Source organism: Actinoplanes sp. NPDC051346, assembly GCF_040682215.1.
Lineage (GTDB): Bacteria > Actinomycetota > Actinomycetes > Mycobacteriales > Micromonosporaceae > Actinoplanes.
Map to the genome: position 1 here is coordinate 117,271 of NZ_JBFBAJ010000004.1, position 115,343 is coordinate 232,613.

Genomic DNA, 115,343 nt, shown 5'->3' on the forward strand with positions numbered 1-115,343 from the left:
CTGGAGCCGCCGCTGACCGCGATGCGCATGGTGCGGGCGATCTTCTCGACGTCCACGCCCTCGGAGAGGGCGTTCAGCAGGCCCCAGTACATCGTCGGGACGCCCGCGAAGAACGTCACGTCCTCGCTCTGCAGCAGCTTCACCGCCCCGGCGGCCTCGAAGCGCGGCATGAGCACCAGGGTCGCCGCCGAGGAGAAGCCGGCGTTCATGTTCACCGTCGAGCCGAACGAGTGGAACAGCGGCAGCACCAGCAGGTGGGTGTCGGTGCCGGGCCGGGTCTGGAACAGCCGGTTGCAGGTGAGCGCGTTGAGGATGAGGTTGGAGTGGCTCAGCTCGGCGCCCTTGGCCTGCCCGGTGGTGCCACTGGTGTAGAGGATGACGGCCGGGTCGGTCTCGGCCGCGAGGACCGTCTCGAAGACCGGCGACCGGCCGGCGAGGGCCCGCCCCAGCGTCTCGGCGCCCTCGATCGGCGTCGGCGCGGCCGGGTCGGCGGTGATGAGGAAGAAGTGCTCGCAGCCCTCGGTGGCGGTGTAGCCCGTGTGGCCCTCGGCGCCCATCGGGAGCTCGGCCGAGCCCTCGAAGCAGAAGTACGCGCGGGCCTGCGAGTCGGCGAGGTGGTAGGCGACCTCCCGGCCCTTGAGCAGGACGTTCAGCGGCACCACGACCGCGCCGGCCTTGAGGATGCCGTAGTACACGATCGGGAAGTAGGGCAGGTTCGGGCAGGACAGCGCGACCTTGTCGCCCGGCCGGATGCCGCGCGAGACGAGCAGGTCGGCCACCTGGTTGGCGGCCGCGTTCACCTGCGCGTACGACAGTCGCTGGTCGCCCAGGACGACCGCCGCGCGCTCCGGATAGTGCCGGGCGCTGTCCTCCAGGAACACGGAGAGATTGAGCATGCGTGGTCTCCTCGACATATTCGCGTGACGTCGATGTCGATCCCAGCATGCCGGCATGCGGTAGGTAAACCTCGGGTTGCTCTCCGCTTCCTTACCTCGGGCCCCGGGCTGCCGATGGGAGGGGATGCCGCCGTCCGACCGCCGTGCCGAAGGGATCGCATCCATGCCGAGCCCGCTGCCGCACGCCCGCGTCCGGGCGGTACGGAACAGCGCGCTGCGCGCCGCCGTGGTGCCCCTGTTGTGCGTGCCGTATCTGGCGAGCACCTGGTCGGGCGAGCACCGCCCGGCCATGGCTGTCGTGGTGGCCGTGCTGCTGAGCCTCTCCCTGCTCACGGCGGCCACGGCGAGGTTGATCGCCCGGTCCCGGCTGCGCCGGATGGTGCAGTTGACCACCCTGGTCGCGACCGTGGAGGCGTACGCGGCCCTGGCGTGGCTCGACGGCGGCGTGTACAGCACGATGGGCGCGCTGCTGCCGTTCGCCGTCATGCTCTTCGCCGTCACCATGCCGCCGCGCCCGTTCGTGGTCACCGGCGCGTTCAGCGCCGTCGCCTACTGGGTGGTGGTCCTGACCGGGGGACCGGCGCCACCGGGATACGCGGCCATCTACACCGTCGGCATCATCTGCGTAGCCGCCACCTGCCTGCGGTACGCCGGCGCGATGGCGTCGCTGCGGCGCCGGCTCGCCGAGCAGTCCCGGATCGACCCGCTCACCCACTGCCTCAACCGCCGCGGCTTCGACGAGCGCCTCGCCGGGGAGCTCGCCGAGGCGGCGCGTACGGGTGATCCGGCCGTGCTGCTCCTGATCGACCTGGACTCCTTCAAGGCGATCAACGACACGTACGGCCACCGCGCCGGCGACGAACTCCTGGCCTTCACCGGCCGGACCCTGATCGAGCAGCTGCGCGCGCACGACGCGGTCGGCCGGGTGGGCGGCGACGAGTTCGCCGCGGTGCTCAGCGGCATCGACGCCGAGGGCGCCGCCATCGTGGTGGAGCGGCTGTACGCCGCCCTCGACGGCACCGCGTCCGCCAGCATCGGTTTCGCCTGCTACCCGGCCGAGGCGGGCACCGCCGAGGAGCTCAAGCAGCTCGCCGACGAGCGCGTCTACGCGGACAAGGCCAGCCGGAACCGGCAGATGCCGGGCGCCGAGGCGGTCTCCCGGGTACTCAGCGAGCCGTCCGCGCCCGAGCGGCCGACCGTCTCGCCGCTGGAGCGCCGCCGCCGTGCCATCGCCGCCGGTGGCTTGCTGGGCGCCGCCGACCCGGCCGTCGGCATGCTGTTCGTCCTGGGATTCGCCGCCGGCCATCCGCACCGCCTGCTGCTGGGTGTGCTGATGACGGCGGCGATCATCGTCGGTGTGACGGTGCGGCTGCTGGCCACGCCTCTGAGCCGGCATGCCGCCGCCGGTGGTCTCGTCATGGCGGTCACGGTGGTGCAGTTCGCCATCGCCCTCACGGTCGTGGCCCTGGACGGCGGGGCCGGCAGCCCCCTCGCCTTCGGCCTGTTTGCCCCGATGCCGTTCATCGTCATGACGACGCCACGCCTGGGCCGCCCGCTGGTCGCGGCGATCGCTCTCGGTTATCTGGGCATCGCGTTCTTCGTCGGCACGCCCAGCATCTGGTTCGCCCTGTGCCACCTCAACGGTGCCCTGGCGGTCACCCTGGTGTGCGCGCGCAAGGCCGAGGAAGCCGCGCGGCAGCGGCGCCGGCTGAGCGAGCTGTCGCGCACCGACCCGCTCACCTCGGCCCTCAACCGGCGGGGGTTCACCGAGCGGTTCGCCGCCGAACTGTCGCACGCCCAGCGCCACCACCGGGCCCTGGCGCTGCTGCTGATCGACCTGGACGGCTTCAAGCAGGTCAACGACGTGCACGGGCACGCCGCGGGCGACGACCTGCTGGTGTGGGTGGCCACCACCCTGAAGGAGGGTCTGCACTCCCACGACGTCGTCGGCCGGCTCGGCGGCGACGAGTTCGTCGTCCTGCTCACCTCGCACGACGCGCCGGACGTCGAACGGGCCGCCGACGATCTGCGGTCGGCGATCGAGGCCCGGATCGGCGCGAGCATCGGCATCGCCGTCCTGGGCGAGCACGGCGGGGAGTTCGACGAGTTGTACGCGCACGCCGACGCCGACCTCTACGACCACAAGAGCGCCTCGGGCCGCGGCCGCAGCCGGCGCACCGAGCCGCCGACCGCCGAGCCGACGGCGGTTTGCGAGCTTAGCGAGTATCGACAAGCGTCGAAACAATAGCGCGTTCTCCTCCGCCTGTTCCGCGAGCAGGATGGCGTTAAAAGCGCCAGGAAGGGAGCGAAAGCCGATGGCAGGCAACAAAGCGGTCGTCTACCAGGGCCCTGGCAAGGTGGAGATCCGCGACACCGACTACCCGACGTACGAGATGAAGGACGGCCCCGGCGTCAACAAGGCCAACGTCGGGCGCAGGACGCCGCACGGCGCCATCCTCAAGACCGTCGCGACCAACATCTGCGGCAGCGACCAGCACATGGTCCGCGGCCGCACGACGGCGCCCGAGGGGCTCGTGCTCGGCCACGAGATCACCGGCGAGGTCGTCGACATCGGCCGCGACGTCGAGTTCATCAAGGTGGGCGACATCTGCTCGGTGCCGTTCAACATCTCCTGCGGCCGGTGCCGCAACTGCAAGGAACGCCGCACCGGCGTGTGCCTCAACGTCAACCCGGACCGGCCCGGCTCGGCGTACGGCTACGTCGACATGGGCGGCTGGGTCGGCGGTCAGGCCGAGTACGTGATGGTCCCGTACGCGGACTGGAACCTGCTGCCGTTCCCGGACCGCGACCAGGCCCTGGAGAAGATCCTCGACCTGGCCATGCTGACCGACATCTTCCCGACCGGCTACCACGGCTGCGTCAGCGCCGGCGTCACCACCGGCTCCACCGTCTACATCGCGGGCGCGGGCCCGGTCGGCCTGGCCGCCGCCACCTCCGCCTACCTGCTCGGCGCCGCGGTCGTCATCGTCGGCGACCTCAACGAGCAGCGACTGGCCCAGGCCCGCAGCTTCGGCTGTGAGACCGTCGACGTCAGCCGCGGCGACCCGGTCGACCAGGTCCAGCAGATCCTCGGCAAGGACGCCCCGTCGATCGGCCAACCGCTCGTCGACGCGGCGGTCGACGCGGTGGGCTTCGAAGCGCGCGGCCACGGCGTCGACGCGGCGACAGAGATGCCGGCCACGGTCCTGAACTCCCTGATGGACCTCACCCGCGCCGGCGGCGCGATCGGCGTCCCCGGCCTCTACGTCACCGGCGACCCCGGCGGCGTGGACGAGGCGGCGAAGATCGGCTCGCTGTCCATCCGGCTCGGGCTGGGCTGGGCCAAGTCCCACTCCTTCGTCACCGGCCAATGCCCGGTGATGAAGTACAACCGCGAACTGATGATGGCCATCCTGCACGACCGGGTGCGGATCGCCAAGAACGTCAACGCCACCCCGATCCCGCTCGACCAGGCACCGCGCGGCTACCAGGAATTCGACGAGGGCGCGGCCCGCAAATACGTCCTCGACCCGCACGGCATGATCCGCTCCTGATTTTCAGGCACGGCCACAGCCCTTTCAGGAACGGCCACAGCCCTTTCGGGTACGGCCACAGCGAGGTCCCGCCGCACACCGCGGCGGGACTGCGCCGTCCGAGCCGTTGCGCGACCGCCGGGCGGACGCGGGTCCGCGCTCAGGTCGTCTTTCAACCTGCTTGGCGCGGTTGGTGCCTTCCCTGTGGTGGGTGATTTGTAGGTACTCCTACACCACACGCGCCGAACCGGTTAGAAAAGGAGGGTGCTGGCGAGGAACGACGGATTGTCTTCCTCGACCACGTCGCTGGGCGGCGGTGCCGCGATGTCGGCCTGCACCCCGTAGTCCGAGAACGTGAATACCGTGTTCTGATCGGGGGACTTCGCAAGGAAGTCGCGGCTGACCCTGGCGAAGCGTCCCTGTTCGTCGAGTTCTGCGCCGATCCTCATGTCGATGCTCGGGCGCTGTCGCGAACTGGGCCTTGTGTCCTTGACGGTGAGTTTGCCGGAGAACGAGCGAGTACCGGTCCTGGAAATGCCGGTGGCACGGGTCGCTGGATTGGCCTGGTTCCAGGGGAAGGCGTCGTGGAAGACCACGGACAGTTCGCGGCCGTTCGGCAGTCGGCTGTGGACCCAGCCGCCCGCTTTCAGGTGGGCAGTGGTGGCCGGTAGGAGGATCATGGATTCCAGTGTCTTGCCGCTCGCCTGCACGTAGAGCTCTGTTCCGACTCGGCGGACGACGTACTCCTTACCGGTGATCTCCCAGTTCTTCGTCTGGGCATTCACTACGCCGGTGTAGCCATGAGGGGGCGTCACTGTAGCCGAGGTCGGGCTGCTAGCTCATGCCCCTGAGGTTGGACGGCAATCCGAGGGATCCATTCGTCGAAGGACTTCGATAGGTTCAGGGTGACTGATCCACGTCGGACCGTGATCCGGTCCGCCGACGGAAGGACCCCGACCGTGCGACGACTACTGGTGGCGACGCTCGCCACAGTGTTGACCCTCGCCGGCACCGCCATTCCCGCCGCCGCCGTGCCCGCTCCCGGCGGTCCCGGACTCGGAGACGAGTACTTCCCCGACTACGGCAACGGCGGCTACGACGTCTCCCACTACGACGTCCGGCTGCGCTACTACCCGGACACCGACCAGCTCACCGGCACCACCACCATCCTCGCGACGGCCGAGGGGGAGCTCAGCTCCTTCAATCTCGACTTCGTCCTGGACGTCGCCTCGGTGAAGGTGAACAACCGTCCCGCCACGTTCGTCCGGCAGGGCGACCACGAGCTCGTCGTCACGCCGGCGCGGACGGTCGCCGACGGGCAGGCCATGACCGTCGTCGTGCAGTATTCGGGGGTGCCGTCGAACAAGGTCGCCGCGGGCTTCACCGCCTGGATCCGTACCCCTGACGGTGCCCTTGCCGTCGGTGAGCCGGAAGAGGCCTGGTGGTGGTTCCCCAGCAATGACCACCCCTCGGACAAGGCCACCTTCGACGTCTCCGTCGCGGTGCCGGACGGCGTCGAGGTCATCAGCAACGGCGTGCAGCCGCGCAATCCCGTTCGGGAAACGCTGGGCTGGACCCGGTGGTACTGGCGGTCGGCCAAGCCGCAGGCGACCTATCTCGCCTTCATCGCGATCGGGCAGTACGACATCACCCGCGATGTCATGCCCGACGGCGAGCCGGTGATCAACGCGTACTCCGAGCTGCTGCCGGACGACATCGACGCCGCCGCGCGGTCCAGTGTGGAACGCACCGCCGAGATCACCGAGTGGCTCAGCGGCAAGTTCGGGCCCTGGCCGTTCACCGCGCGCGGCGGCCTGGTGGCGCCGCCCGACACGCTGACCTTCGCGCTGGAGAACCAGACCCGGCCCACCTACTCCTCCAGATTCTTCCGGGGTGGGTCCAACACCTCGGTGGTGGTGCACGAGAACGCGCACCAGTACTTCGGTGACTCGGTGTCGGTGGCACAGTGGAAGGAGATCTGGCTCAACGAGGGCTTCGCCACCTACTCCCAGTGGCTGTGGTCCGAGGAGCAGGGCGAGGGCACCGCCGACGAGATCTTCGACTTCGGGTACGCGACCCGGCCCGCCGAGTTCTGGACGGTGAAGCCCGGCGACCCCGGCGCGGAGCGGGTCTTCGACAGCGCCGTCTACGACCGTGGCGCGATGACCCTGCACCAGCTGCGCCGCACGGTCGGTGACGACGACTTCTTCGAGATCCTGCGGACCTGGGTGGCCGACCACCGCTACGGCGACGCCACCACGGCCGAGTTCATCGCGCTCGCGGAGAAGATCTCCGGGGCGCAGCTCGACGAGCTGTTCCAGACCTGGCTCTACACCCCGTCGAAGCCGGTCCTCACCAGCGCGTTCGCCCGCTCGGCGGGCGTGCCCACGGCGCCGAGGTCGTGGGCGAAGATCCAGCGGACCCACGAGCTGGCGCACCACCGGCACTGAGCACCGCCGGCCCTGCGGGGAATCACCTGCCCCGCAGGGCCTGCGTCAGGCGGTCGGCGAGGTCCCTCGGCAGCTGCTGCTGTCGTCCGTTCAGGACCTCCGACACGAGCTGCCACAACCGCTGGCTGAACGCGACGTAGTTCGGCGACACCGGGCGCAGTCGCGCGGTCTCGACCGCCTCGCGCAGCAGCGGCGCGTACGGGTACTTCTGCTTGATCGTCTCGTTGTCGTAGACGGCGGCCCGGGTCGCGGCGAAACCGCCCGGGTCGAAGAGGATCTGCTGGCTGCGTTGGCTGGTCAGGAACTCGATCAGCGCCTGAGCGGCCCGCGGCTTGCGGGTCCGCTCCGAGATCGCCAGGTTCTGCCCGCCCAGCACGCTGTGGCCGGGCAGCCTCGCGACGTCGAACGGCACCCGCGCGCCGGACTTCGGCTGGTCGCCCGCGGTCATCGCCCGGTACGCGACCGGCCAGTTGCGCATGAACACCACCCGGCCGTCCTGGAAGGCGCCCCGGCTGCCGGTCTCGTCGAACGTCGTCGACTCCGGCAGCACTACGGCCGGCCCCTGCCGGCGCGGGGTGAGCCGGCGCATCGCCTCGTCCCACGCGGCGAGGTCCAGGCTGACCCGGCCGTCGGCGGCGACGTCCAGGCGACCGCCGGCGGCCCAGACCGCCTCGAGCACGTTGACCGTCAGCCCCTCGTACCCGGCGAGTTGTCCGGTGTAAGCGGCGGCGAAGCCGTCGCGCCCGGCCGCCTTCTCGATCGCCGCCCAGCTGAACGGCGGCGTGAGTCCCTGGTCGGTGCGGTAGTAGAGCAGGCCCGCGTCGGTGTTGAAGGGCAGGGCCCACAGTTCGCCGTCGTAGCGGCAGGTCTGCAACGGCTTGGCCATGAAGGCCGTGTCCGGCTTCTCGGCCAGCAGCGACTCGTCGATCGGACGGATCAGCCGGCGCCCCTGTGGCGGCTTGGCGAAGTACGCCGTCCAGGCCACGTCGAGGTTGAAGATGTCCGTCCCGGTGTCCTCGGCCCGGTTGGCCATCTCGAACCACTGCCCGTCGGCGGCCTGGGGCACGGTGACGATCCGGGCCGGGTTGCGGGGGTGGCTGTCGTTCCACAGGTTGATGAGCTGCTGCCGCTGACCGCCGGTGCTGTCGTCCTGACCACTGAGGATGACCAGCTCGCCGGTCTCGAGTTCGGCCGGGGCGGCCAGCGGCCCGATCAGGAACAGCGAGGCCGCCACGGCGGCACCGGTCAGGTTGCCGGCGGCGAACAGCCACCACGGTTTGCCGCGGAAGCGCACTGTGGACCCCCTCATTGCCAGATCACGCTCATTGCCAGATCGCGCGGAACATGCTGGTCAGCACCGGCGCGGGGGAGCCGAGGCCGGCGTCGTAGCAGCGGCCCGCGGTGTCGCCGGTGAGTCGCCGCGGACCCTCGTCGGCGCACGTCACGTCGCCGACCGCGATGACGACGATGCGCACCCCGGCGATCTGCGCGGGCGTCGGACGCGGCTGCCCGCCGGTGTCCTCGCCGTCGGTGAGGACGACCAGCGTGCGGCGGGGATCACTGCCGCCGGGAGCCTCGCGCAGGGTGGCCGCGCCGCGCCGGACGGCCTCATAGAGCGGTGTGCCCCCGCCGGGTCGCATGGCGGCGGTCGCACGCCGGACCGCGCCGACCGGATCGTCGCCGGGCGCGGCGAGCGGGAGCAGGTCGCGGGTGCCGCCGTTGCCTCCGGAGAAGGTGAGCAACCCGAACCGGTCCCGCCCGCCCAGGCGGGTCACGGCCTGCTCGACCGCGGCGACGGCGACCTCCCACCGGGTACGCGTCGGATCGGCGGTGACCGCGTTCATCGAGCCCGAGGAGTCCAGCGCCACCAGGAAGTGCCCCGGTCGGCGGGCCCGGGCGTAGCGCTCGGCGACGTCGCGGCGGACGAACGCGTCCGGCTCGGGCTGCACGACCCGCGCGAACGGCCAGTCGGTCAACGCGCCGTTGCCGGTGTTGAGCGGCTCGCCGGCGTCGTAGGCATACGGTCGCAACCCGATCCGCAGCAGCGCCGCCCGGCCGGAATCGGTGCGCAGCCAGCGGTGGAACCATCGCGCGTACGCCCGCGTCGTGGTCGCCTGCACCTGCCGTGTCCAGGTCAGGGTGACGACGACCTGCCGGACGGCCGGAGTGTCCGAGGGGTAGAAGGCGCGCAGCCGCTCGGCGGCCACCGTGGCCCCCGGGCACGCGTCACCGGCCGGATCGCCGCGGTTGTAGCCCACCAACTGCTGCTCGGTGAGGATCACCGCGGCGCCCTCGCGCAGTCGCGCCCGCCGGCAGAGCAGCCCGGCCTCGTCGCCGACGGGATATCCGCCGGTGTCCAGCGCCTGCTCGAGACGCTGCTCGTAGCGGCCGCGCGCGGTCGCGGGATCGATCGAGCCGTCGGCGTAGAGCTTGGCGGTGGCCATCCGGGCGACCGACGACGCGGCGAACTCCCCGCGGACGACGTCGGTCTCGCGGCTGACGAGGTCGAACAGCTCCGGCCAGGTCCGGGTGGCACGCCGCGCGTCGTCGGGGATCGCCGCCCGCTGCGGCACGCCGAGCACGACCGGGGTCCGCGCCACCTCCGCGACGCCGGCCACGACGTCGGCGGCGGGCGGGCTGAACGCCGGCACGTCGGTGGCGGCGCCGGGCAGCCATACGTCCGGGTGCGGGCCGACGTCGCGCAGGTAGGCCCGCCCGTCCGGGTCCTGCCCCCAGCCGTGCTCCAGCCCATCGACCATCTCGCTCGCGGTGACCGGATAGACGTACAGGTCGACGGACCGGCAGCCGTGTCGTTGCGCGGCCACCCAGTCCTCGAACGCCGTGGCCAGCTCCCGATAGGCGCCCAGCCCGGCCGGCGCAGCGGCGACCCGCAGGTGCGTCGGCAGCGGGCAGCCGTCGCGGGCGAGCGGACTGTCGGACCGCACCCCACATCCGGACAGCAGCAGGGCCGCGATGAGCAGCACGATCCGCCTCCACGGCCGGGTCTTTCCGGACCCGCCCTCGGAGGGTTTCTCCGAAGGGGGCTCCGGTCGCGCCTCGGTGACGGGTTTCGGCAGCAGGGGGACCGGCTTCGCGGTGGTCGCCCGGTGCGCGATCCGCAGCATGCCCTGCAACCGGTGCACCGAGTACGTCGGATGCTGCTCCACCTCGGCGCCGAGCATCCGCATCCGCGCGTCGACGTACAGGTGCAGTTCGTGGGCGTCGACCGCGCCGTCGTTGTTGAGGTCCGCCTCGCCGGTTTGCAGCCCGTGCACCACGCAGCGGGTGAACAGGCCGCCGGTCTTGCCCTCGATCGCCTGCTGGATGCTGGTGGCGGCGGCGATGACGACCTGACCGCGCACGTGCGCGTCGTCGGCGGGCGGCACGGCGAACGGACTGCCGCCGGTGGTCTCGCCGGAGCCGACCGGCGGCGCGGCCGGGGTGGGACGGGGGCCGGCGTGGTCGAGATCCTTGCGGTCGTCGAAGGCGCCCGCGTAGCAGCAGTCGAGCAGGACCACGATCCGGCGGGCCGGGCTGGTCTCCATCTCGTGGGTGAGGTCCTTGGCGGCGAGCGCCGTCACCCACAACAGATCGGGCACGGTGTCGTTGACCGCGAAGTACAGGTTGCCCTCGTCGTTGCGGACGCCGTGCCCGGCGACGTAGAGCAGCAGGATGTCGTCCGGTGCGGCGCGCGAGAAGAACCGCTTGATCTGGTGGCCCGCGGTGAGGACGTCGGGATCCTTGAGGACGGTGACCTCGAAGTCACCGACGCGCGGATCGCCGAGGACCTCCCGCAAGCCCTCGGCGTCGGCGGTGGTGCCGGGAAGCTCGGAGTAGGCGGGGTCGCTGTAGTGCTCCGAGGCGAGGATGAGCGCGCGTCGGTGGGTCAGCGTCGCCTCAACTCCCTGACGAACGCGTCGATGAACCGCTTGCGCTCCGCCGGGGTCGCGTTGGTGATCTCGAGCTCCTTGTCGCCCATCCGGAACTTGATCATGCCGCGGTCGTTGCCCTGCCGATGCAGCCACTCGAGCAGGTAGGTGAGCACACTGCCGAGCACCTCGGGGGTGGCGGCCAGGGTGAGCAGCAGCGCGCCGATCGCGAGGGCGTCGACGGACCGCCCGCCGTCGGCGCCGGGGATCGCCGCCGGTTCGACAGCGAAGACCTCGGGCAGGCCGTGCAGCTCCTTCATCAGCCGCTGAGCGGCCTCATCGGAGGCGGCCGGGTCGTCGGCCACCACTGTGATACGCGCCACGGTTGTCGTCTCCACCCGTGCACCATACACAGTGGAGTCAAGATCCGACTGTCCGTGATCTTCAGCGTAGGGTCGCCCGGTTCGCGGCGGTGCGGCCGGACTCCCACCCCTCCTCGCTGCCCACCCGGAAACCCCGTCCGCGCACCGTACGCGGAAATGCCCGCTCCCGTGCCTCACGCACCTGCGTCTCCCGCGACGCCAGCACCGGCAACAGCCGGGCGGTGTCCACCGAGTCCGCCAGGGCCGCCCGGTCGGCCTCGGCGAGGCGTTCGCCGATGCGGACGGCGTACCCGATCAAAAAGGACTGCCGGAACGATCTGAGCCGGGCCCGACCGGCCTTGCCCCCGGGCGGCTCGTCGCGCGCCATGGCCCGGTGCGCCTGCACCAGCAGCGAGGCGTGCAGCAGATCGACCGCGTCGACGTCGGCGTCGAACCCGAACACGGTGGCGAACCCGAACTCCGGCGACCACACCACCTGGCACCGGTTGGCCCGCGCCACCGCGTCCAGCAGCGACGCCTTCTCGCTCTCGTAGGGATGGTCGATCCCGATCCGCCGGGCGAACGGCGTGACCTTGGCATCCCCGGCCCCGAGCAGCGCCTCGTCCAGGCTGTGGCGCGAGATCAGCTCCTGCGCCTTGGCGCTGAACGCCTCCGCCTCGGCCGGAAACGTGGTCGCCTCGGCCTTGGCGAGCAGGGACCGCACCCGGTGCAGCATTGCCTCGTTCCCCGGCGCGTGTGCCTCCCGCGCGACCCGCCCCGGCGGCGGAATCAGCAGCTCGAGCGGCGGCAACCCGGCCAGCACCCGCAGGGCGCCGAGGAAGGCGTCGATCAGCGCGATCCGGTCGGTGCGCCGGTGCCGGACCACCTGGGCGGGGAAGTCGTCGTCGGCCCCCCACCAGACCGCGGCTCCGAGTTCCTCGGCCTGAGCTCGCCACCGAGGATCCACCGCCCGCGCCGCAAATCCCCGCAAATGAGCGGCAATCGCATCGACGACCAGCTGCGCCTGCACCGCGTCACCCCGGCGCGCCACCACCCGCTGCAACTCGGCCGGCTGCCACCCGTTGCCGACCAGCCGTGCCACCGCGTCGAACAACGCCGCGGTCAGCACGGGGTCGACGTCACCAGCGGGCGCGACGGTCAGCAGGTCGAGGCCGTCCTCGTAACCGACCCCGCCGCCCAGCACCCCAGCGACCAACTCCCGCACCGACGTCACCCGACCAGGCTAGTAGGGTCGATCCGCGACGACCGCGGCGCAGGTGCCGGGCTCCGTGCCCCGAAACCTCTGGCCCGTGCCCGGCTTCCCGAGCGAGACGCGGTCCTGACCGGCGAGAAAGGGACAACGTGGGCACCGACGACTTCCGGGACATCCCGCCGACGACGCTGGCCGACGTGCTCGGTCGCGAGCAGGTCATGGACATCGGCATCCGGCCGCTGTGGGCGCCGATGCCCCGCGTCGCCGGCCCGGCGTTCACCGTGCGCTGTCCCCGCGGCGACAACCTCATGCTGCACGCGGCGATCTACCGGGCCGCACCGGGCTCCGTCGTCGTCGTGGAGTCGGGCGACCTCGACTACGCGCTTGCCGGCGGCAACGTGTGCGCGGTGGCGCAGCGTCAGGGGATCGCCGCGTTCGTGCTCGACGGCCTGATCCGTGACCTCGGCGAGGTGCGGGAGGCGGGCTTCCCCGTCCTCGCCCGCGGCGTCATCCCCATCCCGGGCACCAAGACGGAGCTCGGCGACCACGGAGGCACCGTGCGCTGCGGCGGTGTCGCCGTCGCCGCCGGGGACATCGTCGTCGCCGACGAGGAGGGCATCGTGGTCGTGCCGCACGCCCGCCAGGAGGAGGTTCTCGCGGCGGCCCGGACGAGGCTCGCCAAGGAGGAACGCGAGTCGCTCGACGACTGGGAGGCGGCGCACCGCACCCGCGTCGAGAAGGCGCTCAGCGACAAGGGCTGGCAAGGATAGTGGTGGACCCGGATCCGGGTCACGGCTGTGCCGACCCGTCGCGCTGCACGCGAGACTTCTGTGCCGCGCCGGTCGACATCTGCCTCGTCGCGCCCGAGGACACCCGGGTGGTCGTGGGTGAGCTGGCCGACTGGCCCATGTCCGCGTCGGCGTTGTTCGACCGGCTCAACGACCGGATCACCCGCCAACAGCTGCTGCGGATCGCGGGCACTGACCCGTTCGGGGCGCATCAGCATTTCCCGATCCTGGTCGGCATTCGGTTGTCCGGGCAGGTGCCGGCGAAGCTGGCGTTCGACCCGGGCGAAGCACTGCGACTGACCTGCTGGGGCTCCGGACCCGACGTCGACCACCTCGCCCGAGCGTGGTGCTGCGCATTGGTGATCATCATTCCCGGGAATGACGGCGACGATCTTTACGAGGTCGCCACGCGGCTGACCGAAAGCTGCCTGGCGCTCGGCGGCGACCTGCCACGGCTGGCCGAGCAGCTGCTGGCCTGGCGGGCGGCCACCGAGGACCACGGCTACGCCGATCCGGTCGCTCTGCTGGCGCTTTTGCTGCTGCGCGCCACCACCGACCCCGCTGACGCCCGCCTCATCGACCTGGCCCGCACGGTGACCGACACCTTCGCCGCGCCGCGGCAGTTGCCCTGGCCGGGGCGCCTCCGGCGCGAGCTCCGACGACGGCTCACACCGCTTCGCCCGATCCATCCCGACCTGAACCGGCTGGCCGACGCGCTCAGCCAGGACCACGGCGTGCGGTGACACCGCATCGGTCTTTCGCCAAAAGTGCGGGAGGTGGCACGCCATGGCCCCGCAAGTAGCCGTCTGCGGGCCTCGGGCCTGCACGGATGCCGAGGCTCAGCAGGCCCGGCGGGTGGGTGAGCTGCTCGCGGAACGCGGCGCGGTGGTCCTGTGCGGCGGTGGCACCGGCGTCATGGCGGCCGTGGCGGCCGGTGCCCGCTCGAGGGGCGGACTGGTCGTCGGCATCCGGCCGAACGACAGCAGACAGGACGCGTCGCCGGATCTGTCGGCCACCGTCGTGACCAACATGGGCGAGGCCCGGAACGCGATCATCGTGTGGAGCGCGGACGCGGTGATCAGCGTCGGCGGCTCATGGGGCACCCTCAGCGAGGTCGCCCTTGCCATGCGCCGTGGGGGGATTCCGGTGGTTGCGCTCGGTGGATGGCGGATCGCGCGGGCGGACGGTGAGGCCGTGCCCGGCATTCGGTACGTCGACACGCCGCAGCTGGCGGTCGCGGAAGCCCTCGGAGGCTGACGTGGGGCGTGCGCCGGTCAGCCTGGCCACCGTGGTCAAGGAGTGGGGCCGCATCGGCTGCGTCGGCTTCGGCGGTCCCCCCGCGCACGTGGCCCTGCTCCGTAAGCTCTGCGTCGACGACCGCCGATGGCTCAGCCCGCAGGAGTTCGAAGACGCCATCGCCGCCTGCAACCTGCTGCCGGGCCCGGCCTCCACCCAGCTGGCGATCTTCTGTGCCTGGCGGGTCCGTGGACGCGTCGGGGCCCTGCTCGGCGGCGCAGCGTTCATCGTTCCCGGTCTGGTGCTCATCCTCGCCCTCGCGGCGCTGTTCCTCGAGGGCGATCCGCCCGTCTGGGTCAAGGCGGCCGGGGCGGGCGCGGGCGCGGCGGTCGCCGCCATCGCCGTATCCGCCGGAATCAGCCTGCTGCCCGCCGGCTGGCAGCGCGCGCCGCGGCACAGCAGTCGCCGCCGCTGGGCTCTCTACCTGGTGCTCGGTGCCGTGGCGGCCGCGCTGATCGGTCCCTGGCTCGTGCTGCTGCTCGTCGTCTGCGGCTTCGTCGAGATTCTCGCCCAGCGCCTGCCCAGCGTGCCGCGCCGGCGCCGGCCGGTGCCCGGCCCGCGCCGGCGCCGGCCGGTGCCCGGCCTGCCGGTCCTGGCTGTCGCCGGGCTCGGCGGCGGGGTCCTGTTCTCGATCGCGTGGGTCGCGCTCAAGGTGGGCGCCCTGTCCTACGGCGGCGGGTTCGTCATCATCCCGCTCATGCAAGCGGACGCGGTCGAGCACTACCACTGGATGACCGGCGCCCAGTTCCTCAACGCCGTCGCCCTGGGCCAGGTCACCCCGGGTCCCGTCGTGCACACCGTCGCCGTCGTCGGATACGCCGCCGCGGGCCTCGGCGGTGGCCTCCTCGCCGCCGCCGTGGCATTCGGTCCGTCGTTCGCGTTCATCCTGCTGGGCGCCCACCGATTCGACCGGCTCCGCGCCAACCGGCACGTCCGCGCCTTCCTCGACGGCGCCGGGCCCGCCGCGATCGGCGCCATCCTCGGCACGGCCGTTCCGCTGGCCCGCGCCCTGACCCAACCCTGGCAGTACGCGATCCTCGCCGGCGCCGCCGTCCTCGCGCTCGCCCTGCGCCGTGGCCCGGTCCTGACCCTGCTCACCGCCGCCACCGCCGGTGTCCTCATCGTCCTCGCGGGCGGCCCGCTTCCGTAGGACCCGTCCCGGCCCGCTCCCGTAGGACCCGTCCCGGCCCGCTCCCGTAGGACCCGTCCCGGCCCGCTTCCGTGGGACCCGTCCCGGCCCGCTTCCGTGGGACCCGTCCCGGCCCGCTTCCGTGGGACCCGTCCCGGCCCGCTTCCGTGGGACCCGTCCCGGGCCGCTCCCGTGGGACCCGTCCCGGGCCGCCACCGCGGCGACCCGGGAGATCAGCGGTCGCGGAAGCGAGCGACCCGGCAGGTCGGCGCCCGGGAATCGGCTGCCCGGGCGATCGGCCGCGCGGGAGATCGGACGCGGGAGGGGCCCGGGAGATCGGGGCCCGGGAGATCGGGGCCTGGGAGACCGGCGGCGCGGGAGATCGGCGTCGCGGGAGTCGGAGCCCGGCTCGTGGGGGGGCCGGATCAGCCGCTCACGCCGACGAGTTCCGGGTCCTGGCGCGGGACGTCCTCGTCGGTGCGCAGCCGGTCGCCCTCGACGTCGACGTCCGGCAGGATCCGGTCGAGCCAGCGCGGCAACGCCCACGCCCGCCGTCCCAGCAGCGCCATCGCCGCCGGCACGATGGTCATCCGCACGAGGAAGGCGTCGAGCAGGATGGCCACCGCGAGGGCGAAGCCGATCGACTTGATCATCGAGTCGGGGGAGAGGACGAACCCGGAGAAGACGCTGATCATGATGATCGCGGCGGCCGTCACGACCCGGGCGCTATGGCTGAATCCGTTCACCACCGCCTCGGTCGGCGCGGCGCCGTGCACGTGCTCCTCGCGCATGCGGCTGACGAGGAAGACCTCGTAGTCCATCGCCAGCCCGAACACGATGCCGATGAGGATCACCGGCATCAGGCTCACCACCGGCCCGGTCTGCTCCACGCCGAGCGGGCCCGCCAGCCACCCCCACTGGAAGACCGCGACGACCGCCCCGAAGGTCGCGGCGACGCTGAGCAGGAATCCGGCGATCGCCTTCAGCGGCACCAGCAGCGCGCGGAAGAGCAAGGTCAACAGCAGAAAAGCCAAGATCACAATCACCGCCAGGTACGGCCCCAGCGCCGCACCCAACTTCGCGGACATGTCGATGTTCACCGCGGTCGTACCCGTCACGAGCACGGTGTCGTCGTAGCCGCGGATCGCGTGGACGAGGTCGGTGGTCTCCTGGCTGTCCGGCGCGCTCGTCGGAACGACCTGCAGGATCGCCGTGTCGCCGGCGGGATTCACGGTGGCCGGCCCGACCTTGGCGACCCCCGGCAGGCTCTTGACGGCGGCGGTCACCTCGGCCGCCGTGGCCTTCGCGTCGGCGCCCCGGCCCGCGTCCACCACGACCAGCAGCGGCCCGTTGACGCCCGGCCCGAATCCCTCGGTGAGCATGTCGTACGCCTTGTGCTGGGTGGTCTGCGGACCATCCATGTTGTCCCCGGGCAGACCCAACCGCAGGCCGAGCCCGGGTATCGCGATGACCAACAGCACCGCCGTCGCGCCCACCAGGGTCAACACCGGCCGCCGGGTCACCAACTCCGCCCAGCGCCGCCCCGCGGTAGCCCGCCCGCCGTTCTCGGGGTCGCGTCGCGTGAGGCCGCCGTTCTCGGGGTTGCGCGGAGTGAGGCCGCCGTTCTCGGGGTTGCGCGGAGTGAGGCCGCCGTTCTCGGGGTTGCGCGGAGTGAGGCCGTCGCTCTCTCGGTCGCGCGGAGTGGGGCCGTCGCTTTGAGGGCCGTGCGGACGGTGGCCGCCGCTCTCGGCGGCGCGCCGACGGCGGCCGGTGATTCGGTGGCCGGCGAAGCCCAGCAGTGCCGGCAGCAGGGTGAGCGCGATCAGGACCGCGACGGCGACGGCCGCCGCGGCGGCGAGTCCCATCTGGGTCAGCACCGGCACGTTCACCACGGCCAGCGCGGCCAGGGCGATGATCACGGTGAGGCCGGCGAACGTGACCGCCGACCCGGCGGTGCCGACCGCCCGCGCGGCCGCTTCGATGCCCGGGCGTCCCACCGCCACCTCGTGGCGGTACCGGGAGACGATGAACAGCGCGTAGTCGATGGCGACCGCGGTGCCGAGCATGAGCGCCAGCGTCGGCGTGTTGCTGCTGAGGTCGACGAAGCCGGAGACGATCTGGATGCCGGCCATCGCGGCGGCCACGCCGATGATCGCCGTGACCAGTGGCAGGCCCGCGGCCACCAGCGAGCCGAAGGTGATCAGCAGCACGACGGCGGCGACGAGGAAGCCGATCACCTCGCCGATGCCCTGCTCGGCCGGTGCGCGCAGGGCGTCGCCGCCGACCTCGACGGTGAGGCCCGCGGACCGCCCGGTCTCGGCGGCGCCGGTCAGGGCCTCGCGGTCCGCGTCGGTGAGGGCGTCCGCCCGCACCTTGTAGGTGATCTGCGCGTACGCGACCGTGCCGGCCGCGTTGACGGTGCCCCGCAGCGGGTCGGTGATGGCCGCGACCTGCGCACCGCCGCGCAGGCGGGCGACCGTCGCCTCGATCGCGGCGCGGTTCTCCGGGTCGGTGACCTTCTCGCCGGGCGGGGCCGCGAAGACCATCCGGGCCTCGGCGCCGCCGGCACCGGCCTGGGGGAAGCGTTCGGCCAGCAGATCCTGCGCCCGTTGTGCCTCCGTACCCGGAATGGAGAAGCTCTCGGCGGTGGGCCCGGACAGCGTGGCGGCGCCCACCCCCAGGACCGCGAGCAGGGCGAGCCACATCGTGAGGACCAGCGCCCGGCGGCGGAACGCGAACCGTCCGAGGCGGTAGAGGTAGGTAGCCATCGCTTCACGGTGCCGCCAAAGGGATCCGAAAGCGTCGTCCGGGCGTGGGCTTCGCCGTACCATGGTCGCGGTATCTCCGCGGGGTTCCGGCTACCACGAGGAGAGGACGTGCGGGTCACGCCGCCCGCGTAGGGTCCTCAGGTGATGCAGACCAGACACATCGCGCGGCTCAGGGCGTGGAAGGAAGCGGCGGACAAACCGCTGCTGCTCGACGTCCTGCTCGCCCTGGTGCTCGCCGCCGCGGTCTTCAAGGCGACGGTCGACGACCTGGTGTCGCCCAATGACGTGGTCGTGGCCGGGGTGGCCTTCGTCGCGGTGCTGATGCGCCGGATGCGGCCGTTTCTCGCGATGGGGGTGTGCACCGCCGCCTCGATCGGCGCGGTGCTGCGCGAGGTGCGCAACCCCGGTCTGATCGCCGCGCTGGGCGTCATCACCTATTCGATCGCCGCGCACACCGGTCGCCGTCAGGGCTGGATCTGCGCGTTCGTCGCGTCTTCGCTGATCTACACGACCGGGCTGATCGTCTCCGCCGGCGACTGGTGGCGGGTGGAGACGCTCGGCCTCTTCGCCTGGGTCTTCCTGGCCGCGGCGGCCGGGGACGCGGCCCGGACGCACCGGGCGTACGTCCACGAGGTGGAGGAGCGGGCCCGCCGCGCCGAGCAGACCCGCGAGGAGGAGGCCCGCCGGCGGGTCATGGACGAGCGGGTGCGCATCGCCCGGGAGCTGCACGACGTGGTGGCCCACCACATCGCGGTGATCAGCGTGCAGGCCGGCGCCGCGGCGCACGTGCTGGAGCGCCGTCCGGAGCAGGTCGGCGCGGTGCTGGCGCACATCCGCGAGGCCTCCGACACCGTGCTGCAGGAGATCCAGTCCGTGGTGGGGGTGCTGCGCGGCAGCGACGAGGGGGACAGCACCGAGCCCGCCCCGGGCCTCGCCCGGCTGCCGGAACTGCTCGCGGGCCTGGAGACGGCCGGATTTCCGGTACGCCTGCGGCAGCGCGGCGAGCCCCGGGACCTGCCCGCGATGGTCGACCTGGCCGCGTACCGGATCGTGCAGGAGGGGTTGACCAACGCCCACCGCTACGGCGACGGCTCGGCCGAACTCGTCGTCGAGTACGCGCCCAGCGGCGTCATCCTCGAGATCGGTAACGGGCTGCGGTCGGCTCCGACCCCGGCGGGCACCGGCTACGGCCTGCTCGGCATGCGCGAGCGGGCCGCGTCGGCGGGCGGGCAGGTCATCGCGGGACCGACGGACGACGGCCGGTTCCGGGTCCACGCCGTCCTGCCCACCGAAACCGCCGAGCCGACCACGGAAGCAGCAGCTACGGAAGCAGCAGCTACGGAAGCGGCGGCCACGGAAGCGGCGGCCATGGGAGCGGCGGCCATGGGAGCGGCGGCTACGGAAGCGGCGGCCATGGGAGCGGCGGCCATGGGAGCGGCGGCTACGGAAGCGGCGGCCATGGGAGCGGCGCACGTCTCGGAAGCCGCGCCGGTCGTGGACGGCGCCGCGGCGTCGAACGCCGGCGCGTGGTCCACATCCCGGCCGGGTTCGCCGCCCGGGGCCGGGACGGGTGCCCGGTTCGCGTCCCGCTCCGGGCTGCGGGCCCGCCTGCCCGGCGAGGAACCCGCGTGACGATAAGGGTGCTGCTCGCCGACGACCAGGCGCTGATCCGGGCGGGATTCCGGATGATCATCGACTCGGAGCCGGGCCTCGAGGTCGTCGCCGAGGCGGGCGACGGCCGGGAGGCGGTCGATCTGGCCCGCACGGCGCGGGCCGACGTGGTGCTCATGGACATCCGCATGCCCCGGATGGACGGGCTGGAGGCGACCCGCCGCATCGCGGCCGACGACAACCTCGCCGGCGTGCGGATCCTGGTGCTGACCACCTTCGAGAACGACGACAACGTCGTGCTGGCCCTCCAGGCCGGAGCCGGCGGCTTCCTCGGCAAGGGCGTGCCGCCGGAGGAACTGCTGCACGCGATCCGGGTCGTGGCCGGCGGCGAGGCGCTGCTGTCGCCGAAGGCCACGCGCGGACTGGTCAGCCGCTTCCTGACCAGCCTGCGGCCGGAGATCGCGCCCCGCCCGGCGGCCCTGAACCTGCTCACCGACCGCGAGCGGGAGATCCTCGTGCTGGTCGCACACGGACTGTCCAACGATGACATCGCCGAGCGGCTGCACCTGTCGCCGCTGACCGCGAAGACCCACGTGAACCGGGCGATGACCAAGCTCGACGCGCGGGACAGGGCCCAGCTGGTCGTGCTGGCGTACCAGAGCGGTCTGGTCCGCCAGGGTGACGCACTGCCGTAGGTCCCGCCCTGTGTCACTCTGGGATGCGGGAGAGGGGGCCGCCATGACCGCGACCTTTCAACACGCCGGCGCCACCGTCGAGATCGTCGAGGCCGGCACCATCCTGGCCGCCGCCCGGGTCAACCCCGTCGAGCTGCTGCGCCGGGCCACGTTCCCGCCGCCGGTACGCCGGGTCGAGCTGACCGTGTCCAGCGCGGACACGCCGGCCGGGCCGGTGCACGTGTTCGCCGCCGAGATCGGCACGACGACCGGCGATCTCCCGCACAAGGAGCGCATCCGGGCCGTGGTGCTCGGCAACGATCCGGTCGGCACGCTGCTCGCCAAGCGCATCGCCGCCGGGGATCCCCTCGCCACCCGCCTCGTGGACGGTGTCGGCACGGCGGCCGTCGCGGCGTACCGGAAACTGGGTCTTGACCGTCCCAGCGACCCGGCCGGGAGCGAGTCGACGGCGGTCCTGGTCGACGCGGCCGCCGGGATGCAGGCGACGGTCACCCACGAGGCCGGCGGCAGCGTGGTGCGCCTGCGTGCCGAGGTGCCCCGCGACGAGGTCGGCCCCGAGCATCTCACCGCCATGGTCCGGCTGGTCCTGCAGGCCGTCGCCGAGCTGCTGCCGCCGTCGACGGAACCGCTGGCCGGGCGGCGCTACCGGGTGAGCCGGGAGAACATCCCGACGGTCGTGACCACCACCCAGGAGGTCACCCTCGACCAGGTCGGCGGGCTCGCGGACGTGGTCGCGCAGCTGCGGCAGATCGCGGTGTCGTTCCGCCACCCCGAGGCGATGGCCCGGTGGGGTGCGCGGCGGCCGCAGGGCATCCTCATGTACGGGCCGCCCGGCACCGGCAAGACCATGCTGTCGCGCGCCCTCGCGAACGAGATCGGCGCCGACTTCCGCGAGATCCGTACCCCCGAGATCCTCGACAAGTGGCTGGGCGGCTCGGAACGCAACATCAAGCAGATCTTCCGCGACGCCCGCCGCTACCGGGTGCCGACCCTGATCCTCTTCGACGAGTTCGACTCGATCATCAGCTACGCGGGCGCCGGCGGCGACGCGGCGAGCCAGGCGATCAACGCGGTGGCCGGCATCTTCAAGCAGGAGATGAACGACCTCATCGAGGCCAACCCCGCCGTCATCGTGGTCGCGACGACCAACTTCCCGCACCGCGTCGACGACTCGCTGATCCGCTCGGGCCGCTTCGACGTGAAGATCTCCGTACCGAAGCCCGACGAGACCGGCCGCGCGGAGATCTTCCGCAAGATGATCGCCCAGCTGGCGGCGGCCCACGAGGAGCCGGGTTTCACGATGTTCGCCGACGGCCTCGACCTGGGCGAACTCGGCCGGCTCAGCCACGGAATGACGGGCGCGGACATCAAGGAGGTGCTGCGCCGGGTGCAGCTCGCCAAGGCGATGCAGGACGCCCGGACCGGCGGCATGGTCGAGCCGATCAGCCAGCAGGACCTGATCGCGAGCGTCCGGGGCCTCCTCGGCCAACACTGAGCGCCGCGGGTGACAGACTGGCGACCATGGGGCTGTTCACGCCGGCGGAGGCACGTCAGGAGTTGGCCCGGCTGCGGCCGGCGCTCGAGGAGATCGTCGTCGTGCGGGCGGACCTGGTCGAGCTGACCGCCGCCCTGACCGTGGGCGAGCCGACCCCGCTCGGCGGCCTGCCGGAGCGCAAGGCCGCGGAGGCGAGGCTCAACGAACTGATGACGGAGGTTCAGCAGACGGGTGCCGACCTCAAGGGGGTGGCGCCGCTGCTCGTCGACTTCCCCGCCGAGATCGACGGGGTGCCGGTGCTGCTGTGCTGGCTGGAGGGCGAGGAGGAACTCTGCTGGTACCACCGGACCGACCTCGGATTCGCCGGCCGCCGCCGGCTGCGGGTCTCAGCGTGACTCCAGGACCCGCAGGTCGCGCTCGGCGTAGAGGCGGTGCTCCCACTCCTCGGTGAGGATGCAGAGCAGGCACTCGCGCACCGGGAAGCTGAAGGACGCCGGCCACCCCGGCGACTCGACCGGTTCGGTGTGGCCGTTCAGCGACTCGTCGCTGAGGCCGTCGATGACCTCGCGGACGGTGTCCATCCGGTCGCGGCGCAGCGCGAGCACGACGTCCAGATCGGGACGGGCGGCACGGTCGCGGGGGATGCCCGCGGTGTCGGGCATCTCGTCCCACGGCAGGTCCAGCGGATGCCAGGGCGACGGATGGCCGAGGATGACGCGTCTGATCCAGGAGTCGGTGGCGAACACCAGGTGCCGCAGCGTCTCGATGAAGGACCACTCGCCGCCGACCGACTCGTGCAGCAACGCGGGGTCCAGGGCACGGGCGCGCTCGACGGTGCCCGCCCACAGGCGCTCGACGACGTCCCAGGCCCGCCGGAAGCCGGCCGCGTCGGTCGGGCGCATCGCGGCACGCTCGGGGTAGCGGCGGTCGAGTTCGGCGTTCACATAGCCGCTGACCTCGACACCGTTGATGGTGAGGGTGCCGAGCTCGCCGTAGATGTCGACGCCTTCCAGGCGGGCTCCGCGCAGCACGGCACCGCTGAGGTCGACGCCGCGGAAGGTGGCGTCGATCAGATCGGTGGCGCGGAACTCCGCGCCGTTCAGCCTGATGCGCACAAAGCGCGAGCCGGCCAGGTCGACGCCCTCGAAACGAGAACCTCGGAGATCGTCACCGACGAATTCGGCCATGGGCACGACCCTAACGTCAACCGCGGGACATGTGGCGCCCGAGGACGATACTGAGCGGATGTCGCGTTACACCGCCCTCGTGCGGCGCCTCGGTAGCCAGCGCTGGTTCGCCTCCCTCGGCCGGCGGCTGGCCCCGCTGGACGGCCGGCTCTACAAGCTCACCGGCGGCCGCTGGTCCGTGATCGGCCGCCACGAGCTGCCCTCCCTGCTCATCACCACGACCGGGCGCAAGTCGGGCCTGCCGCGCACCCATCCACTGCTGTACGCCACCGACGGCGACGGCTACGTGGTGGTCGGCTCGAACTGGGGCCAGACGCACCACCCGGCCTGGTCGGCGAACCTGCTCGCGAACCCCGCCGCCCGGGTGACCGTCGGCGAGCGGGAGTTCGCCGTCCGGGCGGCCCTGACCTCGGGCACCGAGCGGGAGCGGCTCTGGCGGATGGTGCAGGGGATCTGGCCGGGCTACGCGGCCTACGCCGAGCGCGCCGAGGGCCGCGAGATCCGGATCTTCCGCCTGGTCCCCGACGCCTGACGGGATCGTGGCCGCGTGAGGCGCGAAGTGCGTGGGTTCGCTGGCGTTGCGCCGAAGCGGGGAGGCTGACATGACCAGACGTTCGCGCCGCGCCGAGGCCCGCCGCAGGGCAGAGGCCTCGGCCAGAAACCAGGAGTACCGGTATTACGTTCATGTGGTCGATGAATGGGGGCTGGATGCTCCGTTGAGCGTCTTCCGCGTCGGCGGCGCGGTCGGCGAGGAGCAGGTCGGGCCTGGCGCGGTATGGAAGCCGACGACATACGCGTTGGAGCGAGCCACCCGCACCGCGGGATACAGCGCCGTCCCGGTGGACGCGGCCACCGCGCACCGATTGGCCGCTCGGTGGGCCTACACCTACCAGCGCATCGTTGAGCGTTCCTCCGGGCGTACGGTGGCGTACGCCCGGTCCTGGATTCTGCCGAGCCGTCGAATGATCCGGTTCGAGAATTCCACCTGCCATAGCGGAGTGTGGGAGTCGACGCGGCGGTTGTGGCGTATCGACACGGGCATCGATGACTACGATGTCGAGACGGTCGATGCCGCGACGGTCGAGGAGTACCTGCGCGACCTGCCGCGCGTGGAGTACCGCTACTTCGCGGTGGTCAATCGGCACGGAACCGACTTCAGTCTCCACGATCCGGCGGACGTGCTGAGGGTCCCCGCAGGGCAGGAGAGCGGCGTACGCGAGAGGCTGGGTGTCGGCTGGGAGCCCTACGACGTGATCGACGGCGTCCGGGGTCTGCGCGATGAAACCCTGCTGGAGATCGACGACGCGGTGGTCGCCGTCTTCCGCCGTCGGCGTTCTGAGGCCACCGAACCGTCGAAGCCGGATTACACCTACTATGCCCTGCTGCACGGGGGCGCGGAGTCGGTGAACGAGACGCAGACGGTCGTGCGGCAGTGGCGGGCTGGCACCCATCTGCATGAGGACGAACTCCGAGGTGGCCCCCAATGGGCCCGGGCGAATATGTCGGGCCGGGACACGCGGGCCACCGATCCCCAAGCCGTCGAAGTCTCGCCGGAGACCGTGGAGCGACTCAAGGCGCCCTGGCGCTACACGTACCACGAGATTCTGCGGCCCGATAGCGACCAGCCGATGGCTGTGGTGCGTCATTACGGCGCTTACGGCGGGCGCGAGGAAGCGGCGGTCGACTGGCCGGTCTGGTACCCGTCGCTCTGGCTCAAACAGATCGCGGAAGGCAAAGTCTCCTACCGCACCCGCGAGGTCGACGCCGAGGCAGTCGAACGATACCTTCGCCGGGCCGCGGCCGAACGGCCGGAATACCGCTACTTCGCCTTCCTGGACACGGACGACAGCATTGACTCCGCTGGGCACATGGCACGCATGCACTGCCGGGAGAACGGCGATCCCTGGAAGGAGGAGACGCCGCGGGACGACGGCAGTTGGGCACAAACACACCGACTGCTGGAGATCGACCATGGCAAGGGCAGATGGTGGATCGAACCGGTCGAGGTGCCACACTCGCTGTTCGAGCGCTACCGCGCAAAGCGTCAAGGAAACGCCTCAACCGGCACGGGCCGCTAGACAGAGCCGGTCACGATGCCGGGGCGGGAGAAGGACGGCTCCGCGACCGGACGGCCGAAGTGGTAGCCCTGCGCCAGCTCGTAGCCGAGTCGGTGCAGCTCGGCGGCCTGCTCCGCGGTCTCCACGCCCTCGGCGACGGCGGTCAGGCCGAGGCCGGCGCTGACCTGGATGAGCGCCGTGGCGATGACCGCGTGCCGCCCGGCCATCGTGATGGTGTCGACGAAGGACTTGTCCACCTTGATCACGTCGACGGGTACGGTCTGCAGCAGCCCGAGCGACGAGTGGCCGGTGCCGAAGTCGTCGAGGGCGATGGCGACACCCAGGTCGTGCAGGTCCTGCAGGGACTGCACGGCCTGGCCCCCGCCGAACACCGCGGTCTCGGTGACCTCGACGGCGAGCGCCTGCGCCGGCAGTCCCGTCTCGCGCAGCACGGCCTTGACCATCGTGGCGAATCCCGGTTCGGCGAGCTGCCGGGCCGAGACGTTGACGCTCATCCGCACCAGGGCCGCGGCGCCGTGCCGCGCGCGCCACTCCATCGCCTGGACGCAGGCCGTACGCATGATCCATTCGCCCAGCTCGACGATCAGGCCGTTGCGCTCGGCGGCGGGGATGAACCGGTCCGGCGGGATCACGCCGCGCTCCGGATGCTCCCAGCGCACCAGCGCCTCGACACCGACCGTGTGGCCGGCCGGGAGCGACACGATCGGCTGGTAGACCACGCGGAACTGCCCGGCGTCGAGGGCGGTGCGCAGCTCGGCCCCGGTCCGGGCCTGCTCGTCGGACATCTCGTCGAGGTGGGGGGTGTAGCGGCGGGGCCGGTCGCCGGTGGCCTTGGCGGCGTACATGGCGACGTCGGCGCGGCGCATCACCTCGTAGGGATCGCCCGTGCCGTCCCCGTCGGTGACGCCGATGCTGGCGCCGATGAGCAGTTCGTGTTCCCCGGCGGCGACCGGGACGTCGAGCGCCTCCGCGAGCCGGGCCACGATCTGGTCGGCCGCGTCGGAGGTCGCCCGGGGCATGAGGACGGCGAACTCGTCGCCGCCCATCCGTGCGACCAGGACGCCGTCCGGCAGCGCGGCGTTCAGCCGGTGCGCGACCACCGTGAGCAGGCGGTCGCCGACGCCGTGGCCGAGCCGGTCGTTGACGCCCTTGAAGTCGTCCAGGTCGAGCAGGGCCACCTGGATGCGCCCGGCCGCGAGGGCGGCGCCGAGCGCCTGCTCGAAGCGGCGCCGGTTCGCCAGCCCGGTGAGGTCATCGGCCATGGCCAGGGTCTCGAGCTGGTTCGCCTGGCGCTGGACCTGGCCGACGAAGCCCGACATGCGCACCACGACGAGCAGGAAGAGCAGCACCGCGCCGCCGGCGATGGTGAGCCGGTCGACCCCGTCGGCGCCGATGCCCGGGATGAACAGCAGGCCGGGCGCGAGCAGCGAGCACACGGCGAGCAGCGCCAGCCGGGCCCGGCCCACCCGGGCGTTGCCACCGTGCTCGGCGGCCGTGCCGGCGGCGCGCATCGAGGGGTGCAGCGCCGCGGCGCCCCACGAGACGTAGGACATCAGCCAGAACGCGTCCAGCGTCGCGCTGTCGACGTCGGAGTAGAGCGCCACCAGCGAGTAGGTCACGTCGCCGATGAGCAGCAACAGTGCGGCTATGCCGAGCAGCCGGATGCTCACCGAGAGGCGGCCGCTGCCGGTGTAGAAGCGGGCGAGCATGGCCAGCAGCAGCGCGTCGGAGGCGGGGTAGGCGACGCCGACCATCCGCTCGACGGTCGACGCGGTCGAGTCGGCGGCGATCGGGTGCATCACGAACACCCAGAACACCAGACCGAGACCGATCGCCACGATGGCGGCGTCGATCAGGGCCGCGAGGTCGCGGCCACCGCGCTCCCTGCCGCGGATCAGCATCAGCATCCCGGCCACGAGCATCGGGTACGCGCTGAGATAGACGACGTCCGCCGGTGACGGGTACGGCTCCTCGCCCAGGACGTACCGGTAGTACTCCCACACCAGGTCGCCGGCGGCCCAGGTGAGCTGGCCGGCGGCGAACCAGTACCACATCGCCGGGCGCAGGGACCGGTGCCTGCGCACGCCGACGATGATCATCGTGGCGGAGACCAGCCCGATGACGTTGTACGTGAGGTTCGAGGGAAGCCCGTCGTAGGGCATCAGGTAGTAGCCGGCCGTGGCGAGGACACCCGCCACGAGCCAGAGCCACCACCAGTGTTCACGCCGCACACCGTGCCATCGGCGGGGCCGCGGGTCAGATGAGGTGTCCATGGGTCAGGAGACCGCCGCCACGTCGGTGCCGCTGAACCGCGGCTCCGCGGACGGCTCGCCGAAGAGGTTGCCCTGCGCGAAGCGGTAGCCGAGCCGGTGCAGCTCCTCGGCCTGCTCGGCGGTTTCCACGCCCTCGGCAACGGCGGCCATGCCGAGACCGTCACTGACCTGCAGCAGCGCGGCGGCGATGACGGCGTGCCGGCCGGCCTGGGTGACCGAGGCGATGAAGGACCTGTCGACCTTGAGGACGTCGACGGGCAAGGTCTGCAGCAGGCCCAGCGAGGAGTGGCCGGTGCCGAAGTCGTCGAGGGCGACGGGTACGCCCAGGGCGCGCAGGTCCTCGATGGCCCGCACCGCCTGCCCGCCGTTCATGAGGGCGGTTTCGGTCACCTCGAGGGTCAGGTGTTCCGCGGAGAGGCGGGTCTCGGCCAGGATCGCCGCGACGAGCGCCGGGAAGCCGGGGTCCGCGAGCTGGCGGTCGGAGATGTTGACGTGCAGGCGGCCGGGTGCGGCCGGGCCGAGCGTCCGCAGCCACTCGGCGGCCTGCGCGCAGGCGTTGCGCAGGATCCGTTCGCCGAGCTCCACGATGAGGCCGCTGCGCTCGGCGCCCACCAGGAACTCGGCCGGCGAGACGGTGCCGCGGACGGGATGTTCCCAGCGCACGAGCGCCTCGACGGCGACCATCCGGTGGTCGGGCAGGGAGACGACGGGCTGGTAGACGAGGCGGAACTGGGCCTCGTCGAGGGCGGCGCGCAGCTCGGCGACGAGGTGGGCCTCCTCGGCCGCCTGCTCGTCCAGGTCGGGGCTGTAGCGGCGGTGGCGTTCGCCGGCCTGCTTCGCGGCGTACATCGCGACGTCCGCCCGGCGCAGCACCTCGTAGCCGTCGGTGGTGTCGGCGCCGTCCGCGGTGCCGATGCTGGCGCCGACCAGCAGGTCCTGGTCGTCGAGGGCGATGGGCTCGCGCAGGGCGGACGAGATCCGGCCGACGATCTGCTCCATGACGGCGGCCGACCCGGCGGGCACGAGCACCGCGAACTCGTCGCCGCCCATCCGCGCGACCAGGTCCCCGTCGCGCAGCGCGTCGAGCAGGCGGCCCGCGACCACGGTGAGCAGGCGGTCGCCGACGGCGTGTCCGAGCCGGTCGTTGACGTCCTTGAAGCCGTTCAGGTCGAGCACCGCCACCTGGGGCGAGCCGGCGGCGACCGCCTCGGCGAGGCGCTTCTCGAAGACCCGCCGGTTGGGCAGGCCGGTCAGCGCGTCGTGCAGGGCGAGGTCCTCGAGCTGGCCGGCCTGGTGCTGGATCTGCCGCACGAAGCCGGACATCCGGGCGAGGACCAGCAGGAACAGCAGCACCGCGCCGACGCCGATGGCCGGCCAGCTCACCTCGCCGGACCCGGTAGCGCCCTCGATGAACAGCAGTGCCGGAACCAGCAGCGTGCAGGCCGCCAGCAGGATCAGCCGGCCGTGTCCCAGGCGCTGGTCGACCGAGCGCGGCGGCGGGGCGGCCGCGCCGGTCGAGCGGTGCAGGGCGGCGGCGCCGTAGAGCACGTTCCCGACCATCCAGCCCGCCGAGATCGAGTCGTCCAGCCCGGGGGCGTACACGGTGACCAGCTGGAACGCCACGTCGGAGATGAGCATGGCGCCGGTGCCGGCGGTGATGAGCATGAGGCTGACGGAGGCCCGGCCGGTCCGGGTCAGCAGCCGCGCCACGAGCGCGAGCAGCAGCAGGTCGAAGGCCGGGTAGGCGGCACCGATCAGGCGTTCCAGCGGCGGGATGGACGCGTCCGCCGCGACCGGGCCGATGACGAACACCCACCACACCAGTCCCAGCCCGGTCGCGATGATCGCGGCGTCGAGCCGTCCCGCCAGGTCGCGGAGCATCTGCTGCCGGCGCGCGAGCATGATCGTGCTGACGATCAGCAACGGACACGAGGCGAGATAGAAGACATCGGCCAGGGAGGGGAACGGGTCCCGGTGCAGGACGTGCAGGTCGATGTCGTAGCTGATGTCGCCGGCCATCCGGAAGAACACCGAGCCGGCGAAGGCGTACCACGCCAGGCGCAGTTCCGGCCGGTTGCGCCGGACGCCGGCGAGGACCGCCACCAGGGTGGCGGCCGCCAGGACATCCCACACCCAGGCGGCCGCGACGGTGTCGGGGCCCAGCATCGGGTACGCGACGCAGGTCAGCAGTCCCGCTGCCGTCCACGCCGCGACCGTCCGGTCGACCCGTACTCTCCGCACGTCAGGTCATCGGCGGCGGCCTGGGACACCTGAGGGTTCGCCTCAGGCGGGCATGGCGCGCTCCAGCAGGACGTCGGTGCCGACGGCGGACGGCAGGGTGCCGAAGGTACGGCCCCAGTCGCCGGCGAGCCGGCTCGCGCAGAAGGCGTCGGCAACTTCGGCGGGGGCGTAGCGCACCAGCAGGGAGCCTTGCAACACGACCGCCATCCGCTCGACCGCGCGCCGCGCCTGGAACTCCAGGTCGTCGCCGCCGAGCAGAGCGCTCAGGCCCGCCGCGGCCTCGTCGAGGCGCCTGTCCGCGCCCGAGGCCGCCGCGACCTCGGCCCGGAACGCGTCCAGGCTGGCCGGGTCGCGGCGCAGCGCCCGCAGCACGTCCAGGGCCTGCACGTTGCCGGAGCCCTCCCAGATGGAGTTCAGCGGGGCGTCACGATACAGCCGGGGCAGGCCGGACTCCTCGACGTAACCGTTGCCACCGAGGCATTCGAGCGCCTCACCCACCACGGCGGGCTGACGTTTGCACACCCAGAACTTGCCGACCGCCACCGCCAGGCGGCCGAACGCGCGCTCGGCGTCGTCGCCGCGTACCCCTCGGTCGACGGCCCCGGCCAGCCGCAGAGCCAGCGCGGTCGCCGCCTCGGTCTCCACCGCCAGGTCCGCGCAGACGTTGCGCATCAGCGGCTTGTCGATCAGCCGGCCGCCGAAGGCGGACCGGTGCCGCACGTGGTGCAGCGCCTGGACCAGCGCGGCGCGCATCCCGGACGCCGAGCCCGTCACGCAGTCGAGCCGGGTCATCGCGACCATCTCGATGATCGTGCGGACGCCCTGGCCCTCGTCGCCGACCCGCCACGCCACGGTCTCGTCGAACTCGGGCTCGCTGCTGGCGTTGCTGCGGTTGCCGAGCTTGTCCTTGAGCCGCTGGATCCGGAACGTGTTGCGGGTGCCGTCGGGCAGCACCCGCGGCACGAGGAAGCACGTCAGCCCGGCCGGCGCCTGCGCGAGCACCAGGAACAGGTCGCACATCGGCGCGCTGGTGAACCACTTGTGGCCGCGCAGCCGGTAGGTGCCGTCGGCGGTCGGGGTGGCCGTCGTCGAGTTCGCCCGCACGTCCGAGCCCCCCTGCTTCTCGGTCATCCCCATGCCGGCGAGCAGGCCGCGCTTGGCCCCCGGGGTCCGCAGCCCCGGATCGTAGGCGCGGCTGGTGAGCAGCGGCTCGTAGGCGGCGGCCAGCTCCGGGGCGTGGCGCAGAGCGGGCACCACCGCGTACGTCATCGAGACGGGGCAGGAGTGGCCGGCCTCGACCTGACTCCAGGTGAACAACCCGGCGGCCCGGGCCACGTGCGCACCCGGCCGCGAATCGGCCCACGGCGTGCCGGCCAGCCCCTCGCTCACGGCGACGTCCATCAGCCGGTGCCAGGACGGGTGGAACTCCACCTCGTCGAGGCGGTGGCCGTAGCGGTCGTGGGTCAGCAGCCGAGGCTCGTGCCGGTTGGCCTCGTCGGCCCAGCGCCGCGGCTCGGCCTCCCCGCTGAGCTTGCCGAGCCGGTGCAGATCGTCGACGGCCCATCCGGCGCCTTCCCGCTCGACGGCCTCGAGCAACGCCGCGTCCGCGGCGACGTCGTAGCCGGTGAGCGGCGGGGGCTGGTTGACGACCTCGTGGGTGGAAACAGTCACGTGCCGAATCTAGACCGGATCCCGGCGCCCCGCGACGGCCGGTGCCGTGGTCGAATGCCCGTTGCTGAGCTCTCAGGGCCGGGGTCTGAGCAGGGTGATGCGCGAGGCGCCCAGCTCCGTGACGTAGAGGTTGCCCCGCCCGGTGTCCTGGACGAGGTCGAGCGGCTGGCTGAAGCCGGTGAACCCGGTGATGCCGGTCGTTCGGTCGCTCAGCGTCCCGTCCGCCGCCACGTCGAAGGTCTCGATGTCCTGGCCGGCGGAGTAGCGGACCACCAGAAGCTTGCCGTCGAGGGCCCCGCCGCGATACTCGATCGCTCCGTTCGCGGAGGCGTGCAGCCCGGCGTCGTAGGTGCCGGCGAGGTCGAAGGTCGGGTCGGGCCGGGTTCCGGCCGGGTAGGCGGGCACCTCGAACGGGTCCGCCGCCGCGGTCGGGTTGCCACCGGCCAGGACCCACTCGCAGCGCAGCGGGTTCGGGTGGCCGTAGTAGCGGCCCGGCTTCACGTCGAAGACGTAGTCGGTCTCGGCCGTCGGCACGCCGGTCAGCGCCGGCACCGCCGGTCCGGTGTAGCCGCGGCGGGCGCAGGCCGGCGGCAGCGGGGACGGCGTCGCCGGGGTGTTGCCGCCGGCCGCCGAGCCGTTCGTGGGGACGTACAGGTGGCCGTTGCGGTGCCAGACCAGGTCGTAGGCGTTGCGGACCCCGGTGGCGTGGATGGTCAGCGGGGCGCCGGCCGCGTACGGGTCGTAGGTCCCGCCGTCCGCCGTCCGCACGTCCAGCGCGGCGGCGCCGAGCCGGGCGGTGTCGAGCCGCAACACCGCCGCGCTCAGCAGTTGCTCCGGACGGTTGCCCCAGGTGGAGTCCGGCGCGCCCATGGCGTTGTTCGCGCCCTGGGTGACGTACAGGGCGCCGTCCGGACCGAAGGCCAGCGAATTGGTCTCGTGGTCCTTCACCGAGCGGGGCAGGTTCACCACCCTCGGCGTGTACGTTCCCAGGTCGGTGCCGGACAGCCGGCCGATCCGCCCGGACCACTCCGGCACGTTCAACGGCCCCGTGTACTGGTAGTTGTCGGTCACCCAGAGGCCGCCCGCCGGGTCGAACGCCATGCCGATGATCGTGCGGGCGGGAGCGCCCGGCAGCCCGAGCGCGGCCGCGTTGTCGCGCACCGCCGTGATGGTCGTGGCGGCGCCCAGGGTGCCGTCGGCGTTGATCGGGAACCGGAAGACGCGCCCGTCGAGCGTGCCCGCGTACAAGCGGCCGTCGGGTCCCTTCACCACCGTCGTGTACGGCGCGCCGGTCGCCACCCCGACGACCTTGTCGAAGGCCGCCGGGCCGCCGGGCCCGCCGCCGCTGCCGGTGGTGAAGACGATCGAGTACGGCTGGAACGCCCGCCCGCTCACGTCGCGGACCCCGGAGGTCAGCGAGAACCGGTAGGCGGTGTTCGCCGCCAGCGCGGCCGTGGGGGACAGGTTGACCACGTCCCCACCGCCACTGGTGATCACGGTGGCGGGCACCGCCACGCCGTCGCGTACCCGGGTCAGCCGGACCGTCGAGCCGGTCAGGGTGGCCGGGTCGACGCCGCCGTTCGGCAGAATCAGATCCTCGACGACGCTGGTGGTGGGCGCTACCCCGGTCGCCCCGTTCGCCGGCGTGCTGGTCCGCACCGCCGGCATCAACCCCGAGCCCGGCACCTCGGCGATGTCCACATAGTTCAGTTTCGTGTTGCTGCCCCCGGCGGCACTGAGCGTGAGGCGTCCATCGGTCACCCGGACCGTCCGGGTGGCCGACGCGTGCCGCGTCGAGGACGTCGGCACGAAGGCCGCGACGGCGTTCTGGTCCTCGATGCTGAGCCAGTGCGCGCTGTCCACCGCCGTGCCGGAGTCACCCACCACGACCGTCACCGCGTAGGCGCCGGCGGGCACCGCGACCTCCCACGAGCCCGGCGTGGTGACACCGGGCGAACCCGCGGGAAGCTGCAGGTGCATGAGCGTCGCCAGGCGTACGTCCGGCTGGCCGGCACCCGGATTGCGATTGCGCCCGTTCCCGACCAGGCTCAGCGGCGTCGACGTCCCCACCCGCACCCAGCCGAACCCTCGGGACGCCGCGTAGGCCTCCCCGAAGTCACGCACATACCCGGCGGGCGGGGCGGTGGCCGCATCGGAGAAGTTCACCTTCAACGCGAAGCCCGCGGACGCCGCGGGAGCCGGCGCGGCGACGGCCAGGGGCGCGACGAGCGCGGCCACGGCTACACTCCACAGACGACGGTTGTCCATCCACCTATCTGAGCACGGCGCCGACTCGGGTCGCCTGTCGGAAATCTGCGGCGGCCGGCGGCGCGCCGGGTCATGATGGCGAGATGATCACACGCACGGCTCTTCCTGCCCTGGCCGCCCTGGTCGTCCTGGGGCCGCTCAGCTGCGGAAAACCGGACAGCGGCCGCTCATCCGCCCCGGCAACCGTGCCACCCGGCTGCGACCTCTCCGGCGCCCGCGTGGAGTGGTCCGGCCACACCACCCAGCCGACGCTCACCCGGGTCTACCTCGACTCAGGGAAGGGCGTCTCCGAGACCAGCACGGTCGTCCTCGACGAGCCCTTCACCCCCGCCGTCACGGGCGTGGCCGCACCGGCGGACTGGCTGCCGCGGCTCGCCAGGTCGCTCAGCGCCGAAACCGGCGACGAGATCCACGTCGAGTCGCCGGTCCAGAAGGACGGCCGCATCGGCTTCGGAGGCCAGGTGGACGACCCCACCATCCGGGAAACCCTTTCTTACCAGGGGGTGCAGGCCGTCTCGGCCGACTTCTCCGTCTCGTGCGAGCAGCCGGTGCGGGGAACCCTCACCGCCTGGACCTCCATGTCCGTGGGCGGCGTGACCTGCAGCCAGATCGAGCCCCCCGCCGAGGAGCTCGGCCGGCTCGCGCGCCGCTACTGCCCGAGAACGCCGACCCCCGGGCCGCCGAGCGAAGCCGTCCCGTTCGACTGACGGCTTCACCCGTCGCGCGCCGCCAGGAGGGCGAACTCGCCGAGTTCGCGGTCGGGAACCGCGCCACCCAGCGCGAACCGCATCGTGCGGCGCAGGCCGGCGTCCCCGAAGGGCAGCAACGCGACCGCGACCAGCAACACCCGCAACCGGCGGCGTCCGACCCCGCTCGGCGCGAGCAACGCCAGCCGATTCACCCGACGCGGGCGGCGCACGGCGTAATCCAGCGCGAGCCAGCCGCCCAGCGAAACCCCCAGGAACGCGGCCGCGTCGAGGCCGAGCGCGTCGAGCACATCGTCGAGCCACTCGGCGTACGCGGGCGACCCGAGCGGCGGGCGCGCCGGTGCGCTCAAACCGGCCTCCCCGATCACGTCGACGGCATGCACCCGCAGCCGCTGAGAGAGCCCCTCGATCTGCCGCACCACATCGCCGTGGTGGCGCCCGACCCCTGCAACGCCACGACCGGCGGCGCGTCCACCGGCCCGCTCGACACGACGAACGTGTCACCCGCCGAGTTAGCGACGGTGCGCGCCTCATGCGGCACGGGCCAGGTCCCCAGCAACTCCCGGTAACGCTGCGCGACGGCGGCCGCCCCGGCGGGGGTGCGAAAGTTCGCGACTCGCTCGTTCGGTGGGCCGGTAACAGGCGGATTCATCGACGGAACGTATAACCCGTACTCGCGCGGGGACAGGGAATTTCGACGACCGGCGGGCGTGAGGGCTAGCGGAGACGACGAGAAATCAAGTCACGGGTCTTCTCGGAGAGCTGCGTCGCCACGAAGTTGTTGAGACGCTCCGGGTCGGGCTCGATCCGACGGGCCTCTTCGCGATCCTCCCAAGTGTTGTAGTCGTCCGGGTCGGCGGCCGTGATGACGCCGATCCCATGTGTGCGGGCAGCCTCCGCAACGTCAGCGACATCTTCTTCGAGCTGCTCCGCTTGGTCGGCGGGAACGTGGAGCAGCACGTAGGAATGGGTGGCTGAACGGCGGTGTGCAAGGGCCTCGTATACCGCCTGGACATTGATGGCGTTGGCGGCCTTTATTTCAAAGGACGCGACTTCTAGATACTTCCCAGGTACGAAAGCAAAGGTACGTACCTCGACGCTCACGATGTCCGGTCGCGACCAGGTACCGCCGGTCGAACGGCGACCCTGCAGGGCGGTTATCTCCACAGCTAAGGGATCGCGCCGGTGGTCCTTTGCCCAGTCGTTCGCGATGACGTGACGCATCGGATCGTAGAGGGCGAGCTCGTTCTTGATGACCGCTTCGACGGTGGCAGCAGTGGTCGCCACGTCGGAGGTCGTCTCGACAACAACGGCGACGGTCCTCTCCTCAGCCGGCGAATCCGTCGCGACGCGCCGTACTACGCCGCCCCTGCCTCTGCCTCGTACGATCAGAGTCGCATCGACCAGTGCGTCGCGAGCGTGGAAGTAGCGGTCGCTATCCCATCCGAGCTTCTTCTGGAGTGTGGGATTGCTGGCAGCCGTTCCATCTGGCGGAAGCGCCAGGAAGAGCGCCTGCTGGTCGCCGTGGAGCGTCGCGGGATCCACCGTCATGGCGAAAATCTTATGGGCGTCCTGGAGGGACCGCGGCCTAAAGGCACAGCTTCACTCGCTGGAGCCGAACGTCCAAATTCTGCGTGAGCGCAGCTTGAATCGCCCCACGTGTGGGCCCGGGTCGGACCGCCCACGCCTTTGGTCATGGCCGCTACCTCACGGCTCGGACACGAACGTAACCGTGGCGCCAGCGGCCGCCGATTCCGTTCTTCGAGCGAGCACGGTATGCGGCTGCCACCCGCCGCTCGCCCTTCAGCCCTCGCCGGGTGAGCCGACCCAGTCTGTCGCCGACCCGCGAGCCAGCGACCTCGGCGACGAACCCACCCAGCAGGCTGAACACGGCACTCAGCGTAGCCAGTTTCACCGTCGGTAGGCCGGAACAGTCGATCGGACAGCTGCCTTACGACTCCGGCGTCGCGTCAGGGGCCAGGGCGGCGAGGCGGGCGCGGGTGGTGTCGTCGCAGAGTGCGCCGGCGAGGCCCGCTCGGTAGGCGGCTTCGGCCGTGACGCCGAGGTCGGCGGCGATCGCGTACTCGGTGGACAGGTCGGTGTCGAAGAGCGCCGGGTCGTCGGTGGAGATGGAGCAGGGGATGCCGGCCGCCACGAGGTGGGGGAGGGGGTGGTCGGCGCCGGTGACGCCGAGGCGGCGGTTCGAGGTGGGGCAGATGTCCAGGACGATGCGGCGGTCGGCGAGTTCGGCGAGCAGGTGCGGGTCTTCGACGGCGCGGATGCCGTGTCGCAGCCGGCTCGCTCCCATCAGCAGCGCGGAGCGGATCGAGGCGGGGCCGGCGAGTTCGCCGGCGTGGGGCACGAGGCCCAGGCCGCCGTCGGCGGCGATGCGCATCGCCTCGGCGTGCGGGGCGTCCGGGTGACGGCCCTCGAAGCCGGCGAGGCCGAAACCGACCACCCCGCGGTCGGCGAACCGCACCGCCGCGCGCGCCACCGCGACGCCGAACTCGGGGTCGCAGCCCCGGTACTGTTCCGGTGTCAGCCGGACGGTCACACCGTGGAGTTGCTCGGCCTCGGCGGCGCCGGCGCAGTATCCCTCGAACATGGCGTCGAGCCCGATCTCGGCGACCTGTTCCGGCTGGGGCGTGAAGATGCCCTCCACATAGACGGCGCCGTGCCGCCGTGCCTCCCCGGCGTAGTCCACGACGATCTGTCGGAGGTCGTCCGGCGTCCGCAGGCATCCGGCGATCAGGTTCCACACCTCGAGGAAGTGGGCGAAGTCGCGGAAGCTGAACAGGCGGGCCAGCGACAGTGGATCGTCCGTCGGCAGCGTCACCCGGTTCCGGCGGGCGAGCCGCAGCAGGGTGGCGGGCCGGACGGAGCCCTCCAGATGCAGATGCAGTTCGATCTTCGGAGTCACGCGGCATTGTGGCACGCGTGAGTACGGGTACCCATCCGGCGCGGTCGATCAATAGGCACAATGGGCGCCATGTCACTCTTGCGACGGCGGATCGCCGTCACCGTCCTGCTCGCGGCCGCGGCGATCCCGATCACCGCCGCTACCGGGTACGCCATGGCCGATCGCCGCGGCGGTGCGGTGTCCGACCGGGCCCGGTGACGTGCTGCACCGGATCCAGCAGACGAACCTGTGGGGGCCGCACAGCACATTGCTCTCGCGGGACTGGGACAACACCGACCGGATGGACACCTATGTCATCGGTGTCGCCGGGGACTACCTCGTGGTCGTGATGGACACCGGCGACGGTCGCGGCGCCACCGGCGATCTGACCGTCACCTCCGGCCTCGGCACCGCCGCCGTTCGGCGGGCCGGCGGCGATCCCTCGCCCGTCCCCTCGCCGAGCGCCACCACGCCCGCTCCCGGCACGCGCTGGATCACCACGGAGGCGGAGGTGACGATTCCTCGTGGGACCTCAAGGGCTGCGACGGCGAGTGGGCGGTGCTGGACATCGACACCGCCGCCGGCGCGTGCGGGCCGGTCGACGGGGGTACGCGTCCGGGCTGCACGGCCGAGCCCCGGGTCAGCCGCTACTTCCTGCGCTTCGATCGTGGTTGGAAGACCGTCGACAGGTCGAAGGGCGCGGGATGCGCGGGCGTGCACGCCGTCGCACCCGAGTTCCCCACGGCGCTCTGCAAGGGGCTCAGCAGGGCGTGATTCACTCGTGGGCGCGGCGCTCCAGGAACTCGTAGACGTCCTGGGCGTCGACGCCCGGGAACGTGCCCGGGGGCAGTGCCGCCAGCAGGTGGGAGTGCACCCGGGCGCTCGGCCAGGCGCTTCCGGCCCACTGCTTCACCAGGTTGGCCGGCGGGCGGCGGCAGCAGTCCGGGTCGGGGCAGCGGGACGTCGTCCGGCGGGTGGTGTCGCCGCCGCGGAACCACCGGGCGTGCTCGTACGGCGTCCCGACCGTCACCGAGAACTCCCCGGACCGCGTCGACTCGACGTGCACCGTGCACCAGTACGTGCCGCCGACGGTGTCGGTGAACTGGTAGAAGGACGAGTACGGGTCGTCCGCCTGGAAGACCGTGCGGGAGGCCCAGTTGCGGCAGACCGGCTGTCCCTCGATCGCGCCGGTCACGTCCGCGGGGAAGCGCACGCCGTCGTTCTCGTACGCCTTGTAGACCAGGCCGCTCTCGTGCACCCGGCAGAAGTGGACCGGGATGCCGAAGTGGTGGGTCGCCAGGTTGGTGAACCGGTGCGCCGCCGTCTCGTAGGAGACGCCGAAGGCGTCGCGGAAGTCGTCGATGGCCAGGGCGCGGTCGGCCTTCGCGTCGCGCAGGAAGTCGACGGCGAACTTCTCCGGCATCAGCAGGGCGGCCGCGAAGTAGTTGGCCTCCACCCGCTGGCGCAGGAAGTCGCCGTAGTCGGACGGGTCCTCGTGGCCGAGCACGAAGTGGCCTAGCGTCTGCAGGACCACCGCGCGCGGGTCGTGGCCCTTGTTGCTCGCCACCTGGGGGAGGTAGATGCGGTGGTTGCGCAGGTCGGTGACCGACCGGGTCGAGTCCGGCAGGTCGGGCACGTAGTGCAGGGTGAAGCCGAGTTGTGCGGCGATGTCCAGAATGCCGCGTTGGGACAGCGGGCCGGTGGTGTGCCGCACCGACTGCAGGATCTTGGCCGCCGCCTCTTCGATGTGCGGGAAGTAGTTGTCGCGTTCGCGCATCCGTTCGCGCAGTTGATGGTTGGCCCGGCGGGCGACCTCCGGGGTCGCGCTCTGCTCGGTCAGCACCCGGGTCAGCTCGCGGTGCAGGCCGATGAGCGATTCCAGGGCGTCGGCGGGCAGGCGCCGCCCGGCGCGCACGAGGGGCAGGCCGAGCGCCTGGTAGGCCGGTTCGCGTTGGAAGTGGGCCAGCTCGATCTCCAGCCCGGCGCGCCGGCTCGGCGCCTCGGGTCGCAACAGATCCTGCATCGGTACGCCCAGAGCACCCGCGATCGCCTGCAGCACGCTGAGCTTCGGCTCGCGTTTGCCGTTCTCGATGAGGGAGAGCTGCGAGGGCGCCCGCCCGACCGCCGCGCTGAGCTGGTCGAGGGTCATGTTCTTCGACCGCCGCAGGTGTCGCAGCCGTTGGCCGAGCGTCACGAGGTCGACCGAGCCGTCGGAAGATGAAGCCGTCACGGGTTTTTACGTTAGCAGAAGATTCTCAATTCTTCTCCTCACAAACGCCTTCTTGGGGGGTTGCGGAGTGCGCGAGAGTCAAGTTCTTCCCGCACGGAGCAGGGGCTGGAAAGGAAACTTGAGATGACTGATCAGCTGACCGACGTCAGGGGCGGTACCGCCGCGGACCTCACTCGGGCATGGGCCGGCGATCCCCGATGGCTCGGCATCAAGCGCGATTACACCGCGCAGGACGTCGTTCGCCTTCGTGGCAGCCTGCAGGAACGGCACACCCTCGCCGAGCGCGGCGCCCAGCGGCTCTGGGACCTGCTGCACTCCGAGGACTACATCAACGCCCTCGGCGCCCTCACCGGCGGCCAGGCGGTGCAGATGGTCCGCGCCGGACTGAAGGCGATCTACCTCTCCGGCTGGCAGGTCGCGGCCGACGCGAACCTGTCCGGCCACACCTACCCGGACCAGAGCCTCTACCCGGCCAACTCGGTGCCGGCCGTGGTGCGCCGGATCAACAACGCGCTGCTGCGCACCGACCAGATCGAGGTGGCCGCCGGCCGCACCGACAAGGACTGGTTCGCGCCGATCGTCGCCGACGCCGAGGCCGGCTTCGGTGGCCCGCTCAACGCGTTCGAGCTGATGAAGGCGATGATCGCCGCCGGTGCCGCGGGTGTGCACTGGGAGGACCAGCTGGCCTCCGAGAAGAAGTGCGGTCACCTGGGTGGCAAGGTGCTCATCCCGACCCAGCAGCACATCCGCACGCTGAACGCCGCCCGCCTCGCCGCGGACGTCTCCGGCGTGGCGAGCCTCGTCATCGCCCGCACCGACGCGCTCGCCGCGGACCTGCTCACCACCGACGTGGACGAGCGTGACAAGCCGTTCCTGACCGGCGAGCGCACCGCGGAGGGCTTCTTCCGGGTCCGCCCGGGCGAGGACGCCGCGATCGCCCGTGGTGTCGCGTACGCCGACTACGCCGACCTGCTCTGGGTCGAGACCGGCAAGCCGGACCTGGAGTTCGCCAAGCGCTTCGCCGAGGCCGTGCACGCCAAGCACCCGAACAAGATGCTGGCGTACAACTGCTCGCCGTCGTTCAACTGGAAGCGCAACCTGGACGACTCGACCATCGCCCGGTTCCAGAAGGAGCTCGGCGCGATGGGCTACAAGTTCCAGTTCGTCACGCTGGCCGGCTTCCACGCCCTCAACCACTCGATGTTCGAGCTGGCCAAGGGCTACTCGACCACCGGCATGAGCGCGTACGTGAAGCTGCAGGAGGCCGAGTTCGCGGCCGAGACCGACGGCTACACCGCGACCAAGCACCAGGCCGAGGTCGGCACCGGCTACTTCGACGCGGTCTCGACCGCGCTGAACCCGGAGAGCTCCACCACCGCGCTGTCGGGCTCGACCGAGGAAGAGCAGTTCTGACATGGGCACCGAAGAGGTCACCATCTGTGGCGAAAGCGGGGGCCGGTACGCCGAGATCCTGACGCCCGAGGCGATCGACTTCGTCGTGGCGCTGGACCGCGAGTTCGGCGCCCGCCGGGTGCAGCTGCTGGAGCGCCGGCGTCGCCGGCGCGCCACCCGCACCACCGAGCTGGACTTCCTGCCGTCGACCGAGGCGATCCGCAAGGACGACTCCTGGACGGTGGCGCCTCCGGCCGAGGACCTGACCGACCGCCGGGTGGAGATCACCGGGCCGCCGGAGCGCAAGATGACCATCAACGCGCTCAACTCCGGCGCGAAGGTGTGGATGGCGGACTTCGAGGACGCCACCGCGCCGACCTGGGAGAACGTCGTTCTCGGCCAGCTCAACCTGCGGGACGCGCTGGACGGCAAGCTCGACTTCACCGCGCCGGACGGCAAGGAATACCGGATCGGCGACACCATGCCGACCATCATGGTGCGGCCTCGCGGCTGGCACCTGCCCGAGTGCCACCTGCGGATCGGCGGGCGTGCGGTGTCGGCGTCGCTGTTCGACTTCGGCATGTACCTGTTCCACTGTGGCCGTCGTCAGCTCGACCGGGACAGCGGACCGTACTTCTACCTGCCGAAGCTCGAGAGCCACCTCGAGGCCCGGCTGTGGAACGACGTGTTCGTCTACGCCCAGCAGCTGCTCGGCATCCCGCGCGGCACCATCCGCGCGACGGTGCTGATCGAGACGATCACCGCGGCCTTCGAGATGGAAGAGATCCTGTACGAGCTGCGCGAGCACTCGGCCGGCCTGAACGCGGGCCGGTGGGACTACCTCTTCAGCATGATCAAGAACCGGCCGGACGTGGTGCTTCCGGAGCGCTCGCAGGTCACGATGACCGCGCCGTTCATGCGGGCGTACACGGAACTGCTGGTCCAGACGTGCCACAAGCGCGGCGCCCACGCGATCGGCGGCATGGCCGCCGTCGTGCCCAGCCGTGACCCGGTCGCGGCCAAGCGGGCGCTCAACCAGGTGCGGCAGGACAAGCGGCGCGAGGTCGGCGACGGCTTCGACGGCTCGTGGGTGGCGCACCCCGGCCTGGTCGAGACCTGCAAGGAGGTCTTCGACCAGTGGCTCGGCTTCGAGCCGAACCAGCTCGTGCGTCGCCGCGACGACGTGCGGGTCACCGCCCGGGAGCTGCTCGACGTGCGGTCCACGACGGTCACGGTCACCGAGGTGGCGCTGCGCAACAACTGCAGCGTCGCCCTGCGATACACGGCCGCCTGGCTCGGCGGGCGTGGCGCGGTGGCCCTCGGCGGCCTGATGGAGGACGCGGCGACCGCGGAGATCTGCCGGGCACAGCTCTGGCAGTGGATCTCCCACGGCACCCCGACCGACTACGGCGTGCCGGTCACGGCCGGACTGGTGACCCGGATGCTGCGCGAGGAGCTGGACGTCCTCGCCGAGACCGGCGCTCTCGATGAGGACGCCGCGCGGCGCTTCGGACAGGCCCGCACTCTGCTCACCGTGTTGCTCACGGAGCGGACCTGTCCGGAGTTCCTCACCCTGCCCGCCTACCTGCGACACATGACCGGGGACAAGCCCACGCCTGCCCCCGCGATGAGCGCCTGACCTGCGGGAAGAGGACGGCCCGGCGGCGATCTGCCGCCGGGCCGTGCCCGTGTTGGCGCACGATGAGAAAGGCGCCGGGCCCGGGGCCCGGCGTGACGCTTTCCCGGATGCGATGCTGAGGTCGCCACGAGCTTCTCGCCGCGCTGGGGAGGACACACCGATGCTGCCGCTCACTGCCCGGAACCTGTCGTCGCTGCCGCCCGACCTGCCCGTACCGTCCTATGACCGCGGCGCGCTGCGGACCGGGATCGTGCACTTCGGTGTCGGCGGTTTCCACCGGGCCCACGAAGCGATGTATCTCGATCGCCTGATGGCGGGCGGCGCGGCGCTGGACTGGGCGATCTGCGGCGTCGGGGTCATGCCCTTCGACGAGCGGATGCGCGACGCCCTGGTCGCGCAGGACGGCCTCTACACCCTCGTCGTCAAGGCGCCGGACGGCTCCCTCGAGCCGCGCGTCATCGGCGCCATCAAGGAATATCTGTACGCCCCCGACGACCCCGAGGCCGTCCTCGAGAAGATGGCCGACCCGGGCGTGCGCATCGTCTCCCTGACCATCACCGAGGGCGGCTACAACATCGACGCGGTCACCGGCGAGTTCCTCACCGACACCCCCGCCGTCCAGTACGACCTGACCCCCGGCGTCGAACCCCGGACCACCTTCGGTCTGGTCACCGAGGCCCTGGCCCGCCGCCGCGCCCGAGGCATCGCCCCGTTCACCATCATGAGCTGCGACAACATCCAGGGCAACGGCGACGTCGCCCGCCGCAGCTTCGTCGCCTACGCCACGCTGCGCGACCCCGAGCTGGGGGAGTGGGTACGCCGGCACGTCGCCTTCCCCAACAGCATGGTGGACCGCATCACCCCGGTCACCACCGCCGACGACCGCGACGAGGTCCGCAAGCGGTTCGACGTGGACGACGCCTGGCCGGTGGTCTGCGAGCCGTTCACCCAGTGGGTGCTCGAAGACGCCTTCCCCACGGGACGCCCGCCGTTCGAGGAGGCGGGGGTGCAACTGGTGAGCGATGTGGAGCCGTACGAGCTGATGAAACTGCGCCTGCTCAACGCGAGCCACCAGGCGTTGTGCTACTTCGGCTACCTCAGCGGCTACCGCCTCGTGCACGACGTGGCGCAGGATCCGCTGTTCGCCGAGTTCCTGCTCGCCTACATGGACCGCGAGGCCACCCCGACCCTGGCCCCGGTCCCCGGCATCGACCTGGACGCCTACCGGCATCAGCTCATCGAGCGGTTCTCCAACGCCCAGGTGAGGGACACCGTGGCCCGGCTCTGCGCGGAAAGCTCCGACCGCATCCCCAAATGGCTGCTCCCGGTGATCCGCCACAACCTGGCAACCGGCGGCGACATCCGCCGGGCGACCGCGGTGGTCGCCTCCTGGGCCCGCTACGCCGAGGGCGTCGACGAGCAGGGCCGGCCCATCGAGGTGGTCGACCGCCTCCGCGACACCCTGGTGCCCCTGGCCCGCCGGCAGCGCGAGGAACCACTCGCCTTCGTCGCCAATCGTGAACTCTTCGGCGACCTCGTCGACGACGAGCGGTTCGTCGCGACATACCGCTCGGCCCTGTCCTCCCTGCACGCCAGGGGCGCCCGGGCCACGTTGCAGGGGCTGGTCGCCACGCCTTGACGACGGCTCAGACGGCGCGGCGGGCGCGGCGACGGGCCCGGACGAAGTCCGCATCGCCGCCGAGTTCGCCCCACCAGCCCCACGGAATCCCGTCTATGAACTTGCCGATCGACGCGAAAACCGGTGCGGCGTCGGCGTCGCGGCCGGTACGCGCCAGACCATAGGCCAGGAAGTTCGCCTCGTCCAACCAGTCGGCGTGTCGGGGCGCCGGTCGATGGAACCACCCGGTCAACGCGGTGTCGAGTTCGGAGCGCAGGACCGGGTCCCGCCGCCACCGCTCGCCCATCTCGGCGGCGGTGGGGGGCTGGGACTCGCGCTTCTGCTCCCACAACGCGCCACGCCTGGTCGACGTACTCCCGCGGTGCGCTCAGTGCGACCGCGAGCCGCAGCCGGGTGGCCCACGGTGTGGGGTCCTCGGGCGCGAGCCGCATCGCCTGGTCGTTCACCTGCCCCGCCAGGTGCGCCAGGTGGCCGAATTCGGTCGTAGTCGCCCCGGGTGTCGGCCACTGCCCGTCGGGCCAGCTCGTCGTCGGTGCTGTCCCGCGCCTGGCGGTACGCCTCGCGTAGTACGGCGTCGTCCTGCGCCGGATGGGTGTCGATCTGCCGGGTTAGTAGCCGCCACACGGTCGCGATCATGTCCGGCGATGCTAGCCGTCGAGGCGTGACCCGGGTATCCGGGCATCGAAAATCTTCATTAGATGTCTTTACTGTTAACAAGCTTTAAATTATGTTGGGCCCACGGCCGGAAAGCGCCCCCACGCTTGCCGTCCTGTCCCCACGGTGGGCCGGGTCCCCCTTCGTCCCCGGCCCGCCGTCCACCATGAAGTGGAGCCCTTCATGAGACGCAGAGTCGCCCTCCCCATCCTCAGTACCGCGGCCATCGGCGCGTCGTTGTTCGTCGCCGTGGCCCCCGCCTCGGCGCACGGCTACATCTCCTCGCCGCCCAGCAGGCAGGCGAACTGTGCCAGTGGTGCCGTCGCGAACTGCGGCGACATCATCTACGAGCCGCAGAGCGTCGAGGCGCCCAAAGGTTCGATGCAGTGCAACGGCGGCGGCAGCCGGTTCGCCGTCCTCAACGACAACAGCAAGGGCTGGCCGGCCGCCTCGGTCGGGAAGTCGGTGACCTTCACCTGGACCTTCACCGCCCGGCACGCCACACACTCGTGGGAGTACTTCATCGGGGGCACCCGGCTGGCCGTCTTCTATGACGGTGGCGCGCAGCCCGGTGCCACCAAGTCCCACACGGTCGGCATGGGATCGTTCAGTGGCCGCCAGACGGTGCTCGCCCGGTGGAACGTCAACGACACCGCCATGGCCTTCTACGCCTGCGTCGACGTGAACATCGGCGGCGGTGGCGGCCAGCCGCCGCCCACCACGCCGCCGACGACGCCGCCCACCACGCCGCCCACCACCCCGCCGACGACCCCGCCGGCCGGTGGCACCTGGCGGGCCGGGACGGCGTACGCGCCGGGGAACACGGTCACCTACGGCGCGGCGACGTACCGGTGCCGGCAGGCGCACACCGCGCAGGTCGGCTGGGAACCCCCGAACGTCCCCGCGCTGTGGGAGCGGGGCTGAGTTGGTGCCGGGGCACGGCGGCGGCGGTGCTGCTGACGGTGATCCTCGCCGGCTGCGGATCCTCACCCGCGCCGCCGCCTGCTCCGGCGTACTCCGGCACCGACGTGATGTTCCTGCAGATGAGCCTGGCGTACGCCGACCAGGGTGAGCGGGTCGCCGAGCCCGCCGCGCGGCGGGCGGCCGATCCGCGGTTGCGGGCACTCGCCGCCGAGGCGCGCGAGCAGTGGCGGGCCGAGGCCCGGACGATGCGGGACTGGCTGACGCTCTGGCGGCAACCGGCGTCGGCGGATCCCGCGGCGGACGCCCACGCGGGGCACGGCGATCTCCACTCCCTGCGGGACGCCGACATCGCCGAGCTGGCCGCGGCGCGGGGCCATGACTTCGACCGTACGGCGGTGGGCCTGCTCCTCGGTCACCTGCACAACTGCGTCGGGGTGAGCCGCATGGAGTCGGTCGGTGGACGGTTTCCGCCCGCGCGGGAACTCGCCGAGCGGATGACGGCGAACCGGCAGGCTCATATCCGGCGCCTGCTCGCCCTGGCGTAGCCCGATCGAACGCTCGTTGAAGCTTCAAACGGCCCGTAGGATGGTCGGGTGAGTGCCGAACCTGGGGCCCGCTGGCTGAGCGCCGAGGAGCTGGAGTCCTGGCTGCCGATCGGGGGGCTGCTCCTGCGGCTCCCGGCCGCCCTGGACACCCAGATGCAGCGCGATTCGGGCCTGAGCCACTTCGAATACCTGGTGTTGGCCAACCTCTCCGAGGCGCCGGGCCGAACCCGCCGGATGAGCGCCCTCGCCGCGCTGGCAAACGGCTCGCTGTCCCGACTGTCCCATGTGGTCAAGAGGCTCGAGGGTCGGGGCTGGGTCGAGCGCACCACCTGCCCGCGCGACGGGCGATATACCAACGCGGTGCTCACCGACGCGGGCTGGGACAAGGTGCGCCACAGCGCCCCCGGCCACGTCGAGGCGGTCCGGGACCTGGTTCTGGACACGCTGACCGGCCCGGAACTGGCCCAGCTCGGCGATATCGCCCGCCGGGTTCTGGCGCGCCTCGAAGCCGCGGAGCCGAACCAGGTAGCCGCCCGGTCCGAGCGGCGCTAGCCTGCCTCCCATGGCAGAGTTGATCACCCCGACCACCCGGCTGCACGAGCGGTGGCTCGCCGCGCGTGACGACTGGGGACGCGGGGTGCACCAGGACGGTTCGGGCCTGCGTCCCGACGACGAGGTGGACTCGGCCGAGGGCTTCGCCGCCTTCGTCGGCAAGCTGCGCCGCGAGTCGGATCCGGCGATCCCGGCCGCCGCGGGCTGGGTGCACTGCTCCTACTGGTGGATCGTCGAGGACGACGAGGTGCTGGGCTCGATCGCGCTGCGCCACGAGCTCAACGAGTTCCTGCTGGAGGCGGGCGGTCACATCGGCTACGGCGTACGCCCCGCCGCGCGCCGCCGCGGCCTGGCCTCCCGCGCGCTGGCGGAGGTGTTGCCGCACGCGCGCGAGCTGGGTCTCGACCGGGTGCTGCTGACCTGCGAGGTCACCAACGAGGGCTCCCGCCGCACGATCGAGCGCAACGGCGGCGTGCTGGAGGACGTGCGCGACACCGCGCTCGGCCGGCTCCGGCGATACTGGATCACCCTCGCCGGCCGGGCACCCGACCGTCAGGGCGTGTAGGCCTTCACGGTGCGTCCGTTCGTCACGAAGAGCCGGCCGCCGGCGGCCACCACGTGGTCGGTCGCCGTGCCGAAGGCGCGCACGGTCTTGCCGCTGGTCGGCGCCAGCACCACCAGCGACGTGCCACTCGTGGCGTAGAGCAGGCCGCCGGCCCGGACCGGGTTGCCCGGCGTCTTCAGCGCCCGGGTCCAGAGCAGCTTGCCGCTCTTCGTGTCGTACGCGTTGAACCGCCCGGCCGACGCCACATAGACGCGCCGCCCGTCGGTGGCGAGCTCGCCCGCCTCGTTCTTGACCGTCCACAACGTCTTGCCGGTGGCGGCGGCGATGGCGCGCAGTCCGGGGGATCCGGAGAGGTAGAACTGGTCGCGGGCCGGGTCGGCGGCGCTGGCCGCGTAGCGCAGACCGGTACCCCAGTGGTTGAGGCCGGTCTTGATGGAGACCGCCTCGGTGAGGTTCGACGTGGTGCGCGCGAGCAGGACGCGGCCGGCGTCTGCGACCGGGCCGGCGAGGACGGCGTTCGGGCGGCTCCACAGCGACTCGCCGTCGGAGATCCGGAACGCCTCGACGCCGTGGTCGGCGTCGTCGCACGTGCCGCAGTAACCGGAGACCGCGACCGTGCCCTGGTCGACGACCACGGTGTCGGTGGTCCAGGCGGTCAGGCTGCTCCACCGCTCGGCGCCGGTGGCCGCGTCGAGCCCGACCACGTTGCTGTCGTAGTTGCTGTTCGAGTAGCAGGCGACGTCGGTGACGACGACGGTGTCGCCCGAGACGGCGAGGCCGGTGGCCTCCACGTAGCCGGCGAAGTACGACCACAGCTTCTTGCCGGTCGTGGTGTCGTACGCGCCGACGCCGTTGCCGTCGGGCTCCAGGATGAACATCCGGCCACCGGAGACGATCGGCGCGACCGGGTTCAGCGGGCAGCTGTCGACGGCCGCCTTCGGGGTCACCGTCCAGCGGGTCTTGAGCTTCTTCACGGTGCCGGAGTTGATCACCGACTCGCCCGGGTTGTAGAAGGTGTGGCCGGCGCCGTACCCGTCCTGGGTCCAGTTCTCCGCCGGCGCCGCCGCGGCCGGGGAGGTGAGGGTGCCGAGGGTCAGGAGAACCGTCGCCGCGGCCAGGCCGCGCGCACATCGCTTGAGCTGCATGAGCAAGATCGTGGAGGTACGGCCGGCCGGCGCGCGGCGACTTGCGGGTAGCCGGGGCGGAATCCCCCGTTCAGGGTCACCCCACCAGCCGACGCTCCCAGGCCCAGGCGGCGATCTCCACCCGGTTGCGGGCGTTGAGCTTGGTCTGCACGCTGCCGAGGTGCGTCTTGACCGTGCCGACCGAGATGAACAACTCGGTCGCGATCTCGGCGTTGGTCAGGCCGCGTGCGGCGAGCTTCACCACGTCGAGCTCGCGCGGTGACAGGCCGCCGTCGTCGTCGCTGGGCGCGGGCGGGGACAGGTGCTCCAGCAGCCGTACGGTGATCGACGGGCTGATCAGCGCGTCACCGGAAACCGCCGCGCGCACCGACTCCACCAGCAGCGCCGGGCCCGAGTCCTTGAGCAGGAAGCCCGCCGCGCCGTTGCGCAGCGCCTGGTGCACGTACTCGTCGAGGTCGAAGGTCGTCACGACGACGACCTTCATCGGATCCGCGACGCCCGGGCCGGCGAGCAGCCGCAGCGCCTCCAACCCGTCCATCCGCGGCATGCGGATGTCGAAGAGCGCCACGTCCGGCTTGAGCTTGCGCGCCATCGCGACCGCCTCGACACCGTCGGCGGCCTCGCCGACCAACTCCATGTCGGGCTGCGCGCCGATGATCATGCCGAAGCCGGTTCGTACCATCGCCTGGTCGTCGGCGATCATCACGCGGATCACCGCGTCACCTCCTGGTCGAGGGGCAGGGCCGCGTCGACCACCCAGCCGCCGTCGATGCCCGGCCCGGCGGTGATGCGCCCGCCGACCGCGCGGACCCGCTCCTGCAGGCCCACGAGACCGTACCCCGGCGCGTCGCGCGGCACGCCGGCCTTCGGCGGCAATCCGTCGTTCGCCACGCGGACCAGCAGCCAGTCGGGGGTGCGGCGCACCCACACGTCGGCGACCCGGGCGCCCTGCGCGTGCCGGCGGATGTTGGTCAGCGCCTCCATCACCACCCGGTATGCCGAGGTGGACACCTCGACCGGGACGCCCTCGGTGCTGCCATCCAGATGCAGGCGGGCGAGCGGCCCGCCGGAGGTGGTGAACTGTTCGAGCAGCGGGCTGAGCTCGTCGACGCCGGCCAGCGGCGTCAGCGGGGCGTCCGGCCGCGCGTTCGGGTCGCGCAGCACGCCGACCATGCGGCGCATGGACGCCATCGTCTCGGCGCCCGCGGCCTCGATCTGCTCCAGGGCGAGCAGCACGCGCTGCGGGTCCTGCTCGGCGATGAAGCGGGCGCCCTGGGCCTGCACCACGATGCCGGTCACGTGGTGGGCGATGAAGTCGTGCAGGTCGCGGGCGAATTCGGCGCGCTGCTCCGCGCGTACGGAATCCATCGCCCGCAGCCGGGTCGACTCGAGGGTCCGCAGATAGATGCCGAGTCCGATGACCGCCGTGCCGGCCAGGCCCTGTGCGAGGCCGACGATGACCATTTCGGTGCCGAAGCCGCTGCGCAGCGGCAGGAACCCGAGGGCCATCCCGGTGGCGAGCACCGCGCCGATGGCCCATTGCGGGTCGCCGCGCCGGCTGAGCACGAACAGGACGCCCAGCAGTCCGACGGCCTCGGCGAGGCCGTAGCTGCCGCCGTAGATCGTGCCCTGGCCCGCGATGGCGACCGTGAGCAGCAGTGAGAAGACGGAGAGCAGCAGTGCGACTTTCGGCAGACGCTTCGAACCCTGCCGGTGCCGGGGCAACCAGACCGCGGCGGTGGCGATCGCCGTCAGGATCTGCAGGACCACGATGTCCCCGGTGGAGGACATGCCGTTGGCCAGGTCGAACAGGCCCAGGACCGCCATCATGAAGAGGGCGCCGAGCTGGGCCAGCCGGAAGAACAGGGCACGTTGCGTCAACATCGTGACCCAGCGTAACCGCTGCGTCGGCGGCCTCCATCGGCCGAAAGGTAGATCCACACCCCGAGCCGTTCCCCACCCCGGGCCGATGCGCCGGTCACGGCCCCTCCCGCAGGATTTCTCCAGTCTGATCCACTATTCCGGAGGCATCCCCATGTATTCGCAGTCCCCGGCCGTCGCGCCGCTGACCTCCGCCGGCGGCGGACCCGACGGGCACCTGACCGCTGTCGCGGCCGAGGACCTGGTCAAGGTGTACGGCAGCGGCGACACCGCGGTGCGGGCGCTCGACGGCGTCACCGTCGGCTTCGCCCGCGCCCAGTTCACCGCGATCATGGGCCCCTCCGGGTCGGGCAAGTCGACCCTGATGCACTGCCTCGCCGGGCTCGACACGGCCACCTCCGGGCGGGCCCTGCTCGGCGGCACCGACCTGACCGTGCTGTCCGACAAGGTGCTGACCAAGGTGCGCCGGGAGCGGATCGGGTTCGTGTTCCAGTCGTTCAACCTGCTGCCGCAGCTGACCGCGGAGCAGAACATCACCCTGCCGCTCGACCTGGCCGGGCGCACCGCCGAGCGGGGGCTGCTGGCCCGCCTGACCGAGGTCCTCGGCATCGCCGACCGGTTGCGGCACCGCCCCAGCGAGCTGTCCGGTGGCCAGCAGCAGCGGGTGGCGCTGGCCCGTGCGTTGGTGTCGCGGCCCGAGGTGGTGTTCGCCGACGAGCCGACCGGCAACCTCGACTCGCGGTCCGGCGCCGAGGTGCTGTCGTTCCTGCGCAACTCGGTGCGGGAGCTCGGCCAGACCGTGGTCATGGTGACCCACGACCCGGGCGCCGCCGCGTACGCGGACCGGGTCGTGCTGCTCGCCGACGGTCGCATCGCCGGTGAGATCGACCGCCCCGACCGCGCGTCGGTCGCCGAGGCCCTGCAGAACCTGGGGAACCAGCGATGAAGGTCCTCGGCACCCAACTCGCCGGCGTCGCCCGCCGCCCGGCCCGCCTCCTGCTGACCGGCCTCGCCGTCCTGGTGGCCGCGTTCGTCGTCTACGCCACCGTGCTCGCCCAGGAGATCACCGAGAAGACCACGATCGAGAGCTTCAGCGGCACCCCGGTCGCCGCGGACCTCGTGGTCGGCCCCTCGAGCGGCGACCAGTTCTCCGACGTGGAGTTCCGCGCCGACGACATCGCCAAGTTCCGGGCCATTCCCGGCGTGGCCGAGGTCGCCGGGCGAGCCCGGGCTGGCGCGGAGGTGAACGGCGACTACCTCGATTTGCTCGCCGACCCGGGCAGCGGCGCGCTCGCCACCGTCCACGCCACCAAGGGCACCTATCCGACGAAGCCCGGTGAGATCGCGGTCAGCCCGCGGACCGCCGACCGGATGGGCCTGTCCATCGGGAGCACGGTGACCATCCACACCGGGCGCGACGACACCAACAAACCGATCAAGCCGATGAAGTTCACGGTCACCGGGATCGTGGACGCCGAGAGCGACTTCGGCGGCACGGCCTACGCGCCGCAGAGCACCGTCTCGGCGATCCAGAACTCGAACTTCATGCGGCACGTGGAGCTGCGGCTCGAGCCCGGCGCCGACACCGCGGCGGTGACCGCCGCCGCGGACCGGATCGTCGCCGCCGGCCCCAAGCCGCAGGAGGGAATGTCGCGCGCCGTGGTCCGCTCCGGCGCCGAGGTGCGCCGCGCGGAGGCGGAGGAGGCCGCCGCGGGCATCAAGGATCTCTTCCTCGCGATGGGGATGTTCGTGGCCATCGCCGTGGGCGCCGCCGGCCTGGTCGCCACCTCCACCTTCCGGATCGTGTTCGCCCAGCGGATGCGCCAGCTCGCCCTCCTGCGGGCGGTCGGTGCCGGACGCGGCTCGCTGTGGCGCGCTCTCGCCGTCGAAGGCGCGCTGACCGGCTTCGTCGCCGGCACCGTCGGCGTGCTCGGCGCCCTCGCCTTCGGCCAGGCGGTGCCGCCGCTCCTGCGCGCCTTCGACATCACGGTCTCCTCGCCCGGTGTGCCGGTGCTGCCGGCGGTCGCCGTGGTCCTGCTCTCGACGGTGATCACCGTGCTGGCGGTGCTGGCCCCGGCGCTCTCGGCCTCGAAGGTGTCTCCGCTGGAGGCGCTGCGCTCGGCGAGCACCACCGCCGGACGCGCCGGCATCGGCAAGGTCCGCGCCGTGTTCGGTCTGCTGTTCGCCGCCGGGGCGGGTCTGCTCGCCGCCTACGTCGTCACCAACCTGCCGGGTCGCGACACCAAGGACTACAACGCCGAGCCGATGATGTTCGCCGTCCTGGGCTCCGCGGGGCTGGCCTTCCTCGCGCTCATCGCGCTGGGTCCGCTGCTGGTGCGCCCGGTGCTCGCCACCGTCGGCTGGCCGCTGCGCCGGCTCGGGCCGGTCGGCAAGCTCGCCGTCGGCGGCGTGGGCGGGGCGCCCCGGCGTGCCGCCGCGGTCTCGGTGGTCGTCGCGCTCGGTGTCGCCCTCATCGCCGGCGTGGTGGTGACGGGTGCCTCGGCGCGGGTTCTCGCCGACCGGGAACTGGCCTCGTCGGCCCCCGCCGACTTCGAGTTGGCCGCCAGCGGTGACCCGGCCGATCTGCCGGCCACCGTCCTCGCCCAGGCGAAGGCCAGCCCGGACCTGACGCACGTGACGCCGTACCGCCGGCTCAGCAACGTCGTCCTCTCCGGCGGTGACGCCAACTGGAAGCTGCGGGCCAGCGACCTGTCCATGACGGCGCTGCCCGAGCTGAAGAAGATCGACGTCACCGGCGGCTCGCTGGCCGCGATCGGGCCCGGCAAGGCGGCGATGAGCAAGTGGATCGCCGAGGACTACGGGCTGAAGGTCGGCGACACCGCCACCCTGACGGCGGACCAGCGCAAGGTCCAGGTGGAGGTGGTCGCCACGCTGTCGGACACCGGGCCGCTGCAGTCGGACATCATCGCCGACCCCGCCGATCTCACCAAGCTCGGCGCGGCGGCCACCCCGACCGGGCTGCTGGCGGACGCCGCCAAGCCCGGCGAGGAGGGGCGCACGGCCGGGCAGAAGGCGATGCGGCAGCTCGTGGCGGGCAAGACCGGCATCAGCGTCGCGGTCCTCGCCGACCAGCGCGACGAGTTCGACACGATGCTCACCACCATGCTCGCGGTGGTCATCGGGCTGGTCGGCCTGACCGTGCTGATCGCCGTCGTCGGCGTCGGCACCACGACGGCCCTGTCGGTGGTGGAACGCGCCCGCGAGTCCGGCCTGCTGCGCGCCGTCGGCCTCACCCGGGGCGGCCTGCGCACCATGCTCACCACCGAGTCCAGCCTGTACGGGGTCATCGGCGCGACGGTCGGGCTCCTGCTCGGCGTGCCGTACGCGTGGCTGATGATGAAGGCGCTCGGCGCCAACCTTCCGTTGAAGCTGCCGGTCGGGCAGCTTGCCCTGGTGTTCCTCGCGCTGGTCGCCTTCACCGCTCTGGCGGGTGTGCTGCCGGCCCGGCGGGGTGCGAAGGTCAGCCCGGTGGCGGCGCTGGCCACCGACTGAGAGGTGTTCCGAGCGCCCCGGCCGGTGACCCGGGCGGGGCGCTCAGGTGCGGCGCGCGGGCGGCAGCGTGAACCAGAACGTCGCCCCGCGCCCGTCCTCGCCCTCCGCGTGGATCTCACCGCCGTGGCGTTCCACCGCCCGGTGCACGGTCGTCAGTCCGATGCCCGTGCCGGGGAAGTCGTCGGCGCTGTGCAGCCGCGCGAACGGGCGGAACAGCGCTCCCGCCTTGCCGGAGGGGAACCCGGCCCCGTTGTCGCGGACGTGGTAGCGGGGCTCGTCGCCGGGGCCGCTCCAGCCGACCTCGATGACCGGTTTCTCGACCTTGCGGGTGAACTTGGCCGCGTTGTTGATGAGGTTCTCCAGGATCACCCGGACCAGGCCCTCGTCGCCGTCGGCTGTCATCGTCTCGTCCACCTGGAACTTGATCTCGCGACCCGGCTCGCGGGCCTCCACCTCGCGGATGACCTGCCACACGGTCTCGGTCAGGTCGAAGCGCCGGCGGCGCAGCTCCCCGCGGCTGGCCCGGGACAGGATCAGCAGGGACTCGACCAGGTCGGCCATCCGAGCGGCGGCCGCCTGGATCCGCTCGATCCGGTGCCGCACCTCCGCGCTCAGCGGCTCGTCCTCCTCGTCGTCGAGCATCGTCTCGGCGTAGCTGCTGATCACCTGGAGCGGGCCGCGCAGGTCGTGCGAGACCGAGCCGCTGAACGCCTCGAGCTCGCGGTTGCGCCACTCGAGTTCCTCCACCAGCGCCGCCCGGGTCTCGGCGAGCTGCCGCGCGGCGCGTTCGCCGGCCGCGTCGAGCTCCCGGCGCATGAGCTCCTCGCGGATGCGTCGGCTCTCGTCGAGGGACTGCTTGCGGCGGATCTGGGCCCGGACGTGTGCCCGCAGGGTGTCCGCGCCGTCCGCCGAGCGGACGTAGTCGTCGGCGCCCGCGGCCAGGCTCTCCAGCAGCGCGTCGTCCTGGTCGCCGGTCATCACCAGCGGGGTGTTGCCGATCTGCGGCACCTCCTTGATCCGGGCACAGGTCGCGCGGGCGTCGCGGTCGAGGTGCAGCACGATGCAGTCGGCGGGCTGCGTGGCGAGCAGGTCGAGCGCCTCGGCGCCGTCGGCCGCCGCCACCACGTCGTAGCCGTCGGCGCGCAGGGTGTCGCACCAGACGTCGAGTCGCCGTTGGTCCGCGGTGACGACCAGCACCTTCCCGGGACCGTGCAGGCTGCCGATCACCTCGATCGGCAGTTGCTCGGCGCTGGTCCGCAACACGGCCGCCAGCTTCGCGAGCACCACGGCTAGGTCCTGCTGCTTGCGGACGAACGCGTCGGCGCCCGCCTCCAGCATCTGCACCTCGGTCGCGTAGTCGTCCGCGGCCGTCATCAGCAGACAGGGCGTGTCGCGCAGCGTCGGGTCCAGCCGCATCCGCCGGATCACCGTCGCGCCGTCGATGCCGGGCATGACACCGTCCACGATGACGGCCTGCGGGCGCCGGTCCGCCGCGGTGCGCAGACCCTCCTCGCCGGACGCGGCCGTGATCACCGCGTACCCCTCGGGTTCGAGCAGTTGCCGCAGCCGTTCACGGAAGGTCAGGCTGTCGTCGATGACCAGCACGGTGGGCCGCGGCTCGGCGGGGGTGTCGTCCTCGTCGAGCAACTGACGGGAGCGGGCGACGACATATCCGGAGTCGTACGGCTTGCCGACGTATTCGTCGGCGCCGGTCCGCAGTCCGTCGAGGCGGTCGGCGACCTCGGCCTCGCTGGACAGCAGCACCGTGACGGTCTCCTCGCGGCCCGGCAGCGCGCGCAGCTCCCGCAGCAACTCCACGCCGTCGGCGTCGGGCAGCAGCACGTCCAGCACCGCCACCTCGAAGCCTCCGGTCTGGAACGCCGCGCGGGCCTCCGCGCCGGTGGCGCACAGCATCGTGGAGAAGCCGTCGGCCTCGAAGGCCTCGTGCAGGTCCATGCGGACGGTGAGGCTGTCGTCGACGATCAGCACGGTCGGGGTCATCGCCGCACCCCCACGGCCGGGGAGAGCTCGGCCAGCCGGGCGGCGATGCGCGCCGGCGGCAGGATGTACGCGGCCGCACCGACCAGGGCGGCCTCCCGTGGCATGCCGTAGACGACGCAGCTCGCCTCGTCCTGCGCGTACGTCACCGCGCCCCGGGTCCGCATCCGCAGCAGTCCCTGCGCACCGTCGCGCCCCATGCCGGTGAGCAGGCACCCGGCGGCCGCCGGCCCGTACTCGGCGGCCACCGACTCGAACAGCACGTCCACGGAGGGCCGGCAGGAGTGCCGCGGCGGCGCCTCGCTGAGCCGGATGAGACCGTCGGCTACCAGCATGTGCCGGTCCGGCGGGGCGAGCAGGACCCGCCCGCCGAGGCCGAGCAGCGGCACGCCGTCGCGCGCGTAGGCGACGTTGCGGCCGGTCTGCCCGGCGAGCCAGTCGGAGAACGCCACCGCGAACGGTTCGCTCGCGGCGATGTGCTGCACGCACAGCACGGGTGTCGGGAACCCGTGCGGCAGGGCCCGCAACAGGTCGGTGAGAGCGCCGGGGCCGCCGGTCGACGCGCCCACCGCCACCACCTGCAGCGCCGTTTCACGCACCGGGGCCGCGGGAGTCTGGGCGGCAGGCACCGGCGGTGGCCCCGACGCCGGCGGTGGCCCCGATCCCGGCGGTGGCCCCGATCCCGGCGGTGGCCCCGACCCCGGCGGTGGGCTCGTGCCACGGTTGCGGCCGTCGAGCCGGGCCCGCGGGTGGGTGATCACCCGGATCCGCGACACCAGCCGTACGGCCGAGCGCAGCCGCTGACCCCACCCGGCGTCGGAGGCGTCCCCGCGCGGCTTCTCCAGCACGTCGACCGCGCCCGCGGCCAGGGCGTTGTAGGTGCTGAACAGCTCCTGCCGGTCGGCCGACGAGACGACCAGGATCGGGGTGGGGAACTCGGCCATGATGTGCTCGGTCGCGGCGAGCCCGCTCATCGTCGGCAGCATCATGTCCATCGTCACCACGTCGGGGCGCAACCGGCCGACCAGCTCGACGGCCTGAGGGCCGTCCAGCGCCTCGCCCACTACCTGTAGTTCCGGATCGGCGGCCAACGATTCGCGCAGGTGGGCGCGCATGGTCGCCGAGTCTTCCACGAGCAGCACCCGGATCATGGCGACACCAGCCTTCGTATGTGGGCGAGCAGTTCCTCCTGGTTGAACTCGCCCTTGATCACGTACGCGGCCGCGCCGACCGCCACACCACGGGCCCGGTCCTCGGCGTTCGCGCGGGAGCTGACCAGGATCGCCGGCACCTCGGCGAGCTCCGGATCGGCGCGGGTCTTGGCGACGAACGTGAACCCGTCGATGCCGGGCATGTCGATGTCGGTCAGATAGAGGCCGTACCGGCGGGCGCGGGCCTTGTCGAGGCCCTCCTCGCCGGAGGCCGCCAGATCCACCTCGTAGCCGGCCGACTCGAGGATGCTGCGCTCGAGCATCCGGGTCGTCAGCGAGTCGTCGACCACCAGGATCGGCAGGCGTGGCGCGGGTTCGGCCGGTGCCGAGCCGCCGCCGACGCGTGCCGCCTCCGCGATGACGCCCTGCGCGTCGAGCACCAGGCGCGGATTGCCGTCGAGGTCCATCGACACCCCGCCGATCACCGAGGCGGCCGGGGTTAGCTCCGGCAACGGCCGCACCACCAGGGTGGACGTGCCCGCGAGCCGGTCCACCCCGACGGCCACGGAACGGCCGCCGGCCATGACGACGACGGCGACGCCCGGGCCGCCCTCCGCGCTGTCGACAGTGGTGCCGGCGTACAGCGCGCGGGCCAGGGGCAGGAACGGCAGGGCCTCGCCGTCGTACGCCAGCTTGCCGGTCACCACCGCCGTGGTCGCCTGCTCCGGATGCAGGCGGATGCAGGTGCGCACCGAGTCCAGCGGCACGGTGGCGATGGAGCCGGCCGCCTCCACGATGAGCCCGTGCAAAGACAGCAGGGCCAGCGGCAGGACCAGTTCGACGGTGGTTCCCCGTCCGGTCTCGGTGCGGACCGCGACGTCGCCGCCGAGCTGGTCGGCGACGTCGCGGGCCACGTCCATGCCGATGCCGCGCCCGGCCACCTCGGTGACCGTGGGGGAGGTGCTGATCCCGCCGCGCAGCACGAGGTTCAGCAGCGCCTGCTCGCCGGGTGCCGGCGTGCCGGGCGGCAGCAGGCCGCGTGCCTCGGCGGTGCGCCGGACTGCCGCCAGGTCGAAGCCGCGGCCGTCGTCCGTACACAGGAATGCCGCGTAGCTGCCCCGGCGCTCGACCACGACGGTCACGGCGCCCTCGGCGGGTTTGCCTGCCGCCAGCCGGTCGGCCTCGGGCTCGATGCCGTGCACGACCGCGTTGCGCACGATGTGCAGCAGCGCGCTGCTGGCCAGGGCGAGCACGTGCGGGTCCATCCGGAGGTCACCGCCGCGGCCCTCGAAGCGCACCCGCCGGTCCTGCGCCTCGGCGGCGTCGCGGACGGCCCGGCGCAGCGCGGTGAAGATGCTGGACGCGGCGACCAGCCGCAGCCGCTCCGCCCGCCCCCGCACCTCGTCGAGCTCGCGTTCGACCTGCTCCACCGTGTCGGTGAGCTGGCGGCCGAAGGCGCCGAGGTCGGCGGCGAGGCGCACCGCCGCCGCGCGGGCGGTCGCGGTCTGTCCGGCGGTCCGGCCGGCGCGCAGCTGGTCGGCGAGGGTCTCGGCGGCCCGGTGCAGCCGGTCGAAGGTCGCGTGGCCGGTGCGCAGCGGGGCGAACCGCGCGTGCGCCTCGCCGACCGCGTCGAGCAGATCGTCGACGTCGGCGGTCGCCGCCCGGGCGGCCGGCACCGGTTCGACCGGGGCGGCGGCCGGCGCCGGCGCCGACATGGCGGGTACGGCCGAGACCGGCTCCGGCGCGCGGGGATTGTCCGTGGCCGGCGGCGCGGCATTCGGGACGCTCTCGGCGGGCGGGGCGGCACCGTCCGCCGTGGGTTCCAGCGCGGCGACGAATCGCTCGATCTCGTCGTTGATCCGCAGCAGCTCCCGCATCTCGGTGGCCGGCAGCGGCCCGTCGTCGGCGCGGTGCGGAACGAGCACCTCCTCGAACGCGTGCGCCAGATCGGCGATCTCCTGCTGCCGCACCACCCGCGCCGCGCCCTTGAGGGTGTGCGCGAACCGCAGCAGCCGCGCCACCAGTTCGGTGCCCGGCCGCTGGTCCAGGTCGAGCACGCCGGCGCTGATCTGGTCGACCAGCTCCCGCGCCTCCACCCGGAAGTAGCGCAGCGGATCCTGGCTCATCGGCGGCCGGTGCCCACCAGGTTGAGCAGGTCGCCCGAGAGGTTCGACAGGTGTGCCGCCGTCTGCCGCGTCTGCACCGCGCTCGACTCGCTCTCCCGGGTGACCCGGGCGGTGTCCGAGGCGGCGACGTTGACCTGCTCGACCGCCGTGCTCTGCTGCTTGGTGGAAAGCTCGATCTCCCGGGTCGCGTCGTTGGTGGTGGCGACGAGCTGGGCGATGCGCCGGAACGAATGGGTGGCGTCGTCGAACTGCCGCGCGCCGGCGTCCACCGACTTCGCCCCGATCTCGGTGGCCATCACGGTGGTGTTGACCGCGCCACGGACGTCCTCGATGAGGGCCCGGATCTCCTTCGCCGACCCGGCGGTCCGGTCCGCGAGCTTGCGGATCTCCTCGGCGACCACCGCGAACCGCCGTCCCCACTCGCCCGCGCCGCTCGCCTCGATGGTGGCGTTGATCGCCAGGATGTTCGTCTGCTCGGCCAGCTCGGACACGAGCTCGACGACCCCGCCGATCTGCTGCGACTTCTCGCCGAGCGCGAGCATGTGCTGCACGATCTGGTCCACCTGCGTGCGGATCGCCGAGATCGACGCGCGCGTCTGGTCGATGGTCGCGTCGCCGTTGCGGGCCGCCTCCGCCGTCTCCTCCGCGATCGTGGAGACGCGTTGCGCGCTGTCGGCGATCTGCCGGGACGTGATGAGCAGCTCGCTGATGGTGGTGGTGATCTCGTTCATCGCGCTTGCCTGGTGCTGCCCGCCGCTGGCCTGCTGGGCGGCCGCCGCCTCGAGCTGTGCCGACGAGCTCTGGATGTGCCCGACCGCCGCGCCGACCTCGCGCCGTAGGTCGCGGCTCAGCTTCGCGGCCACCAGGCTGCCGAAGGCCATCGCCAGCACGCCGAGCACGACGATCACGACGATCGACCGGGTCGCCGCGTTGGACGCCTCCTTCCGGCTGACCTCGACCTCGGCGCGTACCCGCGTCGTCAGGTCGGCGATGGACTTGCGTAACGAGTCCCGGGCCGGGCCCGTCGCGGAAACGTTGAGCTGGCTGATTTCGCGCAGGTCGTCCATGGTCTTGCGGCGCTCGATGACCGGTTGCAGCACCGCCGCATAGGTGACCTCGGCGGCGGAGACGGCGTCGAGAAGGTTCCGCGCCGTGGTGTCGGTCAGTGTCCCGCGCAGCTTGGTCATCAGTCCCAGAAATTCCTCGCGGTCGGCGTTGGTCGCGTCGAGGCTGGTCTGGCTGGCACTGAGCAGGAAGGCACGGTAGTTGGAGATCCGGCTCTCCGACTTGGTCGTCAGCCGCTCCGCGTTGACCAGGTCCTCCGCCGCCACCCGGATGGCGTCGTCCTTGGCGTCGACCACGACGGACAGCGCGGCGACGGCCGCCGCGCCCATGATCAGGGTGAGAAAGAGGGTGATGCCGACGCCGCCCGCCAGCTTCGTGCCGAAAGTGCGTCGAGCCATCATCGCTCCTGTTCCGTTCGTTCGGTGTGGCCGGTCAGCCGGTGCACCAGGGCGCGGGCCGCCGGCAGGTCGACGATCGGGCGGGTCCCGCCGGCGAGCGGGACCATGCCGCGCAGGATGTCCCCGACGTCCCCGGCGGCCTCCTCGACGATCTCCGCCGCCGCCACGCGCACATGGCCGTCCAACTGATGGAAGGCGAGCGCCAGCGCGGGCGACCCGGCGGCCAGCACCAGCCAGCGCGGCCGGTCCGGGACGGCGTGACCCAGCAGGGCGGCGAGGTCGTAGACGGGCACGATCGCGCCGCCGAAGCCCGCCACGCCGAGCAGCGCCGGCTGGGGCCCCGGCAGCGGCGTCACCGGACGGTTCTGATGCAGGCCCGAGGCCTGGGACAGGCGCAGCGCGTACGGCCGGCCGCCGGCGTGCACGGCCAGCAGTTCGGCGTACTCCTCGTCGTGGCGGCGCGCCGGCTCGGCGAACGAGCGGTCGAATTCCTCCCGCAGTCCGACCAGCCGCTCGGCGACCTCGTTCGGGCTCACCGGCGCACCCCGCTGGCGTCCAGCTCGGCACGGCACAGGTTGGTCAGGGCGAGCCGTCCGAAGCCGCCGCCGAAGAGCGTCAGGCGATCCTCGCGCTCGCGGCGCAGCAGGCTCATCGCCCGCTCCAGCTCGGCGCCGGCCGTCTCGTTCTCACCCCGCCGCCGCGCCAGCAGCCCGAGCCGCAGCCGAGGCATGGCGAACTCCGGATCGAGGTGGGCGGCCAGCCGGTAGTGGCCGATCGCCACGTCCACGGCGGCGCCGCCCTCCAGGCAGACGGCCAACTGGTGGTGGGCGTCGGCGTTGAGCCCGTCGACGTCGAGCAGCCGGCGGCAGACCATCTCGGCCTCCTCGAACCGGCCCGCCTGCGCCAGCAGGATCCCGTGCAGCAACATCTCCCGGGACTCGGGACGCTCGCCCAGGCCGCGCTCCACGACTGCCAGCGCCTCGGCGAACCGTTCGTCGCGCAGCAGCCGCATAGCCCGCTCGTGGACCGTCCCGGACCGCCCCGCACCGTGCGCCGGTCGCCGATCGCGCGCCGGCGGCCTCGCCGCCGGGCGCGCCGGAAGGCTCGGAGACATCGGCGGCGGCTCGGGCCGGGGTGCGGGCGTCGTTATTGCGGGTACGGAGGAACGCCGGTAATAGAACGTGTGGTGGGTGTGCTGGGGCTCCAGCCCCTCCGGTTGGCTGCCCAGCGAATCGGTGTGGCCCAGGAACAGGTAGCCGCCGCCGGCCAGGGAGTTGGTCATCCGCCGTACCAGCGTCTCCCGCAGCTCCGGGGTGAGGTACATGAGCAGGTTCCGGCAGAAGATCACGTCGTACTGATCGGCTCGCCACAGCTCGGCGTCCTCGGTCGCCACGTTGTAGCGGCGGAAGCGCACGTCCGCGCGGATCAGTGCGTCGAGCTCGTAATCGCCCTCGCGCGGGTGGAACCAGCGCTCCCGGATCGCGTCCGGCGTCTCCCGCAGCGCCCAACCCGAGTATCGGGCCAGCTCGGCCTGGCGCAGCACGGAGGCGCTGGCGTCCAGGCCCAGCACGGACACGATCCAGTCCGGGCCGGGCAGCGACTCGCGGGCGACGACGGCCATCGAGTAGGCCTCCTCGCCCGACGAGCAGCCGACCGACAGCATGCGCAGCACCCGCTGGGCGCGGCGGTCGTGGATCCGCTCCGGCAGGACCACCTCGGCGAGGGCCCGGAACTGCTCCCCGTGCCGGAAGAAGTACGTCTCGTTGATGCTCAGTTCCTCGGCGAGCGCGGTCACCTCGGACTCCCAGTCGCCGGCCGCCAACCGCCGCAGGTACGCGCCGGGGAGCAGACCCGATTCCTCGACCCGGCGCCGCAGGACGTCGACCAGCTGGGAGATGTCGTTGTCGTCGAAGTTCCACCCCAGCTGCTCGGCAAGCTGCACCCGAAACCGCGTGACGTCGCCGGCCGTCGTCAGATCGGCCGTCACGTCGCCACCGCCAGGTCCGCGGCGGCCGCCCAGACCTCGTCCGGCACCAGGCGCATGCCCCGCAGCACCAGGACGGGTTCGGAGTCCAGCGTCCCGACGGCGGAGACCAGCCGCGCCGACGCCTCCCCGAGCAACGCGTCGTGACCGGCCGTGGCCGTGGCGCCGACGGGTCGTACGTCGAGGATGGTGCTGATCGCGAACGCCACCGGTCCACGCTCGGTGCGCACCGCGACGAAGCGACCCACCGGGGCGCTGGCCCCGCCGAGCAGCCGGGCGACGTCGACCACCAGGGTCGGTATGCCGCGCATGATGCAGATGCCGCTGACAAACGGGGGCGTCCCGGCGAGCGGATGGGTGGCGAGGGGACGCATCGTCTCGATGACGTCCTCGATCCGCAGCGCGCAGAGCAGGGGACCGGCCCGGAAGACGAGCGACGCCGCACCGACGGGCGTCCCCGCCGGTGGTGCTATTTGTCCGGGCTGCCCCATTCGCTCAGGCTAGCGGGCATCTCAGCCGCATTGGCGAGAACGTTTCAGTTCATCCCTTCCTGCGGCCGCCCGCCGGGATCACTCCCGTTCCTGCCCGCCGAACCACGAGACGGCCGGCTCTTCGGGCGCCGTCGCCCGGCGTGCCTGCGCGGGCGGGCCGTGATGCTGCGGGTCGTGGTTCGGCGGGTCGTGGTGCTGGGCGCCGGGGATGTATGGCGCGTTCGGATATGGCGGGTGGGGATATGGCTCCGTGTTCGTCACGTCGTCTGCCCGCGCGGCCGGAGTGCCCGCCCATGCCACCGTGTCTTCTCCATGCGCGGGTCCCGTCCTTGCGTGCGCGGGCCTTGCTTCTGCGTGCGTCGCCGGGTGTTCCCCGGCCGCGTTTTCCCGCCGCGTGGCCGGTGGCTCAGAGGCGGAGGCCGGCCAGAGCCGGGGCCGGCGGCGCGCCGCGAGATCCTCGGCCCAGCCGAAGGCCAGCACCGCCACCGCCGTGAGCGCCGCCGTCGCACCCAGCGACACCGGGCCCTCGAGCGAACCCAGATCGTCGAGGGCCACGACGGTCAGCACCGGCCAGATCGCCGCGATGGCGATGTTGTGCCACAGATAGACGGTGACCGCCCGGGCGTTGAGCAGGTTGATCGCGCGGTCCAGCGGGCGCATGTGGGTCAGCCAGGTCATGTCCGGCCGCCAGCGCAGCACCAGCAGAACGAACGCCAGCGACCACAGGGCCTGGGCCTCCGGCACGTCGTTGACGTCGTATCCGCCCTCGCCCGGATGGTCGTGCAGCCAGTACAGGGCCGCGAGTCCCAGCACGGCGGTCGCCGCCGCGACCAGGCCGGGACGGAGCCGGTGCAGCCGGCCGTCGTGGTGGGCGAAGCCGACGATCCAGCAGGCCCCGTACGTGGCGAAGTCCCACATCGCCGCGTCCGCGCGGCCGAACGGCAGCTCGAACCCGGTCTTGTCCAGCACCGCGATGAGCGCGATCGGTGCCGCGACCGCTCCCCAGGCGATCTTCTTGTACGCGAGATACATGACCGGCGACAGCAGCACGAACCACAGGTACGCCCGCACGTACCAGAGGGGTTCCCACACGTCCGTGCCCGCGATGCTGCCCGGTGGGTCGCCGAGCGGCAGGATCCACAGGACCAGTTTCCAGCTCGAGGGTCGGATCCCGCCCTCCTGGTCGGCCCAGCCCGCGTAGATCATCGCCGGCACGGCGAGCAGGCCCAGCAGCCACAGTGGTGGCAGGAGCCGGCGCATGCGCGAGACGATGACCTTCCCGGCGGCGCGCCGGTCCAGCGACGCCGCGGTCAGCGAGCCGGCCAGGCCGAACATGATGCCCATCGCCGGCAGCAGGATCGACAGCCATGGCCATCCGAACAGGTGGTAGAGGACGACGCGGGTGATGGCGGCGGCCCGGAGGAGATCCAGGTAGCGGTTGCGCACCGCGAAACGGTAGCCACGACGCGGGCCGTGGGGGACCGGCCGCCCGGGCGGCAAGTACGCCCGGCCGGGTTACCCCGAAGGGGTGAAGTGTCGCATTTGTGCGTGCGACTGTGCGGCGCCCGCATCCCCTTGTGGACGGTCGAAATCCCAGCTCAGAGCGGCTCTTACGGGCTGCCGGCGGGGAGGACGCGGACACGGCCGCGAGTCACCGGGCTCCTCGCCGCCGCGTTGGTCACCCTCGAGGGCGGTGTGCACGGGGCGCGGCGCCACGAGTACGGAAGTAGGGAACAACGGTGCGCAAGCCTGCTGTCGTGGTGGCCGTCGCGGTATCGGCGGTTCTGGTGGGTGGAGTCATGGTGGCGACCACCGCGGGCGCGGAGACCACTTCGGACACGCCGGCGCTGCCGTCGGCGGTGGTCCCCGACGTGCCGGCGATCCCCCAGCTGCCCGCCGACGCCGGCCTGCCCTCCTCCCCTGGCCTGCCCGCCGACGCCCTGCCCGCCGACACCCCGCACGCCGACGCCCCGCCGGCCGTGTCCCTGGCGCCGGTTGTTCCCGGTGTACCCGGCGTGGCGTCCGCTTCCGCCGTACCCGATGATGACCGGACCGCGCCCACCGGTGAGCCGGCGCCTTCCGCTGCCGGCGCGAAGCCGGCGCGGCCCGGGGGCGACCGCGACCCAGAACCCGCCGGCGGGGGAGCGGACAAGGACAAGCCGCAGCGGCCCACCTTCTCGGCGGCGCACCGCGACGTCACGTCGAGTCAGGCGCTCTCCATGGACCCGGGCGGCGACGTCCAGCAGCAGGCGTTGCGGTTGGTCAACGAGCACCGACGCCGCGCCGGCTGCGACGGCGTCGGCGTCGACCGGCGCCTGATCATGGCCGCCAACCGGCACGCGGCCGACATGGCGCGGCGGGGCTACTTCGCCCACGAGGCCCCGAACGGCGAGCGGGCCGGCGAGCGGGTCCGCGACGCGGGATACGACTGGTCGCGCTACGGGGAGAACATCGCCCGCGGTCAGGACAGCGTCTTCGAGGTCGTGGACGGCTGGATGCACAGCCCCGAGCACCGCGAGAACATCCTGGACTGCCGGCTGCGCGAGGTCGGCCTGGGGCTCGCCTTCTCCGCGGACCGCACGCCCTACTGGGTGCAGAACTTCGCGACGCCCCAGTAGCGGGTCGCCGCTGGCCTCGGGTCGCCGCTGGCCTCGGGTCGCCGCTGGCCTCGGGTCGCCGCTGGCCTCGGGTCGCCGCTGGCCTCGGGTCGCCGCTGGCCTCGGGCCGCCGCTGGCCTCGGGTCGCCGCTGGCCTCAGGCAGCCAGCGGTGGATGGGCGAACCGGGCGTGGGTGGTCAGGATGTCGTGGCTGGGCAGCGCCTTCTCGTCCCCGGCCGCGGTCAACACCCGCAGGCCATCGCGGCTGAGCGTGTAGGTGACATCGGTGAACGTGCTCACCGTGTCGTCATGGTGCACGACGGTCAGTTCGTCGGCGCGCATCATCGCGGAAGTGGGAAGACCGTGGAGCGACATGTCACGTTTCCTTCGCGTACGCAGTGGGCACCGTGCTGGGGATTACGGACGCGGAGGGGCGCGCGGTTCATGAGGACGGCCGATTGTCATCGGCGCCGGTCCGTTCGGCGGGACCACCTCACAGGCTGGCACGCCGTGGTGAGGGGCGCTGTCGGCCTCCCGCCAGCCACCGTGCGGATACGCGACACCGGCCCGGTATTTACGGCCGCGTCCGATATCGGTCAGTCCTCCGGGTGACCTTCGCACGGGCGACCGGGCCCGCTATCGGGTGAGGATCCCGCTGGCGATCGGGTCCGTGTCGGGCCCGGGCGCTTTGTTCGGTCGGTGGTGCTCCGGGCTCGGGCGTTTCGCTTGGTCGGTGGTGCTCCGGGCTCGGGCGTTTCGCTTGGTCGGTGGTGCCCCGGGCTCGGGCGCTTCGCTTGGTCGGTGGTGCCCCGGGCTCGGGCATAGAGTGGCGTGCGTGTCTCGATCCCCCCGTCGCGCCACCGTCCTGCTGCTCGCCTGCGTCCTGCTGCCACCGCTGGCCGCGGCCTCCTGCGGCGACGAGCCCTCCGGCGTCACCGTCGGCACCGCCGCGCGCGGCACCGTCGACGAGATCGTCGAGGCGTCCGGCGCGGTGACCGCGCGGGCGGCCGGCACGGTCACCTCGCCCGCCGACGGCACCCTCGCCGAGCTGCGGGTCGACGCCGGCGACCGGGTCCGCAAGGGCCAGGTCGTCGCCATCGTCGACTCGCCCGCCGCCGAGAAACGCCTCGACGACGCGGCCGAGGCCCTGGACGCCGCCTCCGGCGGGAACGTCTCCACCGGTGGCGGCGCGGCGGGCTTCACCGCGGCCCGCCGGCGCACCGACGCGAACGCGGCGAAGGCCTTCGCCGCCGCCCGGGAGGCCGCCGAAGAGATCACCGACCCGGCGCTCCGCAAGGCGTTGCTCGCCCAGGTCGCCGCGGCCCAGAGACAGTACGCCGCCGTCTCCGCGGCCGCCGGCGCCGCCGTACGGTCGGTGCAGAGCGGCGTGGCAAGCGTGGCCGCCGCCGTCGACGCCCTCACCGCCGCCCAGCGGGTGCAGGCCCGACAGGCGTACGAGCTGGCCGAGGCGTCGGTCGACGCGCTGACCCTGCGCGCGCCCGTCTCCGGCGTGGTGCAGCTCGGCGGCACGGCCTCCACGGCGGCGCCGTCACTGACCGACCTGATTTCCAACGCCGACCCGACCGCCGTGGGAACCCCCGCCCAGGCACCGCTGCCCGGCGTGGACGTCGCCGTACCCGTCGGAGCCGCCGTCGGCGCGGGCACCCCGATCCTCACCGTCGTCGACGTCGCGGGCCTCGGCGTGGCCGCCGAGGTCGACGAGACCGATGTGCTGCTGGTCAAGGCCGGCGGCACCGGCACGGTCGAGCTCGACGCCGCCGCTGGCGCCCGCTACGTGGCCACGGTCCGCGCCATCGACCTGCTGCCCACCACCTCGGCCCGGGGCGGCGTCTCCTACCGGGTACGGCTGACGCTGGGCCGGGGCACGTACCCCGACGGCACGGCCGCCCCCGCGCCCCGGCCCGGCATGAGCGCCATCGTCCGGCTCCGGGTGCGTCAGGCCACCGACGCCGTGACCGTACCCGCGAGCGCCGTGGTCTCCCGCGACGGCGGTGACGGCGTGTGGGCCGTGCGCGGCGGCAAGGCCGAACGGGTGCCGGTGACCCTCGGCGTCCAGGGCGAGGACCTGGTGCAGGTGGTCTCCGGCCTCGACGCCGGCCAGCGGATCGTCGTCGCCGGCGCCGACCAGGTCAGCCCGGGACAGGACCTGCCGTGAGCCCGCCGGCCATCGTCGCCACCGACGTGACCCGTACCTACGACCTGGACGGCCTTTCCGTGCCCGCCCTGCGCGGCGTATCGCTGACCGTCGGAGGCGGCGACTACCTCGCGATCGTCGGCGCCTCCGGCTCGGGAAAGTCGACGCTGATGCACCTGCTCGGCGGCCTGGACCGGCCCACCGCGGGCAGCCTGCTCATCGGCGGCCGGGACGTCACCTCGCTGTCGGCGCCCGAGTTGGCCCGGCTGCGCAACGAGGTCATCGGCTTCGTCTTCCAGTCCTTCCACCTGTTGCCGCGCACGAGCGCCCGGGACAACGTCGCGCTGCCCCTGGTGTACCGCGGCGTGGGCCGCCGGGAACGCCGGGCCCCCGCCGCGGAGCTGCTGGACCGCGTCGGCCTGGGACACCGGGTCGATCACCGGCCCAACCAGCTGTCCGGCGGCGAGCAGCAGCGCGTGGCGATCGCCCGGGCGCTGGTGACGAGCCCGTCGGTGTTGCTGGCCGACGAGCCCACCGGCAATCTCGACTCTGCCACCGGGGCGTCGGTGCTCACCCTGCTGGAGTCGCTGAACGCCGACGGCGTCGCGGTCGTCCTGGTCACCCACGACCGTGAGGTCGCCGCCCGCGCCCACCGCCAGATCGTCATGCGCGACGGCCGCATCGTGGGCGGGGACGTTCTCGCGGGTGGGGACGCGCTCGCGGGCGGGGACGCGATCGTTGGCGGGGAGGCGATCGTTGGCGGGGAGGCGCTCGCGGGTGGGGACGCGATCGTTGGCGGGGAGGCGCTCGCGGGTGGGGACGCATGAGGCTGGCGGAGGCCTGGCGGGTTGCGCTCGACGCGCTGCGCGCCAACCGGCTGCGCAGCGCGCTCACCATGCTCGGCATCGTCATCGGCGTCGCCTCCGTGGTCGCCCTCGTCGCGATCGGCACCGGCACCAAGCAGCAGATCGAGCGGCAGGTCGAGGGGCTCGGCTCGAACCTGCTCATCGTCGTACCCGGGCGACTCGAGGCCGGCGCCACGCCCTCGGTCTCCACGATGTCGCTCGACGACGTCGACGCCGTCACCCGGATCGTCGGCGACCGGTCCCGCGTGGCGGTCACCGTCGCGTCCGGCGAGACCGTGCGGGCGGGCAGCCGCTCGGTCTTCACCAGCATGCAGGGCGTCCTCGAGACGACCCCGGCCGTGTTCGTCCGCCGCCTCGACCGCGGCAGCTATCTGACCCGCTCCGACGTCAACACCGCCCGGCGGGTCGCCGTGCTCGGCGCGGGGGTCGCCACCGGGCTGTTCGGCGACCGCGACCCGGTCGGGCGGCAGATCACCCTCGACGGCGTCCGCTTCCGGGTCGTCGGCACCTTCGAACCGCTCGGGCAGAGCCTCGGCGTGGACCGCGACAACGAGGTGCACGTACCGGTCACCGCGGCACACCGGCTGCTCGGCACGGACCGCATCGACGGTCTGGCCGTCCGCGCCCCGGACCGCGACGGCATCGACGCGCTCGGCGCCGACATCGTCGCCACGCTGGGCGAGCGCCACCCCGAGACCGACTTCAGCGCGGTCACCCAGGAACAGATCCTCGGCGTACTCGGCGACATCCTCGGCGTCCTCACCGGCGTCCTGGCGGCGATCGCCGGCATCAGCCTGCTCGTCGGCGGCGTCGGCGTCTCCAACATCATGCTGGTCTCGGTGCGCGAGCGGACCCGCGAGATCGGCCTCCGCAAGGCCGTCGGCGCCAGGCCCCGCGACATCGGCCTGCAGTTCCTGCTGGAGGCCGTCCTGCTCACCACGCTCGGAGGAATCCTCGGCATGGCGCTCGGGATCGCCGCCGCCCTGCTCGTCGACCGGCTGTCGCCGGTGCCGGCCGCGATCACCTGGTGGTCGCTCACGCTGGCGTTCGGCGTCTCGGCCGTCGTCGGCATCGTCTTCGGCGTCGTGCCCGCTCAGCGTGCCGGACGGCTCGACCCGGTTGTGGCCCTGCGCACCGAATGAGCAAACGCTCAACCCCGGCGGCGGGTGGCCGAAGTGTGGACGTGTTGTTCAGGACGGACCGCTCCGGATTCGAGCTGCGCGATCTTCACGGTGCCTCCCGTGCGGTCGCGTACCTCGTCCTGGCCGCCACACCGTACGTGTTCGTCACCGGCGTCCTGGGGTCGGGCATGACGATCTCCGGTCGGGCGGCCGTGATCGCGAGCGTGCTGTTCATGGCGAGCCTCGGCGTCGCCTCCTGGTTCCGGCCCGCGGAGGTGCCGCGCTCCTTCTGGCTCATCGTGCCGATGCTGTCCACGACCCTGATCACCGGCCTCAACATCATCACGAACGACGCCAGCACCGGGGCACAGTTCTTTTACCTCTGGCCCGTCCTGTACGTGGCCAACTTTCTCGGTCGCAAGGCCATCTACGCCAACATGCTGCTGGTCTTCGCCGGCGACGCCGCCACCGTCTTCACGATCCTCGGGCCCGCCCGGGGGCTGATGGACTGGGTGGCCACGATGCTGACCATGACCATGGCCATGATCGTGGTGTCGAGCCTGCGCAAACGCAACGACCAGCTCCGCACGGTGCTGGAGCAGCAGGCCAACGCCGACGCCCTCACCGGCCTGGCGAACCGGCGCTGGTTCACCGAGTCGCTCGCCCTCGAGACCGCTCAGGCTTTGAGCGCCGGCGGCAGCCTCGCCCTGCTCACCGTCGACCTGGACTACTTCAAGACCATCAATGACACGTACGGCCACACGGAGGGCGACCGCGTGCTGCAAGCGGTGGCGGCTTCCATGCGTACGGTGACAGGCGACCGAGGCATCGCGGCCCGCCTCGGCGGCGACGAGTTCGTGATGCTGCTCCGCCTCGACCGCCCGTCCGCGGTCGCCGTGGCACAGGAACTGCGCGCCGAGGCCGCGTCGGTCCGCGACCTGCCCGGCGGCGCGCCCAGCCTCAGCATCGGCGTCGCCGTGTTCCCCGAGGACGCCGCCACGGCGGCGGAACTGGTGGCCGCCTCGGACACGGCGCTCTACGACGCCAAGGCCTCCGGACGCGGCAGGGTCGCGGTGGCGGGCCGCCGGCGCGACCTGGACCGCGTACCCGACCTGGACCGCGTACCCGACCTGGACCGCGTACCCGACCTGGACCGCGTACCCGACCTGGACCGCGTACCCGACCTCACCGTGCTGTCGGAGCTGCGGCCTTGACCAGCCCGAGAATCTCGCGGCGCAGCCGCGGATAGGGCCCCCACCCGTCCCGCAGCACGTGGATGTAGACGGCCTCCAGCGCGACATCGATCCGCTCGGCCAACTCCTGATCGTCGGGCAACCCCAACCGCACCGCCCGCGCGAAATGATCGAGCGCCTCCATGTACCGCCCCTGATCGAAGGCACTACGCCCGGCGTTCTCATGCACGACGCTGCGCACCACCTCGGGCGCGTCGGAACTGGCGGCCTGCTCGAACAGCCGATCCGCCTCCTGGTAGTCACCCCGCAGTCGAAGCACGTGAGCAAGCTCCGCCTGAGCAATGACGATCGCCTGCACATCCCCCGCCGACTCGGCATGCGCCAACGCCAGCCGACTCGCGGCCGCGGCGAGCCCCAGCTCGTCCAACAGCCGATACACCTCGGCCCGCACACTGAGCAGCCCGGCCCGCGTGACGTTGTCAGCCTCCTCGGCGAGCGGACCGTCCAGCCGCTCACCGAGCGCCCGCAGCGCGTCCCGGTCGTCGACGACCTCCTTGAGCGTGCCCCCGTCCAGCCGCCAACGAATCGCGGCGAGATCCTCCAGACGTACGGGCCGGCGCTTGTCGTCTTGCGGGGCTTCTTCCCGTCGGTCTTGGTCTTGCGGATGCTCGGCGGTGTGCTGCGGTTCTTCCCCCGAGATCTCCGTCGTCTCATGGGCCTGGGTCGAGGTTTCCTGCACCGGGCTTTCGTGCGCCCGGGTCGGGTCTACCTCCGGCAGGGTCGGGTCCTTCTCCGCCCGCGGCGCGGCGTCCTCCGTCCGCGGCGTGGCGTCCTCCGTCCGCGGCGTGGCGTCCTCCGTCCGCGGCGTGGCGTCCTCCGTCCGCGGCGCGGCGTCCTCCGTCCGCGGCGTGGCGTCGGAGGTGGTGTCGGCCGCCGCGACCAGGCCGTTCATCAGACCGCTGAGGTCGAGGTCGATCGAGATGCCGTTCTGGTTCGGCGCGGCCGGGGACGTCGGCCCACCCGAGACCGGGACGGACGCCGCGGCGTCCTGCGCCTGGGCCGGGCTGCTCTCCGTCGGGGCGGGTTCGGAGTCAGCTGCCGAGTCGGTGACTACCCCGTCGTTCTCGACCGGGGGCACCGCCGGTTCGGCCTTCGGTGCGCTCTTGGGGACGAACCAGGTGGGACCAAGGTCGGAGTCCGCGTACTTACGCGGGCCGTCCGGGCCGGACGTGCGCAACCGGCCGATGGGCTCGGCGTTCGCCGCCGGGTTCGGCCCTGGGCGGGACGCGGGAGGCACGACGGAGACCGGTTGGGCGGGGACGTCCTTCTGGAGCGCTCGCGAGGCCTCCACCTGGCGGACTGCCTCGGCCCGCCGAGCCTCCTCGGCCTTGCGCGCCTCCTCCGCCTGGCGGTCTGCCTCCGCTTGGCGTTCTTGCTCGGCCTTGCGCGCCGCCTCGTCCGCCTTGCGCGCTTCCTCTGCGAGGCGCGCTGCTTCGGCTTGGCGTGCCGCTTCGGCCAGGCGCGCCGCTTCGGCTTGGCGTGCTTCCTCCGCCCTGCGTGCCGCCTCTGCCTGGCGTTGCTGTTCGGCCTGGCGCGCCGCAGCGGCCTTGCGTTGCTGTTCGGCTTGGCGTGCCGCTTCGGCCTGGCGTGATGCTTCGGCTTGGCGTGCCGCTTCGGCCTGGCGTTGCTGTTCGGCTTGGCGTGCCGCTTCGGCCTGGCGTGATGCTTCGGCCTGGCGCGCCAGTTCGGCTTGGCGCGCTGCTTCGGCCTGGCGGGCCTCCTGCGCCGCACGCGCGGCGCCGGCGTCGGGGGCGGGCACCGGGGCCTGCGGGAGGCGCGGCGCCGGAACACGGACCGCGCCGGCATTCGGGAGGCCGCCGGCTGGCGCATTGCCGCTGGTCGCTTCGGCCGCGTTCGCCGTTCCGGCCTCGATGATCGGCAGCTCGCCAGTCGGCGCACCGAGAAGGCGCGGATCGACGGTCGACCGCCCAGCGGCGGACGAACCCGACGCCGGCACCGGGCGCCGTCCCTGATTCTCTGGTGCACCCGCCTCCGGCGTCGCGCTGATCGGACGCTGGTGGCCGGGCACGCCGCTGGCGGGACGGTCCTGACCGGGTGCGCCGCTGGTCGGGCGCTCGTGGCCGGGTGCGCCGCTGGTCGGGCGCTCGTGGCCGGGCGCGCCGCTGGTCGGGCGGTCTTGGCCAGGTGCGCCGCTGATGGGACGTTCTTGGGCGGGCACGCTGGCAGCCCAGTCGTGGCCGGGCATGCCGCTGACCGGCGCGATCCGGGACGGTGGGCGCTGCGACGGAGGAACGGGGGTGGGCACACCGGTACCAAGGATCATCGCGGTGCGCGGCCCACCCACGATCGGCCGTTCCGCCGTCGCGGCGTCATCCTGAACCGGAAGCGTCTGCGGCCCGAAGCGCGCGTCCCCGGCCGAAACCGACGGTGCGGCCGGCCGATCCGTCCGTGGAGCGAACGCCGGCGGCGCCTGCGGCGCCTCGAACGACGGCCGTTCGCCGCGGCTCTCCGGCGCCGCCCCTACGGCAGGCCGGCGCATCGGCGGCGGCGCGCCATGCGCAGAAAGCGGCGCGCCCTGCGGCGCGGACGGCGGGGCGGCATGCTGCACCGGAGGCGCGCCGGGTCCGGCAGCGGCAGGGCTGATCGGATTGTCCGGGCGGTGCGGGAGCGCGACAGCCTCGTCCTGCCGGGCAGCGTAGGCGGCAGGGCTGACCGGATTGTCTGGGCGCTGCTGGATCGCGGCGGGGCTGACGGGCCCATCCTGCCGGGGCCCGTAGGCGGCGGGGCTGACCGGGAGGTCCGGGCGCTCCTGGAAGGCGGCGGGGCTGACGGGCCCATCCTGGCGCGGCCCGTAGGCGGTGGGGCTGACGGGCCCATCCTGCCGGGGCCCGTAGGCGGCGGGGCTGACCGGGAGGTCCGGGCGCTCCTGGAAGCCGGCGGGGCTGACAGGCTCCTGCCGGGGAGCGTATGCGGCCGGACTGATGGGCGGGTCCGCAAGCTGCGGCCCGGGCATGAACGCCGCCGGGTTGTCCGGACGCTGTTCCTCACGCGGCGACCGCGCGGGGTAGCCAGGCACAACAGGCGGCACGGCCGCCGTCCCACGACCGGAACGGGGCGCGTTGCGGTCCGGGGAAGCCGGAATGATCGGACCATCCGAGGTGACATAGCCGACCCGGGACGGCCGCTGGCCCTCGGCGCCCTGATGAAATGCTGCCGGACGCCCGGGAATTCCACGCTGCGCGCCCTGGTCGTTGACGGCCGGATGTCTCGGGCCGGCCGGCCCATGCTGCGCGACCTGCTCCTCTACGGCCGGTTGCCCGGTCGAGCCGTGCGGCGCACCCTGGTCGACCGCCGCCGGATACCTCGGCTCGGCCCCGGCCGGACGCCCGACCGGCTGAGAGGCGGGCGACTGAGGACCATTGTCCGGGCGCGGAGCTGTCGGCGTACCCGGCTGTTGCGCGGCCGGAGTCCTAGGCACCGTAGGCAGCGCGGGCGTGACCACCCGGGGCGCCGCCGTCTGCGGCGGCGCCGCGATGACGCGGGGCTGGACCGGCGGCTCGGGCCTCTTGACAACCCTCGGCGCCGGCGGAGGGGTGGCCTTGCTGAGGATCCGCGGCGCGGTGGGCGGAGTGGCGCGGCTCAGGACGCGCGGGCCATCGCCTTCCGGCTCCGGCGCGCGATCGTCGCCCGGTGACGCCGCGGCAGCGGGAGCATCCGTTCGCGGACGGTACGGGACGGGCTCGGCGGGCAACTCCGGCTCTTCCACACGCCGGTGCTCCGGCCGCTGGAAGGAGTCGCGCTGATCCGCCCACCGCACGGCGGCCTCGTTCTCGCCGTGCGCGAAGGCGGCCGGATCCTCCCCAGCGGGCCGCACCCTGGCACGTCCCGCGGCAGCGGCGCCGCCACCCGGCACAGAGCCCGTCGGCTGAGGCCGCTGCGGCGTCGCGGGCGAGTTCCTGCCGTCCGGGAGCTCGGCCGGCGCCTCCGGACCCCGCCGAAAGGCAGCGGGCTGCTCCACATCGCGTCGGGGATCTCCGGGCCCACCGTCGTAGGGAAAGGCGCCGGGCTGCGCCACCCCAGGCCGGAAATCTCCGCCCGGAACCCCACGCCGGAGCGCACCCGAGTCCCCAGCGTCGCGCCGGAAGGCCGCCGGGTCCCCAGCGTCGTGCCGGAAGGCCGCCGGGTCCCCAGCGTCGTGCCGGAAGGCCGCCGGGTCCCCAGCGTCGCGCCGGAGCGCGGCCGGATCTCCCACGTCCTGCCGGAACGCGGCCGGCTCTTCGACGCGCGGCCGATCCTGCCGCCGGCGGTCGTCACGCTGCCGGTCTCGGGCGCCCCGCCCCGCGGCATCCCGGCGCTCGTCGTCGCGGTGGGACGGATCGCGGCGGTTCCGCGTCGGGCCGTACGCGACTTCGTCCTGGCGGTCGGGGGAGCGCCGGTCGTCCTGCGCGGGCCGGCGCGGCTCGCTGTCCGGTGGCGTGGCCCGCGGACTGTCCGGCGGCGTGACCCGCGCTCGCCCGCTGGCCGGCGCCTCGCGCTCCTTGCGGCGGCCGCGGCGGGGGCGTTCCGGTTCATCGGTCTGGTCGCCGTCCCAGAACGACGATGTCTCGATGCGCCGGGCGCGCTGAGCCGACACGTACCGGCGCTGGGCCTCCCAGTCGGAGGCGTCGAAGTCACGGTCGTCGTACTCGAGCTCGTCGAAGTCGAGGCTGCGCACCGCCCAGCCGTCCATGCCGGGGGAGACCGGCGCGGCATAGAGGTCGGCTTCCTGGAATTCCGGATCGTCCAGCCAACTGGGGCGGTCGCCGTCGAAGGCGGAGCTGATCTGAAGCTCGCGGTCCGGTGACCGTTCGTGGCCGACCTGCCGTCGCTGCCTGCGTTCGGCAAGCTCGTCGACGGGCGGTTCCAGCGGACGCACCGAGGCCATTTCCGGCGCACGAGAAATGCGCGGCGCCACACCGAAGTCATCATCTTCGATGTATTGCGCACGCGCTGTCGGCCGCTGCGCCTCCGGCTTGCGCCGAACGTCCGGACCCCATCGCGAAAGAACGGCCGCCTCGGCATGCGGATCACGCCCCGTGACGGTGGAATCCGCACGCGGCACGGGAGGATCGTCGTCGTACTCGGCGTCCCAGTACTCGTCGTCCTCGTAGCTCATCGGGTCCCCCCGGCCCCGAGCCGCGGTCGGAGGAGCGCCGCGCCGGCCCGTCGCCGCATTCGTCCCCCCGCCCTCGCCGCCACGTACGCTGCCCCCGCGCGCCCGTTACCACCTTCCACGCGGTCGAGTGGGAGGTTAGCCGCGCTCCTGCCTGCGGCGCTACCGCCCGCTGGAGCGCGTCACCCGACCCACGGACGCCCCTGACGTCCGCCGACCGTCCCGCCGCCACGCCCCACCGGGAGAACCTGTCGACGGATAGTACGGTCCCCGGCCGCCTATCGGTTCAATTCCTGTGGCAGGTGATGCGGATGCTCCGGCAAGCATACGCAGAGTAATGGCGATCTTCCCGTAACTTTTGTCGCCCCTGGGGCGCCCCTACCGTTTCCGACGGCAAAATTCCCGGCAAATTTAAGCCAATTTTAAGACCCGCTCGGCGGCCCAGAGATAAACGCCACCCACTGCAGACACCGCTTTGATAAGTACGGCTACCGACAGTGACCATGTCAACGATCACGTTCGAAGCCCCCGATCACGCCAGCACGCGATGTCACCGAGCAGCCAACGGCCCGACCCACTGCGGTGCCCGCCCGATGCCCGGGGCCGGTGCGGGCCGATTCGGCACACGTCGGACCCGGAAGCAACCCGGCGACAAGACGGATACCCGACACCGATAGACAGAAATGGATCATGCCGAGCGAATACCTCGCCGGGCCGGAATGCCACGGCGTATGGCGGAGTCTGCCACAGCCCCAGCGGGATCCGGACGGGGTGACCCTGCGCCGGGAGTCGCCAAGAAGCGCGGAACACGACAGTCCTCACGGCGGGCCGAACAAGGACGGTGCGGAAAGCCCTCCGAACACACCTCCTCGCGCACTCACACGCGACCACCGTGGTTCCCTCTGCGAGCGGACGGCGGGAGAGCTCTCGTTGGAGGGGAGCCGATCGAGCGCCCCGGGCTTTCGCCATCCTGCTGACGGGCGCCCATTGCCCCGCCGGGCGGGTTTCTGCTGTTCCCGTGCCCAGGGAGCTCCCCCTTCCTGTGCGCCGGCTCCCGTTGCCCCGGCGAGCGGGCGGGCCTCCGCTGCTTCCGCGAGCGGGCGGGCCTCCGCTGCTTTCGCGAGCGGGCGGGCTCCCGCTGCTTCCGCGAGCGGGCGGGCTCCCGCTGCCCCCGTGCGGGTGGCTTCTGACCGCTTTCGCGCGCGGGAGCTTGCGGGCTAGCGAGCCGTCACCGCACTCGCCCTCGCGGGACCAGTCGGGTGACCGGCATTGGCGGTGCCGGGATGGGCGGGCCGTCGTAGCCGTGTACCGTCCCGAATCGCCGGTCTTCGCCCGATTCCCAGGCCTGTCGCGCGTTCACGATGTCGTCGTGGTCGCGGCCGATGAAGTTCCACCACATCACCAGTTTCTCTGTGAACGGCTCGCCGCCCAGAAGCATGAGGCGGGTCTGCGGTCCGGCCGAGAGCGACAGCGTCGACCGTCCCGAGCCCAGGTAGAGCAGTGGCCCGGGTTTCAACGGGGTGTCCGCCGCTGTCACCGCGCCGTCCAGGGTCAGGATCGCGTATTCGAAGTCGGGTCTCAGGGGCAGCTGTGCTTCCGTGCCGGCCGTGAGGGTGATCTCCGCGCCGACCAGCGGGGAGTAGCAGCGCGCGGGGGATGTCGCGCCGGCCAGTTCGCCCATGACCACCGTCGCTGTCAGGCCGCCGTCGGTCAGGGTGGGCAGGTCGGGGTGGTGGTCGAAGGAGGGTGCCGTGTCGCGGTCGTTGTCGGGTAGCGCCACCCAGAGCTGTACGCCCTGGAGCACAGAGCTGCGCACCGGCGGTGTCTCCTCCGAGTGGGAGATCCCTCGTCCCGCCGTCATGAGGTTGAGCTGGCCGGGCCGGATTTCCTGCCGGTGACCGAGGCTGTCGCGGTGCAGGATCTCGCCGCTTACCAGCCAGCTCACCGTCTGCAGTCCGATGTGCGGGTGAGGCCCCACCCGCATCCCGGCGGAACCGGTCAGGTCGTGCGGCCCGTAGGCGTCGAGGAAGCACCACGCACCGACCATGCGCCGGTGCCTGCTGGGCAGGGTCCGCACCACGTCCATGCCCCGTGGGCCACCCAGCGCAACCGACGCTCCCTCCAGGAGCTCCACCTCGTGGGACGACCGCGCCGGGCCGGGGACCTCCGGGTCCGCTTCCAGACTGCTCACCGGGAAAACGCTACTCCCGGGGTCCGACACTTTCCCGCCGTCTCCGCGCCGAACGCCGCCGACGCGCCAAAGAAGGCGCGACCAAGAAGGCGCGACAAAGAAGGCGCGACAAAGAATGCCGCCGTGACCAAAGAAGGCCGACGCGCCAAGAAAGGCGCGACACAGAAGACCGACGCGACCCTTACCACTGAGCCGGGCTGAACACCCGCCCCCTGAGCAACCCCGCACCAACCACCATCAACCCCAAAGCCACCGGCGCGTTCATCGACACCCCGGCCACAGCCACCGTCCGCCCCTCCAGCAGCCCGCCGAACCCCACCGCCGACACCCCCAGCACCCCCGCCGTGCACAGCATCCCGCCGGCGACCGCCGCCGGTCGGGAGGCGCCGGGGAGGATTGTCGCCGGTCGTACCGTGTCGAAGCGCCGGAAGGTTGTCACGAAGGCGGCGGTGATGGTTGCGGCGGCGGCCAGCCACAGTGGTCGGGTCAGCCACCACCAGAGCGTGCCGGGTGGTCCGCCCATGCCGGACCGGAAGGCCGCCAGCAGCGCGAACGCCGCGCTCAGATGCCACAGGAACGCGGTCATCGCCAGCCCGTTCGCGGCCACGACAGCCTGCCAGACGCGGGCCCGGGCGAGCAGGCGGGTCGCGGGTCCACGCAGGAGCATCGCCAGGCCCGTGAGCCACAGCGCGTGCGCCGCCAACGCCATGGTGGGCGGGGACATGTTGGACATCGCTTGACCGGGGACGCCCACCATCGAGATCGGGTACGGCCCCAGCACGGTCAGCGCCAGCAACGCCGCCAGGCCACCGCCGGTGAGGAGTCCGCCCCACCTCTGCAGGGTGCCGTCGGCGTAGAGGTAGCCGAGTTGGTGCACCGCGAGCCACACGAACAGCAGGTTGAGCACGGCCGCTCCGCCGTACCCGTGCAAGCGCAGCGTGTCCACGACGGCGGCCGCGGCGAGCAACGTGACCGGGACCCATCCGGCGAATCTGCGGTGCAGGCGCAGCATCGTCGGCGCCAGCGCGATCAGCGCGAGGTAGACGCCGAGGAACCAGAGCGGCTGGACCACGGTGCGCAGTGCCACGCGGACGATGCCGTGGTCCTGGCCGGCGAGGCCCGCGCCGAGCGCCACCGCCAGCCAGACGCCGAGGAAGACCGCCGTGGGGCGCAGGAGGCGGGCGATCCGGGATCTGACGAAGTCGGCGTAGCCGCCGCCGCGTCGGGCCAGCGATGTCAGGGCGGTCGCGTGGGCGAAGCCGCCGACGAGGAAGAACAGCGGCATGACCTGGAACAACCAGGTGAGTGGCTGCAGGGCGGGGACGACGGCGAGGATGTTGGTGACGCGGTCGCCGCCCGGCGCGGGTACGGCCATGAGCCAGTGCCCGGCGATGACGACGCCGAGCGAGATCACCCGGAGCAGGTCGACGTAGCGGTCGCGGCCGGGCGGGGTGTGGGCGGCGAGCCGGGCTGCTGACAGCGTGGCGGATGTCATGACACCACACCCTGCCGTGGTATCGACCCGCGCGGATGAGCCCGCGTACCTATGCGTGGAGCCGGGCCGACCCGAGCACCCTGGTGATCGTCACCTCGAGGACGACCCGTTCGGGGTTGGGTCGGGGCGCGCGGTAGCGCTCGGCGTAGCGACGGACGGCCTCGGCCACCGATTCCGGGTCGTCGCGGACGACGGCGAGCCCCTCGACCGTGCACCATCGCGCGCCGTCGACCTGGCAGACCGCTACCGTCGGCGCCCCGGCGAGCACGTGTCGGATCTTGGCCGAGGTCCGTGAGGCGGTGACCCGCAGGAGTCCGGCGTCGGGGTCGAGGGTCGCGCCGACGGGCACGACGTGCGGTGAGCCGTCGGTGCGCAGCGTGGTCAGGGTGCAGAGATGCCGTTCCCGCCAGAATTCCCGCAGGGTGGGGGAGTCGAGGCTGACCTGCCCGCTCATGCCTTCTCCGCGGGCAGCACCCCGGCGCGGACCGCCTCGACCAGCCGCTCGTGGTCGCGTTCGACCTGGTCCGCGTACGCCCGGGCGAAGCGGCACAGCATCTCGTCGAGCTTGTCGCTGCCTCCGATGTAGCCGGCGATCATCGACGCGCCGCTGGTGCGGGCGTGGCTCTTGGCGAGCAGGAAGCCGCAGATCCCGGCGTAGTCCTCCAGTGCCGGGGCGTCGATGTCCTCGACGAGGATCGCGCCCTTCATGTCGCGGAACTGGCGCACGTAGTACTGCACCCGGCCGACGGTGGTCCAGCCGAGCAGCGGGTCGCTGACCGTCTGCAGGGCCTGCTGGTATTCCACGACCCGCTGCCCCTGGTGGCGGTGCCATGCCCGCGCGCCGTGCTGGTGAGGCGCCACCACCGATCGTCGGGCCTGCTTGAGCTGCAGGAACACCACGTCGTCGGGGCTGCTTCCCTCGCACAGCGCCACGTACGCCCGCAGTCCCACCGAGCCGACCCCGACGACCTTGTGCGCGATGTCGACGATCCGGTAGCCGGCCAGGATCCGTGCCCAGTGCGGCGGCAGCGAGAGGAGGTAGCCGTCCAGGGCCGCGGACAGGTGCTTGAGGTCGGCGTCGCTGGGTCGGGTGATCAGCGGCGGTTCCTGGACGAGCCGCACGGTGCCGTCGCGCTGCTCGGTGAACCGGGGCAGTGCCCGGTCGCTGGTGCGCCGGCGGGCCCGGCGGGCCGCTCGTTCGATCTCGTCGCGGAAGCTCGCCTTGGTGGCGGCTTTGCGCAGGGTGTCGACGTCGACGGTGTCGAACGAGCGGGCCAGCAGCGGCTGTGCGGCGAGGTGGCCGATCTGCTCGCGGTATTCACTGACGCAGTGCCGGACGGCGTCGCCGCAGGCGCTCTCGCGGAAGCCGTTCTGCCGCCCGGCGACCCACACGCTGGTCACGAGCCGGCGCAGGTCCCATTCCCAGGCGCCCGGGTGTGCCTCGTCGAAGTCGTTGAGGTCGAAGACCAGTTCGCGCTCCGGGGAGGCGTAGAACCCGAAGTTGCCCAGGTGGGCGTCGCCGCAGATGACCGGTGTGATGCCGGTGGCCGGCAGGCCGGCGAAGTCGTCGGCCATGATGTTCGCCGAGCCGCGCAGGAACGCGTACGGCGAGGCCATCATCCTCCCGACGCGGACGGGGATCAGCCAGTCGAGCCGGCCCTCGTGCGCGGCGACGAGCTGGTCCACCGGGTCGGGCCGGTGCGGCGGGGGCGACCAGTGGGCGAGGTCGGAGCGCGGCGAGCGTTCGCGCAGGGAGCGGCCGAGCTCGTAGCGCTCGGCGCGGGGCCGGCCGGGCAGGCGCAGCGAGGTGAAGCCTTCGTCCCGGCCGGTGTCGAAGACGACATGACCGTTCGGCGGTGGGAAGACCGGGCTCGCGTCCATCACCAGCGAGGGTACGCAACCCGCCACGATCACCGGCACCGGGTGAACAGCCAGCAATGTGATCGCTAACAATTCGCGGCGCCGTAGGCGTTGACAGGTAAAAATGTTAGCGGTCACACTACGGGCTATGTCCGCTGCCTCTGACCAGTCCTTCGTGGTCGGTGTCGATTTCGGCACCCTCTCGGGTCGGGCCGTCGTCGTCCGGGTCGCCGACGGCGCCGAGCTCGGCACCGCCGCCTACGACTACCCGCACGCTGTGCTCACCGACTCCCTGCCCTCCGGCACCCCGCTCGGTCACGACTGGGCGCTGCAGGTGCCCGCCGACTACGTCGGGGTGCTGCGACACGCCGTTCCCGCCGCCGTGGCCGCCGCCGGCGTCGACCCGGCTCTGGTCGTCGCCATCGGGACGGACTTCACCGCCTGCACGATGGTGCCCACGACCGCCGACGGCACGCCGCTCTGCGAGCTCGCGGCGTACGCCGACCGGCCGCACGCGTACGTGAAGCTCTGGAAGCACCACGCCGCCCAGCCGCAGGCCGACCGGATCAGCCGGCTCGCCGCGGCGCGCGGCGAGCCGTGGCTGGCCCGCTACGGCGGACTCATCTCCTCCGAGTGGGAGTTCGCCAAGGGGCTGCAACTGCTCGAGGAGGATCCCGAGATCTACGCGGCCATGGACCGCTGGGTCGAGGCGGCCGACTGGATCGTCTGGCAGCTCACCGGCCGCTATGTCCGCAACGCCTGCACGGCCGGATACAAGGGGATCCGTCAGGACGGGAGCTACCCGTCGCGCGCGTTCCTCGCCGAGCTGAACCCCGCGTTCGCGGGGTTCGTCGCCGACAAGCTGGACCAGCCGATCGGGCAGCTGGGGGAGGCCGCCGGCACGCTGAGCGCGCGGGCCGCCGGCTGGACCGGGCTGCCCGAGGGCATCGCCGTGGCGGTGGGCAACGTGGACGCGCACGTCACCTCGGCCGCCGCCCAGGCGCTCGATCCGGGGCAACTGGTGGCCATCATGGGCACCTCGACCTGTCACGTGATCAACGGCGCCGAGGCGGTCGCCGTCCCTGGCATGTGCGGAGTGGTCGACGGCGGCGTCGTGGCCGGACTGTGGGGATACGAGGCCGGGCAGAGCGGGGTCGGCGACATCTTCGCCCACTATGTGCCACCGACCTACACCCATGAGCGGCTGACCGAGCTCGCCGCCGCGCAGCGCCCGGGCGAGCACGGCCTGCTGGTGCTGGACTGGCACAGCGGCAACCGGTCGGTGCTGGTCGACCACGAGCTGTCGGGGCTGGTGCTCGGCGAGACCCTGGCCACCCGTCCGGAGGACGTCTACCGCGCCGTCGTTGAGGCGACCGCGTTCGGCACGAGGACGATCGTCGAGACCTTCGAGCGCGCCGGGGTGCCGGTCCGCGAGTTCGTGGTCGCCGGCGGTCTGATGAAAAACGCGCTGGTCATGCAGGTCTACGCGGACGTGCTCCGGCGGCCGCTGTCGGTGATCGGCTCGGAGCAGGGTCCGGCGCTGGGTGCGGCGATCCACGCGGCGGCCGCCGCCGGGGCGTACCCGGATGTGCGGGCCGCGGCGGCGGCGATGGGCCGCAAGCGGGAGGCGGTGTGGCGTCCCGACCCGCGGGCGAGCGCCGTCTACGACGAGCTGTTCGAGGAATACACCCGACTGCACGACTACTTCGGCCGTGGCCAGAACGCGGTGATGCGCAAGCTGCGCGCGATCCGGCGCCGGGCGGTGCGGTCATGATCGCCGCGAGTGTGCTCACGACGATCCGCGGGCAGGTCGCGGAGCTGCACGCCGAGTTGCCGCGCAACGACCTCGTCGTGTGGACGGCCGGTAACGTGTCCGCCCGGGTTCCCGGCGAGGACCTGCTGGTCATCAAGCCGTCCGGGGTGCGCTACGACGAGATCACCCCGGAGAACATGGTCGTCACCGACCTCTACGGCAACCTCGTCGAGGGCGTGCTGAGCCCGTCGAGCGACACCGCCGCCCACGCCTACGTCTACCGTCACCTGCCGCACGTCGGCGGGGTCGTGCACACCCACTCGACGTACGCGACCGCCTGGTCCGCCCGGGGCGAGGCCATCCCGTGCGTGCTCACGATGATCGCCGACGAGTTCGGCGGCGAGATCCCGGTCGGGCCGTTCGCGCTCATCGGCGACGACTCCATCGGCCGCGGCATCGTCGAGACGCTGCGGGGCCACCGGTCGCCGGCGGTGCTGATGCGCAACCACGGCGTCTTCACCGTCGGCGCGGACGCGAAGGCCGCCGTCAAGGCCGCGGTCATGTGCGAGGACGTGGCCCGCACCGTGCACATCTGCCGGCAGATCGGCGAGCCGCTGCCGCTCGGCCAGCGCGACATCGACTCCCTCTATGCCCGCTACCAGCACGCCTATGGACAGGAGAGCGCCTCGTGAAGCCCCAGATCTGGTTCCTGACCGGAAGCCAGCACCTGTACGGCCCGGAGGCGCTCGACCAGGTCGCGTCCCAGTCGCAGCAGATCCAGGCGCTGCTCGTCGCCGGCGGGCTGAGCGCCGAACTCGTCGGGCGGCCGGTGCTCACCGACAGCGCCGCCATCCGTACGGTGATGCTCGAGGCCAACGCCGATCCGGCGTGCCTGGGCGTGATCGCCTGGATGCACACGTTCTCGCCGGCCAAGATGTGGATCACCGGCCTGGACGCGCTGCGCAAGCCGCTGCTGCACCTGCACACCCAGCTGCACGAGACGCTGCCGTGGGCGTCCATCGACATGGACTTCATGAACCTCAACCAGGCCGCGCACGGCGACCGGGAGTTCGGCTACATCCAGACTCGGCTGGGCGTGGCCCGCAAGACGGTCGCCGGGCACGCCGCCGACCCGTCGGTCGTCGCCCGCGTCGACGGCTGGGCCCGGGCGGCCGCCGGCGCGGCCCGCCTGCGCAGCCTGCGGCTGGCGCGCTTCGGCGACAACATGCGCGACGTCGCGGTCACGGAGGGCGACAAGGTCGAGGCGGAGCTGCGCTTCGGCGTCTCGGTCAACACGTACGGCGTGAACGACCTCGTCGCGGTGGTCGACGCGGTCGAGGAGCCGGCGGTGGACGCGCTGGTCGCCGAGTACGCGGACGCGTACACCCTGGTGCCGGAGCTGGCCCGCGGCGGCGACCGGCACGACTCGCTGCGCTACGCGGCGCGGATCGAGGCGGGACTGCGGCGGTTCCTCACCGACGGCGGGTTCGGCGCCTTCACCACGAACTTCGAGGATCTGGGCGGCCTGCGCCAGCTTCCCGGCCTGGCCGTGCAGCGGCTGATGGCCGACGGCTACGGCTTCGGCGGCGAGGGCGACTGGAAGACCTCGGCGCTGCTCGCGGCCGTGAAGGCGATGGGTACGGGCGCCGGGGCGGGCACCTCCTTCATGGAGGACTACACCTACCACTTCGGTCCGGGCGAGCAGAAGATCCTCGGCGCGCACATGCTCGAGGTGTGCCCGAGCATCGCCGCGGCCCGGCCGTCGTGCGAGATCCATCCGCTGGGCATCGGCAACCGTGAGGATCCCGTACGCCTCGTCTTCGACGCCGCGGCCGGACCGGGCGTGGTGATCGGCATGGCCGACCTCGGCGACCGGTTCCGTCTGGTGGCCAACACGGTCGAGGTGACGCCGCCGGACGAGCCGCTGCCGAGGTTGCCGGTCGCGCGGGCGGTGTGGAAGCCGGCGCCGTCGCTGCCGACGTCGGCCGAGTCCTGGCTGACCGCGGGCGGGCCACACCACACCGTGCTGACCCAGGCTGTGGGCGTGGAGGCGGTGCGCGACTTCGCCCACATGCTGCACACCGAACTGCTCCTGATCGACGAGACCACGACCACGCACGACTTCGCCGACCGGGTGCGCTGGAACCAGGCGTACTACCGGCAGTTTCCGCGCTGAAAGATAACGGCCCGGTAACAACCATGTCCGGGCCTGTTCACTTCTGATCGAACGTGCGGGAAAGTCCGCCGTGACCCCTCAAGGAGGAACGATGAAGCACATCCGGCTCGCGGCGGTGGCCACGGCCATGACGCTCGCGGCGGCGATGGCCGCCTGCGGTTCCAGCGAGAAGACGATCGACCAACAGGGCGCCGGCGCCGACAACAAGGGCGCGCTCGTCGGCGTGACTATGCCGACCCGGTCCTCCGAGCGCTGGATCAGCGACGGCGACAACGTCAAGAAGCAGCTCGAGGCGCTCGGCTACAAGGTCGACCTGCAGTACGCCGGCGACGACATCCCGACCCAGACGCAGCAGCTCGACAACCAGATCACCAAGGGCGCCAAGCTGCTGGTCATCGCGTCGATCGACGGCACCGCGATCACCACCCAGCTGGAGAACGCCAAGGCCGCCAACATCCCGGTCATCGCGTACGACCGGCTGATCCGCAACAGCGCAGACGTCGACTACTACGCCACCTTCGACAACTTCAAGGTCGGCGTGCAGCAGGCCACGTCGCTGCTGACCGGGCTCAAGGTGGTCAACGCCGACGGCTCCAAGGGCAGCGCCAAGGGTCCGCTCAACATCGAGCTGTTCGCCGGTTCCCCCGACGACAACAACGCCACGTTCTTCTTCAACGGCGCGATGAGCGTGCTCAAGCCCTACCTCGACGACGGCACCCTGGTCGTGAGGAGCAAGCAGACCGACTTCAAGCAGGTGGCGACGCTGCGCTGGCAGGCGAAGGTCGCCCAGGACCGGATGGAGAACCTGCTGACCTCGACGTACCGCGGCGGCGCGAAGGTCGACGGCGTGCTCTCGCCCTACGACGGCCTCTCGATCGGCATCCTGTCGGCGCTCAAGAGCAACGGCTACGGCGCCGCGGGCCAGCCGTACCCGATCGTCACCGGTCAGGACGCCGAGCAGGCGTCGGTGAAGTCCATCATCGCGGGCGAGCAGTACAGCACCATCTACAAGGACACCCGGGCACTGGCCAAGACCACCGTCGAGATGGCCGACGCGGTGCTCAGGGGACAGACCCCGAAGACCAACAACAGCAAGGACTACGACAACGGCAACAAGATCGTCCCGTCGATGCTGCTCGACTCGGTCATCGTCGACAAGACGAACTATCAGAAGGAGCTCGTCGCCAGCGGTTACTACACCGAGGCCGACCTGAAGTGACCGGCGCCGACACCATCCTTCACATGCGGGGCATCACCAAGACGTTTCCCGGCGTCAAGGCCCTGCGGGACGTCACGCTGGACGTGCGCCCGGGAGAGATCCACGCGATCTGCGGCGAGAACGGCGCCGGCAAGTCCACGCTGATGAAGGTGCTGTCGGGCGTCTACCCGCACGGCTCGTACGAAGGAGAGATCGTCTTCGACGGCGAGCCGTGCCGGTTCTGGAGTATCCGCGACAGTGAGAGCCGCGGCATCGTCATCATCCACCAGGAGCTGGCGCTCGCCGCGAACCTGTCCATCGCCGAGAACATCTTCCTGGGCAACGAGCGGGCGAGCCGGGGGCTCGTCGACTGGAACAGGACCAACGCGGCCGCGGCGGAGCTGCTGCGCCGCGTCGGTCTCAAGGAGAATCCGACGACCCCGGTGCTGGATCTGGGCGTCGGCAAGCAGCAGCTCGTCGAGATCGCGAAGGCGATCTCCAAGCGGGTGCGCCTGCTGATCCTCGACGAGCCCACCGCGGCGCTCAACGACGAGGACTCCGAGCACCTGCTCGACCTGCTGCGCGGCTTCCGCGAACAGGGCATCACCTGCGTGATCATCTCGCACAAGCTCAACGAGGTGATGGCCGTCGCCGACCGCGTCACGATCCTGCGCGACGGCCGCACGATCTCTACGCTGGGCGTCGCCGAGGACGAGGTCACCGAGGACCGGATCATCTCCGGCATGGTGGGCCGCGACCTGGACCACCGCTTCCCGCCGCGCGAGCCGCGCATCGGTGCGGAGGTGCTGCGCGTCGAGGACTGGACGGTGCACAGCCCCACCCAGCACGGCCGGATCATCGTGCGGGGCGCCAACCTCTCGGTGCGCCGTGGCGAGATCGTCGGCCTGGCCGGGCTGATGGGCGCCGGCCGCACCGAGCTGGCGATGAGCGTGTTCGGCCGCTCCTACGGCACCAACATCACCGGGCGGCTCTACAAGGACGGCGCCGAGATTCGCCCGCGGTCGGTGCGCGACGCCATCCGGCACGGCATCGCGTACGCGACGGAGGACCGCAAGCGCTACGGCCTGAACCTGATCGAGGACATCAAGCGCAACGTGTCCGCGGCGGGTCTGCGCAAGCTCGCCAAGGGCGGCTGGGTCGACGACAACGAGGAGTTCAAGGTCGCCGAGGAGTTCCGCGCGTCGATGAACATCAAGGCGCCGAGCGTCGCGAGCCTCACCGGCAAGCTCTCCGGCGGCAACCAGCAGAAGGTCGTGCTGTCGAAGTGGATCTTCACTGATCCGGACGTGCTGATCCTCGACGAGCCGACCCGCGGCATCGACGTCGGCGCCAAGTACGAGATCTACACGATCATCAACCGCCTGGCCGACGAGGGCAAGGGCGTGCTGGTGATCTCGAGCGAGCTCCCCGAGCTGCTCGGCCTCTGCGACCGCATCTACACCCTCGCCGAGGGACGGATCACCGGCGAGGTGCCCCGTGCCGAGGCCACTCAGGAGGGTCTGATGACCCTGATGACCCAGGAGGCGTCGTGACCAGCGTGGCACCCACCAACGCGGACCTCGCGCTCGGCATGCCCTCGGCCTCGGAGCCGGGCCGCACGCCGCGGCGGTTCTCCCTCAACCTGCGTCAGAGCGGAATCTACATCGCCTTCGCCTTGATCGTGCTGCTGTTCACGGTGCTGACCGGCGGCGACATGCTGGCGCCGCAGAACATCAGCAACATCGTCGTGCAGAACTCCTACATTCTCATCCTCGCCATCGGCATGATCCTGGTGATCATCGCCGGGCACATCGACCTGTCGGTCGGCTCGCTGGTCGCCGCCAGCGGCGCGTTCGCGGCGGTCATGATGGTGAGCTGGGATGTGCCCTGGCCGCTCGCGCTGCTGATCACGCTGGTCTTCGGTGGACTGATCGGCGCCTGGCAGGGCTACTGGGTGGCGTACTTCGGCATCCCGGCGTTCATCGTGACCCTCGCCGGCATGCTGCTGTTCCGGGCCGTCACGCTGATGATCCTCGGCAACCGGGGCATCGGCCCGTTCCCGGACGAGGTCCGCACCCTGGCGAACGGTTTCACCGACGGCTATCTCGGCAACATCGGCCTGGGCGTGCTCGGCGGCGCCGACCTGCTCAGCCTGCTGGTCGGGCTGCTGGCGGTCGCCGCGATCGTCGGCACGCAGTGGCGGGCCCGCACCGGCCGGCAGCGCTATCTGCAGGCCGTCGAACCGCTGCCGCTGTTCGTCGCCAAGATCGTGGTCGCCTCGCTGGTGGTCATGTTCGTCGTCGTGCAGCTCGCCCGCTTCCGCAACCTGCCGTGGGTGCTGGTGCTGCTGGCGGCGTTGGTGATCGCGTACTCGGTGCTGACCAACCGGGCGGTGTTCGGCCGCCACATCTACGCGGTCGGCGGCAACCTGCAGGCCGCCACCCTGTCCGGCGTCAAGGTCAAGAGCGTCGTCTTCTGGCTCTTCGTCAACATGGGGGTGCTGTCCGCGCTGGCCGGCATCATCTTCGCCGGCCGGCTCAACCAGGCGAACCCGACGGCGGGCAACGCCTTCGAGCTCGACGCCATCGCGGCGGCGTTCATCGGCGGCGCGGCGGTCCAGGGCGGCGTCGGCAAGGTGGTCGGCGCGATCACCGGCGGCCTGATCATGGGCGTGATCAACAACGGCATGAGCCTCATCGGCGCGCAGAGCGAGCAGGTGATGCTGGTCAAGGGAGCGGTCCTGCTGGCCGCCGTCGCCTTCGACGTGTGGACCAAGCGCCGCGGCGGCGCCACGCGCTGAGGGTGTGCCGGGCCGCCCATCGGCCCGGCACCCGACATGTCAGCGGGCGGTGGCGAGTCCGAACGACGCCGGGGCCACACCCGGGAAGACCTCCGCCAGCGACCCGAGGCCGCACCGCTTCTGCATGATCTCGCCGATCACCGCGCGGTAGTCGGTGGTCGCCGCGAGGTCGCCGTCGACCAGCGCGCCCGGCGCGAGGGTCGGCCAGGCGGAGTAGACCGTGCCGCCGCGTACGCCGCCGCCCATGAGCAGCATCGCGTTGCCGTGGCCGTGGTCGACGCCCTTGGAGGCGTTCTCGGCCACCCGGCGGCCGAACTCGCTGACGGTCACCACCGTCACGTCCGCCATGCCGGACGGTCCGAGATCCGCCGCGAACGCCGCCAGCGCCGACGCGGTCTCCGCCAGGTTGTCGTACATCCGCTGGCCCTTGACCGCGGTGCCGAGTCCCTCGTGCATGTCCCAGTCGCCCGAGTCGACGGCCGCCGCGACCAGACCCGAGCGGGACTTGATCAGGCGGGCCACGTCGCGCAGGGCGGTGCCGAGCGGCGTTTTCGGGTACGCGGCCCCGTTCGCCGGGGTGTACGCCGCCCGCGGCGCGACGGTGGCCGCCAGCGCGGCGTCGGCGGCCAGAGCCGGACCGGCGAGCAGATCGGGCGCGGTGCCGTACATCGCGCGCAGGGCGGCGGCCATCGGCCGGTTGGCGCTCTCGCCCGCCATCGTGAAGCCGTCGACGCTCGCCATGGAGACGTCCGTGGCCGCGCCGGCGAAGAGCCGCGCCGGCATCGCGCTGCCCAGCGACACCCCGGCCAGCGGGCCGGTCGCGCCGGTCACGCCCAGCATCCGGTCCAGCCAGCCGCTGCGCAGCGACGTGCCCGCGGCCGCGCGTTCCATCTCCTCCATCGCCGCGAAGTGCGAGCGGGTCGGATTGGGCTGGCCCACCGCGTGCACCGCCGCCAGACTGCCGTTTGACCACATGGGCAGCAGCGGGGCCAGGGCCGGGTGCAGGCCGAACATGGCGTTGCCGCCGATGACCTGGCTCTTCGGCACGGCGATCGACGGCCGCGCCTTGTAGTAGTCGGCGTCACCGATGGGGGCGATCGCGGAGAGACCGTCGAAGCCGCCGCGCAGCGAGAGCACCACCAGGGTGTCGCCGGCGTAGGCGCCGGAGGCGAAAGCCAGGCGGGTGGACAGGCCCTCGCCGACCAGCCCGGCCAGGGCGCCGGCGGCACCGGCCGCGAGGCCACGGCCGAGCACGCCACGGCGGGTCAGGGTCTTGTTCTCGTCGCAGCAGGCGTTCGCGGCCATCTTGGTCACCTCAGCTGAAAGGACGGCGAGTCGAGGACGAGGGCGATCAGGTACGGCAGGCTCCCGGCCACCGCCTTGTCCTTGCTGGTCAAGGAACTGGTCGGCACCTTGCCCGCGACACTGAGCACGGCGGCGGTATGAGCGGCGGGAAGCTTCGTGCCGACCAGCCGTACGGCGAGCGCGTCGACCAATCCGCCGTACGTGGCGGGCAGGACGGGCACCAGCGCCTTGAGCAGGTCCGTGGGGCGGGTGAGCTGCTTGGGATACCAGCCGGCGGCGAGGTTGAGGTGGCTGTTGCAGCGGATGAGGAACGCCGCCGGCGAGGCCCACGCGGCGGCCACGTCGGGGAAGCCGTTCGGCGGGGCCCAGCGGAACGGGGCGTTGCCGGCGTTGACGAGGGTGTTGTAGAGCGCGTCCAGCCCGGCGACGCCCGAGGCCTCCGGGCCCAGGCCGAGCGCGCGGACCGTCGCCACGAGGTCCTCGAACGGCGTACGGACCTTGCGGCCCACCGACGCGGCGAACTCGGGCGAGGTGAACAGCGCCCGCAGCACGGGGATGATCGCCGTGTCGTTGGCGAGGTAGACCTCCGCGAGCCGGGCGACCAGCGACGCCGGGGCCTCGTCGGCGACGAAGCGCACGCACAGCTTGGTGGCGATCCGCTCGGCGGTCGCCGGGTGGCGGGCCAGGTGGTCGAGGAAGGCGAGCGCGGCCGCCTCGCCGCCCTCGGCGGTGGCGTTCGCGTGGCTGAAGCCGAGGATCGACACCGCGCCGGTCGCGTGCTTGGTCGCGCTGTAGACGTACTGCCCCTTCGCGTCGACGCTCAGGCCGGTGAGCAGCCGCGCCGCCGCCTTCACGTCCGCCTCGCTGTAGATCATGCCGACGGTGTGCAGCTCCATCAGCTCGCGCGCGTAGTTCTCGTTCGGCTGCTTCTTGGTCGAGCTGCGGTTGTCCAGGTACGTCAGCATCGACGGGTGCCGGGCCGACGCCTTGAGCATGTCGGCGAAGCGCCCGAACGTGAACTTGCGGAGCACCGACGCGTCGTAGTCGGCGCGGCTGTCCCACACACCGCTGGAGGGCGCGGCGACGTGCAGGTGGTTCGCCCAGAACGCGGCCGTGGTCTCGAAGAGCTGCCGGTTGCTCCAGATCGCCCGGGCCACCGCGGCGCGGCCGAGCTGGCCGAAGGCGTCGTACGAGTGGACGGGCAGCTTCGCGCGTACCGTCGCGATGCTCGCCCCGGCCAGCGGCAGCCGGGTGAGCAGCGCGTCCAGCTCGCCGTCGGCGATCTTGGCGGGGGCGAGCTGGCGGTCGAGCCAGCCCTCGACGCCCAGCCTGGCGGCCTCTGCCAGGGCGGCCGGCGTGGGGCCGAAGGTCGCGCGGCGCAGCAGGTGCGCGATCGGGTCGGTGGAGACGAGGTCGGTCGCGTCGGCGGCCGGCGCGGCGGCGGCGGGCACGGCCAGCGCCGCGTCGAGGGCGAGGCCCCCGACGGCGGTCGCGGCCACGGCCACGGCACCGCCGAGGACGGCACGGCGGGTCGGCTCAGGCTTCGTCTGCATATCGGGCAGTTCGGCGGGGGCGGCCGGCACCGTCGCGGCGGCAACCCGATGCTCACCATCCGCAATCCGCCCGCTCCCGTCGCTGCGGAGCGCGTGGCGACGTACGCTCGGATCCGTGGATCAGATCGATGCGGTGCGGACCCCGGCCTCCTGGGTCGTGGTGGGTCTCGACAACGGCGGAACCTGCAACAACGCCACGGTGCTGGACGCCACGGGCCAGTTCCTCGTCGACCGGCTCGTGGAGAATCCGAGCCGGGTCCAGGACGGCCCCGAGTCGGCCGTCGAATCGCTCGCCGAGGCGTTCACCGGCATCCTGGCCATGACCAGCACGCCGCTGAGCCTGGTGCGCGCGGTCGGCCTGGACACCCCGGGCCCCGCCAGTGCCGACGGCGTGATCTCGTCCAAGGGATCGACGAACTTCTCCCAGGTCTCCTGGCACGGCTTCGACATCCGCGGCGCCCTCCAGGCGCGCATCGGCCTGCCCGTGATCTACCACAACGACGCCAACGCGGCCGCGCTCTACGCCCATCACCGGCACTTCGGCGCCGACGCCGCGAAACGTTCGTCGGTGGCCGCGATCGTCGGCACCGGGCTCGGCGGTGGCGTGGTGGAGAGCGGCAAGGTGATCAGCGGCGCCGCCGGCATGGCCGGCGAGCTCGGCCACGTGCAGATCCCCCTGCACGGGGTGCTGGAGGACGGCCAGCCGGTACCGGTCTGCAACTGCGGCTTCGAAGGCGACGTGGAGAGCATCGCCTCGCTCACCGGCATCGCCAAGAACCTGCTGCCGTACTGGTTCACCAGGTTCCCGGACCATCCGCTCGCCGCGGAACCCATCGCCTCGGCGGCCAAGATGCTCCGCGGGTACGGCGAGAAGGAGGACCCGCTGGCCCTCGCCGTGTTCGCCCAGCAGGCCCGGGCCGTCGGCAAGCTGTTCACGATCGCAGCCAACTTCACCGACCCGGCCGCGTATTTCCTCGGCGGGGGAGTGGTGGAGGCGGCGCCCCACTTTCGGCAGTGGTTCCTCAACACCGTCCGCGAGCACACGCAGCTGCGCCGTGAGCAGCAGGCCGCGGCCACCTTCGCCCTGGTGCCGGATCTGGACATGGCCGGGGCCCGGGGCGCTGCGGTCGCGGCCCTGGAGGCCGTCTCCGTCTGACCGTCCGCAGTGGACTCGATCGACCGCGGCCATAGATATTAAGGCTCATTGACAGACCTGGATATCGATCACTGCCTTCAGTAGCGTCCTGGATGCCGTCCGTGGCTGGGGCCCGGACGTGCTGAAGGGGGATACCTGATGCGACGAAGCATCGCGACCGTTGGAGCGGTCGTACTCGGGCTCGCCACGCTCCTGCCGGGTGTCGCGCAAGCCGCTCCAGATCCGTCCATACCGGGGCTCAGCCTCGCCGACCAGGTCTCGCTCGCCGCCGGAATCCCGGTGGCGCCGAAGGCCGCCCCCGGCACCAAGCCGGCCGGTCCCAACCCGTTCCTCTCCATGCCCGTCGACGCGTCCAAGGTGGACTACAGCGGCTGGGCCACGTACCTGAAGAAGCAGGCGTCCGCCAAGGCCGCGGCCCGGCTCAAGGCGCAGGGCGCGCCGTCAGCCGAGGCGAAGGCGGCCGCCGCCATCGTCGTCGACGAGGACGAGCCCGACGGCACCTTCGGCTCCAACGAGAGCCCGGCGACCGCCCAGCTCGTCCAGAACTTCGGGACCGGCTCCCGGCAGAACTCGGCGATCCGGATCCTCGGCTCGCTCGACCCCGAGGTGGCCACCCCGGCCTTCCGCGCGCCGACGCCGGAGGACGACGGCTCCATCCCGCTCGCCGGCGACACCGGCATCGGCAGCGGCGCCAAGGGCATCGCCACCGAGGCCCAGATCGGCGACGGCCCGCACGGCTCCGCCGGCACCGGCACCAACGACTTCGACTTCTACCGGCTGACGGCGACCGCGGGGCAGACCCTCACCGTCGACACGGACACCCCGACGGGCGACCTCGACACGCTGGTCGCCGTCTACACCCCGGACGGCACGATCGTCGCGTCGAACGACGACTCGGACGGTTTCGACAGCTACCTCACCTGGAGCGTCCCCGCCGCCGGCACCTACTACGTGATCGTGGCGGCGTACAGCGGCCTGCCGGCCGACCCGTTCGACCCGGCCAGCGGCGACGGCGGGGCGAGCGAGGGCCCCTACAAGGTGACCATCTCGGCGACCTCGGCGGACAGCGACTATTTCGCGGTCCAGCTCAAGCCGGGCGACGTGCTGGGCGCGTCGCTGAAGGGCGCGCCGGCGTACCTCACTGTCTATGACACCGACCCCCGCGAGGTGCACGGGTCCCGCCAGAACGCCACGTTCATCTACCCGATGGACAGCAAGCTGCCGGGCAACGGCCCCATCGCCACCGACTATGTCGCCACCAAGGCGGGCTGGCACTACCTCGGCGTGGCCCAGGGCAACGGCGGCTACGACATCACTGTGGAGGCCTACCGGCCCCCGCTGCAGGGCGACCGGCCCACCCAGACGCTGTTCCTCGACTTCGACGGCGCCCGGGTCAACACCGGCGTCTTCGGCGGCACCGGCAACGTCACGCTGAGCCCGTTCTCGGCGTTCGTCGCCAAGTGGGGCATCCCGCGCGCACAGGAGAACGCCCTCGTCGACGCCGTCATCGAGAGCGTCACCGAGAGCCTCAAGGCGGACCTCGCCGCCAGCGGGCTCAACAGCCGGTTCAAGCTGAAGATCCTCAACAGCAGGGACCACGCGGACCCGTGGGGCCAGAAGAACGTCAGCCGCGTCATCATCGGCGGCACCATCGCCGAATCCGGCATCGGCACCATCGGCATCGCGCAGAGCATCGACCCGGGCAACTTCGAAACCGAGGAGACCGCCCTGGTCCTGCAGGACGTGCTCAGTGACCCGGCCGGCGGCCCGGCGTCGCTGAACACCTACCTGACCGACGCCAGCGACCGGGTCGCCTTCGTGGGCCAGGCGGTCGGCAACGTGACCGCCCACGAGGCCGGTCACTTCTTCGGCGACTGGCACACCGACAACTCCGACGCCATCGCCAACCTGATGGATTCGGGCGGCGCCAACTTCGACGTGCTCTTCGGCGTCGGCCCGGACGGCGTCGGCGGCACGGCGGACGACACCGACGTCGACTTCGTCGCGGACGCCTTCAGTCCGGCCGAGGGCTTCATCGGCACGGAGGACACGCTGGGCCGCATCGTCTTCGGCGTCACCAGCTGATCCGAGCGTCACTCGGTGGGTCGCCGCGGTGCGGTGGCCCACCGAGCCGTGTCGTCGGCGGGGCCGCTCCGGCTCGGTGGACGGCTCAAGATCGACCTCGACCTCGACCTCGACCTCGACGTCGAACGGCGGAACCGACCCGCCCAAGCTGCTGCGGCGATCGACGGCTGCCGTGCCGTGATCCCGCCACGCGTCGATGCGTGCGGACCTCACCCGCCCTGGAGAGTCGATGAAACGCGCTCGTCGCTGGAGTGTCGTGCTGTCGAGCCTGGCTCTGCTGGCCGGCGTCGCGACCGAGCATCCCGGGGTCGCTGTCGCGGCGGCCCCACCGGCTCCGTCGAGCGGTGTGCTGTTCGACGACTTCCAGTACGACGGGCCGTCCGACCCTCGGCTCGCCGCGCGGGGCTGGTCTGTCCGCACCGCCGCGGGCGGGCCCGGTCCCGGGAAGAGCTGGTCGGCGGACGCGGTGAGCTTCCCGGCCGACGCCTCGGCGCGGGGCGGCCGGGTGATGCGGCTGCGGGCAACCACGGACGGCACCGTGGAAGGCACCGTACGGGCCCAGGTGAACACCGCCCAGAGCAAATTCTTCACCGGCACGTACGCCGCGAGGGTGTTCTTCCACGACCGCCCCACCACCGGCGACGGCAGCGACCCGTCGGTGCAGGCGTTCTACACCATCTCCGCGGAGAACCGGCACTACAGCGAACTCGACCACGAGTACCTGCCGCACGGCGGCTTCGGGGCCCCCGGACCGGCCCTGCACAACACCGTCTGGAAGAGACCCGATTCCCCGGACGCCAAGAAGACCTCGAACACCCGCGCGTCGCTGCACGGCTGGCACACCGTCGCCATGACGGCCGACAACGGTGTCGTCGATTTCTCGATCGACTGGCAGAGCCGGTTCCGGTCGACCGAACTACAACACTTCCCGCGTACGTTCATGTCGATCAACTTCAACAACTGGTTCGACCGCCTGGTCGATCCCGGGCAGCCCCGCGCCTGGGAGGACCCCTGCTTCGGCGACGGCGACCGCATCGACGACATCGCCCTGTTCCGCGACTACGGCGACGTCGGCGCCGATCCCGGATGCTGCATGGCCCACCAGGCCGTCTTCGTCCTGGCCGCCGACCCCTCCGGCACGGGCGCCTTCACCGAGCCCACCACGGCCTGGCAGAGCCGCTGCTTCGGAAACGGCACCGCCTCGGTGAACTGACCTAGGAAAACCGCATATCGCCCTAATTCGACGCGTTCGGATGGTAGGCCTCTGGGGACAAAACTCCACGGAGGAGGGTGATATGGGACCTCGCGGGCCCCGCTGGCGATCCGCCGGCACAGCCGCAACCGCGGTGACAGCGCTCTGTCTGCTCATGCCCGGCACAGCCGTCGCCGCACCGGACGGTGACGCCGCCCGACAGCTGGCGAAGTACCAACGCACGACGGAACCCGCACCGGGCATCGACCAGGAGGTGACCCTGCCGACCGGCGACCCGGCCGAGGCCGAGCGCACCGCCCGCCCCACCCGTAGCGGACGCAGCGTCGACTGCCCCGTCTTCGCGCACGCGGCGTCCCGGTTCGCCGGCTTCGACGCTGTAGCCGAGGACCTCATGGACCAGTGGAACATCGGTTCCAGCACGCTCGCCGTCTCGGACGAGTGCGGCACCATCTACCAGCGCGGCTACGGCCTGACCGGACCGTTCTGGCTGCGCAACGTTCCGCCGCCGGCCAACCCGCTGCAGATCTTCGGCACGCCCACCCCGGCGAACGCCCTTTTCCGGGTCGCCAGCGTCGTCAAGCCGATCACCGCCGCCGCGATCCACGACCTCGACGAGCGCGGCATGCTCGACAAGGGCGACCGGGCGTTCTGTGTGCCCGGCAGCCCGGCGAACTGCCACGTGACCGTGAACGTGCCGGCGAACTTCGACACCCGCATCCGGGACATCACCGTCGGGCAGTTGGTCGGGCACAGCGGCGGCTTCGACCGTACGGTCACCACCGACTACCTGTTCCGGGCGTGGGAGACGTACCAGGCGCGCGACCTCAGCGCCCCGCCGACGCCGCGCGACTTCGCCGAGTACATGCTCTCGCTCGGCCTCGACTTCGCCCCGGGCACCGACGGCGAGTACTCCAACCTCGGTTACCTGATGCTCGGCATGGTGATCGAGAAGGTCAGCGGAATGTCCTACCGCGACTACGTGTACCAGCGCCTGCTCGCGCCGCTCGGCATCTCGTCGGCGGACGTGGTGCTGTCGCGCGGCAAGCGGCTCACCCGTGATCCGCGCGAGGTCGCGTACTGGTGCCTGGACAACAACTGGGGCACCAACGAACCGATCAGCACATACCCCGGCGAAGCCGGGCAGCGGCGCTGCTTCGCCGACGGCGGCTGGGTGCACGAGTCGATGGCCGCGCACGGCGGTCTGTCCATGACGGCCAACGCGCTGGCGCGGTTCTACGCGCGGTGGTGGAACTTCGGCAACCCGCGCGACGGCGACGAGTACTGGGCCTTCCCGAACCCGGATGCGCCGGCCTATTCGCACGGCGGCAGCCTGGAGGCCGTGCAGACGCTGGCGGCCCGCTGCACCAACGGCCTGAACGTCGTCTGGCTCACCAACCAGCACGCCTGGGCCACCTGGCAGCAGGCCACGGTCGAGCAGCGGATGTGCGCGGCGGCTGACGACTTCCTCGCCCAGGGCCCCTATTACTCGTCGATCTGGATCAAGGACTCCGGCGGTCACATCGCCGACCCGGACACCCCGGCGAACCTGTACCAAACCCGGGTGGACAACCTGCGCGGCGCCGGCTGGCGTCTGCTCGACGTCAACGGCTACCGCAGCCGCGGCGCCACCTACTACGCCAACACGTGGGCGCGTGGCGACGGCACCCAGTGGATGGCCACCCACGGCCACGACTTCGCCGGCTTCAACACCCGGTTCGACCAGCTCAAGGACGACTGGCGGATGACCAAGGTGTCCGGTTGGACCGACGCTGGCGGCACGCCCCGGTATGCCTCAGTGTGGGTGGCGAATCCGAACGACGCCGCGTGGCGCACCCACATCCGGATGACCAACGCCCAGTACCAGAAGCGGGTCGAGGACTACGACGCCGACGGATACCGGCTGATCTCGGTCGACGGCTACGAGCTGGGCGGTCAGGCCCGCATCGCCGCGGTCTGGCTGTACGACCCGCCGGGTGCCGGCGCCCCGGGCAACACGGCCACCCCGTACCGGGCGATCCACGGCAAGTCGATCGGTGACTACCAGAACTGGCTGGCCAACGCCGAGGCCGACGGGTACCGGCTGACCGACAAGGACATCTACACCGTCGGTACGGCCGTGCGCGTCGCGGCGATCGCCACCAGGCAGCCGGGCCCGGACACCAAGTCGTTCTCCGACTGGAACTTCTTCACCTGGGACGACAACGCCAAGCCGCAGGAGGACGCCGGCTGGCGTCCGGTGAGCATTTCCGGTTACCGCTAGGTCGCGGATCGGCCGCCGAACGAGCTCAGTGCTCGTTCGGCGGCGCCGGTGTGGTCGCGGTCGCCTCGTCGGCATGCCAGGCGCGCACCGGGCCGTGGATGCTCACCCGCACAGCCGAGCCCAGCCCGACCAGCGCCCCGTCGTTGAGCCGGCGCGACTGCAGCTCGGTGCCGTCCTCGAGGCGTACCACGGTCAGCGAGTCGTGCCCGTGGAAGTTGTGCCGCAGCACCCGGGCGGTCGCCTCGCCGGCCTTCGGCGCCTCGACCGGCGTGAGGCGCACCTGTTCCGGTCGCAGCAGCACGGTCACCGGGCGGTTCGCGCTGTCGGGGCTGCCGTGCAGCGTCGCCTCACCGGCGGCGGTGTGCGCGCGCCCGTCGCGGACCACGCCCGGCAGCAGCATGGCGTCGCCGACGAACCGGGCGACCCACGGGTCGACCGGTGCCGCGTACACGCCGGTGGGCGGGCCGTCCTGCACGACCACGCCGTCGCGCATCACCACGACGTGGTCGGCCAGCGACAGCGCCTCGGTCTGGTCGTGGGTGACCAGCACCGCGGTGGCGCCGTCGGCGCGCAGCGCCGCCCGGACGTCCTGCCGCAGGCTCGCCCGCAGGCCCGCGTCCAGCGCGCTGAACGGCTCGTCGAGCAGGATGAGCTGTGGGCGCGGCGCCAGCGCCCGGGCCAGGGCGACCCGCTGCTGCTGGCCGCCGGAGAGTTCGTGGGGCATCCGGCGCTGGTAGCCGTCGAGTCCGACCAGCGCGAGCACCTCGTCGGCCCGGCCGGACCGGCGCCCGGCGCGATCCAGTCCGTACTCGACGTTCCCCACCGCGGACAGGTGCGGGAACAGCGCACCCTCCTGGGGCACCAGGGCGACCCGGCGGCGGTGGGCGGGCACGTGCGTCCGCGCCCCGGCGACCACGGACCCGGCCACCCGGATCTCCCCGGCGTCGAGGCGTTCCAGGCCGGCGACGCAGCGCAGCAGGGTGGTCTTGCCGCAGCCGGACGGCCCGAGCACCGCGGCCAGTTCGCCGGCCGGCACGGACAGGTCGACGTCGGTCAGGGCGGGCACCGCGCCGAAGCTCTTGCGGGCGGCCGTGACGGTGAGGGCGGTCATCGGTCTCCTCCGATCGCGCCGCTGCGGGCGGCGAGGAACCAGGCGGGGATCGCGGACAGCAGGACCAGCAGCGCGGCGTACGGTGCGGCGGCCGCGTACGCCGCGACCGTGGTGTGCGTCCACAGCTCGGTGGCCAACGTGTCCATGCCGGTGGGCCGCAGCAGCAGCGTGGCCGGCAGTTCCTTCATGCAGGTGAGGAAGACCAGCGCGGTGCCGGCGGCGATGCCGGGCGCGACCAGCGGCGCGGTGACCGAGGCGAAGGCGCGCAGGGGTGAGCGGCCCAGACTCCGGGCCACGTCGTCGAGCACCGGCGGTGCCTGCGCCGCCGCCGCTCCCACGGAGGCCACGGCGAGCGGCAGGAACAGCGCCGCGTACGCCAGCATGAGCAGCCAGCGGGTCTGGTACAGCGGGTAGACGACGTGGATGCCGAAGAAGACGAGCGACAGGCCGATCACCACGCCCGGCAGCGCGTGGGTGAGGTAGCCCAGCCGGTCGACCGTGGCCGCCAGCGCCCCGGGCGCGCGGGCGACGAGCAGGCCGATCGGCAGGGCCAGCAGCATGGTCAGCGCCGCTCCGGCGGCGGACACGGCCAGCGAGTTGCCGGCGGCCCAGGCCATCTCGACCAGGGAGCCCGGCCGGGACACCCCGGCGACGAGGCGCCGCGTCAGGCTTACCGCGGGTACGCCCAGCGCCAGCGCCGACACCGAGCCGAGCAGCAGCGTCACCGGCCACCGCCACCAGCCGAGCCCCATCCGTACGGGTGGGCGGCGCGCGCCGGAACCCACCGGGGCGTACCGGGCGCTGCGGCGGCGGGTGAGCGACTCGCCGGCCAGCAGCAGCGTGGTGAGTGCCACCAGCACCGTGGAGAGCACCAGCGCGCCGGTGCGGTCGAAGCCGAGTTCCAGGGCGGTGAAGACGGCCCGGGTGAAGGTGTCGGTACGCAGTAGCGCCACGGCTCCGAAGTCGGAGAGCACGTACAGCGCCACGAGCAGGGCGCCTCCGGCCACCGCCGGGCGCAGCTGGGGCAGGGTGACCGACCGGAACGTCCGCCACGGGTGGTGTCCCAGCGAGCGTGCGACGTCCTCCTGCGCGGGATCGGCCCGGTGCAGGGTCGCCGCCACCGGCAGGAACATGTACGGGTAGCAGCAGAGCACCAGCACCAGCGCGGAAGCCCAGAAACCGGCGAACCCGTCCACCGTCGAGATCCACGTGAAGCCGGCGATGTAGGTGGGCACCGCCAGCGGCAGGGCGGCCAGCACCGAGAACACCCGGGGGGCCGGGAGGTCGGTGCGGGTGACCAGGAACGCCGTGCCGACGCCGAGGACGGTGCACGCCGCGGTCACCACGGTGGCCAGCCCGAGGCTGCGCGCGGCGAGCTCGCCGACCCGGGCGGTGAGCAGCTCCGCCGCGATCCGGTCGGCACCGGCCTCGCCGACCCGGATGAGCAGGTAGGCCAGCGGCAGCAGCGCGATCAGCACCGCCAGCGCCGCGGCGGCCAGCAGCACCGGGCGTGGCGCCCACCGCCGCACCGACCGGCGCCACGCGGCGACGGCGGGCGCGTCATCGCGCACCCGCCGTGCCGGGGAAGTCACGATGGTCAGGGCGTCAACCCCGTCGACTTGATCAGTGCGATACTGGCCTCGAGGGTCTCGAGGTCGTTCAGGTCGATGTTCGGCACCTTCAGGTCGGCCAGCGGCGGCACGTACGCGGGCGCGGGGGCGCCACTGATTAGCGGGTACTCGTACGTCGACTGGGCGAACCAGGTCTGCGCCTCGGTGGAGAGCAGGTAGTCGAGCAGCGCCCGGACGTCCGGGTCGGTGGCGGAGCGGCGCAGCACGCCGATGCCGGAGGCGTTGACCATGGCGCCGCTGTCGCCGGCGGCGAAGAAGTGCAGCTTCGCGTTGAGCTTGTCGGGCGTCGTACCGCGCTCCTTGGCGACCTCGCCGAGGTAGTAGTGGTTGACCAGGCCGACCGGCACCTTGCCGGCTTCCACCTCCTCCACGATGGCGATGTTGTTCTCGCGGATCTGCGCGTCGTTGGCCTTGAGCGCGGTGAAGAATTCCTTGGCCTTGTCCTCGCCGTGCTGCACCCGGACCGCGGTCACGAAGGCCTGGAAGGAGCCGTTGGTGGGCGCGATCGCCACCTTGCCCTTCCACTTCGGATCGGTCAGGTCGAACACCGAGGGGGGCAGCTCTTCCTTCTTGACCAGGCTGGGGTTGTAGACCAGGACCCGGGACCGCGCGGTGACGCCGACCCAGTTGCCGTCCTTGGCCCGGTAGGTCGCCGGCACCTTCCCGGTGAGCTCGGCGGGCAGCGGGGCGAGCAGGCCCTTCTTGTTGACCGCGCCGAGGCCGCCGGCGTCCTGCGACAGGAACGCCTCGGCGGGCGACTTCTCGCCCTCCTCCGCGAGTTGGGCGGCCATCTGGGCGGTCGAGCCGTACCGGGCCTCGATCTTGATGCCGGTCTTCTTGGTGAACATCTCGAACAGCGGCTTGACCAGCGCCTCGTTGCGACCGCTGTAGAGCACGACGGTCTTGTCGCCCGGTTCGCTCGCCGGCTCACCGCCGCACGCGGCCGCGCCCGTCAGCAGGACGGCACACAGCGCCGTCACCAGGGCGGGTCTTGCACTCCAGGTCCGCACGGGTTCTCCTTCGCGAAGGTCATTCGGTTCGTCGGAAAGTGGTCTCAGTCGGCGAGGGCGTATCGGGTCCGCCCGGTGACGACCGGTGATTGCCGGGGCAGCAGTCGGCCCAGCCACCGGGTGGCCCGTCCCACCAGCACGCCGAGCGCGACGCCCGCGACCACGGCCGCCAGCGTGGCCACCAGCGGGGAGAGGCGCTGCAGGGGTGGGTAGACCTGCCAATGGATCAGATAGATGTAGAGCGAGCTGCCCGCCAGCATCCCGGCGACCCGGTTCACGCCGGGCAGGCTGGGCAGGTGCGGCACCCAGGCCAGCAGCACCAGGCCGACGCCGACCACCGCCTCGCGCAGCGGATTGTCGAAGTAGCCGGCCACCGCCACGAGGCCGGCCGCGGTGACCAGCAGGCGCTGCCACGGGGCTGCGGCCTTCGCGACCGCCCAGCCGAGGGCGAAGAACCAGAACAGCGTCGCGGGGGTCGTCAAATTGTCCGAGAAGCTGAGCGGGATCAGGTCGTAACGGACGAGGAGCCCGACGGCGAGCAGCGCCACCGGCAGGGGGAACGGCCACCGCCGCTCCCAGCGGTCGATCCGGCGGATCGCGAGCAGCGCCGCCAGGCACACCAGCAGATACACCAGGGTCTCGATGAACCAGTAGTGCCGCTGTGCTCCGTAGCGCGGGCCGATGGCCTCGTTGAGCAGCAGCGCGTTCTGCCAGCTGTACTTGTGGTCGAGCAGTGCCACCAGCGCCAGATATATCGACGCGGGCACGGCGATGCGGGCCACGGACGCGCCCAGGTGCCGGACGCGCTGTCTCCGTGGGGCGTCGGTGAGATGGAAGCGGGCGAAGTTGAATCCGGCCAGCGCGAGCAACAGATGCGCGCCGCCACGCACGGTGAACAGATTGGCGTGCGTGCCGACGATGAGGACGATCGCGACGGCCCGCAGCGCGACACCGGTGTCGAGCGTGCGCCGCCGGCGGGGCGCCGGTTCGTCGGCGCCGGCACGCAACTGCCGGATCGGCATGGTGTGCCAGCCCACCGGCAGCCTGCCGAGGATCTGCTCGAGCCGGACCGACATCTCGACGTACGACAGCGAATCGCCGCCGAGCCCGACGAAGGTGCTGTCGTCGGTGACGTCGGCGTGGTCGAGGATCTCGGCGTACAGCAGGCGCAGGTCCGTGCCGTCCGCCACGACGGGCGCTGCCGGGACCGGCTCGGCGGCCAGCGCCGCGACCGCCCGCAGGTCGATCTTTCCCGACGCCAGGCGGGGGAGCTCCGGCAGCACCAGCACGCGTACGGAGCGGGCGGGTAGGCCGCACCTCGCGGCGACCAGCCGCCGGACGTTCTCCCGGCGCTCGGCCCGCTCGATCGCCACAATCAGCTCGTCGTCGCTGGCCACGCAGCAGGCCCGTACGCCGTCGGACTCCAGGCCCGCCTCCACGTGCCGCAGGTCGATCCGGATGCCGAACAGCTTCGCGAAGCGGCCGCGCCGTCCGATGATCTCGAAAAGGCCGTCGTCGCCGCGCCGCGCGAGGTCGCCGGTGAACAGGTCGTGCACGGTGCGCCCGAGAGCCAGATCAGCGGGCTTTTCGGCGTATCCGAGCATGACGTTGGGACCCGAATAGACCAGTTCCCCCACGCCGTCGGCGAGTGTCTCGTCGACCGGGGCCAGGCGCATCGCCCCGCCCGGCACCGGCACGCCGATCGCGGACGGATGGGTCAGCGCCAGGTCCGGCGGCAGGTACGCCATCCGAGCGGTGGCCTCGGTCTGCCCGTACATGACAAAAAGGTCGAAACCGCGCCGTTGGCCCAGCTCGGCGTAGCGCGTCACCCGGTCGGGCGCCATCGGGCCGCCCGCCTGCGTGACGTAGCGCAGGTGCGGCAGCTCCATGGTGTCGAAGCCGACCCGCTCCAGCAGCGTGAACGTGTACGGCACGCCGGCGATGCTGGTGCCCCGCGCCGAGCGGAACAGTTTCCAGAAGCATTCGTCGGCGACCGACAACCCGGTCAGGATGATCCCGGCGCCGCGGATCAGATTGCTGTGCAGCACGGACAGGCCGTAGCAGTAGTGCAGCGGCAGCGTGGTCGCCGCCCGGTCGTCCTCCCGGATGCCGAGGTACGTGGCGATCGACTCGGCGTTGGCGCGCAGATTCTCGTACGACAGCCGTACGAGCTTCGGCGAGCCGGTCGAGCCGGAGGTGCTGAGCAGCAGAGCCAGGTCGGGGTGCAGCTCGTGGGTCGAGCCTGGTCGTCGCTCTTCTTGACACCACGTCCCGGCCCTGGTGCGGCACACCACGTCCGGGTCGTATGCCCTGGTCAGCGACTCGATGGTCGGGTCCTCGTCGGGAACCAGCAGCACCGCGTGACCGCCGGCGAGCGCGCCGAGGTATCCGATCACCGCGTCGACGGTGTTCGCCCCCGCGACCAGCACGAGTCGGCGGGTCGCGCCCAGCGCGTGGGCGGCCCGCTCCACCCGCGCCGCGAGATCCGCGTACGTGATCTCCTCGTCGGCGGTGAGCAGAGCGGTCCGCTCGCCGAACGCACCGAGGTCCCGGCCCAGGAGCAGGCGGGGGGCGGGTGCGTCGGGGACGAGCGGGTCGCGCATGGGGCGACCCTAAACTAAGCCTTGCCTAAGTACCTAATCGCCCGAACGAGGGACGGTCGGCCAGCGCCGGGCACATATGAATCACTTTCGCGATCAACGTCGAGGATCGGCGTTGATCGGCGTTGATCGTCTGACCTCGGTGAACACGGTGGATATGCCAATACCCGCAGATGTGAGCACCATGAGAGAAAAGCGCCCAGAAATTGCGAGAATCCCATTCTCGGCCTCGCGGCGCTCAGATTCGGCCCGGGATCGTCGGCATGCCGGTCCTCGCCGCCGTCCACCCCGACGACCGCCTGACCGTCCGCACCACCCTGCGCGAACTCGTCACCCTCCCCGGAGGCGTGCGGAGCCTTCGCGGAGCCGGTGCGCACCAGCGGCGGACCGTTGCGGATCAAGGCCAGCATCGGCGTGGCGAGCGGTCCCACCGCCGACAGCGCCACCCTGCTGCGACGTGCCGACGAGGCGATGTACCTGGCCAAGCACGAGGACAAGAACGGATTCGCCTCCGCCGCGCCGATCGCTGTCTAATAGCGGCTCGACAAGCCCGCGAGCGCGGTTGAATGGCTCCATGGGCCACATCATCACCGCTGTCTATGAAATCGCCGGGGAGGACGCGGCGCGGCGGGCCGCGCTGGTCGCCGTGGAGCAGAGCCACGAGCTGCCCACAGAGCTCGCGCCCGCCAACGCCGTGCGGGACTCGCTGGCCCACGTCCGCGCCGTCGTCGAACAGCCCGGACTCCCCGCGCTGGCCACCGTGGACTATCCGGCCGACCTCGCCGGAGGCGAGCTCGGGCAGCTGCTGGTGCTGCTGCTCGGCAATGTCTCGCTTCAGGACGGCGTACGCCTGGTCGACCTCACGGTGCCCGCGGCGCTCGCCGGTGCTCTCCGGGGACCGCGGCTCGGAGTGGCCGGCGTCCGGGCACTGGTCGGCGAGCCCGAGGGGGCCCTGCTCGCGACCGCGCTGAAGCCGGTGGGAATGACCGGTGAGCAGCTCGCCGCGCTCGCCTACGACGTCGCGGCGGGCGGGCTGCACGTGGTGAAGGAGGACCAGGGTCTGGCCGATCAGCCGTGGGCGCCGTTCGCCGAGCGGGTGCCGCGGGTGGCCGAGGCCGTGCGCCGTGCGAACGACCACACTGGCGGCCACAGCGTCTATCTGCCGGTCGTCAACGGCGGCGCCGCCCGGTTCGCCGAGCAGATCCACTTCGTCCGGCGGGCCGGCGCACACGGCGTCCTGGTCATGCCCGGCATCGCCGGCTTCGGCGCCGTCGCTCACGCGGCCAAGTTGTTCGAGGGGGGCATCGTGCTCGCGCACCCGTCGTTCCTGGGCGGCTTTACGGCAAGCGCCGGCCACGGCATCGCCCCGGACGTGCTCTTCGGCACCCTGCTGCGGCTGGCCGGCGCGGACGCGAGCATCTTTCCGAGCTGGGGCGGGCGCTTCAGCCTCACCCGTACGCAATGCCTGGCCATCGCGGACGCGGCCCGGCGCCCGCTGCACGACCTCGCGCCGACGCTACCCACGCCCGGCGGCGGCATGTCGATCGACCGCGCGCCCGAACTGCTGGAGGCGTACGGTCCCGACACGCTGTTTCTCGTCGGCGGTGACCTGCGCCGTGGCGACGATCCGCGCCGGGCCGCCGAGCGACTGGTCGGGGCCGTCAGACGCGGATGAAAGCCGCGATCACGGGGTCGCGGCGCAGCACCGCCAGGTCTTCCGCGCGGGGCAGCACCGGTCGGTCGCGGTCCAGGACGACCGCGCACAGGAATCCCAACGGCTCGTCCCGCGCGGCGCGGAACTGGTGCCATCCCCAGCTGGGTACGAAAACGATGTCGTGCGGTGCCAGCGGCAGGACCCGGTCGACGACGAGGGCGCTGCCGCTGCCCCTGATCGCGACGACCACGTGGGTGTGCTCGTGCCGCTCCAGCGTCGTATGCCCGCCGGGCCCGACCTCGAAGTAGCGCAGCGACGTGCCCTGCCCGTGCTCCTCGCCGGTCAGCTCCTGCCGGGTCACCGACCGGAACGTGCCGTCCTGCTCCTTGTAGGCGCGCACTTCCCCGCCCTCCCAGACGAAGGGCGCGCTCTGCCCGCGATGGGTCGGGGGAGACCTCATGGTGCCGATCGTAGGGATCGACGAACCGCGGATCCACCCAGATCGAGTGTGGAGACCGCGGCCGCGATGCGACCCGCCTCGATGGGTACGCCCCAGTTGGCGCGGACGTCGACGAAGCGCACGGTGCCGGTCCGGTCCGCCACGACCACCGACGCGAAGGGCAGTACCGAGCGGTGAGCGCCCAGGATGACGTCCGCGCCCGGGCTGTCGAAGCCGATGTTGAGCGCGTTGATCAGCGCGCAGCGCGGATCGGAGGCGACGAGGAACGGCAGGTCGTGTCGCCGCTTGAGGGTGGCAAGCTGCTGGGGCACCTGCGGGCTGACCGCGACGAGGTGCGCGTCCAGGTCGTCGAGCGCGGGCGCCAGGGTGGTCCGGAAGTCGAGCAGCGTCGCGTTGCAGGCCGCCGACTCTGCGTGCCGCACGAACACGAGCACCACCGGGCCGGTGCGGAGCATTCGATCGAGGTGGATCGGGCCCAGGTCGACCTCGATCAGCGGTCTGATCGGCAGCCGGGCGCCGGCGCCGATCATCCGCTCCCAGAAGGCGTTTCGGCTCATCAGCCGGCGGAACGCCGTGTCGTCGACGCGCCGCGACTCAGGCACCGTGATGGTCATGCCGCCATCCTAATGCCTATCGAGCCTGTAGGAGAAGCAGGATTTTCCTCAGGGGCGGAGAGCGTTGACGTACTGATCCGCGACGAAGGCGAGGTCGTTGAGTTCGGGTCCGGTCGCGGTGAGGCCGAAGTCGACGACGTCGGCACCGAGATCACCCAGGAGCCTCGCGAGGAAGGTCTCCGCGATGTCCGCCACCGGCTGAATGTCGGCAGTCACGATGGGCACCGCCACGACCCCGGCCAGGGCGTTGGCCGGCAATTGGTCGAGGAGCGCCTTCAGGGCGCCGGCGTAGGTTCCCTTGCGGGCGGGGGACGCCACGATCAGCAGGGTCGCGTCCTGAACGTCCAGCAGGGCCTTGCTGGTGGCCTCGTCGCCCGGCGTGAGCAGGCCTGGCCCGAGTTCGGCCACGTCGATCAGGACCGGGGGCACGTCGCCACGCCGCACGGCGAGTCGTTCGCCCACCAGGGTCGCCAGCCGTAACGTCCGTGATTCGGGCAGGAGGTCCCCCGAGACCACGACGATGTCAGGCACTGCGGCATCCCTTCCTTCACGGCTGGCTAACAAGCATGACGTCCACGCCCGAGGATGGCTATCCGTAGATCGGGCACTTACCCGGTGTGCCGTCCCGTTGATCTTGATGATCCCACTAAGCCCATAGTGTTAGTATGGTTTCTCATCGGGGTCGTCCCGGAGGTGGCACGTGAGTGGTTCCGATCCCTCTGCCGAGTGCGGCTACGACGACCTGCGCGCCCGGCAGTGGCTGGCCAGCGAGGCGCGAGGCGACGACTTCTCCCGCCGGGACCTGTTCCGTCTCGCCGCTGCGGTGGGCGCGGCGGTGACAGGCATGGCCTCGGCCGGGGGTTCGGCGCTCGCGGCGGTCGCGAGCCAGGGTCCGATCGTGAAGCCCCTGCCGCCGGAGTTGTTCGTCACCTTCGGCGGCAACGCGGAGATGCGCTGGGAGGCGATGGCCGGCCAGGGTCGCCTGGTGCCCACGGATCGGTTCTTCGTCCGCAACCACACCGCGACGCCACTGATCGACGCCGACTTGTGGCGGCTGAGACTGTTCGGCACCGGACTGCGGGGCTCGCCCGACCGCGACACTGCCATCCAGCTCGGCTACCGGCAGCTTCGTCGGCTGCCGGCGCACACCCAGACGTCGATGGTGGAATGCGCCGGCAACGGGCGGAGCTTCTTCACCTCCCAGCAGGGCCAGAGCGTCTCGGGCACCGCCTGGCGGCTCGGCGCTGTCGGCGTGGCCCGTTGGCGGGGGGTGCGACTGTCGACGGTGCTGCGGCACGCCGGGCTGACCCCGGACGCGGTCGACGTGCTCCCGTCGGGACTGGACGCCGACTTCGTCACCGGTGGGGTCAATCTCGGCCCGGTCCGCCGGCCGCTGCCCATCGGCAAGGCCCTCGACGACGTGCTGCTCGCGTACGAAATGAATGGTGAACCGCTGCCGAGCGACCACGGGTTTCCGGTCCGGCTGGTGGTGCCGGGCTGGATCGGCATCTCGTCGATCAAGTGGCTCGGCGCGATCGAGGTTTCCGCCGAGCCGCTGTTCTCGCCGTGGAACACGCAGTTCTACCGCCTGTTCGGCCCGGGTTACCCCGTCGACGGCGAGCTGATCGGTCGGCAGGCGGTCAAGAGCGCGTTCGAGGTGGCCTGGAACGCCCGCATCCCGGCGGGCGCGCGGACGGTGCTGCGGGGTCGGTCCTGGTCGGGCACCTCGCCCATCCGCGCCGTCGAGGTCAGCACCGACGGCGGACACTCGTGGCGGCGAGCGCGCCTGCACCGCTCTGACGCCGGTCGTGCCTGGCAGCGTTGGGAACTGCCCTGGCTGCCGAGCGTGCCCGGCCCGGCGGTCCTGCGCGCCAGGGCGGTCGACGCCACCGGCGCGAGCCAACCCGACGAGGCGCGCCACAACACCCTCGGTTATCTGTTCGACGGCGTGGTGGCGCACCCCGTGACGGTCGTCTGAGCGGCGTCAATAGCCTATCTAACCTATGGGATTAGTACATGAACCCGGTCACACCCTACTGACCGCTGGTGAGATCGGCGCTACGTTACTGACACCGCCAGACATGTCACGCCGCCGCCGGCCATTGCCGCATGGCGCACGCTCCGTCTCCTCCACCGCACTCCCAGCTGCCTGGACACCCGGCTGGGACACCCCACCCTGCCCTGGAGATCCAGATGATGATCCGAAGCACCCGCGACCCCGCCGGGCGGGCGGACTCCGCCGACACCGCCGGAAACCACGCCGCCGCCGAACCGCTGCTCGCCGGGCAGGGCATCGAGGGCGCGCCGCTGCTCTTCGACGACGGTCGCTACGCCTGCGTGACCCTGATCGCACCACCCGCCGGCCCGACCACCAGCCGACGAAAAGGGAGCCACCATGACCCTCGCCCACAGTAAGCGGCTCGGCAGGCCGGGCCGCTTGCATCTCAACGCCTTCCTGATGGGCGTCGGGCACCACGAGGCCGCCTGGCGGCTGCCGGAGAGCGACCCGCACGCCCACGTCGACGTCGAGCACTACAAGAACCTGGCCCGCATCGCCGAACGCGGCAAGCTCGACTCGCTGTTCCTCGCCGACAGCCCCGTTCTCTGGGACGACCTCGGCCGCCGCCCGGCCGGAATGCTGGAGCCGACCGTGCTGCTGACAGCCCTGGCCGGAGCGACCACGCACATCGGACTCATCGGCACCGCGTCGACCACCTACAACGAGCCATACAACCTGGCCCGCCGGTTCGCGTCGCTGGACCACATCAGCGGTGGACGGGCCGGATGGAACATCGTCACCACCGCCGGCCTGGACGCGGCCCGCAACTTCAACCTCGACCACCTCCCCGCGCACCGGGAACGCTACGAGCGCGCCGCCGAGTTCCTCGAGGTGGCGCTGAAGCTCTGGGACAGTTGGGCCGACGACGCCGCGCTCGCCGACAAGACGAACGGCGTATGGGGCGACAGCACCAAGGTCTATCCGCCCGCGCACGTCGGCGAGTTCTACCGTGTCGCCGGCGCGTTGAACGTGCCCCGCACACCGCAGGGACACCCACTGCTGGTCCAGGCCGGCTCCTCGGAGAGTGGCCGCGACTTCGCCGCCCGCTACGCCGAGGCGGTGTTCACCGCCCATCAGAGTCTGTCCGACGCGCGGGAGTTCTCGATCGACCTCAAACAACGCGCCCTCGCCCACAGCCGCGACCCCGACACGATCAAGATCCTGCCCGGCATCGTCCCGATCATCGGCGCCACCGAAGCCGACGCACTCGCCCTGGAGGCCGAACTCGACCGGCTCATCCGACCCGAATACGCGATTCCGCAGCTCGCCGAGCTCCTGCACATCAGCCCCGAGGACCTCCACCTGGACGGCCACCTGCCGGCCGACCTACCGCCCGAGGACGAGATCGAGGGCGCCAAGAGCCGCCGCACCCTCGTGGTCACCCTGGCCCGCCGGGAACACCTCACCGTCCGAGAGCTCATCGGCCGCCTGGGCGGCGGACGCGGCCACCTCACCTTCGCCGGCACCGCCGAACAGATCGCCGACGAGATCACCCAGTGGTACGACGAGGGCGCTGCGGACGGGTCAACATCATGCCGCCGGTGCTGCCCTCCGGCCTGTCGACGTTCGTCGACCACGTCGTACCGATCCTGCAACGACGCGGCCTGTTCCGGACGGAATACGAGGGGCGAACCCTGCGCGACAGCTACGGCCTTCCCAGGCCCGCCAACCGCAACACCTCCGCCCGTGAGAATGTCGTCACCGCACGTCGGCCACCACGACGGTGACGTTGTCCGGCCCACCCCGTTGCAATCAGGCGATGCGGGGATCGTCGATGCGCTGCCGGATCTGGTCCGCTATGTCCCGGTAGCGCGAATGCACAGGCATGCCGACTGTCCCTGTCTCTGGATTGTCCAGGGACAATCCTTACTGGCGTGAGCGATCGTCTGGGTTCACGAAGGACATTGTTGTGGACGGTCGGATCACGTTCTGAGCCTTCTCCGGCGGCGGGCGGCATCGCGAGCCGGGACCGTCGCGGGGGGAGGGTCAGGGTTTGAGGGCCGTTTCGACGTCCGGGTGCAGCGAGAGGTAGCTGGTCAGGCCGAGGGTGTCGAGGAGCCGGCGCAGGAAGCCCGACGGTGCGGCGAGCCGGACCCAGCCGCCGCGCTCCATCGCCCGGCCGTGTGCCGTGACCAGCACGCCCACGCCCATGGAGTCGCAGAAGTCGAGCCCGGAGAGGTCGACGACGACGTGGGGGACGGGCCGCTCCACGAGGCGGCTCAGGTTGGCCTTCAGCGCGGGCGCGGTGTCGATGTCGAGCGATCCGCGCAGCGTGAGGACGGCCGTGTTCGGTGGGTGGTGCGCGACCGAGACCTGCATGGGGGTGTCGCTTTCGTCGGTGGCGGGCAGGGGTCAGCCGGGATTCGTGGCGGCGAGGCGGTGGTGTCTCCACCCTAGGCGAGCGGTACCGCATGGGCGAATTCAGTCGCGTACCGTTGACGCCGTGACGATCGACAAGGGTGACTTCGCGCCCGACTTCGCGCTGCCCGACCAGGATGGCACCACGCTGCGGCTGAGCGAGCTGCTCGGCGCTGGGCCGGTGGTCCTGTTCTTCTATCCCGCGGCGATGACCAGCGGCTGCACGGTCGAGGCCTGCAACTTCCGGGATCTGGCCGCGGAGTTCGCGCAAGCGGGGGTGCAGCGGGTCGGCATCAGCCGGGACGCGGTGGCCAAGCAGAAGCAGTTCGCCGACCTGCACGGGTTCGACTATCCGCTGCTCTCCGACGCCGACAGCGCGGTCGCCGCGGCCTACGGCGTCAAGCGCAGGCTGCCGCTGGGCCCGCTGAGCATCAAGCGCATGACCTTCGTCATCGACACCGACCGTACGGTGCTCGACGTGATCCACTCCGAGCTTGACATGAACGCCCACGGTGACCGGGCCCTGGCGGTTCTCAGGGCCCGGTCGAAGCACGCCTAGCGGGCGTTGCGCCACCTACGGCCGCCGCGGCCGATGAGGCGGTCGGCGTCCGTCGGGCCCCAGGAGGCCGCCTCGTAGGTCGGGATCGGCGACGGGTCGTTCTCCCAGTGGTCGATGATCGGATCGACGATGCGCCAGCACTGCTCGACCTCGTCGGTGCGGATGAACAGCGTCGGGTCGCCGAGGAGGGCGTCGAGCAGGAGCCGTTCGTAGGCCTCCGGGCTCTCCTCGGCGAACGTCTGCTCGTACGAGAATTCCATGCTCGCCGTGCGTACCCGGAAGGAGTGGCCGGGGACCTTGGCGCCGAAGCGCAGTGAGATGCCCTCGTTGGGCTGGATCCGCAGGATCAGCGCGTCGGTTTCGAGGTCGGTGAGCTGGTTGGCCGGGATCGGCAGGTGCGGTGGGCGCTGGAACTGCAGCGCCACCTCGGTGAGCCGGGCCGGCAGCCGCTTTCCGGTACGCACATAGAACGGCACCCCCGCCCACCGCCAGTTGTCGACGTTGAGCCGCATGGCCGCGTACGTCTCGGTGCGCGACAGCGGGTCGACGCCGGCCTCGTCGCGGTAGCCGGCCATCAGGTCGTCCCGGGTGCCGCCGCGGGTGTACTGGCCGCGGACCGCCAGGTCGGCGATGTCGCGGTCGGTGGGCAGGCGGATGGCCTGGAGCAGCTTGACCTTCTCGTTGCGCAGATCCTCGGCGTTGAACGAGGCCGGAGGCTCCATGAGCGCCAGGGCGAGGACCTGCAGCACGTGGTTCTGCACGATGTCGCGCATCGCGCCGGCGTGCTCGTAGAAGCCGCCGCGGGTGCCGACGCCCAGCGTCTCGGCGACGGTGATCTGCACGTGGTCGACCCACGAGCGGTTCCAGATGGGCTGGAAGATGGCGTTGGCGAAGCGCAGCGCCAGCACGTTCTGGACGGTGTCCTTGCCCAGGTAGTGGTCGATGCGGAAGACCTGGGGCTCGTCGAACGCGGCGTGCACGATGGCGTCCAGCTCGCGGGCGGTGCGCAGGTCGTGGCCGTACGGCTTCTCGATCACCAGGCGGGAGAAGCTGCCCTCGCCCGCGTGGTTCAGCCCGGCGCCGGCAAGGCCCTTGATCACCGGCTCGAACGCCTCGGCGGGGGTGGAGAGGTAGAAGATGCGGTTGCCGCCGGTGCCGCGGGTGGCGTCGAGCTCGTCGAGGGTTTCCGCGAGCCGCTTGTACGTCTCGGAGTCGTCGTAGCCGCCCGATACGTACCTGATTCCGCCCTGGAGCTGGGGTTTGTCCGCCAGGCTGCGCTCGCCGAGGGCGCTCGCGGCGAACTGGTGGTCCTCCATCGGGGTGCGGGCGACGCCCACGAGGGCGAATTCGCCGGGCAGTCGGTTGTGCCGGGCGAGGCTCTCCACCGCCGGCAGCAGTTTGCGGCGGGTCAGGTCGCCGGACGCGCCGAAGATCACCAGTGTGGCGGGCGGGGCGTTGCGGTCCTGAGCGAGCTGGGGCACGTTGTCCATCGTCTGGTCATCCTCCGACCGCGTACGTGAGCTTCCGCCTGAACTTTACGCAGCGCGAGCAGTGCCGGATCAAACCTGTCCGCCGATGCGCCCGAGTCAGCGCCCGAGAAGGTGGCAAACTGGGGCCTAAGCCGCCAATCCGCATGAGGGAGATCCACGTGAAGTACCGGCTCGTGACCCGCAGCGACATGGACGGTCTGGTCTGCGCCGTGCTGCTCAAGTTCATGAACGTCATCGACATCGACGACATTAAGTTCGTGCACCCGAAGGACGTCCAGGACGGCACGGCCGACATCACGGACCGTGACATTCTGACGAACCTGCCC

At 71.9% G+C, this 115,343-nt stretch carries 92 protein-coding genes and 1 pseudogene (2 of these 93 only partly in view); 48 read left to right on the top strand and 45 right to left on the bottom strand.

All coding sequences use genetic code 11. The features are described 5' to 3' along the window. Positions 1-896, bottom strand: partial view of a long-chain fatty acid--CoA ligase gene (locus AB0M36_RS11860; RefSeq protein WP_364155605.1) — the 5' portion only. It extends 652 nt beyond the left edge of the window; the window shows 896 of its 1,548 coding nt (coding positions 1-896); the start codon lies at positions 894-896; the stop codon falls past the left edge of the window. A gap of 163 nt (positions 897-1,059) precedes the next feature. Here AB0M36_RS11860 and AB0M36_RS11865 point away from each other — a divergent pair, with 163 nt between their 5' ends. Together AB0M36_RS11865 and fdhA are read left to right on the top strand one after the other, a co-directional pair. After that, positions 1,060-3,144, top strand: a complete 2,085-nt coding sequence (locus AB0M36_RS11865; protein ID WP_364155606.1) for a GGDEF domain-containing protein — start codon at positions 1,060-1,062, stop codon at positions 3,142-3,144. A gap of 67 nt (positions 3,145-3,211) precedes the next feature. Beyond that, positions 3,212-4,450, top strand: coding sequence for a formaldehyde dehydrogenase, glutathione-independent (gene fdhA / locus AB0M36_RS11870; RefSeq protein WP_364155608.1), 1,239 nt, complete (start codon positions 3,212-3,214; stop codon positions 4,448-4,450). Positions 4,451-4,680: 230 nt separating this feature from the next. Here fdhA and AB0M36_RS11875 read toward each other — a convergent pair whose 3' ends face one another. Further along, complete coding sequence (locus AB0M36_RS11875) at positions 4,681-5,214, bottom strand: hypothetical protein (RefSeq protein ID WP_364155610.1); 534 nt, start codon at positions 5,212-5,214, stop codon at positions 4,681-4,683. A gap of 174 nt (positions 5,215-5,388) precedes the next feature. On the opposite strand from AB0M36_RS11875, the gene AB0M36_RS11880 reads away from it, so the two are divergent. Beyond that, positions 5,389-6,879 carry a M1 family metallopeptidase gene (locus tag AB0M36_RS11880; protein WP_364155612.1) on the top strand — a complete coding sequence of 497 codons (1,491 nt, stop codon included), beginning with the start codon at positions 5,389-5,391 and terminating at the stop codon, positions 6,877-6,879. Between the two features lie 22 nt (positions 6,880-6,901). Here AB0M36_RS11880 and AB0M36_RS11885 read toward each other — a convergent pair whose 3' ends face one another. Genes AB0M36_RS11885 through AB0M36_RS11900 form a run of 4 tightly spaced genes read right to left on the bottom strand, consistent with a single transcriptional unit; the run spans position 6,902 to position 12,344 of the window. Continuing rightward, positions 6,902-8,188 (bottom strand): extracellular solute-binding protein, encoded by a 1,287-nt coding sequence (locus AB0M36_RS11885; protein WP_364155613.1) that lies wholly within the window; start codon positions 8,186-8,188, stop codon positions 6,902-6,904. Between the two features lie 13 nt (positions 8,189-8,201). Next, entirely contained in the window at positions 8,202-10,769 is a 2,568-nt protein-coding gene (locus tag AB0M36_RS11890; protein ID WP_364156607.1) for a caspase family protein, read from the bottom strand. Beyond that, positions 10,766-11,146, bottom strand: a complete 381-nt coding sequence (locus AB0M36_RS11895) for a hypothetical protein (RefSeq protein ID WP_364155615.1) — start codon at positions 11,144-11,146, stop codon at positions 10,766-10,768. The genes AB0M36_RS11890 and AB0M36_RS11895 overlap by 4 nt, the downstream gene beginning before the upstream one ends. A 46-nt stretch (positions 11,147-11,192) precedes the next feature. Beyond that, the gene (locus AB0M36_RS11900) at positions 11,193-12,344 is read right to left on the bottom strand and encodes a DUF2786 domain-containing protein (RefSeq protein WP_364155616.1); all 1,152 of its coding nucleotides are present in this window, start codon (positions 12,342-12,344) and stop codon (positions 11,193-11,195) included. Positions 12,345-12,472: 128 nt separating this feature from the next. Between AB0M36_RS11900 and AB0M36_RS11905 the strand changes: the two genes are divergently transcribed. From AB0M36_RS11905 to chrA, 4 genes are read left to right on the top strand one after another with little or no spacing between them, the layout of a single operon-like run. Then, a complete protein-coding gene (locus tag AB0M36_RS11905) occupies positions 12,473-13,093 on the top strand; it encodes an RraA family protein (protein ID WP_364155618.1) in 621 nt (206 codons plus the stop codon). Positions 13,094-13,095: 2 nt separating this feature from the next. Beyond that, a complete protein-coding gene (locus AB0M36_RS11910; protein ID WP_364155620.1) occupies positions 13,096-13,854 on the top strand; it encodes a hypothetical protein in 759 nt (252 codons plus the stop codon). A 43-nt stretch (positions 13,855-13,897) separates the two neighbouring features. Further along, positions 13,898-14,368: a TIGR00725 family protein gene (locus AB0M36_RS11915; protein WP_364155622.1), complete on the top strand. Its 471-nt coding sequence runs from the start codon at positions 13,898-13,900 to the stop codon at positions 14,366-14,368. A 1-nt stretch (position 14,369) separates the two neighbouring features. Further along, on the top strand, positions 14,370-15,557 hold the full coding sequence (gene chrA, locus AB0M36_RS11920; protein ID WP_364155624.1) for a chromate efflux transporter: 1,188 nt from the start codon (positions 14,370-14,372) through the stop codon (positions 15,555-15,557). Between the two features lie 404 nt (positions 15,558-15,961). Here the strand turns inward: chrA and AB0M36_RS11925 are convergent, their stop codons facing one another. Then, a complete protein-coding gene (locus AB0M36_RS11925) occupies positions 15,962-18,304 on the bottom strand; it encodes an MMPL family transporter (RefSeq protein ID WP_364155626.1) in 2,343 nt (780 codons plus the stop codon). Between the two features lie 144 nt (positions 18,305-18,448). Between AB0M36_RS11925 and AB0M36_RS11930 the strand changes: the two genes are divergently transcribed. The 4 genes from AB0M36_RS11930 to AB0M36_RS11945 are packed head-to-tail and all read left to right on the top strand — an operon-like array spanning position 18,449 to position 22,500. After that, the gene (locus tag AB0M36_RS11930; protein WP_364156609.1) at positions 18,449-19,936 is read left to right on the top strand and encodes a histidine kinase; all 1,488 of its coding nucleotides are present in this window, start codon (positions 18,449-18,451) and stop codon (positions 19,934-19,936) included. Then, entirely contained in the window at positions 19,933-20,610 is a 678-nt protein-coding gene (locus AB0M36_RS11935; RefSeq protein WP_364155628.1) for a response regulator transcription factor, read from the top strand. The genes AB0M36_RS11930 and AB0M36_RS11935 overlap by 4 nt, the downstream gene beginning before the upstream one ends. 43 nt (positions 20,611-20,653) lie before the next feature. After that, the gene (locus tag AB0M36_RS11940) at positions 20,654-22,105 is read left to right on the top strand and encodes an ATP-binding protein (RefSeq protein ID WP_364155630.1); all 1,452 of its coding nucleotides are present in this window, start codon (positions 20,654-20,656) and stop codon (positions 22,103-22,105) included. Between the two features lie 26 nt (positions 22,106-22,131). Continuing rightward, complete coding sequence (locus AB0M36_RS11945; protein ID WP_364155631.1) at positions 22,132-22,500, top strand: DUF2203 domain-containing protein; 369 nt, start codon at positions 22,132-22,134, stop codon at positions 22,498-22,500. Here the strand turns inward: AB0M36_RS11945 and AB0M36_RS11950 are convergent. Next, the gene (locus AB0M36_RS11950) at positions 22,492-23,292 is read right to left on the bottom strand and encodes a DinB family protein (RefSeq protein ID WP_364155633.1); all 801 of its coding nucleotides are present in this window, start codon (positions 23,290-23,292) and stop codon (positions 22,492-22,494) included. The genes AB0M36_RS11945 and AB0M36_RS11950 overlap by 9 nt on opposite strands. A gap of 58 nt (positions 23,293-23,350) precedes the next feature. On the opposite strand from AB0M36_RS11950, the gene AB0M36_RS11955 reads away from it, so the two are divergent. Continuing rightward, entirely contained in the window at positions 23,351-23,824 is a 474-nt protein-coding gene (locus tag AB0M36_RS11955; protein WP_364155634.1) for a nitroreductase family deazaflavin-dependent oxidoreductase, read from the top strand. A gap of 70 nt (positions 23,825-23,894) precedes the next feature. Next, positions 23,895-25,370, top strand: a complete 1,476-nt coding sequence (locus AB0M36_RS11960) for a hypothetical protein (RefSeq protein WP_364155636.1) — start codon at positions 23,895-23,897, stop codon at positions 25,368-25,370. Here the strand turns inward: AB0M36_RS11960 and AB0M36_RS11965 are convergent. The 4 genes from AB0M36_RS11965 to AB0M36_RS11980 all read right to left on the bottom strand — a co-directional run bounded on the left by AB0M36_RS11965 (position 25,367) and on the right by AB0M36_RS11980 (position 33,823). Further along, positions 25,367-27,643, bottom strand: coding sequence for a bifunctional diguanylate cyclase/phosphodiesterase (locus AB0M36_RS11965; protein WP_364155638.1), 2,277 nt, complete (start codon positions 27,641-27,643; stop codon positions 25,367-25,369). The genes AB0M36_RS11960 and AB0M36_RS11965 overlap by 4 nt on opposite strands. A gap of 3 nt (positions 27,644-27,646) precedes the next feature. Further along, positions 27,647-29,884, bottom strand: a complete 2,238-nt coding sequence (locus AB0M36_RS11970) for an EAL domain-containing protein (protein WP_364155640.1) — start codon at positions 29,882-29,884, stop codon at positions 27,647-27,649. 42 nt (positions 29,885-29,926) lie between these two features. Then, on the bottom strand, positions 29,927-31,555 hold the full coding sequence (locus tag AB0M36_RS11975) for an isovaleryl-CoA dehydrogenase (protein WP_364155642.1): 1,629 nt from the start codon (positions 31,553-31,555) through the stop codon (positions 29,927-29,929). Between the two features lie 72 nt (positions 31,556-31,627). Continuing rightward, a complete protein-coding gene (locus AB0M36_RS11980) occupies positions 31,628-33,823 on the bottom strand; it encodes an Ig-like domain-containing protein (RefSeq protein ID WP_364155644.1) in 2,196 nt (731 codons plus the stop codon). An 83-nt stretch (positions 33,824-33,906) separates the two neighbouring features. On the opposite strand from AB0M36_RS11980, the gene AB0M36_RS11985 reads away from it, so the two are divergent. Then, entirely contained in the window at positions 33,907-34,530 is a 624-nt protein-coding gene (locus AB0M36_RS11985) for a hypothetical protein (protein WP_364155646.1), read from the top strand. Between the two features lie 5 nt (positions 34,531-34,535). Here AB0M36_RS11985 and AB0M36_RS11990 read toward each other — a convergent pair whose 3' ends face one another. The 3 genes from AB0M36_RS11990 to add form a co-directional block, all read right to left on the bottom strand. Further along, complete coding sequence (locus tag AB0M36_RS11990) at positions 34,536-34,952, bottom strand: alpha/beta fold hydrolase (protein ID WP_364155647.1); 417 nt, start codon at positions 34,950-34,952, stop codon at positions 34,536-34,538. Between the two features lie 295 nt (positions 34,953-35,247). Beyond that, on the bottom strand, positions 35,248-36,081 hold the full coding sequence (locus AB0M36_RS11995) for a hypothetical protein (protein WP_364155649.1): 834 nt from the start codon (positions 36,079-36,081) through the stop codon (positions 35,248-35,250). A gap of 400 nt (positions 36,082-36,481) precedes the next feature. Beyond that, the gene (add, locus tag AB0M36_RS12000) at positions 36,482-37,450 is read right to left on the bottom strand and encodes an adenosine deaminase (RefSeq protein WP_364155651.1); all 969 of its coding nucleotides are present in this window, start codon (positions 37,448-37,450) and stop codon (positions 36,482-36,484) included. A 69-nt stretch (positions 37,451-37,519) separates the two neighbouring features. Between add and AB0M36_RS12005 the strand changes: the two genes are divergently transcribed. Continuing rightward, the gene (locus AB0M36_RS12005; protein WP_364155653.1) at positions 37,520-37,648 is read left to right on the top strand and encodes a hypothetical protein; all 129 of its coding nucleotides are present in this window, start codon (positions 37,520-37,522) and stop codon (positions 37,646-37,648) included. Between the two features lie 339 nt (positions 37,649-37,987). Next, a complete protein-coding gene (locus tag AB0M36_RS12010; protein WP_364155655.1) occupies positions 37,988-38,203 on the top strand; it encodes a hypothetical protein in 216 nt (71 codons plus the stop codon). 1 nt (position 38,204) lies between these two features. On the opposite strand, the gene AB0M36_RS12015 is transcribed toward AB0M36_RS12010, so the two are convergent. Continuing rightward, the gene (locus tag AB0M36_RS12015; RefSeq protein WP_364155657.1) at positions 38,205-39,659 is read right to left on the bottom strand and encodes a helix-turn-helix domain-containing protein; all 1,455 of its coding nucleotides are present in this window, start codon (positions 39,657-39,659) and stop codon (positions 38,205-38,207) included. A gap of 123 nt (positions 39,660-39,782) precedes the next feature. Between AB0M36_RS12015 and aceA the strand changes: the two genes are divergently transcribed. From aceA to AB0M36_RS12030, 3 genes are all read left to right on the top strand, one after another. Further along, the gene (gene aceA / locus AB0M36_RS12020; protein ID WP_364155659.1) at positions 39,783-41,072 is read left to right on the top strand and encodes an isocitrate lyase; all 1,290 of its coding nucleotides are present in this window, start codon (positions 39,783-39,785) and stop codon (positions 41,070-41,072) included. A gap of 1 nt (position 41,073) precedes the next feature. Beyond that, entirely contained in the window at positions 41,074-42,690 is a 1,617-nt protein-coding gene (aceB, locus tag AB0M36_RS12025) for a malate synthase A (protein WP_364155661.1), read from the top strand. Between the two features lie 160 nt (positions 42,691-42,850). Then, positions 42,851-44,329 carry a mannitol dehydrogenase family protein gene (locus AB0M36_RS12030; RefSeq protein WP_364155663.1) on the top strand — a complete coding sequence of 493 codons (1,479 nt, stop codon included), beginning with the start codon at positions 42,851-42,853 and terminating at the stop codon, positions 44,327-44,329. A gap of 7 nt (positions 44,330-44,336) precedes the next feature. Here AB0M36_RS12030 and AB0M36_RS12035 read toward each other — a convergent pair whose 3' ends face one another. Further along, positions 44,337-44,660 carry a hypothetical protein gene (locus AB0M36_RS12035; RefSeq protein WP_364155665.1) on the bottom strand — a complete coding sequence of 108 codons (324 nt, stop codon included), beginning with the start codon at positions 44,658-44,660 and terminating at the stop codon, positions 44,337-44,339. 506 nt (positions 44,661-45,166) lie between these two features. Between AB0M36_RS12035 and AB0M36_RS12040 the strand changes: the two genes are divergently transcribed. Genes AB0M36_RS12040 through AB0M36_RS12055 form a run of 4 tightly spaced genes read left to right on the top strand, consistent with a single transcriptional unit; the run spans position 45,167 to position 47,569 of the window. Continuing rightward, positions 45,167-45,907 (top strand): lytic polysaccharide monooxygenase, encoded by a 741-nt coding sequence (locus AB0M36_RS12040; RefSeq protein ID WP_364155667.1) that lies wholly within the window; start codon positions 45,167-45,169, stop codon positions 45,905-45,907. A 26-nt stretch (positions 45,908-45,933) separates the two neighbouring features. Continuing rightward, complete coding sequence (locus tag AB0M36_RS12045; RefSeq protein ID WP_364155669.1) at positions 45,934-46,452, top strand: DUF305 domain-containing protein; 519 nt, start codon at positions 45,934-45,936, stop codon at positions 46,450-46,452. A 48-nt stretch (positions 46,453-46,500) separates the two neighbouring features. Beyond that, a complete protein-coding gene (locus AB0M36_RS12050) occupies positions 46,501-47,004 on the top strand; it encodes a MarR family transcriptional regulator (protein ID WP_364155671.1) in 504 nt (167 codons plus the stop codon). 10 nt (positions 47,005-47,014) lie between these two features. Next, positions 47,015-47,569, top strand: a complete 555-nt coding sequence (locus AB0M36_RS12055) for a GNAT family N-acetyltransferase (protein ID WP_364155673.1) — start codon at positions 47,015-47,017, stop codon at positions 47,567-47,569. Here the strand turns inward: AB0M36_RS12055 and AB0M36_RS12060 are convergent. The 3 genes from AB0M36_RS12060 to AB0M36_RS12070 all read right to left on the bottom strand — a co-directional run bounded on the left by AB0M36_RS12060 (position 47,557) and on the right by AB0M36_RS12070 (position 50,598). Continuing rightward, positions 47,557-48,714 (bottom strand): PQQ-binding-like beta-propeller repeat protein, encoded by a 1,158-nt coding sequence (locus AB0M36_RS12060; RefSeq protein WP_364155675.1) that lies wholly within the window; start codon positions 48,712-48,714, stop codon positions 47,557-47,559. The two genes, AB0M36_RS12055 and AB0M36_RS12060, sit on opposite strands and share 13 nt — an antisense overlap. Before the next feature lie 76 nt (positions 48,715-48,790). Beyond that, positions 48,791-49,429 carry a response regulator transcription factor gene (locus AB0M36_RS12065; protein WP_364155677.1) on the bottom strand — a complete coding sequence of 213 codons (639 nt, stop codon included), beginning with the start codon at positions 49,427-49,429 and terminating at the stop codon, positions 48,791-48,793. Then, on the bottom strand, positions 49,426-50,598 hold the full coding sequence (locus tag AB0M36_RS12070; protein WP_364155679.1) for a histidine kinase: 1,173 nt from the start codon (positions 50,596-50,598) through the stop codon (positions 49,426-49,428). Before AB0M36_RS12070 ends, AB0M36_RS12065 begins: the two co-directional genes overlap by 4 nt. Before the next feature lie 151 nt (positions 50,599-50,749). Here AB0M36_RS12070 and AB0M36_RS12075 point away from each other — a divergent pair, with 151 nt between their 5' ends. After that, the gene (locus AB0M36_RS12075) at positions 50,750-51,541 is read left to right on the top strand and encodes an ABC transporter ATP-binding protein (protein WP_364155681.1); all 792 of its coding nucleotides are present in this window, start codon (positions 50,750-50,752) and stop codon (positions 51,539-51,541) included. Further along, positions 51,538-54,108 carry an ABC transporter permease gene (locus AB0M36_RS12080; protein ID WP_364155683.1) on the top strand — a complete coding sequence of 857 codons (2,571 nt, stop codon included), beginning with the start codon at positions 51,538-51,540 and terminating at the stop codon, positions 54,106-54,108. The genes AB0M36_RS12075 and AB0M36_RS12080 overlap by 4 nt, the downstream gene beginning before the upstream one ends. A gap of 42 nt (positions 54,109-54,150) precedes the next feature. Here AB0M36_RS12080 and AB0M36_RS12085 read toward each other — a convergent pair whose 3' ends face one another. The 8 genes from AB0M36_RS12085 to AB0M36_RS12120 all read right to left on the bottom strand — a co-directional run bounded on the left by AB0M36_RS12085 (position 54,151) and on the right by AB0M36_RS12120 (position 64,767). Continuing rightward, positions 54,151-56,109 carry a response regulator gene (locus AB0M36_RS12085; RefSeq protein ID WP_364155685.1) on the bottom strand — a complete coding sequence of 653 codons (1,959 nt, stop codon included), beginning with the start codon at positions 56,107-56,109 and terminating at the stop codon, positions 54,151-54,153. Beyond that, on the bottom strand, positions 56,106-57,257 hold the full coding sequence (gene cheB, locus AB0M36_RS12090; protein ID WP_364155687.1) for a chemotaxis-specific protein-glutamate methyltransferase CheB: 1,152 nt from the start codon (positions 57,255-57,257) through the stop codon (positions 56,106-56,108). Before cheB ends, AB0M36_RS12085 begins: the two co-directional genes overlap by 4 nt. Next, the gene (locus tag AB0M36_RS12095) at positions 57,254-59,383 is read right to left on the bottom strand and encodes a response regulator (RefSeq protein WP_364155689.1); all 2,130 of its coding nucleotides are present in this window, start codon (positions 59,381-59,383) and stop codon (positions 57,254-57,256) included. Before AB0M36_RS12095 ends, cheB begins: the two co-directional genes overlap by 4 nt. Beyond that, on the bottom strand, positions 59,380-60,846 hold the full coding sequence (locus AB0M36_RS12100; protein WP_364155691.1) for a methyl-accepting chemotaxis protein: 1,467 nt from the start codon (positions 60,844-60,846) through the stop codon (positions 59,380-59,382). Before AB0M36_RS12100 ends, AB0M36_RS12095 begins: the two co-directional genes overlap by 4 nt. Beyond that, positions 60,846-61,382, bottom strand: coding sequence for a chemotaxis protein CheW (locus AB0M36_RS12105; protein ID WP_364155692.1), 537 nt, complete (start codon positions 61,380-61,382; stop codon positions 60,846-60,848). The genes AB0M36_RS12100 and AB0M36_RS12105 overlap by 1 nt, the downstream gene beginning before the upstream one ends. Beyond that, entirely contained in the window at positions 61,379-62,833 is a 1,455-nt protein-coding gene (locus tag AB0M36_RS12110; RefSeq protein ID WP_364155694.1) for a CheR family methyltransferase, read from the bottom strand. Before AB0M36_RS12110 ends, AB0M36_RS12105 begins: the two co-directional genes overlap by 4 nt. After that, on the bottom strand, positions 62,830-63,321 hold the full coding sequence (locus tag AB0M36_RS12115) for a chemotaxis protein CheW (RefSeq protein ID WP_364155696.1): 492 nt from the start codon (positions 63,319-63,321) through the stop codon (positions 62,830-62,832). Before AB0M36_RS12115 ends, AB0M36_RS12110 begins: the two co-directional genes overlap by 4 nt. 78 nt (positions 63,322-63,399) lie before the next feature. Then, complete coding sequence (locus tag AB0M36_RS12120) at positions 63,400-64,767, bottom strand: acyltransferase family protein (protein ID WP_364155698.1); 1,368 nt, start codon at positions 64,765-64,767, stop codon at positions 63,400-63,402. A 293-nt stretch (positions 64,768-65,060) separates the two neighbouring features. Here AB0M36_RS12120 and AB0M36_RS12125 point away from each other — a divergent pair, with 293 nt between their 5' ends. Continuing rightward, positions 65,061-65,939 carry a CAP domain-containing protein gene (locus AB0M36_RS12125; RefSeq protein WP_364155700.1) on the top strand — a complete coding sequence of 293 codons (879 nt, stop codon included), beginning with the start codon at positions 65,061-65,063 and terminating at the stop codon, positions 65,937-65,939. Between the two features lie 135 nt (positions 65,940-66,074). Here AB0M36_RS12125 and AB0M36_RS12130 read toward each other — a convergent pair whose 3' ends face one another. Then, the gene (locus tag AB0M36_RS12130; protein ID WP_364155702.1) at positions 66,075-66,293 is read right to left on the bottom strand and encodes a hypothetical protein; all 219 of its coding nucleotides are present in this window, start codon (positions 66,291-66,293) and stop codon (positions 66,075-66,077) included. A gap of 460 nt (positions 66,294-66,753) precedes the next feature. On the opposite strand from AB0M36_RS12130, the gene AB0M36_RS12135 reads away from it, so the two are divergent. From AB0M36_RS12135 to AB0M36_RS12150, 4 genes are read left to right on the top strand one after another with little or no spacing between them, the layout of a single operon-like run. Next, complete coding sequence (locus tag AB0M36_RS12135) at positions 66,754-68,094, top strand: efflux RND transporter periplasmic adaptor subunit (RefSeq protein ID WP_364155704.1); 1,341 nt, start codon at positions 66,754-66,756, stop codon at positions 68,092-68,094. Next, positions 68,091-68,900 carry an ABC transporter ATP-binding protein gene (locus AB0M36_RS12140; RefSeq protein ID WP_364155706.1) on the top strand — a complete coding sequence of 270 codons (810 nt, stop codon included), beginning with the start codon at positions 68,091-68,093 and terminating at the stop codon, positions 68,898-68,900. Before AB0M36_RS12135 ends, AB0M36_RS12140 begins: the two co-directional genes overlap by 4 nt. Next, the gene (locus tag AB0M36_RS12145; protein ID WP_364155707.1) at positions 68,897-70,081 is read left to right on the top strand and encodes an ABC transporter permease; all 1,185 of its coding nucleotides are present in this window, start codon (positions 68,897-68,899) and stop codon (positions 70,079-70,081) included. The genes AB0M36_RS12140 and AB0M36_RS12145 overlap by 4 nt, the downstream gene beginning before the upstream one ends. 41 nt (positions 70,082-70,122) lie before the next feature. Next, positions 70,123-71,274, top strand: coding sequence for a GGDEF domain-containing protein (locus tag AB0M36_RS12150; protein WP_364155708.1), 1,152 nt, complete (start codon positions 70,123-70,125; stop codon positions 71,272-71,274). On the opposite strand, the gene AB0M36_RS12155 is transcribed toward AB0M36_RS12150, so the two are convergent. After that, positions 71,246-74,362, bottom strand: a complete 3,117-nt coding sequence (locus AB0M36_RS12155; RefSeq protein ID WP_364155710.1) for a hypothetical protein — start codon at positions 74,360-74,362, stop codon at positions 71,246-71,248. The two genes, AB0M36_RS12150 and AB0M36_RS12155, sit on opposite strands and share 29 nt — an antisense overlap. A gap of 1,077 nt (positions 74,363-75,439) precedes the next feature. Here AB0M36_RS12155 and AB0M36_RS12160 point away from each other — a divergent pair. Beyond that, positions 75,440-76,117: a hypothetical protein gene (locus tag AB0M36_RS12160; protein ID WP_364155712.1), complete on the top strand. Its 678-nt coding sequence runs from the start codon at positions 75,440-75,442 to the stop codon at positions 76,115-76,117. A 1,537-nt stretch (positions 76,118-77,654) separates the two neighbouring features. Here AB0M36_RS12160 and AB0M36_RS12165 read toward each other — a convergent pair. The 4 genes from AB0M36_RS12165 to AB0M36_RS12180 all read right to left on the bottom strand — a co-directional run bounded on the left by AB0M36_RS12165 (position 77,655) and on the right by AB0M36_RS12180 (position 81,993). After that, positions 77,655-78,617: a pirin family protein gene (locus tag AB0M36_RS12165; protein ID WP_364155713.1), complete on the bottom strand. Its 963-nt coding sequence runs from the start codon at positions 78,615-78,617 to the stop codon at positions 77,655-77,657. A gap of 181 nt (positions 78,618-78,798) precedes the next feature. Next, positions 78,799-80,112 carry an acyltransferase gene (locus tag AB0M36_RS12170; protein WP_364155715.1) on the bottom strand — a complete coding sequence of 438 codons (1,314 nt, stop codon included), beginning with the start codon at positions 80,110-80,112 and terminating at the stop codon, positions 78,799-78,801. A gap of 49 nt (positions 80,113-80,161) precedes the next feature. Further along, entirely contained in the window at positions 80,162-80,566 is a 405-nt protein-coding gene (locus tag AB0M36_RS12175) for a TIGR03618 family F420-dependent PPOX class oxidoreductase (RefSeq protein ID WP_364155717.1), read from the bottom strand. After that, positions 80,563-81,993, bottom strand: coding sequence for a DUF2252 domain-containing protein (locus AB0M36_RS12180; protein ID WP_364155719.1), 1,431 nt, complete (start codon positions 81,991-81,993; stop codon positions 80,563-80,565). Before AB0M36_RS12180 ends, AB0M36_RS12175 begins: the two co-directional genes overlap by 4 nt. A 127-nt stretch (positions 81,994-82,120) precedes the next feature. On the opposite strand from AB0M36_RS12180, the gene araB reads away from it, so the two are divergent. From araB to mmsB, 6 genes are all read left to right on the top strand, one after another. After that, positions 82,121-83,746, top strand: coding sequence for a ribulokinase (gene araB, locus AB0M36_RS12185; protein WP_364155721.1), 1,626 nt, complete (start codon positions 82,121-82,123; stop codon positions 83,744-83,746). Continuing rightward, positions 83,743-84,417: an L-ribulose-5-phosphate 4-epimerase gene (locus AB0M36_RS12190; RefSeq protein WP_364155723.1), complete on the top strand. Its 675-nt coding sequence runs from the start codon at positions 83,743-83,745 to the stop codon at positions 84,415-84,417. Before araB ends, AB0M36_RS12190 begins: the two co-directional genes overlap by 4 nt. Further along, complete coding sequence (araA, locus tag AB0M36_RS12195; RefSeq protein ID WP_364155725.1) at positions 84,414-85,901, top strand: L-arabinose isomerase; 1,488 nt, start codon at positions 84,414-84,416, stop codon at positions 85,899-85,901. Before AB0M36_RS12190 ends, araA begins: the two co-directional genes overlap by 4 nt. 91 nt (positions 85,902-85,992) lie before the next feature. Beyond that, on the top strand, positions 85,993-87,120 hold the full coding sequence (chvE, locus tag AB0M36_RS12200) for a multiple monosaccharide ABC transporter substrate-binding protein (RefSeq protein WP_364155727.1): 1,128 nt from the start codon (positions 85,993-85,995) through the stop codon (positions 87,118-87,120). Positions 87,121-87,143: 23 nt separating this feature from the next. Beyond that, on the top strand, positions 87,144-88,652 hold the full coding sequence (mmsA, locus tag AB0M36_RS12205) for a multiple monosaccharide ABC transporter ATP-binding protein (protein ID WP_364155729.1): 1,509 nt from the start codon (positions 87,144-87,146) through the stop codon (positions 88,650-88,652). Then, positions 88,649-89,899, top strand: a complete 1,251-nt coding sequence (gene mmsB / locus AB0M36_RS12210; RefSeq protein ID WP_364155730.1) for a multiple monosaccharide ABC transporter permease — start codon at positions 88,649-88,651, stop codon at positions 89,897-89,899. The genes mmsA and mmsB overlap by 4 nt, the downstream gene beginning before the upstream one ends. A 39-nt stretch (positions 89,900-89,938) precedes the next feature. Here the strand turns inward: mmsB and AB0M36_RS12215 are convergent, their stop codons facing one another. Then, positions 89,939-91,204, bottom strand: coding sequence for a DUF1501 domain-containing protein (locus AB0M36_RS12215; protein ID WP_364155731.1), 1,266 nt, complete (start codon positions 91,202-91,204; stop codon positions 89,939-89,941). Between the two features lie 5 nt (positions 91,205-91,209). Next, the gene (locus AB0M36_RS12220) at positions 91,210-92,757 is read right to left on the bottom strand and encodes a DUF1800 domain-containing protein (protein ID WP_364155733.1); all 1,548 of its coding nucleotides are present in this window, start codon (positions 92,755-92,757) and stop codon (positions 91,210-91,212) included. A gap of 115 nt (positions 92,758-92,872) precedes the next feature. Between AB0M36_RS12220 and AB0M36_RS12225 the strand changes: the two genes are divergently transcribed. The 4 genes from AB0M36_RS12225 (at position 92,873) to AB0M36_RS12240 (ending at position 99,471) form a co-directional block, all read left to right on the top strand. Next, entirely contained in the window at positions 92,873-93,913 is a 1,041-nt protein-coding gene (locus AB0M36_RS12225; RefSeq protein ID WP_364155735.1) for an ROK family protein, read from the top strand. A 138-nt stretch (positions 93,914-94,051) separates the two neighbouring features. Further along, positions 94,052-95,998, top strand: coding sequence for a PPC domain-containing protein (locus tag AB0M36_RS12230; RefSeq protein ID WP_364155737.1), 1,947 nt, complete (start codon positions 94,052-94,054; stop codon positions 95,996-95,998). A 229-nt stretch (positions 95,999-96,227) separates the two neighbouring features. Beyond that, a complete protein-coding gene (locus tag AB0M36_RS12235) occupies positions 96,228-97,211 on the top strand; it encodes a glycoside hydrolase family 16 protein (protein WP_364155739.1) in 984 nt (327 codons plus the stop codon). A gap of 154 nt (positions 97,212-97,365) precedes the next feature. Next, positions 97,366-99,471, top strand: a complete 2,106-nt coding sequence (locus AB0M36_RS12240; protein WP_364155741.1) for a serine hydrolase — start codon at positions 97,366-97,368, stop codon at positions 99,469-99,471. 25 nt (positions 99,472-99,496) lie between these two features. Here the strand turns inward: AB0M36_RS12240 and AB0M36_RS12245 are convergent, their stop codons facing one another. From AB0M36_RS12245 to AB0M36_RS12260, 4 genes are all read right to left on the bottom strand, one after another. Next, a complete protein-coding gene (locus AB0M36_RS12245; RefSeq protein ID WP_364155743.1) occupies positions 99,497-100,582 on the bottom strand; it encodes an ABC transporter ATP-binding protein in 1,086 nt (361 codons plus the stop codon). Next, a complete protein-coding gene (locus AB0M36_RS12250) occupies positions 100,579-102,111 on the bottom strand; it encodes an iron ABC transporter permease (protein WP_364156612.1) in 1,533 nt (510 codons plus the stop codon). Before AB0M36_RS12250 ends, AB0M36_RS12245 begins: the two co-directional genes overlap by 4 nt. A gap of 68 nt (positions 102,112-102,179) precedes the next feature. After that, positions 102,180-103,184 carry an iron ABC transporter substrate-binding protein gene (locus AB0M36_RS12255; protein WP_364156615.1) on the bottom strand — a complete coding sequence of 335 codons (1,005 nt, stop codon included), beginning with the start codon at positions 103,182-103,184 and terminating at the stop codon, positions 102,180-102,182. Positions 103,185-103,267: 83 nt separating this feature from the next. Next, complete coding sequence (locus tag AB0M36_RS12260) at positions 103,268-105,826, bottom strand: AMP-binding protein (protein ID WP_364155745.1); 2,559 nt, start codon at positions 105,824-105,826, stop codon at positions 103,268-103,270. 363 nt (positions 105,827-106,189) lie between these two features. On the opposite strand from AB0M36_RS12260, the pseudogene AB0M36_RS12265 reads away from it, so the two are divergent. Together AB0M36_RS12265 and AB0M36_RS12270 are read left to right on the top strand one after the other, a co-directional pair. Then, positions 106,190-106,357: pseudogene (locus AB0M36_RS12265) on the top strand (diguanylate cyclase); the annotation flags it as partial. 40 nt (positions 106,358-106,397) lie between these two features. Next, positions 106,398-107,498: a RuBisCO large subunit C-terminal-like domain-containing protein gene (locus AB0M36_RS12270; RefSeq protein WP_364155747.1), complete on the top strand. Its 1,101-nt coding sequence runs from the start codon at positions 106,398-106,400 to the stop codon at positions 107,496-107,498. On the opposite strand, the gene AB0M36_RS12275 is transcribed toward AB0M36_RS12270, so the two are convergent. The 3 genes from AB0M36_RS12275 to AB0M36_RS12285 are packed head-to-tail and all read right to left on the bottom strand — an operon-like array spanning position 107,485 to position 109,082. After that, positions 107,485-107,937 (bottom strand): cupin domain-containing protein, encoded by a 453-nt coding sequence (locus AB0M36_RS12275; protein ID WP_364155748.1) that lies wholly within the window; start codon positions 107,935-107,937, stop codon positions 107,485-107,487. The genes AB0M36_RS12270 and AB0M36_RS12275 overlap by 14 nt on opposite strands. Beyond that, a complete protein-coding gene (locus AB0M36_RS12280; RefSeq protein WP_364155749.1) occupies positions 107,934-108,551 on the bottom strand; it encodes a redoxin domain-containing protein in 618 nt (205 codons plus the stop codon). The genes AB0M36_RS12275 and AB0M36_RS12280 overlap by 4 nt, the downstream gene beginning before the upstream one ends. A 48-nt stretch (positions 108,552-108,599) precedes the next feature. Then, positions 108,600-109,082, bottom strand: coding sequence for an NAD(P)H-dependent oxidoreductase (locus AB0M36_RS12285; RefSeq protein ID WP_364155751.1), 483 nt, complete (start codon positions 109,080-109,082; stop codon positions 108,600-108,602). Between the two features lie 169 nt (positions 109,083-109,251). Here AB0M36_RS12285 and AB0M36_RS12290 point away from each other — a divergent pair, with 169 nt between their 5' ends. The 3 genes from AB0M36_RS12290 (at position 109,252) to AB0M36_RS12300 (ending at position 112,488) form a co-directional block, all read left to right on the top strand. Then, positions 109,252-110,529, top strand: coding sequence for a sulfite oxidase (locus AB0M36_RS12290; RefSeq protein ID WP_364155753.1), 1,278 nt, complete (start codon positions 109,252-109,254; stop codon positions 110,527-110,529). 215 nt (positions 110,530-110,744) lie between these two features. Continuing rightward, a complete protein-coding gene (locus AB0M36_RS12295) occupies positions 110,745-110,966 on the top strand; it encodes a hypothetical protein (RefSeq protein ID WP_364155755.1) in 222 nt (73 codons plus the stop codon). Further along, complete coding sequence (locus AB0M36_RS12300) at positions 110,947-112,488, top strand: LLM class flavin-dependent oxidoreductase (protein WP_364155757.1); 1,542 nt, start codon at positions 110,947-110,949, stop codon at positions 112,486-112,488. The genes AB0M36_RS12295 and AB0M36_RS12300 overlap by 20 nt, the downstream gene beginning before the upstream one ends. A 108-nt stretch (positions 112,489-112,596) precedes the next feature. Here the strand turns inward: AB0M36_RS12300 and AB0M36_RS12305 are convergent, their stop codons facing one another. Beyond that, positions 112,597-112,929 carry an STAS domain-containing protein gene (locus tag AB0M36_RS12305; RefSeq protein WP_364155758.1) on the bottom strand — a complete coding sequence of 111 codons (333 nt, stop codon included), beginning with the start codon at positions 112,927-112,929 and terminating at the stop codon, positions 112,597-112,599. Positions 112,930-113,053: 124 nt separating this feature from the next. Here AB0M36_RS12305 and AB0M36_RS12310 point away from each other — a divergent pair, with 124 nt between their 5' ends. Further along, positions 113,054-113,527, top strand: a complete 474-nt coding sequence (locus AB0M36_RS12310) for a peroxiredoxin (RefSeq protein WP_364155760.1) — start codon at positions 113,054-113,056, stop codon at positions 113,525-113,527. Here the strand turns inward: AB0M36_RS12310 and zwf are convergent. Beyond that, positions 113,524-115,017 carry a glucose-6-phosphate dehydrogenase gene (gene zwf / locus AB0M36_RS12315; RefSeq protein WP_364155762.1) on the bottom strand — a complete coding sequence of 498 codons (1,494 nt, stop codon included), beginning with the start codon at positions 115,015-115,017 and terminating at the stop codon, positions 113,524-113,526. The genes AB0M36_RS12310 and zwf overlap by 4 nt on opposite strands. A gap of 158 nt (positions 115,018-115,175) precedes the next feature. On the opposite strand from zwf, the gene AB0M36_RS12320 reads away from it, so the two are divergent. Beyond that, positions 115,176-115,343 carry the 5' portion of an exopolyphosphatase gene (locus AB0M36_RS12320; RefSeq protein ID WP_364155764.1) on the top strand. It continues 774 nt past the right edge of the window, so 168 of the gene's 942 nt are visible here — the first part of the coding sequence; it begins with the start codon at positions 115,176-115,178; its stop codon lies off the right edge, out of view.

Coding starts and splice junctions, on each gene's coding strand:
- AB0M36_RS11865 (WP_364155606.1), top strand. CDS start 1,060: ATGCCGAGCCCGCTGCCGCACGCCCGCGTCCGGGCGGTACGGAACAGC.
- fdhA (WP_364155608.1), top strand. CDS start 3,212: ATGGCAGGCAACAAAGCGGTCGTCTACCAGGGCCCTGGCAAGGTGGAG.
- AB0M36_RS11885 (WP_364155613.1), bottom strand. CDS start 8,188: ATGAGGGGGTCCACAGTGCGCTTCCGCGGCAAACCGTGGTGGCTGTTC.
- AB0M36_RS11915 (WP_364155622.1), top strand. CDS start 13,898: ATGGCCCCGCAAGTAGCCGTCTGCGGGCCTCGGGCCTGCACGGATGCC.
- AB0M36_RS11925 (WP_364155626.1), bottom strand. CDS start 18,304: ATGGCTACCTACCTCTACCGCCTCGGACGGTTCGCGTTCCGCCGCCGG.
- AB0M36_RS11930 (WP_364156609.1), top strand. CDS start 18,449: ATGCAGACCAGACACATCGCGCGGCTCAGGGCGTGGAAGGAAGCGGCG.
- AB0M36_RS11940 (WP_364155630.1), top strand. CDS start 20,654: ATGACCGCGACCTTTCAACACGCCGGCGCCACCGTCGAGATCGTCGAG.
- AB0M36_RS11945 (WP_364155631.1), top strand. CDS start 22,132: ATGGGGCTGTTCACGCCGGCGGAGGCACGTCAGGAGTTGGCCCGGCTG.
- AB0M36_RS11950 (WP_364155633.1), bottom strand. CDS start 23,292: ATGGCCGAATTCGTCGGTGACGATCTCCGAGGTTCTCGTTTCGAGGGC.
- AB0M36_RS11955 (WP_364155634.1), top strand. CDS start 23,351: ATGTCGCGTTACACCGCCCTCGTGCGGCGCCTCGGTAGCCAGCGCTGG.
- AB0M36_RS11960 (WP_364155636.1), top strand. CDS start 23,895: ATGACCAGACGTTCGCGCCGCGCCGAGGCCCGCCGCAGGGCAGAGGCC.
- AB0M36_RS11965 (WP_364155638.1), bottom strand. CDS start 27,643: ATGGACACCTCATCTGACCCGCGGCCCCGCCGATGGCACGGTGTGCGG.
- AB0M36_RS11980 (WP_364155644.1), bottom strand. CDS start 33,823: ATGGACAACCGTCGTCTGTGGAGTGTAGCCGTGGCCGCGCTCGTCGCG.
- AB0M36_RS11985 (WP_364155646.1), top strand. CDS start 33,907: ATGATCACACGCACGGCTCTTCCTGCCCTGGCCGCCCTGGTCGTCCTG.
- AB0M36_RS11995 (WP_364155649.1), bottom strand. CDS start 36,081: ATGACGGTGGATCCCGCGACGCTCCACGGCGACCAGCAGGCGCTCTTC.
- AB0M36_RS12005 (WP_364155653.1), top strand. CDS start 37,520: ATGTCACTCTTGCGACGGCGGATCGCCGTCACCGTCCTGCTCGCGGCC.
- aceA (WP_364155659.1), top strand. CDS start 39,783: ATGACTGATCAGCTGACCGACGTCAGGGGCGGTACCGCCGCGGACCTC.
- aceB (WP_364155661.1), top strand. CDS start 41,074: ATGGGCACCGAAGAGGTCACCATCTGTGGCGAAAGCGGGGGCCGGTAC.
- AB0M36_RS12030 (WP_364155663.1), top strand. CDS start 42,851: ATGCTGCCGCTCACTGCCCGGAACCTGTCGTCGCTGCCGCCCGACCTG.
- AB0M36_RS12040 (WP_364155667.1), top strand. CDS start 45,167: ATGAGACGCAGAGTCGCCCTCCCCATCCTCAGTACCGCGGCCATCGGC.
- AB0M36_RS12055 (WP_364155673.1), top strand. CDS start 47,015: ATGGCAGAGTTGATCACCCCGACCACCCGGCTGCACGAGCGGTGGCTC.
- AB0M36_RS12060 (WP_364155675.1), bottom strand. CDS start 48,714: ATGCAGCTCAAGCGATGTGCGCGCGGCCTGGCCGCGGCGACGGTTCTC.
- AB0M36_RS12070 (WP_364155679.1), bottom strand. CDS start 50,598: ATGTTGACGCAACGTGCCCTGTTCTTCCGGCTGGCCCAGCTCGGCGCC.
- AB0M36_RS12075 (WP_364155681.1), top strand. CDS start 50,750: ATGTATTCGCAGTCCCCGGCCGTCGCGCCGCTGACCTCCGCCGGCGGC.
- AB0M36_RS12080 (WP_364155683.1), top strand. CDS start 51,538: ATGAAGGTCCTCGGCACCCAACTCGCCGGCGTCGCCCGCCGCCCGGCC.
- AB0M36_RS12085 (WP_364155685.1), bottom strand. CDS start 56,109: ATGACCCCGACCGTGCTGATCGTCGACGACAGCCTCACCGTCCGCATG.
- cheB (WP_364155687.1), bottom strand. CDS start 57,257: ATGATCCGGGTGCTGCTCGTGGAAGACTCGGCGACCATGCGCGCCCAC.
- AB0M36_RS12095 (WP_364155689.1), bottom strand. CDS start 59,383: ATGAGCCAGGATCCGCTGCGCTACTTCCGGGTGGAGGCGCGGGAGCTG.
- AB0M36_RS12100 (WP_364155691.1), bottom strand. CDS start 60,846: ATGGCTCGACGCACTTTCGGCACGAAGCTGGCGGGCGGCGTCGGCATC.
- AB0M36_RS12115 (WP_364155696.1), bottom strand. CDS start 63,321: ATGGGGCAGCCCGGACAAATAGCACCACCGGCGGGGACGCCCGTCGGT.
- AB0M36_RS12130 (WP_364155702.1), bottom strand. CDS start 66,293: ATGTCGCTCCACGGTCTTCCCACTTCCGCGATGATGCGCGCCGACGAA.
- AB0M36_RS12145 (WP_364155707.1), top strand. CDS start 68,897: ATGAGGCTGGCGGAGGCCTGGCGGGTTGCGCTCGACGCGCTGCGCGCC.
- AB0M36_RS12170 (WP_364155715.1), bottom strand. CDS start 80,112: ATGACATCCGCCACGCTGTCAGCAGCCCGGCTCGCCGCCCACACCCCG.
- AB0M36_RS12175 (WP_364155717.1), bottom strand. CDS start 80,566: ATGAGCGGGCAGGTCAGCCTCGACTCCCCCACCCTGCGGGAATTCTGG.
- AB0M36_RS12180 (WP_364155719.1), bottom strand. CDS start 81,993: ATGGACGCGAGCCCGGTCTTCCCACCGCCGAACGGTCATGTCGTCTTC.
- araB (WP_364155721.1), top strand. CDS start 82,121: ATGTCCGCTGCCTCTGACCAGTCCTTCGTGGTCGGTGTCGATTTCGGC.
- AB0M36_RS12190 (WP_364155723.1), top strand. CDS start 83,743: ATGATCGCCGCGAGTGTGCTCACGACGATCCGCGGGCAGGTCGCGGAG.
- chvE (WP_364155727.1), top strand. CDS start 85,993: ATGAAGCACATCCGGCTCGCGGCGGTGGCCACGGCCATGACGCTCGCG.
- mmsA (WP_364155729.1), top strand. CDS start 87,144: ATGCGGGGCATCACCAAGACGTTTCCCGGCGTCAAGGCCCTGCGGGAC.
- AB0M36_RS12215 (WP_364155731.1), bottom strand. CDS start 91,204: ATGGCCGCGAACGCCTGCTGCGACGAGAACAAGACCCTGACCCGCCGT.
- AB0M36_RS12220 (WP_364155733.1), bottom strand. CDS start 92,757: ATGCAGACGAAGCCTGAGCCGACCCGCCGTGCCGTCCTCGGCGGTGCC.
- AB0M36_RS12230 (WP_364155737.1), top strand. CDS start 94,052: ATGCGACGAAGCATCGCGACCGTTGGAGCGGTCGTACTCGGGCTCGCC.
- AB0M36_RS12235 (WP_364155739.1), top strand. CDS start 96,228: ATGAAACGCGCTCGTCGCTGGAGTGTCGTGCTGTCGAGCCTGGCTCTG.
- AB0M36_RS12240 (WP_364155741.1), top strand. CDS start 97,366: ATGCCCGGCACAGCCGTCGCCGCACCGGACGGTGACGCCGCCCGACAG.
- AB0M36_RS12245 (WP_364155743.1), bottom strand. CDS start 100,582: ATGACCGCCCTCACCGTCACGGCCGCCCGCAAGAGCTTCGGCGCGGTG.
- AB0M36_RS12260 (WP_364155745.1), bottom strand. CDS start 105,826: ATGCGCGACCCGCTCGTCCCCGACGCACCCGCCCCCCGCCTGCTCCTG.
- AB0M36_RS12270 (WP_364155747.1), top strand. CDS start 106,398: ATGGGCCACATCATCACCGCTGTCTATGAAATCGCCGGGGAGGACGCG.
- AB0M36_RS12275 (WP_364155748.1), bottom strand. CDS start 107,937: ATGAGGTCTCCCCCGACCCATCGCGGGCAGAGCGCGCCCTTCGTCTGG.
- AB0M36_RS12280 (WP_364155749.1), bottom strand. CDS start 108,551: ATGACCATCACGGTGCCTGAGTCGCGGCGCGTCGACGACACGGCGTTC.
- AB0M36_RS12295 (WP_364155755.1), top strand. CDS start 110,745: ATGATGATCCGAAGCACCCGCGACCCCGCCGGGCGGGCGGACTCCGCC.
- AB0M36_RS12300 (WP_364155757.1), top strand. CDS start 110,947: ATGACCCTCGCCCACAGTAAGCGGCTCGGCAGGCCGGGCCGCTTGCAT.
- AB0M36_RS12305 (WP_364155758.1), bottom strand. CDS start 112,929: ATGCAGGTCTCGGTCGCGCACCACCCACCGAACACGGCCGTCCTCACG.
- zwf (WP_364155762.1), bottom strand. CDS start 115,017: ATGGACAACGTGCCCCAGCTCGCTCAGGACCGCAACGCCCCGCCCGCC.